Origin of the sequence: Rhodococcoides trifolii (genome assembly GCF_014635345.1) — a bacterium.
In the GTDB taxonomy this organism is placed as follows: domain Bacteria; phylum Actinomycetota; class Actinomycetes; order Mycobacteriales; family Mycobacteriaceae; genus Rhodococcoides; species Rhodococcoides trifolii.
The window spans coordinates 170,985-285,021 of record NZ_BMCU01000001.1; the positions used below are offsets into that span (position 1 = coordinate 170,985).

Consider the following 114,037-nt stretch of genomic DNA (forward strand, 5'->3'; position numbering starts at 1 on the left):
TGGGTTGTCTCCCGGTGCTGGCGCAGGCACCAGTGTTCATCGGCTTGTTCCACGTGCTGCGTTCCTTCAACCGCACCGGCACCGGTGTCGGGCAGCTCGGTCTCGATCCGGCCGTCAACCGTACGATTCCCAACTACGCCTTCGACGTGGCCGACGTGAACTCGTTCCTCGACGCGCGTCTGTTCGGTGCGCCGATCTCGGCGAACATCACGATGCCCAGGGCGCAGCTGGACGCGTACGCGAACATCGAGAAGGCCCTCGGAATCCCGTCGATCTGGGCGATCGTTGCCGTCTCGGTGCCTCTGATGATCATCGCAAGTATCGCGACGCATTTGAACTCACGTGCGTCCGTCGCTCGTCAGAGCGAGGCTGCGCTGGCGAACCCGCAGTCCGCGATCATGAACAAGTTGGCGCTGTACGTCTTCCCGCTGGGCGTGCTCGTCGGTGGCCCGTTCCTGCCGATCGCAATCCTCCTGTACTGGGTCAGCAACAACATCTGGACGTACGGTCAGCAGCACCTGGTGTTCGGCAAGATCGACAAGGAAGAGGCCGCGAAGAAGGAACTGGCCCTCGAACGCCGAGTCGAGAACGCACCGAAGCCGGGTGCGCGTCCGGAGGCTCGTAAGAAGAAGCCTGCGCCTGGCGCGAAGCCCGTCACTCCCCCGAAGCCGTCGCTGGAGAAGGCTGCGCCGTCCGACGAGACTGCGGGCGTGAACGGTGCCGGTGCAGCTTCGGAGCAGCCGTCCGCTCCGAAGAAGCAGGCACGTCGCAAGCAGGTGCCGCGGTCGACCGTCGCCAAAGCGAACGGTTCGGGTGGCAAGCCGCGTCCGACGAAAGCAACGCCGGGTTCGGCGAAGCCGCGAGCTCGGCGGCGCAACCCGTGACCGACCCCGCCCTCATCACCGACCCGACCATCAAGAACGGAGCCGACGACACCGTGACCGTCGAAGCTGAACAGACCGAGACCGTGAAGATCGGTGCCGACGCCGTCGACGCGGATGCCGCTGTGTCCGACGAAGACGACAGCGAGGATTACTTGGTCGAGGAGGGCGAAATTGCCGGCGACTATCTCGAGCAGCTGCTCGACGTACTCGACTTCGACGGGGACATCGACCTCGACGTCGAGGGCGACCGTGCGGTAGTAAGCATCGACGGCGGAACCGACCTGGCGAAGCTGGTCGGTCGTAAGGGTGAGGTCCTCGATGCATTGCAGGAACTGACACGTCTTGCCGTGCAGCAGTCGACCGGCGAGCGCAGCAAGTTGATGCTCGACGTCGCCGGGTGGCGTGCAGCGCGACGGACGGAGCTGACGGAACTGGGGACGTCCGCAGCAGAGCGCGTGTCGGCAGCGGGCGGCCGTGAGGAGCTTGCTCCGATGACCCCGTTCGAGCGGAAGATCGTTCACGACGCTGTGTCGAAGATCAGTGGGGTGACGAGCGAGAGCGAAGGTGTCGAGCCCAATCGTCGCGTGGTCGTCGTCAAGGAGTGACACCTCCTCGCACCACGACAGTGGAGGCCCCCGGCGTTTTCGTCGGGGGCCTCTCCTGTGTCATGGATCGGAATTACGTGGTTGTAATTCGCCGTCGTCGTCGCAGTACCCGGGAGGATGTTTCACGTGGAACACACACAGTCCGAGTTCGATCGAAGTGAAGAAACCCCCGAAATGGCAGCGCAGATCAAAGCGGTGTTCGGTGATCGAGAGGGACTCGCACGTTCCTATCACGCGTCCCTCGCCACTGACGGAGTCGAGCGCGGGCTGATCGGCCCACGCGAAGTGACGCGGTTGTGGGAGCGCCACTTGCTCAACTGCGCGGTCGTGGCAGAGCTCATTCCGGCGGGAGCTTCGGTGGTGGACGTCGGTAGCGGCGCCGGACTGCCGGGTATTCCGTTGGCCATCGCGAGGCCGGACCTCAAGGTGTGCCTTGTCGAACCGCTGTTGCGGCGGACGGTGTACCTGGTGGAGATCGTGGATGCGTTGGGTGTCGAAGTCCAGGTTGTTCGAGGTCGGGCCGAACAGCCTGGAGTCGTGAAGGAGGCCGGTGGCGCGGACTTCGTGACGTCCAGGGCGGTGGCGCCGTTGGAGAAGCTGGCTCGGTGGTCGCTGCCTCTGATCCACGACGGCGGCGTCATGTTGGCACTGAAGGGGTCGACGGCCGAGGACGAGATCGCCAGGGATGCGAAAGCGCTGGAGCGGCTCGGAGCTCGCAACGTCACCGTCCTGCGCTGCGGTGAAGGAGTTGTCGGTTCACCGACTATCGTGGTCCGTGCAGAACGTCGTGTGAGCGCGAAGCGCGCCGCCAAGGTCCTGCATCCCCGGTGAGCCGAACGGTTCGATCGATGGGTAGTCGAAGGAGAATCTGATGTCGGGTGAAGCTGAGCGGGTTGTTTCACGTGAAACAGCCGAGTCGCAGGGAGGCGGGAAGAAGTCGCCGTCGTTCGCGTCCTACTCCCCCATCTCCGCCGACGACACCCCGATCGGAGCTGCAGCGCAGCGGGCGAGCCAGGTCCTCCACCCGCAAGGGACAACGCTGCCGAAGCTGAAGCAACGTCGCATCCTGACGATTGCCAATCAGAAGGGCGGCGTGGGTAAGACGACCACCGCGGTGAACATCGCGGCAGCGCTGGCCATCCAGGGGCTGACCGTTCTGGTCGTCGACCTCGATCCACAGGGGAACGCGAGTACGGCTCTCGGGGCGGATCATCAGTCGGGTACCCCGTCGAGCTACGAGCTACTGCTCGGTGAAGTTCAGGCGCGGGACGCGATCCAGCGCAGCGCACACAACGAGCGCCTGATGTGCATCCCCGCCACGATCGACCTGGCCGGCGCCGAGATCGAACTGGTGTCGATGGTCGCGCGCGAGGGTCGGCTCAAGACTGCGTTGTCGGAGGAGGCGCTCGACGGGTTGGGTATCGATTTCGTGCTGATCGATTGCCCACCCTCGTTGGGCCTGCTGACCGTGAACGCGATGGTTGCCGCGACCGAGGTGTTCATACCTATTCAGTGCGAGTATTACGCGCTCGAGGGGGTGGGTCAGCTTCTACGCAACATCGACCTCGTGCAGGCGCACCTGAACCCCGAGCTGCACGTCTCGACCGTCATTCTCACAATGTACGACGGCCGTACGAAACTGGCCGATCAGGTCGCCGAGGAAGTGCGCCGGCACTTCGGGGACGCCGTTCTCCGTGCCGTCATCCCTCGTAGCGTCAAGGTGTCGGAAGCTCCGGGATACGGTCAGACGGTGCTTGAATACGATCCTGGTTCACGTGGAGCAATGAGTTATCTCGACGCCGGTCGCGAGCTGGCGGCTCGATCCGGGCTCGCCGACACCACAACTCGGAAGTAGTGAGGACATGAGTCAGACCAAGAAGGGCGGCCTCGGCCGTGGCCTCGCTGCGCTGATCCCGACGTCGCCCGGACCGGGCTCGGGGCTGGGGTCGGCCGCTGCCGATGTCGTCATCGGGCGTGACACGTCGAACTCGGCACCCATTCCCCCGCAGCCGGTGGAAGAACTGACGGAAGCCGGCGCGGTCTATCGCGAGATCGCACCGAGCAAGATCGAGCCCAACCCGAAGCAGCCGCGTCACGTGTTCGACGACGAGGCACTCGCCGAACTGGTGCACTCGATCCGCGAGTTCGGGCTGATGCAGCCGATCGTCGTCCGCGAGATCGCACCGGACAAGTACCAGTTGGTCATGGGCGAACGCCGGTGGCGGGCGAGCCAGGAGGCCGGTCTCGACGCCATCCCGGCCATCGTGCGCGAGACCGCGGACGACACACTCCTACGCGACGCGCTCCTCGAGAACATTCACCGGGTACAGCTGAATCCTCTGGAAGAAGCGGCCGCGTATCAGCAGTTGCTCGAGGAATTCGGCGTCACGCACGAGGAACTGGCGACGCGGCTCGGACGCTCGCGTCCGGTCATCACCAATATGATTCGTCTGCTGAGACTCCCGATCCCGGTTCAGCGACGGGTCGCAGCCGGCGTGTTGTCTGCCGGGCACGCTCGAGCCTTGCTCTCCCTGAAGTCCGGCGCCGATGCGCAGGAGGCACTGGCCGCCCGAATCGTCGCCGAAGGGCTGTCGGTTCGGGCAACGGAGGAGGCGGTACTCCTCGCGGACCGTGACGACGATGGATCCCCCACACCCACTCCCCGGCGTAAGCCCATCCAGATGCCGGGCTTGCAAGACGTCGCGGAACGGCTGTCGGAGTCGTTCGATACGCGAGTGACGGTGAGCTTGGGGAAGCGTAAGGGCAAAATTGTGGTCGAGTTCGGGTCGGTCGACGACCTTCAGCGCATCGTGGAGATGATGGAGCGCCAGAAGTCGATCTGACGTTTCTCGAGAAGGTACAGCCACCAGCGGACATTTCGTCACTGTGACGAAGGTGGCGCAAGAATCGGTAAAACCGTTGCAGCACAGCCTCTTTCGAGATCGATGCCGCACCTCGCACACCGGACACGCAGATCCCCTATTCTGTAACGGAACAGTAGCCACGGAGGCGAAAAATCCGGGGCGTCGGGACGGCCTGAGGCCGATCTGTGTCGAGTAGGGCTTGGAGGCTGGAAACGCTGTGTCGACGCTCGTCTCCACCCTCACCCTCGACAATTTCGAAACCCTACCGATTCACGATCGGAAATGCGTTTTCTGGACCATGGACCCGGCCGCTGTCGAGTCGTCGAAAGGTTTCGCCGATCCCGAGTTCGAGAAGGAAGCGTGGCTGTCGATGGTCATGCTCGAGTGGGGCCCGTGTGGACAGGTGGCGGTCCGAGACGGAGTTCCCGTCGGCTGCGCACTGTATGCGCCGCCGGACGTCGTCCCTCGAGTCGCGTCCTTCCCCACCGGCCCGGTGAGTCATGACGCCGTGTTACTGACGTCGGTACGCGCGGCCGCGGGCGCCGACGACCCTGCGTCGTTGCACACGTCGTTGCTTCAAGCCGTGGTACGAGATCTCGTCAACCGAGGAGTGCGAGCGCTCGAGGCGTTCGGTGTTCGCCTGACGGAAGACGAGACCGACGCACGGTTCGCCGCACCGACGTCGCCGCGTGACGCACCGTGCTCGGACGGCACCTGCATGGTCGAGTCCGATTTTCTCGAGAAGTTCGGTTTCGAGATCGTGGCACCACACCACCGGTTCCCGCGGCTGCGTCTCGAACTGGACAGAGACCACGGTTGGAAGGAAGACGTCGAGGCAGCACTCGAACGCCTGCTTGCCGCCGCCGAGCTCACCGTGACCGAAGCGGACGCTCGTGTTCCGGTGGGGGCCCGGTAGACCCGGACGTCAGGACTGCGGTGCAGCCGCGAGCTCGTATGCGAGAAGTTCGGCGAACGTGAAGGTACCGGTCGGCTGATCGTCCTGGCCCAGGAGATACAGCCGCTTCACCGCCACGAGGATGGCCTCGGCGATCACGTCGCGGGACCGTGGGTCGGTGAGAACCTCGGCGTCGGACTCGTTCGACAGGTAACCCACGTCGATCTGAATCGTCGGCATGTTGGTCATACGCAACAGGTCCCACGTTCGTCCGTGACTTCTGCAGTCCTGCAACGGTGTTCGCGCCACGATCTCACGCTGAACGTAGCCGGTGAGTACCTGGCCGATCAGTGACGCCGAGCCGTGGGAGTTGCCGAAGTGGAAGCTGGCCACACCACGTGCTTCGGGGCTGTTGTGGGTGCTGGAGCGGAGGGAGATCAACAGGTCGGCGCCGATGGTGTTGGCGATCTCGGCACGCTCGGCATCGGTCGGGTTGCTGGACCGACTGCGCGAGAGGTAGGTCTCCATACCCGTTGCCGCCATGCGGCCTTCGAGCCGGCTGGCGAGATCCCACAGGATCGATTCCTCGGTGACGCTGCCATCGGTCGCGGCGACCACAGCACCGATCTGGTCCCCACCGAGACCGGGGTCGATGACGATCCGTTTGCCGGTCAGTTGCGGTCCGGAGCGTCGCACCAACTCTTCTTCGCTGATCGCGTGCGGAGAGCCGCCCGTGACTCGGGCGCCGAGGAGTTCGAGAGAGCGCAACGTCGCGGGCCCGCATATTCCGTCGGGTGAGAGTCCGATCTCACGCTGGAACGACGACAAACCGTCATGAGTCTGGGGGCCGAAGAAGCCGTCGACCCGCCCGTTGTAGAAGCCGAGGTCCTGCAGGCGCGTTTGAAGAGTGGCGACGTCATCGCCGTAGAGCGGAGCCGACAGTTGATAGATCAGTGTGCGGGCACCGAGCCGATACGAGGCCTCACGGATCGAGCGGTACGTTGCCGGGTCGACGACCCCGTCGACCAGAAGGCCGCGATGCTGCTGGAACGCCCGCACCGCTTGATCCATCCGTAGGTCGTACAGCGGATCCGGTTCGGTCCAGGGTGACTCGGTGCCGCCGTCTCCGTTCGGAACCGTCAGGTAGCCGAGTCCGACGAGTGTGTCCCGCAGTTCCGCGACGGCAGGTCCTCGATCGCCGCGACGGAGTGAATGCATACTCGCCAAACCCTTCCCCTCCGAGCGCCCTCCGCTCGGGCGCATTCGACGATTGTCGCAGAAATTGTCCTCCATATGACAATCCCACGGCGATCGACGGTGAGTCAGGACAGACGGTGACTCAGGACAGCACGGCGTCCAGTTCCTTGAGCAGAGCAGCCTTGCCCTTTGCTCCGACGATCTGCTTCACAGCCTTGCCATCTTGGAAGAGAATCATCGTAGGAATCGACATGACCTTGAAATCACGTGTGGCCTGCGGGTTCGCATCGATGTCGAGCTTGGCGATGGTGAGCTTGTCGGAATGCTCGGCCGCGATCTCTTCGAGGACCGGTCCGACCATCTTGCACGGACCACACCACTCGGCCCAGAAGTCGACCAGAACGGGCTTCTCGCTGGCCAGAACGTCTTGGTCGAACGACGCATCGCTGATGGTGACGGTGTTCTTCTCGTCGGACATGTGTGCTCCTCGTAGATAGGTAGTGCAGATCGGCGGGTGGGGTGGTCAGACGCTGACGGCGTCGACCGGTTCGTCGGCGTTGGACAGCGTGTTCTCGGTGATGTCACCCTTCTCGGCCAACCAGCGCTCGGCGTCGATGGATGCAGTGCAACCGGTACCGGCCGCGGTGATGGCCTGCTGGTAGACGTGGTCGACCAGGTCGCCGGCCGCGAACACACCGTCGATGGAGGTGGCAGACGTGGGCGAGGAGACCTTCACGTAGCCGGCGTCGTCCAACTCGACCTGGCCGCGAACGAGCTCGCTGCGCGGATCGTGCCCGATGGCGACGAAGACTCCGGTGACAGGAAGAACGCGGCTCTCACCGGTACGGGAATCCCTGATCGACAAGCCGGTCACGCTGGTCTCGCCTTGCACCTCGAGGACGTCGGCGTTGGTGACGAAGGTGATCTTCTCGTTCGCCTTCGCACGCTCGAGCATGATGCGCGATGCGCGGAATTCGTCGCGGCGGTGAACGATCGTGACGCTGCGCGCGAATCGAGTCAGGAACGTGGCCTCTTCCATGGCGGAGTCGCCACCACCGATCACGGCGATGTCCTGATCGCGGAAGAAGAAACCGTCGCATGTGGCGCACGCACTGACACCCCGGCCCAGGAGGGTCTCTTCGCCGGGCACGCCCAAGTAGCGAGCTGCTGCGCCCATGGCAAGAATGACGGTGCGAGCTGCGAACGTCTCGCCACCGACAGTGACCGTCTTGATGTCGCCGGTCAGCGAGAGCTCGTCGACATCTTCGGTGCGAATGTCGGCGCCGAAACGCTTGGCCTGCTCACGCATCTGCTCCATCAGGTCGGGTCCCATGATGCCGTCGCGGAAACCGGGAAAGTTCTCGACCTCGGTGGTGGTCATCAACGCTCCACCGAACTGGGTTCCTTCGAAGACTAACGGTGCGAGTTCGGCGCGTGCCGCGTACACCGCAGCTGTGTACCCGGCCGGACCGGATCCGACGATGATCAATTCGTGAACGTCTGGAGAAGTCATCTCCGCCTTTCCAAAATAATTCCGAAAACAAAGGCCTTGTAGTGGCTTCAACAGTAGATGACGCCGCGATGTTCCAAGCCTCGAGAAAACCCCCACCGGCCTTCCCGCGAATCCACCGGCCGGCCTCCGGCCTTCCCGCAAATCCACCGGCCGGCCTCCGGCCTTCCCGCAGGACCTAGCCGACGTCCTTACGGGACACGGTGTCGGGCGTTCCGGCTCCGCAGCCGTCGCCGACCGCCAGCGCGGTCAACGTCGGGGCCACCGGGCCCGGCACGATGAGAAGAGTGGCGCGTCGACCGTCGATCGTGACCGACGAACTACCGAGCAACGTGGCTGCGGGGTCTATTCCGTTGGCCTGCAGACATTCTCGTAAGACTCGAGGGTTCGCGAACGGGCCGTTGTCGTACCGGCCGATCGTGCCGGACACCAGGGTGCCCTCGATTCCGGTCGACGTCCCCTCGGCGAGTGCGGGCGGTGTGTCGGGTGCGGACGTCAACGTTCCGATACCGACCACCGCGGCGACGATCACCACTGCAGCGGCGGCCGCGAAGGAGAGCATGGCGTGTGTGGAGGAGAACCGGCGCGACGACGGTCGCGCTCGCGTGAGCGTCGAATCCAGCCTGTCGCGTACCCAGACGGGCACCTCGGCACCGGCGTCGAGGTCACTGCCGCGCGCGGCGAGCAGGGACACGACGTCGTCGAGCGACTCGATCACCTCGCGCGAGGCCGGGTCGGCCCGCACCACCGGCCACAGACGAGCGGCCAGTTCGGGATCCAGGTTGCCGGCGTGCAGATCGGCCAGCAGCTCGTCCGAGAAGGGAGGCGCAGGGTCGGATGCGATCTCGCGATCGGTCATCTACCCACCTCACCTTCCGCACCCGCCGTGTCCACTCACTCAGTTTGACGCCCCGCGGCTACGAACGGTTCCCGTGATCTTTCAACGACTTCAACTCCAACGCCAGTTTCTGTCGCCCTCGGGCGCACCGGCTCTTGATCGTCCCCACCGGAACGCCCAGTTTTTGAGCCGCCTCGGCCACGGTGAGGCCCTCCATGTCGACCGCGACGATTGCGGCACGCTGCTCGTCGGGCAGCGCGAACAGGGCCTTCTCCACCACGATCTGCATCTCCACCTCCGCAGTCCGATTGCGGAGCTCCGGCGGTTCGTGACCGTCCTCGGCGAGGGGAATCGTGGGTCGGACGCGGTTGCGCCGGATTCGATCCAGGCAGGCGTTGACCACGATGCGGTGCAACCAGCTGCGCACGGCGGCGTCCGCGCGGAATGATCCCGCCGTGCGGTGGGCGGACAGCAGCGCTTCCTGCAGCGCGTCGGCAGCGTCCTCGGGTGAGTAACTGGATCTACGCGCGGTCAGCCACAGGTGGTCGTAATGACGGCGCACGAGAACGCCGAATGCCGCGGCATCCCCCGCGATGTGCGCCGCCAGGAGTTCACCGTCCGTCGCGTGATCCCCGGCGACCCCCCGATTGAATCGCACCCGCGGATGTTAACCGACGATCGGTCGGTTTCGTCGGCCGAAGAGGGCATCCGGTCGGTTGTGACGGAACCCTGGTCGATCAGTTGGTACCGGTCACTCCGACATCGGCGATCGTGGACCGGTTGTTGCCGTCCGCGGTGCTCAGATCGGTGATCCAGAACAGCAGGTGGTCGACGGGACCGTCGGGCCGAACGGCAATCTCGGTGAGGCCGTTCGTCAACGTGCCCGACCCGATGACCTGGGTCTGATCGAGTGTGGGCGAGGAATCGCTGGCCGACCGAATCTCGACCACCGTTCCCGGTGACGGGGAATTGATGTAGACGCTGGAGATCGTGCTCGGGCTGTCGAGGGTCGTCAGCAGGCCCACACCGTTCTTGAGCGACGGAAACGGCTGGAAGTACGAGTCGGTGTCCCAGACGGTCGACGGATTGTTGTCCAGCACGTTGTCGACGGTCCCCGGGTTGTCCGCGCTGCCCTGCGGCGAGAACACCTCGACGGACGCGATGGGGATCGGTGTGCTGGCCGGTGCGGCGGAGGGAGCAGCGGTGTCCCCGGGCGCCGCCGGCGCGGCGACGGTGGTGGTCAGTCCGAAGTTCTGCTGAGTCAGCGGAGCGTCGGAACTACCGCCGGTGAAGAAGTTGGCAATCCACCAGCCGAGAAGCCCGAGAATGACGACGACGACGGCGCCGAGGCCGACCATCGCCGCGATCATCAGGTTGGACTTCTTCTTCTCTGCCGCAGTATCTTCCGGATCGGCGAGGGCATGGCCGGTCGAGCCGGGCGTGCGTTGTCCGAGACGAAGAGCAGGGATCATCTCGGTCTGCTCGTTGACCACCGCGGCCTGGCCGAGGATGTGTTGAACCGTTGCCGCCGTGCGGATTCCGGTGTTCTGCTCGAGGGCCCGAACCGCCACGGCGGAGATCTCGAACGGCACGTCCGGACGGATCGCACGTGGTTCCACGGGGGCACCGACGCTTGTTCGGTCGGCCAGGGCCATGCCGCCGACGGTGGCCGAGCCCTTGCCGGATGTGCCGTCGGGGCTCGGCGGTTCGCCGAGGGGCCAGCGGGCTGTGATCAGTGCGTAGAGCATCGCGCCGAGACCGCGCACGTCGGCACCGGGATCGGCGTCGCCCAGTGTGGCCGGGAAGGCAAGCACCGCATCGCCTTTGGTGCTGATGCGCACGCGGTCGGGATGATCGATCGACAGGGCGCCACCGCCACGATGCGCGGCTTCGGCCGCAGCGGCCAGTGACTTGATCGCGTTCGCGGCACCGATGGGCGACGGGACGGTCTCCGCCATCTCACGCAGGGAACGACCCCGTGTCCATTCGGCCACGACGATTCCACCGGAGCTACCTCGGACGACGTCCAGCACGCGGGCGAGGCCCGGCGAATTGATGCGTCCGAGCCGCAGGGTGCGAGAGAGCACGGCCTGCGGGCCGTCGACGTTGCTGGGCGACTCTCCGCCGGCACGCTGGTCGGCGTCGACGAAGGTCAGTGCCACTTCGCGATCGAGTTTGACGTCGTGGGCCTGCCAGAACTTCAGTCCACGGGCGCCACCGTGCGGAGCGAGGAGGCGGTAGCGACCGCCGGCGACGGAGGCGCCGGGAATGAGCTGTGGGCCGCGCAACGGTGTGCGCGGGCTGTCGGCCCCGCCCATGGGTGGGAGCACGGGTGCGCCGGTAGGAATCATGCCGGTGTCGACGGGCGTTTCGCGGGCGACCTCGGCAGCCTCGTCTCGGTCTGCGGCCTCGTCCGGGGATGCTGCTGCCTCGGTGGTCGCTGCTTCCGTGACCTGACGCTCGTCGGTGTCGGTGGACACCCCACCGGGAGTCGTGTCGGCTCCGGTTTCGGAGGGGACGCGCCCCCCCGCAGCCTCGTCGTCGGTCAAAGCAGCTCCTTCACCTGTGTTCGGTGCGTCCGTGTCGATGTACGCAGGAAGGACCGTCGTCTCGGAATCGTCCGCCGGTCCGTTCCGCGGATTGTCCCAGTCGGAGGCACTCCGCCGGGCACCAGGGTACGGGAGTGCCGCCTCAGGGGGGACAGGAGTGGAGCCTGGTCGCGAGGGGCCTGAATCCGTGCGGATAACGGGTATCAGGTCGGTTTCGTCGAACATCGGATTCGGTTGTCGGCGACCGGCCTCCGGCCTGCCCGGTTGCCGGCGACCGGCCTCGGGCAGCGGAGTACCGCGGCCGAGCTTGCGACTGACCGCCGCGACCACGGCCACGATCTCGGGAATGTGGGCGAAGTAGAGGATCGCGAACACGATGAGCATCATCAGCGCGCCGTCGAACGCGACACGCAGGAGAGACCCGGCTCCGGACGTCAGGTTGCCGAGACCCAGCAGCCGATCGGCGCCGTACATGACGGCTCCGGCGAAGACGGTGGCACCGAGCACCACTCCGACGGTCCGTTGGACGCCTGCGAGCTTGAGGTCGGCGAGACTGCGACGCAGCAGCATCCATCCGATGACGGCGCCCGCGGTGTAGCCGAGACCGTTGGCCACACCGAGAAGGAGAACGACCTGACTGTCCTGCGTCGCGAGCACGGGGGCGAGGGAGGACAACGCAATCTTCACCGAGGTGATGCCGATGACGATGTAGGTGGGGGTCCAGGCCTGCTCGCGGGCGTAGAAGACGCGGAGGTGAATGAGGACGAGCGAGTACGGAATGAGGGTGAATGCCGAGTAGCTGACGGCCTCACCGAGGCGGCCGGCGTCGGATCCGAAGTTGCCGTAGCCGTAAAGGGCTTGGCCCACCTGAGGTCCGGCGACGGTGAGGAATCCGATGACGGGGATGAGCGCGAGCATGGTGAGGCGGGTCGCAACGGAAAGGTCGTCGACCACGGCGGGTGTGTCGTTCGCGGCGGCGTTGCGGCTCAGGCGAGGCATGATCGCGGTCAGCAGCGTCACTCCGAGCACGCCGTACGGGAGCTGCAAAAGCAACCACGCGTTGTTGTAGATGGCCGGTCCCGCGACGTCGGCGGTGGACGAGATGCGCGTTGCGAAGATCATGCCGACCTGGCTGATCATGACGTAGAGGACGATCGCGACGGCCATGCCGCCGAACTGCTTGAGGCGAGCGTCCAGACCCCACAGCGGGCGCAGGTCGATGTGGTTGCGACGCAGTGCCGGAACGAGGGTCAGCACCTGCACCACCACACCGGCGGTCACACCCAGACCGAGGACCAGCAGCTTGGGATCGCTCAGCCGCGTGGGGTCCAGCGAGATGTCGCCGGGCACCAGCAGATACACGACCAGCACGATCAGGACGACGACGTTGTTGAGTACCGGTGCCCACGCACCGGGCTTGAAGTTCTGCCGGGTGTTGAGGATCGCCGTGAACAGGGCCGAGAGGCCGTAGAACATGATCGCCGGGAGCAGCAGGTACAGCAGGGCCGTCGTCAGCCCGATGTTTCCCTTGCCGTCGGATGCGAGGAACAGGCTGGTGAGAACGGGTGCAGCAGCGGTGGCGAGGACCGCGGCGACCACGAGCATCGTCAGTGCGGCGGTGAAGAGGCGACGAACAAAGGCGGTGCCCTGGTCGTCGTCCTCTCGTTCGGCGCGCACGAGCACCGGAACGACGATGGCGGTGAGCACCGCGCCCAGGACGAACTCGGAGATCATGTTCGGGATGACGCTGGCGACGGTGTACGAACTTGCGACGAGCGGACCGAGAACCGTGAGGAACATGGCCTGCTTGAAGAAACCGGTGATGCGGCTGAGCAGCGTGGCGATGGCGATGGACCCGGTTGCCGATAAGAGTTTCGACGTCGATTGGGTGCTCTGGACGGGTTCGGGCTGCTTCGACGTCGACACGGGGGGTGCGGGCGGCGGTCGGGGAGGCTGACGCGGGGGTTGGCGCAAGGGTTGCCGCGGCGGGTTCATGGTCCGATCGGTGGGCGGTCCGGGTCGTCCCGTCCGTGGGGGTATCCGCTGCGGTGCTGCGCGCTCGCCCGGCGCTCGGATCGACGGCGCGTCGGCGTAGTACGGATCGTCGGGGGTGATGCGGCGTGGTTGTGCCCGTTGCGTGGGCGGATCGGCACGCTCGACAGTCGGCTCCGGTGGGGTTTCGACCCTGGGTGGCACCGGCCGTTCCCACGGTGCCTGCGGAGCAGAACTCGCGCGGTCCCCGCGTGGTGTGCTCCCCGTCATGGACTTACCTCTTACCCTTCGTCGGCTGGATCCGGCTGTCCCCGGAATCGGTGCCAGAGACGCCGACCCGCGAGAAGCAGCAGGAGAACCCCGGCCCCCGCTGTAATTATGGCCAAAGCTCGACCGTACGCATTGGAACGAACGTTCACCGTGGCCGGTTCACCCAACACCGTTCCGTCGGCCGTCGTCAGGCCAAGCTGCACCACCATCTTTTCCGAGTCGCTGACCCGCGCGGGCACCTGCAGCGAGCGGCTCCCCCGTGGCGGCAGCAGCGTCGGGCCGATGTCGTCGACCTCCATCGCGGGCGGCGCGTCGACGGCCAGCCGGACGGTGATGCCGATCGGTAGATCGTTGCGTGCGACCAGCAGAAGCGGGCTCTGCTCGGACGCGAGAGTGAACACACCACCGGGAGCGATGATGCTCACCGACGCAAGGGTCGCATCGACCTCTCCGCGGACGTTGCCCACTCGAATCGCGGCGGCGGTCTCTGCGTCGGTGCGCAGTGCGCCGCGGCGGTCGGAGGTACTCATGGCCCGGAGCAGGTCTTCGCGCATCGGGTTGGTGAACCGTTGCGGCGTCAAGGCGTTCTGTGGGTCGTCGACCAGCGCCGTCATCAGTGAATCGATGCGGCCCACCTGACCGGCCGCTCCGTCCCGCACGGATGCGGGTGCACCGTCCGCGGCCGCGGCCTGTGGGTAGGACAGCGTCGTCGGAGCGGCAGTGACTTGGCGGCCCAGGAACACCGACCAGGGCCGCGGAGTGCCCAATCCGGATCGCAACATGCCCGATACGGTTCCGAGGACGGCGCCGGCCTCGTCGGCGTCCGCGGTCCATCCTTGCGGGGGAACCACGGTGAGAGTGCGCTCCCGGCCGGGCGTCGGGGTGAGCGATTTCCAGGTCAGGGCACCGATGGCATCTTGCAGACGCGCAGTTCGTGAATCCTCGGCGAGGTCGTACACCTGATCGCGGGGGGTGAACGACGGTGTCTGCGGTTGGTCGCCCAGTGCCGCGAGCGCGGTGGCCGACGACGGATCGAACAAGGCGGCTTGGATCGATCCGGTCGGCGACTCGGGCACGGCGACGTTCACCAGGTCCTGCGGTTGGTCGCCGGCGACGGCGTTCGCCGCGACGAGCGCGGTGCTCTGACCCTGTTCGGCGAGTGTCGCGGCGGTGGTGTCGTCGACGACGCCGGAGTCCGGCCAGGTGAGCCCCTGGCGGGACGTCACCCCCAGAATCGTGTCGACGACGTCCGAGGGTGTGGACACGGCGCTGGCCGTCAACAACGGATCGGCGATCTCCGCGACGGCGGACAGATCGGTACCGGCGAACGGCACCGCCGTCACGCACAGCTTCGACGCCAACGCACGGACGCGGTCGAGCCACGCGGCAGCGGCGTCTGCCCCGGTGCCGTCGTGGGACGGCCCTGTGGGATCGGCCGGGTTGTCGACGACGAGGTATCCGCGCGTCATGTTGGACACGGTGACCAGCAGATCCGGGTCGACGGCGAGACACACGCTGTTGGCCAGCGACCCACCGGGATCGACCGCGGTCCCGGTCGCGAATTCGAGGGCCGAGACCAACCCCTCGAGCCGGCCGCCCGACGCGAGGGACGAGGCCAAGTCGTCGTCGACCAGTCGTACCTTGTCGTCGAGAGAACCGGGATTGCCGGCGGCGAGGCGCGGACGGTCGGCGAGCGGCCAGGCCACCGAGACGGCGACAGGGTTCGCGGTGTCCGGGGGAAGAGGAGCGGCCGTCGGAGCAGCCGGGTCGACGGCCAGGGGGTCACGGGGAACACCGAGGACGGGCAGCAGGAAGCGGGCGTCGTCGAGTCGGGCTTGCTGGCCGTAGTCCGGTGCACCGTTGACGTTCACGAGCATCGGGAAGATCCCGGGCGCGGTGATGTCGAGGGACGGCCCGGACGGGGATCGCAGCGGCATGGACAGCGTGAAGGGCGCGGATCGTCCGACGTCGAGTTCGTCGGTCAGTGTCACGAAGTCGCCGACGGTGTCGAAGACGTCCTGGTCGAACGTCAGCGCCGTGCGGAGCTGTTCGGGAGCGGACACAGGAGCAGCACGCTGCAGACGCACTGCCACCTCGTCGACCACGCGGTCACCGACGTTGCGGACGGTTCCCGTCACCGTCACGGTGGACGGGCTGCTGGTGGTGACCGTCGTCGGGGTGACGGAATCGACGGACAGCGCGAGGAACTGTGCGTCCTGTGCCTCGGCGGGGGCCCGTTCTTCGGTGGGCTGGGCGTCGGTCGGTTGTGCACCGGCGTCGGGAGACGCGAACAGAACGAGAACGAGCACGGCGAACACGACCGACAGCAATCTGCGGCAGGAAGACCCCGGGCTCATTCGGCCGAGGGACGGTCTGGACCGGTGTCGGAGTCCATTCGGGCGATCATTTCGCCGGCCAGCTCGGCGAGCTTGCGTTCGTCGGCGTAGGCGAGTTTGGAACCGAGCTCCTCCAAGGGAACCCAGGCAACTTCGGTTACCTCGACGTCGGCGTCGGACAGTTGCCCACCGAGAAATCGCAGTAGGTAATGGTGGACGGTCTTGTGTACGCGTCGACCTTCGGTGACGAACCAGTAGTCGATACTGCCGAGCGGTGCGAGAACGGTGCCGCTGATGCCGGTTTCCTCCGCCACTTCGCGCATGGCGGTCTGCTCGGGCGTTTCACCCGACTCGATGTGTCCCTTGGGCAGCGACCACAGCAGTCGGCCGCGTCGATCGGTTCGCCCGATCAGCGCGGCGCACTGTTTCTCCCGCGGTCCGTCCAGCCCGTCGACGACCAGGCCACCGGCCGAGGTTTCGCGGACCGTACGCAGGGCCGGTTTTTCACCGGAGCGAGGGCGCCGCCGAACTCCTCGGCGGTTCCTTTTCGCTCGCTCGGCACCGGACACCCGCCCGATACTAGTTCTTTCTCTGTCCTGCCCCTCCGCACCGCGCCCGCGACCGTGCCCGGGGGCCGGTACGACCACGTCGGTAGGCTGCGTCGTCGTGGCCGATTCGTCTCGAACTTCCGACGTCGGTCGCCGTGACCGTCTGCTGGCCTCGGCGACCGTGGCTCTGCGAGACCACGCCGACGTCCTCGGTCCGCTCGGCGCTCGATTCGCCGAGAAGGGGTTCGAGTTGTACCTCGTCGGTGGCAGTGTGCGCGACGCTCTGCTCGGGAGATTGGCCGACGATCTCGACTTCACGACCGACGCTCGCCCTGCGGACGTGCAGAAACTGTTGTCCGGCTGGGTCGATCATCAGTGGGACACCGGCATCGACTTCGGAACGATCAGCGCGGTCTGGCGCGGCAAGCAGATCGAGATCACCACCTTCCGCGCCGACCAGTACGACCGTGTGTCACGAAACCCGCTGGTCACGTTCGGTTCGACGCTGGAGGACGACCTCGTCCGCCGAGACTTCACCGTCAATGCGATGGCCGTCCGCCTCGGGGCCGACGGGTCGCAGGAGTTCGTCGACCCGCTCGGTGGGCTGGACGCCCTGCTCGACGGGGTGCTCGATACTCCGGGAGCGCCCGAGACGTCGTTCGGCGACGACCCCCTCCGCATGCTGCGGGCCGCCCGGTTCGCGGCGCAGCTCGGATTCACACTCCTTCCGCGGGTGTTCTCCGCGATCACCGAGATGGCCGATCAGATCGACCGCATCACCGTGGAGCGGGTCGCCGTCGAGTTGGACAAGCTGATCCTCGGCGAGTTCGCCGTCGACGGGATCGAGGTCATGTGCGAGACCGGTCTGGCGTCGCGCATCCTTCCCGAGATACCCGCGATGAAGCTCGAGATCGACGAGCATCACCAGCACAAGGACGTGTACTGGCACTCCCTCACCGTGCTGCAGCAGGCCATCGACCTCGAGGACGGTGACCCCGACCTGGTGCTGCGGTGGGCTGCGCTTCTGCACGACATCGGCAAGCCGGACACCAAACGCAACGAACCCGGCGGCGGCGTCAGCTTCCACCACCACGAGGTGGTTGGGGCCAAAATGGTGCGAAAGCGCTTACGCGCGTTGAAGTTTCCCAAGAAGCTGACCGACGACATCGCGCAGCTGGTGTTCCTGCACCTGCGGTTCCACGGGTACGGCAAAGGTCAGTGGACGGATTCGGCGGTGCGCCGCTACGCCACGGACGCCGGCGACCTGCTTCCCCGGCTGCACAAGCTGGTGCGGGCCGACTGCACCACCCGCAACAAGCGCCGCGCCGCCGCGCTGCAGGCGACGTACGACGACCTCGAACAGCGCATCGCGCGCATCGAGGAGCAGGAGGATCTGGCCAGGGTTCGCCCGGATCTCGACGGCAACGCGATCATGGAGTTGCTCGGCATCCCCGCCGGCCCGGAGGTGGGACAGGCGTGGAAATTCCTGAAGGAGTTGCGGCTCGATCGAGGCCCGATGGACCGGGACGACGCGGAGCGGGAGCTACTGGCGTGGTGGGCGAGCCGCCGCTCCCAGTAGGAGCGCGAGCGCGTAGACGACCGCGCCTGCGTACACCAGCACCTGCGTGTGGTCGACGAACACCGCCGACACCGCGATCGCTCCGACGAACGCCACGTTGAAGACGGTGTCCTGCAAGGAGAAGACGCGTCCGCGGTGGGCGTCGTCGACGTCGAGCTGCATGGCCGCGTCGCCGGTCAGCTTGATCGTCTGGCCGGCTACACCGAGGAAGAACGCGCCGACAACGATGACGTCCGGGGTGAGAGTTGCGATCAGCAGTCCCTGAACCAGCGCGGCGGTGAACAGCCCGCCGGCGATCGTGCGTCGGCGGCCGATCCGAGGAATCAGTACCGGCGTGAGGAGCGCGGCGAGCAACATCCCGGCCGCGGTCGCCGTGAGTGCGACACCGAATCCGGCAAATCCGGCCGGCACTACTCCGTCGGAGGTGTTCTCGCGCAACAGCAACACCATCACGAGCGTGTCGATCCCGAACACGATGCGGTGCGCACCGATGCCGAACATCGCGGCCAGCACCGACTGTGCGCGCCACACCGACGCGGCGGCCGAGGCGAACCCGCGCAGGACGTCCCCGACTGCAGAGGTGTTGCCGTCCCCTCCCCGGCCCAGTACGCCGGCGCGGAAGCCGGCTGCCGCAGCGATTCCGATCACGGACCCGATGATCGACAGGCCGGTCGCCACGGCCCCGGCCGCGTCCCCCGACCCGACGATGCCGATCACGGCAACGGCGACGCCCGCCCCGGCCGCTGACACACCCGAGCCGACGGTGGCGAGGACCGAGTTCATCGGCACCAGCCACGACGCGCGCACCACGTTGGGAAGCGACGCCGACACCCCAGCCAGAACGAACCTGCTGACCCCGACCGCCGCGAGTGCCGTGACGAGCAGCGGGGTGTCACCCCCGCCGGTGGCCAGCAGAACCGCTGCGACGCCTATCAGGATGCCGCGCAACAGGTTCGCCCACAGCAGTACCGAACGTCTGTCCCACCGGTCCAGCAGCGCTCCCGCGAACGGACCCACCAGCGAGTAGGGCAGAAGCAGTACTGCGAACCCCGCCGCGATCGCAATGGGGTCGGTTTCCCGTTCGGGATTGAACAGGATGGCGCCACCGAGCGCCGCCTGGAACATCCCGTCCCCGAACTGACCGGCGAACTTCACCACGGTCAGTCGGAGCGCGCCGGGCGATCGGCGCAACCGGGTGCGCACACTCGTCTCGGCGGACATGACGAGACACTATCTCCCAGCCAATCGCGGTTGCCGGTGCGATGATGGATCGCGTGGGATACGCGGAGGAACCGGAGGACCGTACGGCGTCGACCGATCACGTCGTTCGTCCCGGAAGTTTGCTGCTCTCGTCGACGGAGTTGGTGGAGCCGACGTTCCGGCGCACCGTCATCTACGTCATCGAGCACAACGATGCGGGCAGCCTCGGGGTGGTCGTGAATCGCCCCAGCGAGACGGCGGTCCGCGGTGTGCTGCCGCAGTGGTCCGATCTGACCGCCCAGCCGAAGACGCTGTTCGTGGGCGGGCCGGTCAAGCGAGATTCGGCCCTGTGCCTGGCGACGCTTCGACGAGGTGTGGACCCGGACGGTGTGCGCGGCATCCGCCGCGTAGACGGCCGGGTGGTGATGGTCGACCTGGACTCGGATCCCGACGACATCGCCCCCATGGTCGACGGGGTACGCATCTTCGCCGGATACTCCGGCTGGTCGTTGGGCCAGCTCCACGGCGAGCTGCAGCGGGACGACTGGATGGTGGTGTCCGCGTTACCGTCAGATCTGATCGGACCGCCGCAGACGGACCTGTGGGCGCACGTGTTGCGCCGCCAGCCGATGCCGTTGGCGATGCTGGCGACGCATCCGGTGGACGTGGCGAGCAATTAGTGCGCGAAGTGCTCTTTCTTCGGATGCTGCTCTCCCGCAACCCGTTTGTGGAGATCCGACACGACTGCGTCGATGGCTTCGCACAGTAATCTGCCCAGGTCCGCACTGAAGGCCTCGCGCACCACGATGCGGAGAACCTCCACGTCGGTGGCATTCTCCGGCATCGTGTAGGCAGGCACCTGCCATCCGCGGGCGCGGAGCTCGTGCGAGATGTCGAAGACGGAGAAGCCGGGATCGCCGTGAAGCATGAACGACACCACCGGGATGGCGGTGCCGTCGGTGATCACCTCGAAGTCCGGGTGGTCGGCTAGGTGCCGCCCCACCCGAGTTGCCGTGTCGCGCAACGCTTCCATGATGCGCGTGTAACCGCCGTGCCCGAGGCGCAGGAAGTTGTAGTAGTGCCCGATGACCTGGTTGCCCGGGCGTGAGAAGTTCAGGGTGAATGTGGGCATGTCGCCGCCGAGGTAGTTGACTCGGAAGACCAGATCTTCGGGAAGGTCGTCCGCGGTGCGCCACGCGACGAAGCCGAGGCCGGGGTAGGTCAGGCCGTACTTGTGGCCGCTGGCGTTGATGGACTTCACCCGTTCGAGCCGGAAGTCCCACTCGAGGTCCGGGTCGAGGAACGGGACCACGAAGCCTCCGCTCGCACCGTCGACGTGAATGGGCACGTCCGGCCCGCCGCCCGCAGCGAGATCGTCCAGAGCACGGGAGATCTCGGCAACCGGTTCCAGTTCGCCGGTGAAGGTGGTGCCCAGAATGGCGACGACGCCGATCGTGTTCTCGTCGACGGCTGCCGTGACCTGTTCGGGCGTGATGACGTACCGACCCTTGTCCATGGGCAGGTACTTCGGCTCGACGTCGAAGTAGCGGCAGAACTTCTCCCACACCACCTGAACATTGCTTCCCAGAACGAGATTGGGCCGCGACGCGTCGGCTCCGGCCTCGCGCCGCCGCGCTCGCCACCGCCATTTCAACGCCAGCCCGGCGAGCATGACGGCTTCGCTGGACCCGATGGTCGACACCCCGGTGGCGGACGACGAATCGGTGGGTGAGAGGTCGGGCGCGTTCCACAGTGCGGCCACCATGTTGACGCACCGTTCTTCGATCGACGCGGTGGCGGGGTACTCGTCCTTGTCGATCATGTTCTTGTCGAAGGTCTCCGACATCAACTTCTCGGCTTCGGGGTCCATCCATGTGGTGACGAAGGTGGCGAGGTTCAGTCGGGAGCTGCCGTCGAGCATCAATTCGTCGTGAATGAACCGGTATGCCGCACTCGGGTCCATCGAGTCGGCCGGGAGCCGTAGCGCCGGAATGGGATCGGTCGCGAGCCGTCCCGTGTAGGCAGGTCTGATCACACCGTCGGGATGGTCGAATCGCGTCATGATCGTGACGGTAGACCGTGTTCCTGAGAATCGACTCTTGTTCTATTACCACTAGAACTATACGATGATGCTGTGTTGATCCGAGTCGACCCCTCCGCACCGGAGCCCCTCTTCGCCCAACTCGCCGGTGCGCTCCGGAACGCGGTCATCCGAGGAGACGTCACCACCGGTGAGCGGTTACCGACGGCGAAAGAACTGGCGGCGTCGCTCGACGTCAACGTCCACACGGTCCTTCGCGCATATCAGGTGCTGCGCGACGAGGGGCTGCTCGAACTGCGCCGCGGACGCGGAGCCGTGATCAGTGCGGGCTCCCGCGACTGGACCGACCTACAGAAGGCACTGAAAGTGGTTGTCGCCGAGTCCGATCGACTCGGACTCTCGCACGACGCCACCACCTCACTGCTCCGCTCCGCCCTACGTCAGGAATAGCCATGACTGTTCGCACGCGTTCACTGCTTCTCGTTGCCGGCGTTCCGGTACTGGTCACCGTCGTGGCGGTACTCGCCGTCCTGTTCTGGCCCGGCGATCTGCCCGACGCGCTCGTCACCGGTGAATCGCGCACGGGATCCCTGCACACGATGACCGCGGTGTTCGCGGTGACGACACTGCTGTTCTCCGGATTGCTGTCCGCCTTCCTGCTGCGTGCGACCCACGTCGATCATCTCGTTCGCGCTCTTCTGGCTGCCGTGTCGGTGTGGCAGGCCGTCTACCTCGGAGTCGTGCTGGTGGGTACCGTCGCCGTCCAGAGTGGCGGTGCGAGGACGGAATCCGTCGACGGCGTACTGATCGTGGCGTTCGTCCTCGCCATCGCGGTGGCCGCAGCGGCGTGGTTTCTGACGCCCCACGACGACCCGCGCCCTCCCGCGTCGTCGTTGCCGGCCGACGCGTCGCGCATCGAGCTGGCGGACGACGAGACGGCCGTGTGGACGCGTACGGCGTCGAGCAGGGTGGGAGTGGCGGTGACGACGGTGGGGTTCATGGTCTGTGTCGTGGTTTCCGCGATCACCGGAACCTGGTTCCCGCTGATGATCGGTCTCGTCGTCCTCGTTCTGGTGGGAAGCCAGATGACATGGCGGATCACCGTCGATCGGCGCGGGCTCACCGCCACACCGCTGCTCGGCTTCCCCACCGTCACGGCCCCGCTCGCGGAGATCGACTACGCGGAAGCCACCACTGTGGGCGCGCTGCGAGAGTTCGGCGGTTTCGGTCTGCGACTGGGACGGAAGGGGCGCACCGGTATTGCGCTCCGGAGCGGTGTCGCGCTCGAGGTGCACCGCACCGAGAACCGGCCGCTGGTGATCACTGTGGACGATCCCGAGACCGCCGCGCAGTTGCTGAACGGGCAGATCGCGAGGTCCGGTCGGTCGTAGGCTGGCGGGCATGGACGATTTCGAGTCACCGGGCCACCTCGATTCACTGGCGGACGACGAACTGCGCGCTCTCATCGCGCGGGTGACGAGCACCAGGCCTGCGTTGCGCGACATCCACGACGCGGCGGCCGGTGTAGTCCAGGCCGAAGTACTGCCCGACGTCGATCCGCCGATGGTGATCGGTCAGGGGATCACGGAGCCGGGGTTCACGGAGGGGGGTGTTCCCACGTTCGATTCCGTGCGTGAGCGCATCACCGGCCGTGCCGGTACCGCGGCCGGACAGCGTGAGCTCGACAGCCCCTCCCTCGAAGAGCAGGTAGCCGCACGGGACGAGGCAGGCCGCCGAAAGCTGGACGAGATCCGCAAGTCGATGCAGTAGGTCAGGCCACTTCCTGCCGCTCGTAGCGACCGGCCAGTACCGCACACACGATCAGCTGGATCTGGTGAAAGATCAACAGCGGCAACACGATCAAACCCACAGGTTGGCCCGCGAACAACACCGACGCCATCGGCAGCCCACTGGCCAAGCTCTTCTTGGACCCGCAGAACAGGATCACGATGCGGTCGGCACGGTCGAACTTCAGCCAGCGGCCGATCAGAGCCGTCACCGCAAGTATCACCGCGAGCAGCCCAGCGCAGACGACGACCACCGCGACGATGTGCCAGACCGACTCGGACGACCACACGTGCTCGTTCATGCTGGCGCTGAACGCGGAGTACACGATCAACAGAATCGAACCGCGGTCGACGATCTTGGTCGGCGCCGAATGGCGGCTCAGCCAGTCCGCGACCAATGGGCGCAGCAGTTGTCCGACGACGAACGGGACGAGAAGCTGCAGAAGGATGTCACCGACCGCCGACACCCCGACCGTCGCCTGGCCCGAGGTGTTCATGAGCAAGATCACGAGCAGCGGCGTCACGAACACGCCCAGAATGTTCGAGAGCGACGCACTCACCACCGCGCCGGCGACGTTGCCGCGCGCGATCGAGGTGAATGCGATCGACGACTGGATGGTCGACGGAACCAGGCACAGGTAGAGCACACCGGTGTAGAGATCGTCCGTCAGAACCGTCGGCGCCAGGATGCGCAGGGCCAGTCCGATCAACGGGAAGAGGATGTACGTCGAGGCGAGCACCACCGAGTGCAAGCGCCAGTGTTTGACACCTTCGAGTGCCTCGGTGGGCGAGAGCCTGGCGCCGTAGAGCAGGAACAGCAGGGCGACGCTGATCTTCGTCACCCACGTCAGGACGTTCTCGGCCGTGCCCGACACCGGGAAAATACTGGCGAGGACAGCCGCCGCGACGATCCCGAGAACGAAACCGTCGAGCTTGGCTGCGGCCAGTTTGGAAGATATTCCCACGTCAGGAGGGCTGGCAGGCGTCCTTCAGGCTGCACGACGTACACGCATGTCCGCATCCGGCGGCTTCGGGCTTGGGCAGTGCTGCGGCGGCGCGAGCACCCATGCTTCCGCCCATCCCGGCGATGACGAGTGCGGCGGCGACGCAGACCAGGACGGCACCACTCGCAGCCCAGCCACCGAACGCGAGCGACGCGATGGCACCGAAGACGAGGAACAATGCGGCGGCGGCGGTGGTCGGCCCGGCAACTCGGTTGGCCACGGCGAATGCGTCGTCGGAGCTCATCGAAGCGGGCGTACGAACGCCCGCGAAGCGGTTGCGCGGCAGCTTGCGTGCGAGCGCGAGGACGGCGACGCTTCCGACGAACACGGCGCAGACGAGCAAGACGATGGCAGCAATCACGTCCTCCACGATACGTCCCCGCGGGCGGTGGACGAGACGCGGACGGTCACGCTTTAGGCCGGTGAAGTGCCACGCTTTAGGCTTGCCCGGTGACCGAGCAACAGGAAACTGCACCCGAATTTCGCTACACCGCGCAGTTGGCCGGACGTATCGAGGCGCAGTGGCAGGAGCGCTGGGCCGCCGAGGGCACGTTCGACGCGCCCAATCCGGTCGGTTCACTTGCCGGACCGGTCCCCGACGACAAGCTGTTCGTTCAGGACATGTTTCCGTACCCCTCCGGTTCCGGCCTGCACGTCGGTCACCCACTCGGGTACATCGCCACGGACGTGTTCGCCCGCTACCACCGCATGCACGGGCGCAACGTTCTGCACACCCTCGGCTACGACGCCTTCGGGCTGCCGGCCGAGCAGTACGCCGTGCAGACCGGCACGCACCCGCGCACCACCACAGAGGCCAACATCGCGAACATGAGACGACAGTTGGGTCGCCTCGGACTCGGCCACGACACCCGACGCTCGCTCGCGACCACCGACGTCGACTTCTACCACTGGACGCAGTGGATCTTCCTGCAGATTTACGGTGCGTGGTACGACGCGTCGGCGGGCAAGGCGCGGCCCATCGCGGAGCTGGAAGCCGAATTCGATTCCGGGTCGAGGGGTTTGCCGGACGGCCGTGCATGGAGTTCGCTGACGGCGTCCGAGCGCAAGACCGTGATCGACGGTCACCGGCTCGTCTACCAGTCGAATTCGCTGGTCAACTGGTGCCCCGGTCTCGGAACCGTGCTCGCCAACGAAGAAGTCACCGCCGACGGGCGCAGCGACCGCGGGAACTTCCCCGTGTTCCGAAAGAACCTGCGGCAGTGGATGATGCGTATCACCGCGTATTCCGACCGGCTGATCGACGATCTGGACCTGTTGGACTGGCCGGACAAGGTCAAGTCCATGCAGCGCAACTGGATCGGTCGTTCTCGCGGTGCGCGGGTCACGTTCCTCGCCGACCTGCCGCACGGGTCCGGCACCGAACCCATCGATGTCTTCACCACCCGCCCGGACACGCTGTTCGGCGCCACGTATGTCGTTCTGGCGCCCGAACATCCACTGGTCGACGACATCGTCGCAGTGGCTTGGCCCGTCGACGTCGACGATCGGTGGACTCTCGGGGAGGGGACGCCGCTGCTGGCCGTCGGAGAGTACCGCCGCGCCATCGCCGCGAAGTCCGACCTCGAACGTCAGGAGAACAAGGAGAAGACAGGCGTCTTCACCGGCGCGTACGCCACCAACCCCGTGAACGGCGAGAAGGTTCCGGTGTTCATCGCCGATTACGTCCTGACCGGGTACGGAACGGGCGCCATCATGGCCGTCCCCGCGCACGATCAGCGCGACTGGGAGTTCGCGACGGCGTTCGGTCTGCCGATCGCCGAGGTCATCTCCGGTGGCGACGTCACCGAATCGGCGTACACGGGCCCCGGTGAACTGGTGAATTCGCAGTTCCTCGACGGCATGTCCGTCGACGACGCAAAGGCCGAGATCGTGTCGCGACTGGAGAAGGACGGTCGCGGACAGGGCACCATCCAGTACAAGCTACGTGACTGGCTCTTCGCGCGTCAGCGCTACTGGGGAGAACCGTTCCCGATCGTGTACGACGCGGACGGGGCAGCATTCCCGTTGCCGGACACCATGTTGCCGGTCGAACTGCCCGAGGTCGAGGACTACGCCCCCGTCTCGTTCGATCCCGACGACGCCAACAGCGAACCGTCGCCCCCGCTCGCGAAGGCGTCCGACTGGGTCGACGTCGAACTCGACCTCGGCGACGGACTGCAGACCTACCACCGCGACACCAACGTGATGCCGCAGTGGGCCGGAAGTTCCTGGTATCAGCTGCGATACATCGATCCGACGAACGCGGAGCAGATGTGCGCGCCGGAGAACGAGGCCTACTGGATGGGCCCACGCCCGGACTTGCACGGCGAGAACGATCCCGGCGGGCTGGATCTCTATGTCGGCGGCGTGGAACATGCGGTGCTGCACCTGCTGTACGCGCGGTTCTGGCACAAGGTGCTCTTCGACCTCGGGCACGTCAGCTCGAAGGAGCCGTACCGTCGTCTGTTCAATCAGGGCTACATCCAGGCGTACGCGTTCACCGACGCCCGCGGTGTCTACGTGCCCGCCGAGGAGGTCACCGAAGAGGGCGGTAAGTACTTCTTCGAGGGCACCGAGGTCAACCGGGAGTACGGCAAGATGGGCAAGAGTCTGAAGAACTCGGTCTCCCCCGACGAGATCTTCGAACAGTACGGCGCCGACACACTTCGCATGTACGAGATGTCGATGGGTCCGCTGGACACGTCCCGGCCGTGGGCGACGAAGGATGTCGTCGGTGCGCAACGCTTCCTGCAGCGTGTGTGGCGTCTGGTGGTCGACGAGGAGTCCGGCGCGGTTCGAGTCACCGACGAGGCGCTGTCCGACGACACCCAGCGTGCCGTCAACCGCGCGGTACAGGGTGTGGACGCGGATTATGCTGCGCTACGCGACAATACGGCCGGCGCGAAGCTGATCGAGCTGACGAACTACCTCACCAAGGAGTACCCCGCGGGCGCGCCGCGTGCCGCGGTGGAGCCGGTGGTGCTGATGCTGGCTCCGCTGGCGCCCCATCTGGCCGAAGAGCTGTGGAACATGTTGGGCCACACCGGTTCCTTGGCCCACGGCCCGTTCCCCGTCGCCGAGGAGAAGTGGTTGGTCGACGACACCGTCGACTACCCCATTCAGGTCAACGGCAAGGTGCGGAGCCGCATCTCGGTCGCTGCCGACGCGTCGCGTGAGGACGTCTCGGCTGCCGCGTTGGCGGACGAGAAAATAGTGGCGTTGCTGGACGGAAAGGATCCCAAGAAGGTCATCGTGGTGCCGGGCCGGATGGTGAACGTGGTGCTGTAGCAATCCCTTTGTCCTGATCACCGGGGTGCGGCCGCCTGCATCTCCCACACCAACACCTCGCACGCGCTTTCAGCCTGAAGTCTCTGACCCCCACTGTCGGTCAGCCGCACCGCATCCCCGTGCTCGACAAGCCCGATGCCCTCGAAACCGGCTGAGCCCTTCGCGACAAACACGTGGCCGAACGGCGCCGTCGGAATCACGATCGATCGACCGGCTTCGAGTTGCGCAACCTGGAGCGCCGCGTCACGGTTGCCGATGGTGACCGCCCCGCCCTCGCCCGCTACCGTCACCAGACCACCTCCCGCGAGCGCGGCGGTGACATCGCGTTCCTGGTACGACGGAGCAAGATTCGGAACGGTCGGCGGTACCCACATCTGCACAACCCGGAGCCGCCGTCCGGTGCCGGCGCTCATCCGCTGTACGGTGCCGGGCCTGATCACACCGACGTTGCCCACCGAATCTTCGTGCCGCAGCGCGCCTTCGAGCACCCAGGTGATGATCTCCATGTTCTCGTGATGGTGCCTGTCGAACCCTTCGCCGGGTGCGACGGTGTCTTCGTTGTGGACCAGAAGGACTCCATGCGCGTTCGATGCCAAGTCGAAGTTTCCGGTCGCCGGGAACGACGTCCTTTGCCTGTGTTTTAAGTATGCGTTACCTTACTGAGGTAGACCTAAGTTCAAGCTGCTACCGAAGGAACTCATGATCCACGCACCCCGTGTCGCTGCAGTCGCAGTGGCAGCGCTCCTCACCGTCGGGTTGGCTGCCTGCTCGTCGTCGTCGACACCCGAAGCCCAGTCTGCGGACGGGGATTGGACCCCCGTCACCATCGAGCACGCGCTCGGCACCACCACCATCGAGTCGAAGCCGGACCGCGTCGCCACCGTCAACTGGGCAAACCAGGAGGTGCCACTCGCTCTCGGGGTGGTCCCGGTCGGCATGGCTGCCGCGAACTTCGGGGACGACGACGGTGACGGAGTACTCCCCTGGGTTCAGCAGAAGCTGGAGGACCTGGACGCGCCGACCCCGGTGCTGTTCGACGAGACCGACGGAGTCGATTTCGAAGCCGTCGCCGATACCGACCCCGACGTCATCCTGGCGGCGTATTCCGGACTGACGCAGGAGGATTACGACCAGCTGAGTGAGATCGCACCCGTGGTGGCCTACCCGGACACGGCGTGGGGGACACCGTGGCGGGACATGATCGAGGTCAGCAGTACCGCACTCGGGATGGGCGACGAGGGTCGTCAACTGATCACCGACCTGGACCGGCAGATCGACGAGTCCGTCGCGAATCACCCTGACATCGCCGGGAAGTCGGCCATGTTCCTCACGCACATCGACACCACGAACCTCAGTGAGGTCAGCTTCTACACAACCCACGACACCCGCACGATGTTCTTCGAGGACCTCGGCATGACGACGCCCGCCAGCGTGGCGGCCGCATCGGCCGAGACCGACAAGTTCAGTCTCACGCGCAGTGCCGAGCAGGCCGACGCGTTCAACGACGTCGACATCATCGTCACCTACGGCGGCGACGAACTGACGAACGCGTTGAAGGCCGACCCGCTCTTGTCGCAGATGCCTGCGGTGGTCAACAATTCGATCGTCAGCCTGCCGACCGACGGCCCGATCGGCACTGCGTCGAACCCGACGCCGCTCTCGATCTCCTGGGTTCTGGACGACTACCTCGACCGCCTCGATCAGGCCGCCGACCAGGCGCAGTGACGCTCGATGTGACGGCGCGGCCGCAGCGCACCGTTCTGGGGAAATCTGCGTCGGCCGTTTTCCTCGCTGGAGTGGTGGTGGTGTTGGCTGCGGCGTCGGTGACGATCGGTTCGCGTGACGTCGGACTCGACGACATCGTGGCTGCTCTGGGTGGGTCGACCGAGGGGTTCGACCGAGCGGCGGTTGCCACGCGACTGCCCCGAACTGCGCTGGCACTTCTGGCGGGTGCTGCGTTGGCGGTGTCCGGCGCAGTGATGCAGGGTGTGACGCGTAATCCGTTGGCGGACCCCGGGATCCTCGGCGTCAACATGGGTGCGTCTCTCGCCGTCGTCTCCGGCATCGCGTTCTTCGGGCTGGCGTCGGCGACGAGTTTCGTGTGGGTGGCGATCGTGGGTGCCGGCCTTACCGCGGTCTTCGTCTACACGATCGGATCGCTGGGACGCGGAGGAGCCACTCCGCTCAAGCTCGCGCTGGCCGGCGCGGCGACGTCGGCAGCACTCATCTCGTTCGTCAGCGCAATTGCCTTGCCCCGCGGAGACATTGCCGGCGGGATTCGGTCCTGGCAGATCGGTGGCGTCGGCGGCGCGGTATTCGATCGAATCTGGTTGGTGCTGCCGTTTCTCGTCGTCGGGTTCGCCGTGTGCTGGGTGTCGGCCCGCGGTCTCAATACCTTGGCTCTGGGTGACGATCTCGCCGCCGGACTCGGGGAACGCGTCGCACTGACCCGAGCGACGGCGTCCATCGGTGCGGTCGTCCTGTGTGGGGCCGTCACGGCGATCACGGGTCCGATCGGTTTCGTCGGACTCGTGGTGCCGCACGTGGTCCGCCTCTTGACCGGGGCCGATCACCGCTGGCTCCTGCCGTTGTCGGCACTGGGTGGTGCCGCGCTGCTGACAGGGGCGGACATCTTGGGTCGCATCGTCGCTCGTCCAGCGGAGATCGACGTGGGCATCGTCACCGCCATCGTCGGCGCACCCTTCTTCATCTACATCGTTCGGCGGCGGAAGGTGTCGGCACTGTGACCGCCACCTCCGAAGTCGTTGTACGCGAGCGTGTCCGACGAGGTACACGGCGACGGCGGGTCGTCACGGTTCTTCTCGTGCTCGTCGTCGTAGCATTCGCGGTGACGCTGATGGTGGGACGCACCTTCTACCCGCCCGCAGACGTGATGCGGGTGATCCTCGGTCAGGACGTGCCAGGCGCGTCGTACACCGTCGGACGCCTCCGTCTCCCGCGCGCGGTGCTCGCGATCGCGGCCGGTCTGTGCTTCGGGATGGCGGGCGTCACCTTTCAGACCATGCTGCGAAACCCGTTGGCCAGCCCCGACATCATCGGAATCAGTGCCGGATCCAGCGCCGCGGCAGCCTTCGCTATCGTGACGCTCTCGCTCGGGTCGACGGCCGTGTCCGTGTTCGCCATCGTCAGTGGGCTGGCGGTGGCGCTGCTGGTGTATGTCCTGTCGTTCAAGGACGGCGTCGTCGGAACACGATTGATTCTCATCGGCATCGGGATAGCCGCCATGTTGGACAGCGTCACCGCGTACATCCTCTCGCGCGCAGCGCAGTGGGACCTCCAAGAGGCGACGCGATGGCTGACCGGCAGTCTCAACGGAACCACCTGGCCCGCAGTGGTTCCCGTCCTTATCGCGTTGGTGGTCCTGACCCCGGTGCTTCTCGGTCAGGGTCGGAGCCTTGCGGTGACGCAACTCGGTGACGACATGGCACCGGCCCTGGGAGTGCGGGTGGGGCGTACGCGTTTGCTGGTGATCGTGGCAGCCGTGGGGTTGATCGCGTTTGCCACGGCCGCTGCCGGCCCGATCGCCTTCGTGGCGTTCCTGTGTGGGCCCATCGCGGCCCGGTTGATCGGACCCGCGGGGTCCCTACTGGTTCCGTCGGCCCTCGTCGGCGCGCTACTGGTCCTGGTCGCCGATTTCGTGGGTCAGTACGCGCTGGCGTCTCGCTATCCGGTGGGGATCGTCACGGGTGTGCTGGGTGCCCCCTACCTCATCTATCTCATCACTCGATCCAACCGCGTCGGAGGCTCGATATGACCGCGCACCACTCGATGACCATCGAGAGCCTCACCCTCGGTTACGGTGACCGCACCGTCATCGAGGGCCTCGACCTGCAATTGCCGTCGGGCAAGATCACGTCGATCGTCGGGGCCAACGCCTGCGGCAAATCCACTCTCCTCCGGTCGATGTCGCGCCTTCTCCGGCCCAAGATGGGCAGTGTGCTGCTCGACGGTCGTGATGTCCACAAGATGCCGGCCAAGGAACTCGCCCGCACCCTCGGCCTGCTACCGCAATCGCCGATCGCTCCCGAAGGAATCACCGTCGGTGACCTCGTCGGCCGCGGGCGTCACCCACACCAGGGCGTCTTCTCACGGTGGAACGCGGAGGACGATACCGCCGTGGCGGACGCCCTGGACACCACGCACACCGCGTCGCTGGTGGATCGGTCAGTCGACGAGTTGTCGGGTGGTCAGCGGCAGCGAGTCTGGATTGCCATGGCCCTGGCCCAGCAGACGGATCTGCTGTTGCTCGACGAGCCGACGACGTTCCTCGACGTCAGTCACCAGATCGAGGTACTCGACCTTCTGACCGATCTGAATCAATCGCGCGGCACCACCATCGTCATGGTGTTGCACGATCTCAACATGGCAGCGCGGTATTCGGATCATCTGATTGCGTTGTCGAACGGCAGAATCCACGCGGCGGGTGACCCAGTAGACGTATTGACCGAGCAGAACGTGAAGGCGGTCTTCGGTCTGGACAATCGAGTTATCGCCGATCCGACGTCGGGGACGCCCATGATGCTTCCGTTGGGGAGGCATCATGTGAAGGCTGATTCGGAACCCCGGTCGGCTTCGGTGCCGTCTTCTCGGCGTTGATCTGGTTCGACACCATCCGAAACGTCGCGGGTCTCGGTGGCATGGCCACCACATCGGTGCTGATCGGCTATCCAAACCCATCCGATATGGCGGGTTTGCAAAGTTGTTGGGACGCCGGTAAATCGATGTGCTCGACCACGATCTACCCGCCCGAGTGGGACGTGGTTCTGACCCGTTGACGTAAACCCTGTGCGGCTTTTTGTACCCGTCGCTGGGCGTCGTATTGGCCTGACGGCGGTTGTGAAGGATTTACCGCGGGTGCCGCGGAGTATTCTTCACAATCGCACCCGCCCTACGGCTCGGCAGGCACACGCAACTCAGCGAGCGATCGGCTTCAGCACGATCTCCACCGGATGTGCGTCGCCCGGGGTGTCGATCGCGTTTCTGACCGCCGCCGCGACCGTCCGGGCGGTCAGGAACGCGTCCGGTGAGTACTGCCCACCTTCGTGTTCGACGATGGCACGCTGCATGTCGGTGTCGATGCGTCCGGGGTGCACCGACGTGACCCGGATGGTCGGTTCTTCCTGACGCAGTACGTCACCGAAAGCGCGGAGTGCGAACTTGCTGGCGGCGTACGCTCCCCAGCCCGGGTTCGCGCGGAGACCCGCACCCGAGTTGATCAGCACCACGTGGCCGCCCGCCGTACGCAACGCGGGCAACAACAGGCGGGTCAGTTCGGCAACGGCGAACACGTTGGCCTCGAACGTCTTCCGCCACGTATCTGCTGTTGTCTCCTCGACCGTTCCCAGCTCTGCCACGCCGGCGTTGTGCACGAGAACGTCGAGCGAGTCGATGCCTGCCGCCGCCTCGGCTACCGCAGCGGTATCGGTCAGGTCGACCGGCCAAGCCACGCTGCCGTCCAACTCGGACGTGATGGCAGACACGGACTCCGGCGTCGACCCACCGAGGTAGCAGCGATGATCGGGGGCGAGGGTTCGGGCGATCGCGGCGCCGAGGCCGCGGCTCGCGCCGGTGATGAGAGCAGTGGGCATGCCCCCGACACTACCGAGGCGCGTTCTCCGGGTTCAGCCGCGAATGCTTGCGCGAATAGGTGAAGTACAGCAAAGCGGTTGCTGCGAGCCAGATTGCGAACAGGAACCAGGTGAGCAACTTGAGCTGCGTGATCAGGTAGATGCACGCCGCGACGGACAGCAACGGGAGCACGGGGTACAGCGGCACCTTGAAGCCCCGCTCGAGGTCGGGTTCGCGGCGCCGCAGGATCACGACCCCGACGGAGACGACCATGAACGCCACCAAGGTGCCCATGCTGACCAGGTCGGCGAGGAAGTCCAGCGGAATGAACCCGCCCATGAGTGCGACGACGATGGCCACGATGATGGTGTTCTTGACCGGACTCAGGCTGCGCGGGTTGACCTCGGAGAACACCTCGGGGATGAGTCCGTCGCGGCTCACCGCGAACAGCACACGGGTCTGGCCGTAGAGCGTCACGAGAGTGACCGAGAAGATGGAAATGACTGCGCCCGCCGACAATACGATCGACGGCCAATTCGACCCGGTCACCTTCTCCAGGATGGCGGACAGACCTGCTTCCTGGCCGGCGAACTCGTCCTGTGGTTGTGCGCCGATGGCGGACAGCGTGACGGTCAGGTAGATGACGGTCACCACGAGGAGCGCGCTGATGAGGGCGATCGGCAGTGCTTTCTTGGGGTTGTTGACCTCCTCACCGGCGGTCGACACCGCGTCGAGTCCGATGAACGAGAAGAAGATCAGACCCGACGCGGCGCCGATGCCGGCAACACCGAAGGGGGCGAACGGCTCGAGATTGTTGATGTCGAAGCCGAAGAATCCGACGACGGCGAACATGGCCAGAATGCCGATCTTGATGACGACCATGACCGCGTTGACTCGCGCCGATTCGCTGGTGCCGCGAATCAGCAGAATTGCGCAGAGAGCGACGAGAATCATTGCAGGAAGGTTGATTCCGAATCCGAGACCGTCTCCCGGTGCGTGCGAGAGCACCTCGGGTATCTGAACACCGAAAATGCGATCGAGAAGGTCGTTGAGGTACTGACTCCACAACACCGACACCGCCGCCGTGGAGACGCCGTATTCCAGGATCAGGCACGCACCGACGAGCAGCGCGATGAATTCGCCGATGATCGTGTACGCGTAGGTGTAGGTCGATCCGGACGCCGGGATGCTCGACGCGAGCTCGGCGTAGCAGAGCGCGGTGAGTCCCGCGGTGATCGCTGCGATGACGAAGGAGAAGATGACCGCCGGACCCGCCGTGGGTACCGCCTCGGAGAAGATGAAGAAGATACCGGTACCGACCGTCGATCCGACGCCGATGCAGGTGAGCTGGAAGGTCGACATGGAGCGCTTCAGCTGCGTCTCGACCTTCGCACCTTCGGCGGCCGGGATGGCGCTGGTCGGCTTTCTGCGCATGATGCCTACGGGTCCGGTCATGAATCCTCCAGTGTCAGACAAGGGATCGACGTGCAGGTCGAGGTCACCGCGCGAGACGGCTTCCGCGCGGAACGATGAGCAGGGGGACGGGACTGTGTCGGACGATCTTCGAGGCAGTCGAACCGAGGAACACGCGAGCCAACGGGCCGAGCCGCGACGACCCCACCACGAGCAGATCACCGCCGGTCAGAGAGATCGAATTCATCACCTGTTCCCAATCGGAGCCCGCGCCCACGGCGAAGGTCGGTGACAGCGACGGATGGCGACCGGCAACGTCCTCTCGTGCTTGCTCCAGAAGCGCTTCGGCCTGCCGGGACCACTGCGCGGTCACTTCGTCCTCGGCTCCGTAGCCGCCGAACGGCGGGTACGTCGTCGCGCGTCGGGGGGCGAAGGCGACCAGATGCAGCTCGACGTTCCAGGTATCGGCGAGTGCGGCGGCCGATTCGAGCGCATCGTTCGATTCGGACGTCCCGGTGTAGGCACAGGTGATGCGGGTGAACGGCGCCGCGTTGTCTCGGGTCCCGCGCGGCGCCAACGCCAACGGCACCCGAGAGGAATGCAGCAGGGTTTCGGTGGTGCTTCCAGCGACGAAACGTCCGTCGGGACCGGCTGTCGACCCGAGAACGATGAGGTCGCTGCGCAGCCTCGATGCGGCGTCGGTCAACGCCGCCGACTCGGCCGTGTCCTCCGCGAAGAAGGCAGCGGGGTTGCCGATCTCACCGGGCTGCAGTGCCGCGGACATCGCGGCTTCTGCGTTCTCGACGGACGCCTTGCCCTGCTCCTGCAGCCACCCCTTGTATTCCGCGTCGACCTTGGCCATCGACGGAAACGGCCAGGTCCTGGGGAGGACGGTGCACGACTGCACGGTCACCGTCGCATCGTTCGCGGCGCGAGCCGTCAGAGCCAGTCTGACTCCGAGTGCGAGAGCATCGCGTCCGGACTCGTCGGGCAACCATCCGACCAGTGCGTTCGTCGAACCGACAGTCACGAGTCCCCCTTCGCCGGACGAATTGGATCAGTATGCGACGCGGGTCCCGATTCCGCCCTCCGAACGACCCGAGCTTCCCCTGCCGAATGTGCAGGATGGTCGAACTGGCCGCAAACTACGGGTATGAGTGCCACCGGCTTCACCCCGACACAGCTCGCTGCCCGCGCCGCGTACCTGCTGCGCGGTAACGATCTCGGCACCATGACCAGTGCCGCGCCGAGGCTCTACCCCCACATGTGGAGTTGGGACGCGGCCTTCGTGTCGGTCGGCCTCGCGCCGCTCAGTGTCGAACGTGCGGTGGTCGAGCTCGACACGTTGCTCTCCGCACAGTGGGGCAACGGAATGATTCCGCACATCGTGTTCGCCAACGGGGTCGACGGTTACTTCCCCGGTCCCGCCCGGTGGGCCGTACGGGATCTGGCGGCGGACGCGCCGTCCGGACTCCATACGTCCGGAATCACGCAGCCGCCCGTGCACGCCATTGCGGTGCAACGAATCCTGGACCACGCGCGGCGGCGCGGACGTACCACGCGCGGGGTGGCCGGTGAGTTCCTCGATCGTCGGTGGCCGGATCTGGTGCGGTGGCATCGCTGGTTGGCGCACGCTCGCGATCAGCAGGAGCACGGCCGCATCACCCTGTACCACGGGTGGGAATCGGGCATGGACAACTCACCGCGTTGGGATGCCGCGTACGCCAACGTGATTCCCGGCGACGTCCCGCCCTACGTGCGGGAGGATCAGATGGTCATCACCGACGCGTCGCAGCGTCCGAGCAACGTCGAGTACGACCGGTACATGTGGTTGGTCGAAGAGATGAAGATGTCGAAGTACGACGACATCGCGCTGAATTCGACGATGAGTTTCGCCGTGGAGGACGTGTTCGTCTCGGCCGTGTTCTCGGTGGCGTGCGACGTCCTCGCCACCATCGGCGAGGAGCATTCCAAGCCGCACGCCGACGTTCGAGACCTCCGGTCGTGGGCGGACCGTTTCCGTGCCGGTGTCATCGCGACGACGAACGAACGGTCGGGTGCTGCACGCGATTTCGATGTGCGGTCGGGTCGGTGGATCACCACCGAGACCCTTGCGATGTTCGCACCTCTGCTGAGTGGTGGTCTGCCCCGCGACACCGAACGAAACCTGTTGCGGCTCTTCGACGGACCGCGCTTCTGTGGTCACCCGGACTTCAAATTCGCGCTGCCGCCCTCGACGTCGCCCGTCGCCCGCGACTTCCGGTCCCGCGAATACTGGCGTGGGCCGGTGTGGCCGGTGATCACCTGGCTGTTCTCGTGGGCGTTCGGGCGACGCGGGTGGACGGAACGCTCTCTGATGCTGCGAGAGGAAGCGCTCCGCCAGGCCAGCGACGGCAGCTTCGCCGAGTACTACGAGCCGTTCACCGGAGAACCGCTGGGGAGCATGCAGCAATCGTGGACGGCTGCGTCCGTGCTGGATTGGCTGGGCTAGGCGCCTTCGGCACACGGGTGTGAAAAAGAGTGCTGGGCGACTCGTTTTCACACCCGTGTGGCGCAGCCGCCTACGCCTTCCAGACGGCGACGACGGACGGCCTCGGCTGCGAGTCGCCTCCATCTGGCCAGTGCGACATGGGAGCGTCGGCGCTGGCGTCGTCGGACTCGCCCGGGTGCTGGACGCTGACCACGACGCGCTGCTCCTGAACGATCGGGCCGCAGGTCTCGGCGCCGGCCGGCACGGTGAGGAACTGCTGGGTGTCGCCGCGCCGGTCGCCGTCGAGGACCACGCGGAACAGGCCGTCGTTGGAGTCCAACGCATTTCCGTCGGTGCTGATCCACAGGTTGCCCGACGGGTCGAACGCAAGATTGTCCGGGCACGAGATCGGACTGACCTTGGTCTTGTCGAATCCGCCGAAGTAGGTGTCGGCCGCCGACGGGTCACCGGCGACGATGAGCAATTTCCAGGTGAACGACGTACCGGCGTGGTCGTCGTCGATTTCCAGGACCTGACCGTTCTTGTTCTTGTCACGCGGATTCGCTTCGTCGGCAGCGGCTTTGCCCTCGGTGCCGCGGTTCGTGTTGTTCGTCAAGGCGACGTAGACCTTGCCGGTCACCGGGTTGGGTTCGAAGTCCTCCGGGCGGTCCATCTTGGTGGCGCCGACCTTGTCACCTGCGACGCGAGTGAACACGGCGACCTCTTCGGCACTCATACCGTCGACGAGGGAGGTGCCCTTGCCGTCCTCGCCGGTGCGCAGGATCGGGATCCACTCACCCTTGCCGGCGAACTCACCGGACGCGGGAAGCTTTCCGCTGCCGTCGATCTGATCGGGGGCGTCACCGGTCAGCTTGGCGACGTGCAGGGTGCCGGCGTCGAGGAGCGTGACGTTGTTGCGCAGCGCGGCTTGTCCGTTGCCCGACATCATCTTTCGCGACGATACGAACTTGTACATGTAGTCGAAGCGCTCGTCGTCGCCGCTGTAGGCCACGACCGTGTCGTCGTCGGTGACGTAGATGGTGGCGGCCTCGTGCTTGAACCGACCGAGCGCGGTGTGCTTGATGGGTGCGGCGGTCGGGTCCCACGGGTTCAGTTCCACGATCCAGCCGAACCGGTTCACTTCGTTCGGTTCCTGAGCCAGGTCGAAACGCTTGTCGAAACGCTCCCACTTACGGTCGCTCGCAGCACCTTCCACGCCGTACCGGGCAAGCCGGTCCGCGACTGTGGTGTCGGTGACGGATTCGGCGTTGGCGAAGTACTGGTTGAAGTTCTCTTCGCCCGACAGCACTGTGCCCCACGGTGTGACACCGCCGGAGCAGTTGTTGAAGGTGCCGAGGACCTTGGTGCCGGTCGGGTCGACGGAGGTCTTGAGAAAGTCGCTGCCCGCCGCGGGACCGGTCACGACGAACTCGGTGGTCCCGGTGATGCGACGGTTGTACTTGCCGAACGCAGGAGTGAGCTTGCCCGTACCGTTCTCGCCCTTGACCTGCACGACGGACAGGCCGTGGGCGGCGAGCCCAATGGCGAACTGTTCCTGCGTCGGGTTCTCGGCGTCGTAGCCCTTGAACAGGAACGGCTCGGTGGTGTACTCGTGGTTGGTGACGAGGAGGTAGTCCGTCGAGGACCCGTCGATCGGGAGCAACCCGGCGAAGTCGTTGTTGAATCCGAACTGCATTTCCTGAGCGGCAGCGGTCTGGTTGTCGAAATCGAACGCCGGCGCGCCCTCGATCACCGGATCGCCCCAGCGAATGACGACGGCCTGCTCGTAGCCGTCCGGTACCACCACGGCGTCCTCGGTGTTCGGAGCGACGGCGGTGAAGTCGAAGCCTTGGACGGGGGTCGCGTCGCCGGTCGTCGTCGCGCCGCCCGGTGTCGGAGCCGGATCCGACGAACACGCGGCGAGCAATCCGCCCGCGCCTACGGCGAGCACCGTCATCGCGCCACCCTTGAGAATTCCGCGGCGCGTCATCGCGGTCTTGACGATGTCGCCGAAGTACTCGCCCTTAGAGGTGTTTGGCACCTCGTGGAAGCACGCGTCTCCGCACTTGTAGCGGCAAGTCAGCGACGAGCGAGCGGACGAACCGTCGTGGACGGAGATCAAGGGCAGCGGTATCGAGGTCACCCGCGGACCGTATCCAGGTAAAGGAACAGTCAAGTGAACACGAGGCCAACACCGCCGACCGTCAGGAATAGAACGAAGCGTGGCTGGGTAGTTGAACGTGGAAGTTGTTTCTACTACGTACGGAGATGCGAATGCCTACCTTGACAGTCGGAACCGAGGGTCAGACGCCGATCGAGCTGCACTACGAGGTCTACGGCACGGGCAAGCCCGTCGTACTCATCCACGGCTGGCCGCTGAGCGGACGTTCCTGGGAAGCGCAGGTTCCCGCACTGATCGAGGCCGGTCACCGTGTCATCACGTACGACCGTCGCGGTTTCGGCCAGTCGTCGCAGCCCTGGGAGGGCTATGACTACGACACTTTCGCGGCCGACCTCTCGGTACTGTTGGAGACCCTCGATCTGTCCGAGGTCACCCTCGTCGGGTTCTCGATGGGTGGCGGTGAGGTGGTGCGCTACATCGGCAAGTACGGCACCGGGCGTATCGCGAAAGCTGTCCTCGCTGCGGCGGTTCCGCCGTACCTCTACAAGAGCGACGAGAACCCGGACGGCGGGCTCGACGACGCGACGATCGAGTCGTTCCAGGACGGCGTCAAGACCGATCGCGCAGCGTTCCTCGACGGGTTCGCCACCACCTTCTTCTCGGCCGGCGACGACCTGAAGGTCAGTGAGCCACAGCGTCAGTACGCCATTTCCTTGGCTTCCGTCGCGTCGCCCAAGGGCACTCTCGACTGCATCAACGCGTTCGGCCGCACCGACTTCCGCGGCGACGTGGAAAAGATCGACGTTCCGACGCTCGTCATCCACGGCGACTCGGACGGTGTCGTGCCGTTCGAGGTCAGCGGAAAGCGGTCGCACGAGATGATCAAGGATTCCGAACTTCGTGTTATCGAAGGCGGACCGCACGCGATCAACGCCTCGCACGTCCAGGAGTTCAACGACGCCCTGATCACCTTCCTCGCGAAGTAACCCCCGCGAAGTAACCCCCGCGAAGTAACCCCCCTGTGAGTGTTGGCACGTGCTCGGGCGCGTGCCAACACTCACGGGTGTTACGCCGCGCCGAGCATGCCGTGCGGATCGAGGACGAACTTGGTGGCCTCACCGGAATCGAAGTCGGCGTAACCCTGCGGCGCCTGCTCCAGCCCGATTGCGCGGGCGTTCACCGCCTTCGCGATCTGCACCCTATCGTGCAGAATCGCCATCATCAGTCCGCGGTGGTACTGCATGGTCGGACACTGACCGGTGGCGAACGACAACGACTTGGCCCACCCGGTTCCGAGGCTGAGTGAGAGCGCACCGACCTTGGCCGCCTCGTCCTTCGCGCCGGGGTCTCCCGTCACGTACAGGCCGGGAATGCCGACAGCTCCACCGGCCGCCGTCACGTCCATCAACGAATTGAGCACTGTCGCAGGCGCTTCCGTGGACGAATTACCGCCGTGCCCGTGTGCCTCGAAGCCCACGGCGTCCACGCCGCAGTCGACTTCGGGAACTCCGAGCAACTGCTCGATCTGATCTTGCGGGTCACCCTTGCTGACGTCGACGGTCTCGCACCCGAAGCTGCTCGCCTGTGCCAACCGGTCCTGATTCAGATCGCCGACGATCACGACCGCCGCGCCGAGCAACTGCGCACTCGCTGCGGCAGCCAGCCCGACAGGACCTGCGCCGGCGATGTAGACCGTGGAGCCGACCCCGACCCCGGCGGTCACGCAGCCGTGGAAACCGGTGGGAAAGATGTCCGACAGCATCGTCAGGTCGAGGATCTTCTCCATCGCCTGATCGCGATCGGGGAACTTCAGCAGGTTCCAGTCGGCGTACGGCACCATGACGTACTCGGCCTGCCCGCCGACCCAGCCGCCCATGTCGACGTACCCGTACGCCGCGCCGGGTCGGTCGGGGTTGACGTTCTGGCAGATTCCGGTCTTGCGCTCCTTGCAGTTCTTGCAGCGTCCGCAGGCGATGTTGAACGGAACCGAACAGAGGTCGCCCACCTTGATGAACTCCACTCCCGGGCCGACTTCGATGACCTCACCGGTGATTTCGTGCCCCAGCACCAGGCCCTCGGGGGCCGTGGTGCGCCCGCGAACCATGTGCTGGTCGCTGCCGCAGATGTTGGTGGACACCACTTTCAGGATCACACCGTGTGGGCATTCGCGACCGACGCTGGCCGGGTTCACGCCCGGACCGTCCTGCAGGGTGAACGTGGGGAAGTCGATGTCGATGACGTCGACCTTCCCGGCTCCGGCGTAGGCAACTGCTCTGTTGTCCGACATGTGTCGCTCCCGATCTGCTCAGTGCATTCGTGGGTACGAATGCGTGCATCGGTATCGACAGTACGTGGCCGGAAGTGATCGCGGTCACAATCGGCTCCGAGTACGGTTCTACAGCACCTCGGACAGGAACCTCTTCAACCTGTCCGACTCCGGATCGTCGAACAGCGCTGCGGGAGGACCGGTTTCGACGACGGAGCCGTGGTCCATGAACAGCACACGATCGGACACCGACCGGGCGAACCCCATCTCGTGGGTGACGACGACCATCGTCATGCCGCCCTTGGCCAGGTCGGCCATCAGCGCCAGCACGCCCTTCACCAGCTCGGGATCCAAGGCGGAGGTGGCCTCGTCGAAGAACATCACCTCGGGCTTCATCGCCAACGCACGGGCGATGGCCACGCGCTGTTGTTGCCCGCCGGACAGATTGCCCGGGCGCGACTGCGCCTTCTGAGCCAGGCCGACCGACTCGAGCTGCTCGAGTGCGAGTGCGTGCGCCTTCTCTTTCGGCAGACCCTGCAGCTTCCACGGGCCGAGTGCGACGTTGTCGAGCACCGTGCGGTGGGGAAACAGGTTGAACTGCTGGAAGACCATGCCGATGCGTTGCCGCAGCTCGTCCGGGTTGTCCTTCAGCACCGACTTGCCGTCGAGAAGGATGTCGCCCTGCTCCGGCTCGTGCAGACGGTTCAGTGCACGCAGGAGGGTGGACTTGCCCGAGCCCGACGGCCCGATGACCGTCGTCGTGGTGCCTGCGGCGACGTCGATGTTCACCCCGCGCAGGACCTTGTTCTTGCCGAAGGACAGGTGAATGTCCTTGCCTTCCAACGATACGGATGACATGTCAGCCTCTTTCCACGACGATGGCCTGCTCGACCGGGTCGAGCGTCTGCTCGGCCTTACCGGTCCGCAGTCGCTTGTCGATGTAGTTCACGAGGTGCGTCAGCGGCACCGTGAGCACCAGGTAGAACAACCCGGCCGCGACGAGCGGTGACAGGTTTCCGGTCTGTGCGTTCAGATCTCGACCGACCGCGAACAACTCGCGTTGCGTCGCGAGCAGACCCAGGAAGTAAATGAGCGAGGAGTCCTTGATCAGCGAGATGAACTGGTTCATCAGCGCCGGCAGAACGCGTCGCACACCCTGCGGCACCACGACCAGGTTCATCGAGCGGCGATGGCTGAAGCCCAGCGCGCGTGCGGCTTCCATCTGGCCCGCTTCGACGCTTTGAATACCGGATCGGAAGATTTCGCCGATGTATGCGGCGGCGAGAAGCGAGAGTGCCGCGGCCCCCAGCCAGTACGGGTTGCCTCCGGTGAGACCCTGCACCACCGGGCCGATGCCGAGGCCGATGATCAGGATGATGACCACCGCCGGAAGACCGCGGAAGATGTCGGTGTAGACGCGTGCGGGCCACCGCAGCCAGCGGGTGCGCGACAGTCCCGCTAGAGCGAGCAACATGCCCAGGACGGTGCCGATGATGCCCGACGCCAGAGCCAGGATCAGGGTGTTCGGCAGGCCGACCTTGAACAGGTCGGGGATGGCCGACTTGTAGAGCGACCAGTCGAAGAACGTGTCACCTAGCTGCGAGAGCGTCGATTTCGGTTGTACGGCAACAGCTTCTGGTGCATTCGCGTCGTTCTGCGCCGCGATGGCCGCGAAATCGGGTAGCTCCGGGGCGGGAGCGGCCTTGCTGCCCGGCTTGAAGCCCTCGGGCAATTCGCGGGGAACCCAGTCGGAGTACAGCGAGGCCCAGGTTCCATCGGAGATCACTGCGTCGAGCCCGGAGTTGAGCGCGTCGATCAGCGGCTGATTGTCGCGGGCGACGGCCCACCCGACGAAGTTGTTGAGCGAGAACGTGTTCTGCGTGATCGCAGTACCGTCCTCGGGCTTGACCAGACCCTCGGCCTGCTGCGACGGAGCGACCCACGCGTCGATCTGACCCGTCTTCAAATTGGCATAGGCGGTGTTGTAGTCCGGGAACTTCACGGGATCGAGGCCGAGCGTGTTCACCACGTAGTCGTCCTGCACGGTGCCCTGCACCACGCCGATCCTGGTGCCCGCGTTCAGATCCTCGAACTTGGTGATGGGTCCGCCTGCCTTGGCGACCAGCGAGAAGTACCCGAAGTCGTAGCCGTTGGTGAATCCGACGGTGTTGCGACGCTCGTCCGTCGTCGTGATGGACGACGACCCGACGTCGAAGCGTCGACCGGCCACCTGTGCGAGCAGTCCAGAGAACTCGGTGCCCGAGAAGTTGATCTGCAAGCCCAGTTTCGCGGCAACTGCCTTCAGCAGCTCGTTGTCGTAGCCCGTGTACTGGCCCGACGAATCGAGGCAGATGCTCGGCGGCGCGTCCGACAAGGTGCCGACGGTCAGCGTGCCGGGCGTGGCCAAGCCCAGTGCATTCGTGTCGATTCGATCCAGCGGGGTGACGTTCGGAGTCGTGTACTTGTCCTCGGTCGCCGCAGCGGCCGCCGCGTCGAAGTTCGTCGGCGTCGACGACGCACTGTCTACCCCGGGCGGGGCGCACAGATCGGTCGGACCTGCCGCCGCCTGATCCGAGGTGGACGACGAGCCACACGCGGCGAGCGTGATCGCCAGTAACAGTCCGACGACGAGAACCACGAGCGCGCGTCCAGCGCGTACGGCAACCATGAGAAAACCCTAAGCGGCGACCTCACAATTCACCGAAACGGCCATTACGCAAGAGTTTGGATCAGCGAACTGGAGTGTTCTGCGTCGCGGTGGTGGCGTTAGTGTCCACTGCACGTAGGCCGGAGGCCGGCTTCGACAGGTGCACCGATCGGTTGCACGACGGAAGGGATGGATCCAAGCGTGTTTCCCACTCTGGGCGCGCCCGACGCAGGCAACACCGCGTGGGTTCTCGCCAGTGCAGCCATGGTGCTGTTGATGACCCCGGGCCTCGCCTTCTTCTACGGCGGCATGGTCCGAGTGAAGAGCGTGCTCAACATGATGATGATGAGCCTGTCGGCCATCGGCGTCGTGTGGGTGCTGTGGGTCCTCTTCGGATACTCGATGGTGTTCGGGGACAACGTGATCGGCGGGTGGATCGGCAACCCGCTGCAGTACGCCGGGTTGACGTCCTTGATCGGCGGTGACTACCTCGGGACCGACGGTCAGGTCGAGATCCCGCTGGTGGGAACGATCCCCGCCCTGGTCTTCGTGGCGTTCCAGGCAGGATTTGCCATGGTGACCGTCGCTCTGGTGTCGGGAGCGGTCGCAGATCGCATGCGATTCATGCCGTGGGTCGTCTTCGCCGGCCTCTGGGTGACCCTCGTCTACTTCCCCGTCGCGCACTGGGTGTTCTCGTACGACGGCGTCACCAGTGCGAGCGGCGGCTGGATCGTGAACGATCTGCGGGCCATCGATTTCGCGGGCGGCACCGCCGTGGAGATCAACGCCGGCGCCGCCGGCCTCGCTCTTGCGATCGTCCTCGGGAAGCGTCGCGGATGGCCGCGGGAGGCGATGCGTCCGCACAACCTGCCTGCCGTGATGATCGGTGCCGGTCTGCTGTGGTTCGGGTGGTTCGGTTTCAACGCCGGCTCGTCGCTGGCCGCCGACGGGGTGGCTGCGGTCGCGTTGGTCAACACGATGGGCGCCGGCGCCGTCTCGATGGTCGCCTGGCTTGCTGTGGAGAAGCTTCGGGACGGTCGCGCGACGTCGTTCGGCGCCGCGTCGGGCGTCGTGGCCGGTCTGGTGGCGATCACGCCGTCGTGCACGGCGGTGACTCCGGTCGGCGCTCTCGGCGTCGGTGCGGCTGCGGGAGCCCTGTGCGCCTTGGCAATCGGCCTCAAGTACCGGTTCGGATACGACGATTCCCTCGACGTGGTCGGCGTGCACCTCGTCGGCGGCGTCGTCGGCACCTTGATGATCGGACTTCTTGCGAGCTCCACAATGCCGCCCGGGGTCGACGGCCTGCTCTACGGCGGCGGCTTCGCGCAGCTCGGACGACAGTTGGTTGCCGTACTCGCGGTTCTCGCCTACTCGCTGCTCGTCACCGCGGCCATTGCCTACGTGCTCAAGGTGACCATCGGTATCCGCGCCGACCCGCAGCACGAGACCGACGGCATCGACGAGCACGAGCACGCCGAGTCCGCGTACGAATTCGTCGCGGGACACGGCGGCGGCTCGGGCCTCTTCGGAAAGTGACTACTGCTGCGTGCGCCAGGTGATGGCGTCGTTCATCTCGGTGAGGTCGTAATCCGGGCCGTTCACCCCGACGGTGAACAACGTGGCACCGGCGTCGACGAAGTCCTGCGCCTTCTCCGCACCCGGCCAGGCAACGGATCTCTGGATGACCGAGACATCTCGCCCGACGGTCTCGCCGTGCTCGGCGAGGATGCCCGACTTGCGCTTCAGCTCGTCGAGGTCGGCGAAGCTGTGCCAGATGTGTGCGTACTCCGCGACCATCTTGAGCGTCTTCTTCTCGCCGCCGCCGCCGATCAGAATCGGAATCTCACGCGTCGGGGCGGGGTTGCCGACGGACAGGCGGTGCTTGATGCGGGCGAGGTTCTCGTTCAGCAACTTCAGTCGTGAACCGGCGGTGCCGAATTCGTAGCCGAAGTTGTCGTAGTCCTTCTGGTTCCACCCACCGCCGATGCCGAGGATCAGCCGACCGCCACTGATGTGATCGACGGTGCGCGCCATGTCGGCGAGCAGGTCCGGGTTGCGGTATCCGCCGCCGGTGACGAGTGCGCCGATCTCGACGTTGGACGTCTGCTCCGCCCACGCACCGAGCATGGTCCAGCACTCGAAGTGGGCGCCGTCGAGATCACCGTAGAGGGGGTAGAAGTGATCCCAGTTGAAGATGATGTCGACGCCGGCGTCTTCTGCTCGCAGGACCGCGTCGCGGATGAGTTGATAGTCGGGGGCGTGCTGCGGCTGAAGTTGGACACCGATTTTGATGGTCATGGCTCCATGATGCGCTATCCGATGGCCACACCGGCGTCGAGCATCGCAGCTCGCAGCACGAATGCTGCTTCGTCGCCCACGATTCCGCCGACCAACGTGACGAATCGGTCGACGAACTGCCCACCGTGAGCCGGGACGTCCGATTCCTCCGGTTCCAGATGGTGCGCGAGTTCGTGCAGGACGACCAACTCGCGCAGCGCCCAGGCTTTGTTTCCGCGGTGCAAGGGAACGGCGATGGTCTGGGTGTCCCGCTCGTAGTGCGCCTCGCCCGCACCGGAGCGTTCCCGCACTCGGACCGATCGGCGAGCGCATGGCCACGTGCCGCGAACCCAGTCGAGGGCGAGAACTGCGTCCACATAGGACTGCACGGATTCCAACGACGCGAATCGCCGTTCGATGGGCAGCGTCACGCTCGACCCGAGCATGTCGACGGTGCGTAGACCGCGCTCGTCGGCGCGATCGAACATGACTCGCACGAGATGCTCGGCCTCGTACACCTTCGACCGTTGCGAATCCCTGTTCTTCACCGGCCGAGCGTAGTTCAGGGACCATTTTCGCGGCCTGAACTACCGCTCCAATTGCGTCGACCCTCTACCCAACTCGGGCTCGCCGCCGAGCCGCGCCGCCCGGCCTGCTCGATCGCCGGCCCGACGCGCGCCGTGTGAGAAACCGGCCGTCGCCGACTGCCCACGCCACGTTCCACGCGCCGTCGACGTCGACGAGTAGAAGTCTTTCAGCTCGATCTCCTTGTTGCGCAACACCAATGCCGTGCCGACTTCGGGAGCGGCCTCGATGGCTTCGGTCTCGGCCTTCTTCTTCGCCTCGCCGAGGCGTTCGCCGATCCGCACCGCGAACGCCAGCTGGAATTCCAACCGGGCCGTCACTCCGGCGAGCGGCTTCTCCTCACGCACCCGGTAGCGCCGCCGACCGCGGGTCTGTACCACGACGCGTTGGACTGTGGCAGTGCGGTATTCGCCGGATTTGATGTAGGCATCGGACGCCTTGACCATCTGCACGATCAGGCTGGCGTAGAGCGCTTCGCACGTGTCGATGTCGGAATCGAAACCGTATGCGAACACCTGCGCCGACGACTGCGCGATGTCGCATTGCACATCGTTGGCACGCGCGATGGCCAGGAACAGCTGCACGTAGGTGCGCAAGCCCTTCTTGCCCGGCTCGCCGATCCGCACCATCCTCTGTACGGGTGTTGCCCGCTTCTCTCGCGACGCCGTGTGCGATCGCGCGACGGCCAGATCGATGGCCGACGACGTGGCCAGCCGCTGGGCGGCCTCCATGAACGCCTCGGCCTCGTGCGGGTTGTCCGTCGACTCGGCTTGGCGCAGCAGTCCCCCGATACGGGCCAGCATCTTGTCCGAACTCACGGGAGCGAAGATTACGCCGCCCCACCGACAGTCTTCGCGGGTACTTTGTCCCCATGACAGCCCCTTCGCCGGTCGAACGCCGATGCGCCGCGATGGACGTGCACCGGCGCCTGCTCACCGAGTCCTCGACGTATCGCGCCGAGCGGGCACGCATCGAGAACCAGACGATCGCACTGGCCGCGATACTGCCCGCGCGGGAGCGGGAGGTGGTGCGAATCGACGTCGTGGTCCACGTGGTTGCGGCCACCGACGACCAGGACATCTCCGACGACCAGATCGCGAGTCAGTTCGCCGTCCTCGACCGCGATTTCCGGGCGGCGAACGACGACATCGACAATGTTCCCGAACCGTTCCGTCCTCTCGTCGCCGATGCTCGGGTCGAATTCGCATTCGCTACAACAGATCCGGATGGCCAGCCGACGACAGGAATCACCCGGACCCGCACTCGGGTCGCGGAGTTCGACTCCGACGACGCGATCAAGTCGGCGTCGACGGGTGGTGCGGATCCGTGGCCGTCCGAGAAGTACCTCAACCTGTGGGTCTGCCGTCTCGGTGGAGGTCTGCTCGGGTACGCCCAGTTTCCCGGCGGGCCTGCGGAAACCGACGGGGTCGTCATCCTCGACACGGCGTTCGGCACGACCGGCACGGCGTCGGCTCCGTTCGACCTCGGCCGCACCGCGACCCACGAGATCGGCCACTGGCTCAACCTCTTCCATATCTGGGGCGACGACGGTGACGGGTGCGGCGGCACCGACGAGGTCGACGACACCCCGAACCAGGGCGGTCCCAACAACGGCCGACCGACCTACCCGCACGTCTCGTGCAACAACGGGCCGAACGGCGATCTCTTCGTCAACTACATGGACTACACCGACGACGCCGGCATGGTCATGTTCACCAGGGGTCAGGTGACGCGCATGTCCGCCTGCCTCGAGGGGGTTCGGCGGTCGCTCGCCGGTCGAACCGAAACTGTTGCCCCGCTGGGTCGTTGGACCCATTCGTTCGAGGAGGACCACGACGACGTCACGGTCTATCGCCCGCAGGGATACGACTTTCCTCGCGCCCGTGGCCGAGCCGGTCTCGAGTTCCGTCCCGACGGGTCCTTCGTCGATTGGTCGATCGGCGCGGGTGACGCGCGCACCGCCCGCGCCGGCTCCTGGGTCGCAGACGACCACCTGCGTCTGATCACGGCCGCCGGCAACGCACGAACGGTGTCGGTGGTGGCGCGTACCGACGATCGACTCGAACTTGCCTTTCGCACTGCGACATCGACCCACCGGCCGTCGTGCCGAGCCGACGTCGTGCTTCCGTTCTCGGCCACCGACTTCCGACGCCCACCCCCGTCCGACACTCGTCGAACCAGCGGCGTCACAGCACTTCTCGACGCTGTCTCGGAATCCCGGATCGAGGACACGCTGGACGTCGTGCTCGCGCCGTCGTCTCGAGTGTCGACGGGTGAGGGCTTCCGGCAGGTCGCGGCCCAGCTTGCCGCGGTGCTGATCGACGCCGGGTACGACGTCGTTCAGGACCCGGTCGTCGTCGGAGACGGGTTGAGCGAGAACGTGACCGGTGATCGGACCGGCACCGGTGGCGCACGCGGAGTGGTGATCGTGACGGCGCATCTCGATTCGGTCAACCACGAGGACGGACCCGATTCCCCAGCGCCCGGTGCCGACGACAACGCCAGCGGCGCAGCAGGATTGATAGAGCTTGCTCGGGTGCTCGCGACAGGCACCTGGGAACACGACACGAGAGTGATCCTGTTCGGCGGTGAGGAGCAGGGTCTCTACGGCAGCACGGCCTACGTCGCGAGCCTGTCCGCCGCGGAGCGTGATCGCATCATCGGCGTCGTCAACATGGACATGATCGGGCGCCTGAACACGGCCGAGCCGTCGGTGCTGATCGAGGGGGCGCCGGTGTCCGCGGCCTTGATCCAGTCATTGGTCGAGGCGGCGGGGGAATACACCACTCTCGCCGTGGCCACCTCGCTGGAACCGTACGCCAGTGACCACGTGCCGTTCATCGACGCCGAGATCCCGGCGGTGCTGACCATCGAAGGTGACGACCGCGCGAACACGGACGTGCACTCGGCGCGGGACGTTCGCGGCAACGTCGACGTCGGGTTCATGGTGGAGATTCTGCGCATGAACGCGGCGGTGCTGGCGCAATTGCTGAACCCTGTCGACTGAGGTCCACTGTCCCGCAACGACCGAGGGGCACACTCGGTCGAGTAGATCGACCGAATGTGCCCCTGAGTCGGGAATGGATCAGGCGTCGATGATGAACGCTTCGAGCTCGGCGCGCGCGATGTCGTCGGCCATCTGCTTGGGCGGGCTCTTCATCAGGTACGCCGACGCGGGCACGATGGGTCCACCGATGCCGCGGTCCAGCGCAATCTTTGCCGCACGGACGGCGTCGATGATCACACCGGCCGAGTTGGGCGAGTCCCACACTTCGAGCTTGTACTCGAGGTTCAGGGGAACGTCACCGAAGGCGCGGCCTTCGAGGCGGACGTAGGCCCACTTGCGGTCGTCGAGCCAGCCGACATGGTCCGACGGTCCGATGTGGACGTCCTTGGCGTTGAACTCGCGCTGCAAGTTCGATGTCACAGCTTGGGTCTTGGAGATCTTCTTCGACTCGAGGCGCGTGCGCTCGAGCATGTTGAGGAAGTCCATGTTGCCGCCGACATTCAGCTGCATCGTGCGATCGAGCTGCACGCCGCGGTCTTCGAACAGCTTCGCCATGACGCGGTGGGTGATGGTGGCACCGACCTGGCTCTTGATGTCGTCGCCCACGATGGGGACGCCGGCATCGGCGAATTTCTTGGCCCACACCGGATCCGATGCGATGAACACGGGGAGTGCGTTGACGAATGCGACGCCGGCGTCGATCGCAGCCTGTGCGTAGAACTTGTCCGCTTCCTCGGATCCGACGGGAAGGTAGGAGACGAGAACGTCGACCTTCGCGTCCTTCAGCGCCTTGACCATGTCGACCGGCTCGGCGTCCGAAAGCTCGATGGTTTCGGCGTAGTACTTGCCGATTCCGTCCAGGGTCGGTCCGCGCTGAACGCTGACATCGGTCGGCGGAACGTCGGCGATCTTGATGGTGTTGTTCTCGCTGGCGAAGATGGCTTCGGAGAGGTCGAATCCGACCTTCTTGGCGTCCACGTCGAACGCGGCGACGAACTCGACGTCGCGGACGTGGTACTTGCCGAACTTGACGTGCATGAGGCCGGGAACGGTGGAGTTCTCGTCGGCGTCCTTGTAGTACTGCACGCCCTGAACCAGGGACGACGCGCAGTTACCCACGCCCACAATGGCCACGCGCACCGCAGTGCTGTTGTCACTCATGGTCGGGTTCTCCTTCTTTCCGATAGGTGTCCGTCGAGTTCTCGACGGTTTTGGTGGGCGGGGAACTCTCCGAATTGATCGCCATTGCCTCGGCAGCGATCAATTCGTTGAGCCACCGCACTTCGCGTTCGCTCGACTCGAGTCCGAGCTGATGCAATCCGCGGGTGTATCTGTCCAGCGACCCGCTTGCACGGCCGATGGCGTCTCGGAGCCCCTCGCGGCGCTCCTCGACCTGACGTCGCCTGCCTTCGAGAATTCGCATCCGCGCCTCGGCGGGGGTGCGTCCGAAGAAGGCAAGGTGAACGCCGAACCCGTCATCCGAGTAATTCTGTGGACCGGTGTCCGCGACGAGCTCGGCGAACCGAGCTCGGCCGGCAGGCGTGAGTTGGTACACGCGGCGTGCCCGACGCTTCAGAGTGCCCTCGGGCATCTCCTCGACGATCTGTCCGTCCGCCTGCATCTTGCGCAGAGTCGGATAGAGCGAACCGTACGAGAAGGCCCGAAATGCACCGAGGAGGCCGGTCAGTCGCTTGCGCAGCTCGTAACCATGCATGGGTGAATCGAGGAGCAAGCCGAGAACCGCGAGTTCGAGCACGCGTTCCCCTCCCCTCGATTCCGCCGGATCACATCGGATGATGCATCAGCGACTATAGCCACAACATGTATCGGCCCGATATATGGGGGTACACGTAACTCAGAGTTCACGTAACTCGAGTGGTCAGCTCCGCCGGACCCAATGGCGCACTGGGTCGCCTATATGGACCGAACGTCACATTGGGTCCACGACGGCAGGGTCCGACCCGCACCTCGGCTGTCTGAAATGGGTAGAGCCGGCGATCAGCCCTCATCCGATTGCCCCGCCCCTCTCGCCTCGCACGTACTCTGGTCCCCGTGCGAATACAGCGGCAGGTGGTGGACTACGCGTTGCAGCGTAAGTCGCTGCTGGCCGAGGTCTACTCGGGCAGGCGCGGCGTCAAGCAGGTCTGCGACGCCGATCCCTACCTGTTGCGCGCGGCGAAGTTCCACGGCCGCGCGAGCTCGGTCGCCTGCCCCATCTGCAGAAAAGAGCAGCTCACGCTGGTTTCCTGGGTGTTCGGGGAGAAACTCGGACCCATCTCGGGGTCGGCGCGCACCGCGGACGAATTGGTGCGCCTGGCGGAAACGCAGGAGGAATTCTCGGTCCACGACGTCGAGGTGTGTCGTACGTGCAGCTGGAATCACCTCGTACAGTCGTACGTTCTGGGTGCGGTCCCCGCGCCCAAGCGCCCGCGGCAACGACCGGGACAGCGACGCACCGCCAGCGAGTGAGCGTGCCGGACACAACAACGACCAGTGGAGAGAAGTAAGTGAGTTCCCCCTACGACAGCCCGCGTGACGACCGAGACAACGGTCGACCGCAGGGACGGCACGCCGGACCCGACGGGCCAGGGGACAGCTACCCTCCTCGCGATCCCGGTCGCCAGAATCCTCCGCCCCGGCAACCTCCTCCGCCACGTCAGCAACCGCGGTACGACGGTCCCCCTCCCCGCGACCCCGGGTTTCGCCCGCCGTATCAACCGCCGGAAACGCGTCGTGGCCAGCAGCCGCCGCGTTTCGAGGAAGCCCGGTACGCCGATCGGGGTCGGTCCGCGTACGACGACCGCACGTCCTATCTGCCACCGATCGCTGCGCCGCCCCGTTCGGGTGCCTACGGGCAGGCCGGGCAGGCCGGAGGCCGGTCGATGTCTGCCGGGCAGGCCGGTGGCCGGTCGATGTCTGCCGGGCCGGGTCTGCCGCCGGAGCCGCCTGACCACTCGTCGTACGACTCGTCCGGCGGCGAACCGCCAGACGGGCCCCCAGCAGGAGGTAAGGCCACGAAGACGAAGAAGAAGTCGAAGTGGAAGGTCGTGCGGCGCACGCTGTACGCGCTGATCGCCCTCGGCTTGATCGTTCCGATTCTGGCGTTCATGGTGGCGTACGTCGTCGAGGACGTTCCGCGTCCCGGTGACATCAAGACCAACCAGGTGGCGACGGTGTACGCGTCCGACGGGTCGTCCGTTCTCGGTACCGTCGTGCCGCCGGAAGGCAACCGCACCGACGTGACGATCGATCAGATCCCTGTCCACGTGCGAGACGCCGTTCTCTCGGCGGAGGACCGCGATTTCTACACCAACCCGGGATTCTCGGTGTCGGGCTTCGCCCGCGCCGCGCGTGACAACGTGCTCGGCAAGGACACCGCCGGTGGCGGCTCCACCATCACCCAGCAGTACGTGAAGAACGCGTTGGTCGGGTCGGAACGATCGCTGACCCGCAAGATGCGTGAGCTGGTGATCTCGTCGAAGATGGCCCGTCAGTGGACCAAGGACGACATTCTCGCGGCGTACCTGAACACCATCTACTTCGGCCGCGGCGCGTACGGCATCGCTGCTGCCTCGGACGCCTACTTCGGCAAGCCCGTCGATCAGTTGTCCATCGAGGAAGGTGCCGTTCTCGCGGCAATCATCCAGCAGCCGTCCGGCTTGGACCCGGAGAACAACCTCCCCGGAGCCACCGAACGGTGGAACTACGTGCTCGACGGCATGGTGACGATGGGCAAGCTCGACCAGTCGCAGCGCTCGGCGATGCAATATCCCGCGTGGGTTCCGTCGACCCAGGCCACGTCGAGCGATGCCGCCGACGCCGGGCCCAACGGACTGATCAAGAACCAGGTGCTGCGAGAGATCTCCGAATCCGGCATCAGCGAGCAGGACCTGAACACCGCGGGCCTGCAGATCACCACCACCATCGATCCCAAGGCGCAGCAGGCCGCTATCGATGCGGTGAACTCGAACATGGAGGGCGAACCGGCCGAGCTCCGCACGGCATCGGTGTCCGTAGACCCGCGGACGGGTGCGGTCAAGTCGTACTACGGCGGCGCCGACGGAGCCGGCTTCGACTTCGCGAACGCCGGTCTGCAAACCGGGTCGTCGTTCAAGGTGATGGCGCTCGCTGCGGCGCTCGATCAGGGAATCCCGTTGTCCAAGACGTTCGACAGCTCTCCCGTCACGGTCAACGGCATCGAGATCACCAACGTGGAAGGGTCGTCCTGCGGTACCTGCACCATCGCCGAGGCGCTCAAGCGTTCGCTCAACACCAGCTTCTACCGGTTGGAGTTGGCACTGAACGGTGGCCCGCAGGCCATCGCCGACATGGCGCACAAGCTCGGCATACCGGAAGACGTCCCCGGAATCGGCAAGACCCTCGTCGAGCCCGACGGCGGTCCGCCCAACAACGGAATCGTTCTCGGTCAGTACCAGTCTCGGGTGCTCGACATGGCGTCCGCCTATGCGACTCTTGCCAATTCGGGCACGTACCACGCACCGCACTTCGTGCAGAAGGTCGTCGCGGCTGACGGGACCGTTCTTCTCGATCGAGGCGCCGACGCCGGCACCCAGGAGGTCTCGCCCGCCGTGGCGGACAACGTCACGTCGGCAATGAAGCCCATCGCCGGCTACTCCAACGGCCACAATCTGGCCGGGGGACGGCAGTCCGCGGCGAAGACCGGAACCGCGCAGCTCGGTGACACCGGAGAGAACAAGGACGCTTGGATGGTCGGGTACACCCCGTCGTTGTCCACCGCGGTCTGGGTCGGTACCGAGCAGGGTCTGCCGCTGGAGAACAGCTACGGCGGACCGATCTACGGGTCGGGAATCCCGTCGGACATCTGGAAGGACACGGTCGACGGGGCGCTCGAGGGCACGCCGAACGAGCAGTTCCCGAACCCGGCGCCCATCGCGGGCCAGGCCGGTGTCCCGACCTACTCCGCACCGGCTCCCGCAACAACGACGAGGTCCGCGCCGCCGTCGACGGAGGCGCCTGTGGTGCCGACGTTCGAGCCTCCGGTGGTCGTACCGTCTCAGGTGGAGATCTTCCCCGGCATCACCATCCCGGTCCCGGGTCTCGCACCCGCAGAACCGGCCGAACCGTCGACAGCGGAACCGGCCGAGCCGGCGGCGCCGGGCGCAGCGCCCGTCCCCGGCGGCTAGCCGGTGACAGGCCAGCAGCCGGTCGACAATGATCAGGGCGCTCTTCTCGCCAGTCCCGGTCCGCTGGCCGAGGATCGACGGTCGGCTCGGTGGCGCGATCGGCCCAGCCGCGAGGATCCGATGGTCGCCGAGTTGTCGTCGGTCGTGGGTGGTCCGATCGGCAAGCACGCTCTGCTCGGTCGGCAACGGTTCTTCACGCCGCTGCGGGTGACAATTCTGCTTGCGCTGGTCTTTCTTTCGCTCGGTTGGTTCGGCAAGGCGGCGTGTATCCAGCAGTCACCCGGCCCGAACGGCACGGTGGGCCTCGACTGGTCGGGAAACCGTCAGTACGTGGCCATGTGTTATTCCGACACGGTTCCGCTGTACGGGGCCGAACGGCTCGACGAGGGTGCCTTCCCGTACAAGAAATGGTGGGAGGAGACGGCCGGCGACGGCACGGTTCAGCGTCGCTACATGGAGTACCCGGTGGTTGCCGGGATGTACCAGTACCTGTCCATGGTGGTCGCGAAAGCCTGGTCCGCCGCACCGTGGCTGCCGCAGGCCATCCAGGTGGCGATCTACTTCAACATTGTCGCGTTCGGAATGGCGCTCGCCTGGCTCGTGACTGTCTGGGCGAGCGTGAAACTGGCGGGCAGACGAGTCTGGGACGCAGCCATGGTGGCGTGCTCTCCCCTGGTGATCGTGCACGCGTTCACCAACTTCGACGCGCTGGCGACGGCGTTCGCGTCGGGCGGCCTGCTCGCGTGGGCCAAACGCAGGCCCGTATTGGCCGGTGTGTTGCTCGGGCTGGGCGGAGCCACGAAGCTGTACCCGCTGCTGTTCCTCGGTCCGTTGCTGGTGTTGTGCGTCCGAACGGGCCGGGTGCGTGACTGGGTTCGGACGGCAGCCGCGGCGGCCGCCGCCTGGCTCGTGGTGAACGGTCCTGTCGCTCTTCTCTTTCCGCGCGGCTGGTTCGAGTTCTTCCGGCTCAACTCCGATCGTGGTGCGGACCCGGACTCGATCTACAACGTTGTTCGATCGTTCACCGGATGGGCCGGATTCGACGGGCCTCTCGGGCCGGGTCAGAAGCCCGATGCCCTCAACGCGGTCACGATCCTGCTTTTCGTCGCGGTCTGCGCGGGCGTGGCTTTCGTCGCCCTGACCGCCCCTCGCCGTCCGCGGCTGATCTCACTGTGCTTTCTTCTGGTTGCCGGCTTCCTGCTCACGAACAAAGTGTGGAGCCCGCAGTACTCGCTGTGGTTGGTGCCTCTGGCCGTGTTGGCTCTGCCGCACCGGCGAATCCTGTTGGCGTGGATGACGATCGACGCCCTGGTGTGGGTACCTCGGATGATGTACTACCTGGGTGTGGAGAACAAAGGACTCCCGGAGCAGTGGTTCACCGCTGCTGTCGTCGTGCGGGACCTGGCGGTGATCGGGTTGTGCTACTTGGTGATTCGTCAGATCTACCGACCGTCGGAGGATTTGGTGCGGGCCAGTGGCGACGACGACCCGTCGGGCGGTCCGCTCGACCGCGCCGCCGACGACTACCCCGACTGGCTGCCGTCGTGGCTGCGGGCGTCGGAACCCACTGTTCCAGAACGACTTGTCACGGAACCACGGTCACAGGCCACCGACCCGACTTGACCAGCCGAACGGCAACGGAGCCGAACATCCGGTGACCGGCCGACTGCGAGGCGCCGACGACGATCGCGTCGGCACGCAGTTCCTCGGCGACCGCGATCAATCCGTTGGCGGGATCGCCACGCAGGGTACGGAACTCCCACCGTAGGTGACCGAGTTGCACGTAGTGTTCGACGTTCGAGCGGATGTAGGTGAGCAACTCGTCGGCGACCTGCGATCCCGCTTCGTACACCAGCGCGCCCGCCTGCGAGAGCGCTGCGGCACCGATCTGTTGGACGTACACCAACACCAGAGTGGACTGCTGACGGCGAGCCAGCCCGCCCGCGTATGCCGCAGCCTTCCAAGCGGATTCGGATCCGTCGATACCGGCGATGATCAGTTTCGGTCCGTCCGTGCCGTACTCGAATTCTGCGTTCATGCCTCACCTGCCCCGGACAGTTCTCTGACGACCCGGTCCACTTTCGTCGTGTCGGCCGGTGCGACATCCGGTTCGAACGACCACTCACCGTCGACCCATGGGTCGTGAACGGGAGATCGTCCGTCGATCGGAAGGTGCATGGACCTGCGTAGAAGAGCGGCGGCGAGGGGGTCGATGTCCTCGGCGTCGGCCGAACCGATCAGGACGAGAGACAAGCCGGCGAACGGGCCCCGCTCGGCAAGGAAGGCAATGCGACCGAGTTCGGCCGAACCGAAACCGTAGGGAAAGCCCGACACCACCACCACACTTCGCGGCGGCACGGTAGGTGGGGTCTCCCCGGCTCCGACAGCCATGTGCCACAGGTCGATCGTGTGCGACAGCTCGTCCAGCCGAGCCGTCACGGCGGCGCGGTCGGTGAATGTGCGCGCGATCGGAGACACCCGCGCGGACGTCTCGGCCAGTGATCCGCCGATGTCGAGAATGTCGATGACGGTGGCACCGCGCGGTGCGGCGGCCGCTGTCCGGAGGAGGACCGCTGTGATCGAGGAGGCCGACGACGCGCCCCCCGTGTCGTCCTCGAACCATAGCGGGTTGGCGGCCGGCCAGGCTGCGCACAGCGGAACTCGCAACGGGCTGCGCGAGGGCACGGCCACCTCACCGACGCGAATGCAGTCGGTGAACCCATCGGTGTCCGAAAGTTGTTGCCACGAAGCCGATCCCCACGTGGACACGCTGGCGGGTAGCTCGCCGTCGAGCGTAGTGATCTCGTCGGTCAGCTGGCGACTGTCGTCGAGATGACGGGCATGCGCGGTTGCCACCAGTGCGTCGTGGCGGTTCTGCGCGTCGACCCTGCCCTGCTCGGCGGCCGGCGACGATCGGGCCGCGATATCGGAGGACAGGTCCGACAGTTCGTCGCCGAGCCGTTCGTCCGCGTAGTCGACGGCGGCGTCGAACGCGGCGGCCGATCGCGATGCGTCCTCGAAGATCATCCACACGCGTTCGAGTACACGTGCCCGATCCAGCGGCACGGGCAGCGGCGCCGAATGATGTAGCGGTGCCGAATCATGCTGTGAGTGCGACGCTTCGACGCCATCGTCGACCTCGACACCGTGAGCCACCAGGAGGTCGGCGAGGCCGCCCGCAAAGCCCTGCCCGACGGCCCGCACCTTCCACGCGTGTCCGCGGCGGTACACCTCGAGGCCGATCAATGCGCCGAGCCCGTTCGTGTTCGGAGCGAATTCGTACAAGACCTCGTTCGACGGGCCGGTGAGCGCGAGGTCGACGTCGACAGGGAGCGATGGGGATCCGTCGGCAGCCACGATCAGGAGGACGGCGTCGACAGTCGGCTCGATCTCGTCGAGAGTCACTGCGAGAGAGCCGTTGTCGGTCAACCGGACACCGGCGGCCGTCGGTGAGTTCCAGAACACGAGGTCCCCGTCGCTCCGCACCCGGCGGTCACCGTCGACCAGCAAGGCGCACACGTCGACGGACGACGCACGCACCGTCGCGGTCACCGAGAGCTCGGTCAGCGCGGCGTTCTGTCCCGGCGTCAGTCGAAGGGTCATCGCCCTACGACTGCAGGTACGGACGTAGTTGCGGCAAAGCTTCACCGGCGTGCTTGGCCTGAATTCCGTCGCCGATTGCCTGCAGCTTCCATTCGCTGCCGGCTCGGTAGACCTTCGCCATCACCAGCGCGGTGAACGGCATGCCGCCCTGAAGGGTGAAGCGCGCGAGCTCGGTGTTCGTCGTGTTGTCGACCAAGCGGGTGAACGCGTTCGACACCTGCTCGAACGTCTGACCGCGGTAGGACGTGACCACGAAGACGACGCTCGACACGTGCGCCGGGACGCGGGTCAGGTCGACGAGGATCACTTCGTCGTCGCCCTCGCCTTCGCCCGTCAGGTTGTCGCCCTGGTGCCGGACCGACCCGTCCTTGGAGGTCAGCTGACCGAAGTAGACGACGTCGGCTCCCTTGTCACCGGCGAACATCAGAGCTGATGCGTCGAGGTCGATGTCGACCTCGCGGCTACCGAAGAACCCGCCCTTGGCCTTCTTGATCGGGTCCCAGCCGAGGCCCATCTTGATCACCGTCAGGGCGACACCGCCGTCCTTCTTCAGCGTCACCTTCTGTCCCTTGGACAAGCTGACCGGACGGGCTTTGGTCAAGCTCACCTCGGGCGGACCGGAGGGCGCAGGAGGGGGTGTGGGTGCGGGCGGTGGTGTCGGTGCGGCTGTGGGTGCGGGCGGGGGCGTCGGTGCCGCCGCGGGCGCATCGTCGACGGACACACCGTGGTCGGTCACCAGGGCAGCGAAGCCGCCGGCGTATCCCTGCCCGACGGCACGCACCTTCCACGACCCCTGGCGCCGGTAGACCTCGAGGGCGATGACGATCGACTCACTGCTCAGGCCGTCGACGGTGTACGAGTAGAGCGCGGCGCCGGTAGCCGCATCCAGGACGGTGGCGGTGGGGGCGGCCGAGCGGCCGAAGTTGCTGCTCGCGTCGTCGAGGGTGATGACTGCGCGGATCTGCTCGATGTCGGCCGGCACGCTGTTCAGTGACACCGCTAGCTGCGCGGGTCCGCCGCCGTTCGCGGGCACGAGGCGCACACCGGGGCCGGTCGGCTGGTTGAAGAACACGAAGTCGGCGTCCGTGCGCACCTTCCCGGTCGCCGTGACGAGCAGAGCGGACAGATCGGCCGGAGCGGTGAGCGTGAGACCGATCAGGACCTCGCTGGTGTCGAGCGGTGCATTCTGGCCCTTGGCCAGCGGGCGGGCTGCGGGTGCAGACACGTCGGGGTCCTTGTCGGTCGGCGTCGATGACTCCCTCAGGGTACGTGGCAACCGTGCAACACTGTCGAGCGTGACGAGAAGGCCGCACTCCGACCGGCCGGCCTCCCCGCCCGAAACCATCACGGCCGGACAGGTCGTCCTGCGACGCGAGACGACGGACGATGCGGCCGCCGTCGCGGCGTTGATCGAGCGCAACCTGGACCGGTTGTCGGAGTTCATGCCGTGGGCGGTGGCGGGAGTAGCCGACGCCACCGCGCAACACGATCGCATCGTCGCGTCCGCCATCGCGTGGGATTGCGGGACCGAGTACGACTACGTCGTCGTGGTCGACGACCAGATCGTCGGCAAGTGCGGCCTGCCGCGCCGCATCGAACCGGGTGGGCTCGAGCTCGGATACTGGCTGGACGCGGAGGCGGAGGGTCACGGCTACATCACCGAGGCCGCTCGCGCTCTCACCGCAGCAGCGCTCGACCTCGAGGGCATCGACCGGGTCGAAATCCATTGCGACGCAGGAAACGTGCGTAGCGCCGCGGTTCCTCGTCGGCTCGGATACGAGCTGGACCGAACGGATCGAGTGGACGTCGTCACCCGCGGACAGACCGGCGATCAGATGATCTGGGTGACTCGCGGTCCTCAGTCCTAGGTCACCACGCCATGATCCCGATGGACGTACGCACCTGGACGATGGCCTGTGAGACCAGCGAGTCTCGCGACGGGTCGGGCCTTCCGACGGCCGTCACGATCACGTGGGCAGGCAACCAGTCGACGTCCCCGGCGAAGCGAAGGTAGATCACCAGGTCGGCGCCGGCCGAAGACCCCCGCATCACCGATTCCCGCGCGGCCTCGTATTGCTCCGCACTGGTCGGGTGAATTTCGGGCACCTCGGTTGCCCACCGCCCGAACGGTTCCGGAGGCGGACGCAGCCATTCGAGCATCAACCCGGTCCGCAGAATCATGTGCCCGACGCCCTGCTCCGAGTCCAACGCCACGGCGGCTGCGGCGCGGGCGAATTCGCGGGAGAACGCGGAGGGCGGTCGTTCGATGTCGGCGATCACGTGCACCAGACCGACGATCTTGCGTTCGGTTCCGTAGAGGGACGAGCGCACGGTCATGTGCACGCGGCGAGCCACGCCGTCCTCGCCGGTGAGGGCGATCTCCGCGCCGAACTGCTGGCCGGATTCGGCGCTCGCGGTCTGCACCTCTTGGACGAAGGCGGTGTAGTCGTCGTGATAGTCGAACTCGGTGAAGTACTTCCAGATCTCGGGCAGCGTTCGGCGGTCGGCGGAGCGCGCTATTCCCAGAATGTCGGTCTCGAGCCCGGGGCCGTGCTGGGTGATTCCGGTGACCGCGTTCCACTCGAACGTTCCGACGATCTCGCGTGGCGGCGGCCCGGTATCGGGCGATCCGATCCACGCCGACACACCGAACACGTCGCCGGTGGCGGAGAAGACCGGGACGCAGAGCATCGTGCGCGGTGTCATCGTGCGCGGTGTCCCCTTCGGCACCACGTGGCTCACCACTTGCTGTCGAGTGATGACCACCCGGCGAACCGCGTCGCGCAGGGCTGACGAGACGTGCCTCGACGGCGTCTGCCTGCCCAGAGCGGCGAAATTTCGCTTGCGGTTACCCACCGCGACGACAGTGGGTTCGAGCCCGTCACGTGCACCGAGTGTCTCGACGAGCAGCCAGCCGACGCTGTCGACGGGATCGGACGCCGTGTCGGTACCTGCGGGAGAAACAGTGTCGGACAAGAGGACCTCAGGTCTGGAGCGAAACGCACGAGCGCCGTATGGCCACCCGGACCCCCGTCCCGTGGAAAACTCCCCGATCCTAAACCGTTCGATCGACCGGCAGGTAAGACGCGTGGGTTGCCGGAACCGCGCGGTCGACGTGCTCTGCCATCCAGCGCAACAGTTCCTCGGCCGCCGCGCCGCCCGACGAGTGCGTCACGAACAGCCCGTCTCGTTGCCAGCCAAGACTTTCCAGTTCGCCGTGACGGGGTCGCGCCGCCCGATCGGCGGCCAGAAGCATCTCCGCGTCCAGGGCGCCGTCTCCGGCGGCAACCACAAGTTCATTCGAACGAATGACACCGTCCGCGACCAGCCGACGCTTCACCTCGGCGACGGCCTTGCTCTTGCAGACGGCCTCCGGCATGGAATACACCTTGCGACCCTGCTGCGACACTCCCCAACCGCGTTCGGCGCACCATTCGGACCACTCGGGCACGAAGGTCGCCGGCATCGCGTCGAGTTGAACGACGAGGTAACAGAACAGATCGTCTGCCGTCCGTTCCTTCAACACCCAGGACGGATCGCAGCGGGAGTGCATCTCGGCGAGCACCTCGGGCAACGGCGCTCCCGTCGAAGCGGCGTCGGCATCGACTCGTTCGCGCCAGGCCGCATCCGGTTCTCCGTCGACCAGGATGTTCCCGCCGTTGCTCGTGATGGCGTATCGCCACGGACCGCCGGGTAGGTCGATTCGCCGGAACTGTTCGATCGTTCTGGTCGTCGTCGGCACGACCACCGTCTCCGCGGCGAGTGCCCGCAGCAATCGAGCCGCCTCCGCGGTCATGAACGAGAGTGGTTCACCGTCCAGATACTCCACGCACTCGACGTCGACGTCCTTCCGGCCTTCCCGCAACATCCCGGCCGGCCTCCGGCCTTCCCGCATCGCGCCGGCGGAATAGATCATCGTCCGGTCCAAGTCCGTCGCGATCACAGCACGTCCTTGATCAGTCCCATGCACGAGTAGGCCAGCGCGGGGTCCACGTCGACCGGAACGCCGCGCGCGCGTGCGAGCAACCGGATGTGTTCGTGTTCGGGAGCATCGGGCTCACGCACGAGGATTCGCCACGGCACCCGCCGCAGAAGCACGCGAGTCGTCTCTCCCACACCGGGTTTGACGAAATTGACGGTCGAGATTCCGTACTCCTGCTGCACCTTCTCGACCGACGCCCACCCCGCCCACGTCGGGGTGCGGTCCGACTCGAGCACGGTCCGTAGATCTGCACCGACGCCGTCGCGAACACTGTCGAACCGGGCGCATACCGTGTCCAGCAGCCGATTCGAGACGTCGGCCCCGGCCAGCTCGGAATAGAACTTCGCGCCGTGGAACTCGCCGGGGCCGATGAGATCGGCGTTCAGCACCGTGCGCGAGACCAGGCCGGACACCGTCGAGTTCAAACACGCCGACGCGATCAGGAAGTCGTCGCGTGTGCCGTAGGTGCTCACGCACTGTCCCGGGTCGGCCAGCACGGCGAGTTCGGGAGAGAACCCGGTTCCGTCCAGCGCCTCGCGCAGCTCCCGTGCGATCGCACCTTTTCCCGTCCACCCGTCGACGAACACGACGTCTGCCGGATCGTGATGTGCAGTAATATAATCGAGCGCAACGGTATCGATGCCGCGGTCGCGGACGATGGAAACGGTGTAGTGCGGCCACTCGAGCCCGTGTACCTGCTGTGCCCAGCGGCGCATCAGGATGCCGATCGGTGTGCCGGCCCGCGCGAGCGAACACAGAACGACCGACGGTCCGCGCTCGGCGAGGATCAGGTCGCTGACCACCCCCACGGCCGTCGCCAACCGATCCGCGCTCGCATCCAGGACGTTGTCGAACAGCCGGCGGTACTGCTCGTCGGGTTGGTACTCGATGGGAAGCGACTCCGCGTAGTGCGCCTCTCCGGACTGAATCCGCTGCTCGCGCAGCTCGGTTGCCGCTTCGAGATCCACCGAGGACAGGTCCTTCAGTAACCACGTGACGTCGGACGCGGCGTAGGAACCGAAGTCGGGGCCGTGCAGTGGGGCCGTCATCGGTCTGCTCGCGACCGGGCCAGCGCCGACGGGTCCGCTCCCGGCAAGGCGGCGATCACGACGTCCTCTCCGGCTGCAGCCAGAACCGACGCGGCGCCGCCGGCCTGGTCGACCACGTCCGTATCGGCGGGGCCGTCGAGCAGCAACACGATCTGGGCGTCGACACTGGGCAGGAGGGCGTTGTAGAGGAAGCGCGGTGAGGACTCCCCCGATTCCGAAGCGGCAAAGCGGAATCCGCGACGCAGCGGGTAACCGGGTTCGTCCAGAACGTAGGCGGGCGAGCGCGTCGTCGTCTGGAACCACGTCGGTCGCCCGCTGTCCTGCAGCAGTTGTGCAATTCTCAGAGGCAGGTACATCAATTCCTCGTGTCCCACGACGATCACCGGGCGTCCCGGATCGAGACCGGCCTCGAGCGCATCTGCCGCTGCTCGCACCGCAGTATCGAAACGTGTTGTGTCGCTGCGCAGAAACCCGTGTCGGCCCCCGTCGGGAACGTCAGCGGGCCAGGGAAGTTCGACGCGGTCGACGCGTCCCGTCCGGTTCGGCGTCGGTGAGACACTGTCGGTCAGAGCGGCGACGGTATCGGTCAGTCGGTCCGGAAGGTGGACCGTGCCGTACGCCAGCGCCACCGAGTCGATGTGCACATCGAGTTCGGCTGCGACACGCTGTTGTTCGGCCATGTGCTCCGGCCCGCGCATGTCGACCAGGGAGGCAATCACGTACTGCGAACGCGGCGAATGGCTGTGCATCACGCGAATAGCCTGCAGCGCAGTCGTTCCCGTCGAGATTTCGTCGTCCACCAGGATCAGGGGTGCGTCCGCGGGGAACACCTCTGCCGACGTGGGCAGCAATCGGTGGTCCGTGGCGTGGGAGTGCCCCTCTTCGAACGCGCCGAACACCGGTATCGCGGGAACGACACGGCGAGTGGAGTGCAGGTAGCTGCGCGCGTTCAAGCGCGTGGCGACGCAGTGCCCGAGTCCGGTTGCGGTCTCGGCGAATCCGAGTACAACTACGTTCGAGGAGTCGTCGCAGAGTATCTGTGCGCACAGGGAACCCAGCAGCGAACCGGCGTCGATCACGGCAGCGGGTGCGACGGGGATGTGCTTACCCAGCACCGTCGATACGAGCAGGTGTGCCCGGCGGGGATTCTTCCGTAGGCCCGGCTGCACCAGATCTCCGACGCGCATCCCGACCGACGACGACTCGTGTTCGAGGACCAGGCCCAGTTCTGCGGTGGCCCAGGGCAATGTGCGATCGACGATGCGGCTCATGCGGCCCGTCGCTTTGCCAGAGCCTGCATCACGTCGACAAAGGTGGTGCCTTCGTTGGTGACGCCGAACACCGAGGCACGGACCAATGTTTGCTCGGCCCACGATCGGTGGGGCTTGAGCTCGTTCATCTTGTTTCGGTAGCCCGACGCGAGTACTCCACCGCCGCCGCCGGATTCGATGATCGACAGGGCGTCCTGGTACTCCTCGTGTGTGACGACGGAGAGCGCATGAACCGGCGGTACGTGCGACGGGTGGATCACGGTCTTGCCCTGCAGACCGTTCGCTCGGTCGAGGGCCACTTCGCGCAGCAGACCGTCCAGGTCACGGCTGACCAGCTTCTGGCGAAACGTCACCGCGTCGTTGTTCTCGAAGGGTGTTGCGCGCAGCATCGGACGGAACATGCGTTCGTGGTCGGCGAAGTACTCCCACACAGGTCCGGTGATGACGAAACCCGATCCGTCGGTGCGGCCGAGGTAATTGACGATGGCCCCGATGGTGTCGGCGACGACACGGACGTCGTAGATGGTCAGGTCGCGGTCGCGGCGGATGCCGAACGCGCCGCACATGTCGGTGGCGCCGATGCGCACGGCGAGCACTCTGTCACGGTGCTCGTCGAGGATGCGATGGATGGCGGACAACTCGGCGTCGCGAGTCTCGCGGAAGAGGATTTCTACCGACTCGAGGACCGGCATCACCAGCAGCCGTTTGCCCAGTCGCGCCGAGAGTTCGTCCACTGTGGTGAGTACGTCGCCGCCGTTGTCGGAGCGGAACTTGGGGACGACGAAACCGGCGAGAACGGCGATGCCGTCGGTGATGCCCTCGCACACGATGTGGATGTCGAGAACGGTCCGAATGCGGACGAACAACAGGATGTCGAGGTCGCCGTACCGGGCGAGTTCGTCGAGTGCGGCGACCACGCGGGTGCGCGCCGCATCGAGATCGTCGTCGGCAACTGCGTCCTCGAGGTCGATGACCATGGACTCGACTCCGCTGTGAGCGCGCTTGCGCACGGTATCGACGAGCCCCTCTCGTACAGCCGGGACATAGAGCGTCGCACCGAGTCCGACGGCCAGCGTCGCCAGATCGCCGTCGGTGTCGACGGTCTCGGGTGAACGGTGGAAGAGCGTTCGGTGAACGCTTGGCTCCAGGTGCCGAAAGTATTGCAAGAGGCGCCTTTCCGAGCGTGGAGGCCGGAGGCCGGCCGGCTTGGCGGTTATATCAGTGATCGTGTCGTCCACGCATTCGATCGACCACACCGGCGATGAATTCGCTGATCGAATCGATCTCCTGCAGGTACGACCAGTAGTCGGGCCGGCCCATGTCCAAGGTGTGGTTTGCCCGTTCCATGCGCGCGAGCTGAGCATCCAGCACCGAACCCCATTCGGCAACCAGACCGCGGTCGACCGCAAGGAGTTGCGCGTCGCGGAGTGCGAAGCGCACGGCGCGGTCGGCGCTCGACGGGTCGTCGCGCACACCGCGCAGCCGGGCGAGCCGACCGACGACCGCGTTGATCTGTGCCTCGGCGTCGCCGAGATGCGCGCGCGCTCGGGTGACGAGATCCAGCGCCTGCTCAGGGACCCCGGCTCGCTCGGCGCTGCGCGCCTCGTCGATGTCGGCCTGCGCTTCGCGCATGTGTTCGTCGGTGACCTCGCGAGCACGTGCGAGGTCGGTGCTGCTCGCGGCGACGAACTCACGTAGCAGGGCCGAGAACGCCGGCCCGATTCCGTCCGCCTTGGTCTCCACCGCCTGCAGTCGCGTACGCACCGACGCCAGGGCGTGTTGGGCTGCGGATGCCTTGGCCGGAGCCTCGGCCAGTGCCGTGCGCAGCGCGGCTGTCTCGTCTCGGATGCGAGCGGCGATGTCCTTGATCGCCTGGGCGCTGCTCGCGTTCTGGAGCAGCAGCAACTCACCCAGCAGCCGATCGCGGGCGGCTACCACCGAGCGGTACGTGTGCTCGGGTCGCGACGCGTCGATGGTCGCGAGTACGACGTCGGCCTGCGCCTTCGCCTCCTGACCGATACGGGGTACCGCGGCCATCGCCTGCGTCGCGTGTTCGAGCTGCGCACGGTGTGCGTCGTAGAAGCTGTCGACGGCGTGGCTCGCCTCACCGAGCGCCAACACCGCAGTGACGACTGCGTTGAAGGACTGCTCGGTGGTTTCGGTGTTCGATCGCTCCGTGGCGGACAGGTAGTCGGCGCCGGCGTCGAAACACTGTGCCTCGACCGGCGCCCACCTGGCCCGCAGGCTGCGATCGGGAGTCAACGACTCGATGGCGTCGACACCGGATGACGCTATGGACTGACGCTTGTCCATGTCGAGGAACGCGGCGACCGCATCGTCTCGAACGCGACGGACCGCTGCGTCACGTTCGGCGCCGCGGGAGAATCGCCCCGGCCAGCGTTCTGTCACCACCGCATCGATATTACGGACAGTGAAATTACCGGCGGGAACCTCACGGACTCGGCGGTCGTTTCGTGTATGACCGAAGCGGACACAGCTCGAACACGCGCACGCCGAACCGAAAGGACCTTTCCATGGGCGTCAGCCTGACCAAGGGTGGCAACGTCTCCCTCACCAAAGCTGCACCGAACCTCACCGCCGTATCGGTGGGCCTCGGCTGGGATACCCGCACCACCACCGGAACGGATTTCGACCTCGACGCCAGCGCCATCGCGCTCGGCGGCGACAAGAAGGTTGTCAGCGATCAGCACTTCGTCTTCTTCAACAACCTGAAGTCCCCCGACGGCTCCATCGAGCACACCGGTGACAACACCACCGGCGAGGGCGACGGCGACGACGAGGTCATCAACGTCGAACTCAGCGCCGTTCCGCCGAACATCGAGACCATCAACTTCCCGGTGTCGATCTACGAGGCGGATGCTCGATCGCAGTCGTTCGGCCAGGTCCGCAACGCGTACATACGCGTCGTCGACAAGTCGAACGGCACCGAACTCGCGCGCTACGACCTCTCCGAGGACGCGTCCACCGAGACCGCCATGGTGTTCGGTGAGCTCTACCGCAACGGCGCCGAGTGGAAGTTCCGCGCTGTCGGCCAGGGCTACGCGTCCGGCCTGGCCGGGATCGCTCGCGACTTCGGAGTGAACGTCTAGCTCCAACAGCGAGTAAACTTCTCGCCAAGACATCTCTGCTCACGTCAGGGGAGAGTCCGCACCTTCGGGCTCTCCCCTGACGTCTGTGTCAGGGATGTACGTCCGACCAGAAAGGCCACATCCACCGTGGTTCTCCGCATTTTCGGTTTCTCGATCGCCGTGACGATCGTCTCGATCATCGTGGCGTTCGTATACGGCAGCTGGGAAGCGGTTGCCCTGGTGGTGATCCTCGGCATTCTCGAGGTGTCGCTGTCCTTCGACAACGCCGTCATCAACGCCACCGTCCTGCGCCGGATGAGCGAGTTCTGGCAGAAGATCTTCTTGACCATCGGCATCATCATCGCCGTGTTCGGCATGCGCCTGGTGTTTCCGCTGGTCATCGTGTGGGCCGCATCGGGTCTGGGCCCGGTCGCCGCGCTCGATCTGGCATTGAACCCGCCGGCCGACGACGCCCCGTACTTCCCCAACGGTGACCCCTCGTACGAAACGTTGATCACCGACGCGCACCCGCAGATCGCCGCGTTCGGTGGCATGTTCCTGTTGATGCTCTTCCTCGGCTTCATCTTCGAAGAGCGTGAACACACCTGGCTGTCCTGGATCGAGAAGCCGCTGCAGAAGGCCGGCAAGCTCGACATGCTCGCCGTGGTCGTCGCCGGTGTGCTGCTGGTGCTCACCGCGGAGTTCCTCGCCGAGGACGAGAAGATCTCCACCGTCATGGTCTCCGGTGTGCTGGGCATGGTCACCTACATCGCCGTCAACGGTCTGGGCAACTTGTTCCACATCCCGGGTGAGGACGAGGACGAAGAGGCCTCCAGCGGGCCGTCCGATCTGGCGAAGGCCACCGGCAAGGCCGGGTTCTTCCTGTTCCTCTACCTCGAGGTGCTCGACGCCTCGTTCAGCTTCGACGGTGTCATCGGCGCGTTCGCCATCACTGCCGACCCGATCATCATCGCTCTGGGCCTGGGCTTCATCGGCGCGATGTTCGTCCGCTCGCTGACGGTGTTCCTGGTCCGCAAGGGCACCCTCGACGACTACGTGTACCTCGAGCACGGCGCGCACTGGGCCATCGGCGCCCTCGCCACCATCCTGCTCGTCTCCATCGGTGTGCACATCAACGAGATCATCACCGGCCTCGTCGGCGTCGTGCTGATCGGTCTGTCCTTCTGGTCCAGCGTGCGCCGCAACAAGCGCATCGAAGCCGAAGGCGGCACCGCCGAGGTCGAGCTCGAGAAAGCCTGACTTCTGCGTTCACCACTCGTCGAGAGTGGTGAGTTCGTCCTGCAGGGCCCGCACGAACAGTGCTGCCTTCGTCGGCGCCGCACGGCCAACCGATGCGTACTTGTTGCGAATGCGGGCGATGTGGGTGTTGATGGTGCCGATGGAGATGTAGAGCTGGTGCGCGGCGCCGGCCTTGGAATCCGACCGAAACCACGCGAGCATCACCTCTATCTCCCGTGCGCTGAGCGTCGGGCGAGGGAGGCTTGGGTCGGGATCGGTGCGGGCCACCGACTCGAGATCTGCGGTGGGCAACCTCAGTACGCGACCGTCCGGTTGGTTCGACACTCACCGATCCTGAAACGGGCTCGGCGCAGGGGCCAGGCGAGCGACCACCTCCGAACAGGGTCCGAACAGAGCGCGATGCGCTGACCTGCCGATATAGTCCTGTCTCGTGGGGGACTCACCGAGCTCGATCACGTCGAGAGAACAGTTCGCGCGAGCTTTGGTCACGCTCCGTGAAGAGCGGTCGCTGACCATCCGGCAGGTGGTCGAGCGCTCCGGCGGCTCCCTCGCCACGCTCGGCGGGTGGTACAGCGGACGGCACGTTCCGACGCCGCAGAACTCGAAGGCATTCTTCTCACTGCTCACCGCGTGCGGCGTGATCGACGACGCCGAGCAGGCTCGGTGGTGGGACGCGGTTCTTCGAGTGCGCAGGCCGGCGGCGCAACGACCCGACGAGACCCCGTACAAGGGTCTGGACAGCTTCGAGCCGGAGGACGCCGACTGGTTCTTCGGCCGTCAAGACGTCGTGTCCAACCTGCTGGCCCGAGTCGAGGTTGCCCGATCCGGTGACGCGTCGCGGGTGATCGTGGTGACCGGTGCGTCGGGATCCGGGAAGTCGTCGTTGTTACGCGCGGGCCTGGTTGCCGCGCTCGATGTCGACGCCGTGATCACCAGGCCGTCACTGCCTTTCCCTACCGCTACGGCCCCGGTCCTCATCGTCGATCAGGCAGAGGAGCTGTGGAGTCCGGAGTTCGGAAGCGACGAGCGCAGCTCGTATCTGGACCGGCTCGCCGCCGGTGCCGTGGTGGTGGTCGGACTGCGGGCGGATTTCTACGCGTCCGCCCTGGCCGAACCCGTTCTGCTCCGGGCGCTCTCCGCAGGGCCTCTGGTCGTGGGTCCGATGTCTGCCGAGGACATGCGAGAGGTCATCATCGGTCCGGCGCGCAAGGCCGGCGCGACAGTGGAGGACGACTTGGTCGACGTTCTGCTGGGCGACCTCATCCCCGCCGGATCGACGTTCGCGTCCGAGCCCGGGATTCTCCCGCTCCTCTCGCACGCGCTCCTCGGCACCTGGCAGCGAGCGAGAACGCCGACCCTCACCGTCGCGGACTACCGGGCGACGGGAGGCATCAGCGGCGCCGTGCAACAGAGCGCCGAAGAAGTGTTCGGTACTCTGTCACCGGCCGAGCAAACGCGGGTGCGACGCGTTCTTCTGCGGCTCGTGACGATCGACGGGGACACCGTCACGCGTCGGCGTATGCCCCTGGCAGAACTCTCCGGAGAAGGTTCGGATCTTGCTCTGCTGCAACGCTTTGCCGACGCACGACTACTGACTGTCGACGAAGACGTCGTCCATGTCACCCACGAGGCACTCCTGACCGTCTGGACTCGTTTGCGGGAATGGATCGACGCGGACCGTGCCTGGTTCGTCAACCACCGGATCCTGACCCAGGCAGTCGGAGTCTGGACCGAGTCGGGACGAGACCCGAGTGCGCTTCTCGGTGCGAGCCGACTCGGCTTCTACGACGAGCTGCTCGGGACCGGCGATCGGACCGAGGATCTCAACTCGGTCGAGCGAGAGTTTTTGGACGACAGTCGCATTCGTCTTCACAACGATGCCCAGGTGGAACGCCGACGTGCCCGAACCCGTCGCCGTCTGGTCGGCGCGCTGGCTGCGGCGACGGTAGTAGCGGTCGTGTTGGCCGTGACCGCCTTCGTCGCCCGGTCGGACGCATTGGACGAGCGGATGGCGGCGGATGCTGCTCGAGCGCAAGCGGAGTCGAGGCAGATCGTGGCGCAGGCTCTCGCACTTCGCGAGCGGGACCCCGGTGTGGCGGCTCAGTTGGCCGTCGCTGCATATCGAAGATCCCCGACGTACGAGGCTCGGTCCACGTTGCTCGATTCGACCGGGGTCAGAGCGCCCTCACGACTACTCGCGAGCGACGGAAGCTCCGTCCTGGCGGTCTCACCTACCGCGTCTATGGTGGCGGTGGGCCGCGGATCCGGTGATGTCGAAATGTACTCGCTCGGTGACCAGTTCGATTCCCTCGGCCGTTTCACGGTCGGCATCGATGTCCCCGTCTATTCGCTATCGTTCGGTCCGAATGGGTCGACGTTGGTCGTGGGTACCGCGTCGGGCGTTCACTTGGTCGACGTTTCCAACGGCTCCGACCCGCAGGTACTGTGGAGTCGATCGACGACGAGTTCGGTTGTAGGACTCACGTTCTCACCGGATGGCCGGCAACTCACCGTCGGCACCGCTGGACCGGACATTCTTCGGTTCGATGTCGGGCCCGAAAGCGACCCCGTGGCTCTTCCGCCGTTGCAGCTGCCGTCGAGCACGAGGACCGTGGTAGCGAACAGTCCGGACGGACGCTTTCTGGTCGCCACAGGTTCCGGTCAGAGCATGCGAGTCTGGAGCACAACGGAGACCGACCGTCTCGTGGTCGACACACCGCCGGATGGCTCCACGAACAATATTCTTGCACTTGATTTCTCGTCAGCGGGTGACTCCATCATCGCCGGCACGACCGGACGCCAGATCAGGCGATGGGCCGTCACGGCAACGGGCGCTATGGTCGAGCAACCCGCGCTTTCGGGCTTCACGGGCTATGTCAACAGCGTGGCCTTCAGTGGCGACGACGAGTTCATCGCCGGTGGCAGCACGGACCTCACTACTCGGGTCTGGAACACCCGAAACATCGGAGCGGGAGCTACGACCCTGCCCGGACCGGCCACGGTGACGAGCGTGCAATTCGATTCCTCTACAGGCGATCTCGTTACCGGAGACGAGGCCGGCACTATCCGACGATGGTCACTCCCCGGACCCGTACTGAGTGACGCCGGGGACAAAGTGTTCACCAATCCGTCCGACGCCGCCGGGAGGGAGCTGATCGGTGGGGCCGGAGTACGAGGGTCGGGTGCCCAGTTCTGGGACCTGTCCGACATCGACAGGCCTGTCCTGAGAGCACCACTTCTTGCGCCGACGCCTGGTAGCCGTCTGACCGGCGCGTCGGCCCTGTCGTCGGATGGTGATCTCGCTGTTGTCGGAACCGATATGGGCGGCTTTCAGCTGTGGGACACGTCCGACAAGGCGAGTATTCGACCGACCGGCTCGGTTTCGAATGCCGTGCAGACCCTCACGGCATCACTCTCGTTCGATCGTGAGGCCGACACGCTGGCGGTGAGTGGACAGAACGCCTCCGACGTCGCTCTGTGGTCGGTTGCGGACGAGCAGCAACCACGCCGGTTAGCGTCGTTCGTGGTGCTCGGACTACCAACAGTGCTGGCCTACAATCCAATTGCACCCCTGCTGGCGATCGCCACGTCGTCGGAGGCAGTCGAGCTGTGGGACACGAGCGATCCGGGCTCCCCAACTCGTATCGCCACCGTAAGCGGATTCGACGCCGACGCTTCGTCCGTCGCATTCAGTCGAGACGGGACCACGCTCGCAGCAGGAAGCAGCGACCGGTCGGTTCGGCTGTGGAACGTCCAGGATCCGCGACAACCGCGTCCGCAGGGATCGGCCCGAACGACGGCAGCGGTGATGTCCGTGGCCTTCTCCCCCGACGGGACGTCGCTCGCGGCCGGGATATCGACCGACGCGCTCGTGCTGTGGGACGTGAACGATCGTAGCGATCCGGTGCCGATCGCGACCCTGACGGCAGCACAGGCCCGCATCAACGACCCTGCATTCCTTGCAGGGGGCGACGTGGTGGCCGGCGGAGGCGACAGCGCACGCATCCACCTCTGGCGAACGAAGGTCGATCAGGCTGTCGATTTCCTTTGCGGTAGAGCGGGTTCTGTTCTCACAGAGGACGAGTGGAACGACCTCCTACCCGGGGTCGACTACGACCCGCCTTGCTGACGCTTGCACGACTTCTGGCCCCGACCGGTGGTTCCGGTCGGGGCTGAGTCGTGTTGTCGGGGTTCAGGTTGTGATGAGGTATTCCTCGGGGTGGTGGGCGTGGTTGATGCGGCCGTGGCTCATGGTGGGGTCGGCGGTGTTGTGGTGCCAGAGGGTTCGACCGGGGTAGGGGTGTTCCGGTGGGGCGACGGAGGTGCGGAACTGGTGGGGTTCGGTTCCGTGCAGGCGGTGATGTTTGGGGCAGGCGAAGGCGAAGGCGTCGCCGTCGGAGTTGCCGCCGTCGGCCCAGTCGTCGATGCGGTGGTGCGCTTCGCTGTAGTAGGCGGTGCCGGTGCAGCCGGGGAAGGTGCAGCCGCGGTCGAGGCCGTGCAGGACGTAGCGCTGTTCGGGTGAGGCGGTGCGGCGGGTGCGGCCGAAGTACAACGGTTTGCGGGTGTGTTCGTCGAACACGACGAGGTAGTTGTCGCTGTGGGTAGCCATGCGTCGCAGGTCGTCTCGGGTGAGTCGGGTGCCGCCACCGGTGCGGACGTAACCGCATGCTTTGTCGAGGTCGGCGAGGGTGGTGGTGATGACCACGGAGACGGGGATGCCGCGGTGGGTGCCAAACTTCCCCGACATCAGTGCGGTGCGGAGGACGAATTTGAGTGCGTCGTGGCGTCGTTTTCCGGCGGTGCGGGTGTCGCGGGCGGCGGCGGTGTCGCGGCGGGCCTGCTGTTCGGCGGATTCGGGAGCGGGTGGTTCACGGTCACCGGGCACCCCGTCCCCGTGCTCGTCGGTCCCGGCTCGTGCGTCGTCGCCCGACTCGTCGTCGTCATCGGCAGCACCCGCTCGCCTGTCGTCGTCCGACTCGGCATCGGCATCGGCGCCACTGTCGGGTTCGGGGTCGGTGATCGGGGTTGCGTCGTCGGGGTTGAGCATGCCGGGAGCGGAGTATTTGGCCATGTACGGTTCGAGGTAGGCGTGCAGTTCTGCCTCGATCAACCCCACGATGCGGCGCAGCCCATCCTCGCGTTGGGGTGAGATGGTCAGGAACGCAACGTCTTTGGTGTCGTTGTCGGGGATCCCGTCGGGGAGGAGTCGTTCGGAGTACTCGCGGGCGGCGAGGGCCAATTCGTCGGCGGTGAGGTGGCGGGTGAGGTACCCGAGAGCGTCGACGGCGTGAGCGAGGTCGTTGGGGTCGACGCTGTCGGTGTCGGCGCGGGCGAGGTAACGGCGGAAATCGTCGATGACCTTCAGATGCTGCCGGTTCGCGGCCCCGTCGGCGACCGCGGCGCACAGGCGGGGGTGCTGCGGCTCGACGGGGACACCGGCGGGGGTGGTGGTCACGGTGACGTCGCGGGCCCGGTTGCGGCGTTGGTTCGCTTCGCGCGGGGTGCAGCGGGTGAGGTCGACGATGATGTCGTTCGTCTTGGTCAGCCCGGACGACACATAGCCGGGCTGTTCGGTGAGTTGCTGGATCAGCGGGTACTGCAACGCGAGTGCGCGGTTGGCGAGGGTGTCGAGGCGGCGGATCAACTCGGCGCGCTGCTCGTTCTCCCCGAGGGCGGTGTTCGACGCGGCGAGAACGCAGAGGTGTTCCTCGATGGTGGTCAAGTGCTGCGCGTAGTCGGTGATCATGATCCCCCCGGACCCACTGTCGAACTGGTGTTCGAACGATGAGATGAATGTACCAAGGGGGTCCGACACAAAACGGTGGTGCACATTTGCGCCTCTAACCTGTTCGTCTGGAACGTATTTCGAACGCCAAACGAAATTTACCTCGACCCGAGTGGCCGGAGAAGCTACAACTCGGTGATGTCGATCAGGCCGTCCTGAAGCGCGCGGGCCACCAAGGACGCCTTCGTCGGGGCCGGTCGTCCGACCGCGGCGTACTTCGCCCGGATGCGGGTCATGTGAGTGTTGACCGTCCCCAGGGAGAGGAAGAGCGACGCTGCCACCGCCGGTTTGGAATCGCACCGAATCCACGCCAGCAATACTTCGACCTCACGAGCACTGAGATTGGGCCGCGACGGGAGACCGATGACCTCACGCGCCGAAACGCCGGTGGGCTCAGGAGCGAGCGAGAGAACGCGCGGTTGCGGAAGCGACGGCAAGGGATCGAGTGGTGGAAAGACATCAGACGTCGGCACAGACACAGGCGTTAACCATTTCGTTCGTAAGGCTCGCCCGGCTTGCACAGCCGAATCCCCCTTGTCCGGTCCCCCGACCGCTTGGCGATGTCAGTTGCCGCGACCGAGATGGCCCACGTTGCAACTTCAACTAGCAGATCGTACCCCCTGGAACGTTTTGTTACAGGTCGTTAGCGCAGCTCAAGGACCCGCATCACGCCAGTCGGCGTCGTAGTGCCTCTTTCGCGGTCGGCCAGTCCTCGTCGGTCATGGCGAACAGTGCGGTGGTGCGCCACGACCCGTCGACCCGTCGACGGTGCTTGCGAAGGAGTCCTTCGAACTGCGCGCCCAGCTTCGCGATGGCCGCCCGCGACTGTGCGTTGAGTGAGTCGGTGTGCCATTCGACGCGCGCCGCACCATGCTCCTCGAAGGCTCGCTCGAGGAGCATGAACTTCGACTCCGGATTGATCTTCGTTCCCTGAACGGTCGTCGACAGCCACGTGTACCCGATCGCGAGGCTCCGGTTGACGTCGTCGACCTGGTAGTAGGACGTCGTGCCGACTGCAACACCGGTCACGGCGTCGCGCTGCAGATACGGCAGTCGTCGAGTATCGGATACGGCCGCCGCGATGTAGGCCGCCGCGGAATTCCGGTCGGAGATCACGCTACCCGTCCAGGAAAAGATCGCTGGGTCGTCGGCGGCGGCCAGCAGTTCGTCGACGTGCTCACCGACCAAGGGCTCCAAGACGACGTGTGTGCCACGAAGTGCAGTGTGTGGAACCCAACTCATACCGAAAGCTCCTGTCCTCGTTCAACTTTCGACTCTCTGTGTGTGGCATCGGGGAGGGTGCGCAGGTGAGCTCGGGCGAAGACCACCAGCAGGACGCACAGTAAGAGCGCTCGGCCCCACACGCCGGCGAGGACGAACGGCTCCTCCATGCTCGCGTCGTTACCCGAGGCGAGCGCAGCGAAATACTTGAACACGCCGATGCCCATCGAGAGGTCGGCGACGAGGTAGGCGCCGACCAGCGACCACGGCACGCGCAACAGGACGAAGAAGGGGACGAGCCACAGTGTGTATTGAGGCGAGTGCACCTTGTGGAACAGCAAGAACCCGCACAACATCACCGCGCTCACCGCGATCCATGGGTACATGCCTTCGACGCGATATCGCCGCCAGCCGAACCACAGCGCCACACCGAACGTGACCACGATGAGGAGCGGCGACGCAATCGACACCATGTCCTGGAACGACGCGTCGTGCAGTGCTTCGACTGCGGGCGTGTCCGACCCGGACACGTACAGCTTGCGAAAACCCCAGTACCAGATGGAGTTGGTCGTGATGTCGGCCTGCCGGGACTCCTGGAACGCGAAAGACGCCCGCCAGCCGTCGTATCCGAACAGGGCGAAGGGGAGGTTGACGATCGAGACCACGGCGGCCGCGATGCCGACGACGGACACGGCGCCGGCAACGTCGTAGCGCCCGGTGACCGAATCGGGCTTCTCGCGACCGGCGACACCGCCGACCAGTACGAACAGCGCAAGCGGCAGAACGAAGGCACCGGGGTAGAGCTTCAGACAGAAACCGATTGCGAGAAGTGTTGCAGCAAAAGCGGATCGGAGACGCAGCGGCAACCGCGTCGTCATCACGTAGACCGCCCCGACGGACGTTGCGACGACGGGTAGCTCCCAGTTGTGGAACGCGTAGAGAACGAGCGCCGGCCCGGCCGACCACACGAGGGCGGTCCGGCCGGCGAGCCGTCCGAGCATCCATGCCGTCAGAACGCCGAACGGCGCGAGCAGGGCAGCCGAGTAGAAGAGGAACTCGGCATCGGTGTGGGACGGGAGTCCGCCGAGCCACATGAGCAGACCGCTGAGCACCGGATACTCGACGGCGCCGCCGACGAGTGATCCGTCCGCCGTCATGCCGCCGGTGAGGTACGGGAACAGGTGCAGGTCGATACCGCGGTCGAGCCAGAGGAACTGGATGTCGGAGTAGCAGACCGCCGAATCCTTGATGGTGTCGAACATGGTGCTTCGCCCGAGTTCGTCGAAAGGGGGACCTGCGCACCGAGCCTTGTTGACGTATCCGAGCACGATCGTCAGCACGCTCAGTGCCGTCACGAGGACGACGGAGGCGCCGGATGCTCGGGGCGTCATGGGGATCAGACTATGCGGCGGCGCCGCTCGGGCGTGAAAAGGAGTGCTGGGCCACTCTTTTCCACACCCGTGCCGAAGGCCGGTTTCGCTGGTCAGGGGTGCGACCTGTAGCCTGGACCGGTTGCTGACGCAACGACCCTCCTGTCACGGAACGTCCGTGACCGTTTCACAGTCCATAGGAGGTGATGAGGTCTTATGCGTCATTACGAATTGATGGTCATTCTCGACCCCAACCTGGACGAGCGCACCGTCGCCCCGTCGCTCGACACGTTCCTCAACGTCATTCGCAAGGATGGCGGCAAGGTCGACAAGGTCGACGTGTGGGGAAAGAGGCGTCTCGCCTACGAGATCCTCAAGCACACCGAAGGCATCTACGCGGTGATCGACATCAACGCCGAACCCGCCACGGTGTCCGAGCTGGATCGCCAGCTCGGTCTCAACGAGTCGGTGCTGCGCACCAAGGTTCTGCGTCAAGGCAAGTGATTGTCAGTGCTCAGCCCTAGGCTGGGCGGCATTCACACCCTTTGGCACTTTCAGCAGAAAGAGGAACCATGGCAGGCGAAACCGTCATCACGGTCGTCGGGAATCTGACGGCCGACCCCGAACTTCGATTCACTCCCGCCGGTGCGGCGGTCGCCAACTTCACGGTTGCGTCCACGCCCCGCACGTTCGATCGTCAGACCAACGAATGGAAAGACGGCGACGCACTCTTCATGCGCTGCAACATCTGGCGTGAAGCTGCGGAGAACGTGGCCGAGAGTCTGACTCGCGGTGCACGGGTGGTCGTGACCGGGCGGCTTCGGCAGCGCTCGTTCGAGACACGTGAAGGCGAGAAGCGCACTGTCGTGGAGCTCGAAGTCGACGAGATCGGTCCCTCACTCCGTTATGCGACGGCCAAGGTCAACAAGGCCAGTCGTGGCGGCGGTGGTGGAGGCGGCGGATTCGGCGGCGGCTCGGGTTCCTCAGGTGGATCGGGTGGTTCCAGCCGACCTTCCGGCGGCGGCAACTCCGGTGGAGACGACCCTTGGGGCAGTGCCCCGCAGGCGTCGGGCTCCTTCGGTGGCGGCCGCAACGGCGGAGACGACGAACCCCCGTTCTGATAATCGGGTACAAATCCGGCCGGCCTCCGGCCTACCCGCACACATGCGTTCGATGAACCAAGTTATGGAGAATGACCATGCCTAAACCGCCGTTGCGCGACAAGGTGATCAAGAAGAAGGTTTGCGCCTTCTGCAAGGAAAAGAACTCGACGATCGACTACAAGGACACGACGCTGCTGCGTAAGTACGTCAGTGACCGAGGAAAGATCCGCGCTCGCCGTGTCACGGGAAACTGTGTCCAGCACCAGCGCGACATCGCCATTGCCGTCAAGAACTCGCGCGAGGTTGCTTTGCTTCCTTACGCGACCACCGGCCGCTGAGAAGGGGAGACACATGAAACTCATTCTCACCGCTGACGTCGACAACCTCGGCGCACCCGGCGATACCGTCGAGGTCAAGGACGGATACGGCCGCAACTTCCTGCTGCCCCGTGGACTCGCGATCACCGCGACCCGTGGAGCCCAGAAGCAGGTCGAGGGCATCCGCCGCGCGCAGGAAGCCCGCGCCGTGCGCGGTCTCGAGCACGCCAACGAGCTCAAGCAGGCCATCGAGGCGCTCGACTCGGTATCGCTCGCGGTTCGTACCGCAGGTGGTTCGGGCAAGCTGTTCGGATCGGTCACCGCGTCCGACGTTGCCGCTGCCGTCAAGAAGGCCGGTGGCCCGGTCGTCGACAAGCGCAGCGTCGAGCTGCCGAAGTCGCACATCAAGTCGACGGGCAAGCACACCATCACGGTTGCTCTGCACCCCGACGTGACGGCGACGTTCGTCCTGGATGTCACTGCATCCTGATTCTCGAGTACTGACGAAAGACCCCCGACTCACTGGAGTCGGGGGTCTTTCGTTTCTCACGTCTAGTTGCTTCGCATGTCCCGCCGCTCGAGCGCCGCGGTCCCCACACTCGCCGTGACGACGGCCAACACGACGAGAACGATCAGCGGAGCCCACGACACGCTGGAGCCGGGCAACCTCGAAATGTGTTGAAACGGAGACAAATCCAACAGCCACTGCGGAACTCGGAGAATCACGCCGACGATTCCCACGATCGCGCAATAGGTCATCACCACCCCTGTCAGACGCGCCGCATCGGGTGAGATGCCGACGAGGAGTGCCGCGGCTCCCACGATCACCAGTACGGCCGGGAAGAAAACGAGTGCGCCCGCCAGAACGGATCCGGTCATGGGGTCACCTGTCGATGCGGTGGCGGTGATGCCCATGGCCAGGCCACCGACCGCCAACATGACCCCGCTCGCGACAATCGTGACCGACAGCGTCGACCAAATCCACCGGGTGCGCGATACGCCGGTGGTCAGCACGGTGTCCGCCCGGCCCGCGGTTTCCTCGCTCGCGGCGCGGAGCGACGACGTCACGGCGAACGCACCCACGGCCAGCGCGAGGATCGAGAGAATGGTGGCCGAGAACGCGTCGGTGAGTGATCCGCCCGCTCGCTGCAGCAGGTCGGTCACCGTCGTGTTTCCCGACAGCGAGTCTCGTGCCGCACCGAGGACTCCCCCGAACGCTGCACCCGCCAGGCCCAGCGCGGCGGTCCACCCCGCGACGGAGGCCCGTTGGAGCCGCCACGCCAGTCCGACCGGCCCGGCCAGCATCGACGACGCGTGCGCGGGGCCGACCCGTACGGGGAGAACACCGGCGCCGACGTCGCGTCGAGTCGACAAGGCAACGGCCGCAACACATGCGGGGACGATGACGAGCAGGAACAGTCCGAGGGGCCACACGCGCATGTCGACGAACGGGCGGGTCTGCTGCGCCCAGGCGAACGGCGAAGCCCACGACCACGCGTCACCGCCGCGTCTCCTCGTGTCGCCGAGAGCGCGTAGCGCGAACGCCGTGGCGGCCAGCACCAGCGTCCATCCCGTCGCTGTCGACGCGTGTTCGGTGAGTTGAGCCATCACGGCAGCGAGGGAACCGAAAGCGAACGCCGTCAACCCGATTCCGACAGCCAGAACGAAGGAGGGTCCGACGGCGAGACCGCTGATCGCCAGCGCGGCCGTGGTAGCGATCACGACGAGGACGTCGGCCACTGCGGCGAGGATCAACGCGGCCGCCGGCATGGCGCGTGAGCCGACGACGGTCGCTCGAAGCACCTCGGCACGGCCGGTCTCCTCCTCTTTGCGTGTATGGCGCACAACGAGACTCACCGTCAGCACGACCACCGCGACGATCAGATACTGCACCTGCTCGTTCTCGAACATGGCGCCGAACGTGTAGTCGTCGAGGCCGTACCCGGGACCGGCCAGGAGCGAGGCGGTGGGTGACGCGATCAGTTGGGCGCGCGCTTGGCGGTCTTCGGCGGTGGCGTACACCGATCTCACCGATGCGGTGCTACCGACCTGGTACAGAAAGAGTGCGACGATCCACACGGTGAGTCGAATTCGGTCGGCTCGAAGTCCCAGTCGAACGAGTTCGACAGTGCCTGTGTACGAGCTCATTTCGAGGTCACGCTGTACTCGCGCAGGAAGAGGTCTTCGAGCGATGGTGGGGTGCTCGTGAGCGCGCGAACACCGAGATCGGACACGGTGCGGACGACGGCTGCCAAAGCGTCCGGGTCCACGTCGAACGTCATGTTCCGTCCGTCACGGCGCACGTTGTGCACTCCGGGAATGTCGGCGAGTGGGGCCGGATCCGACTCCGTCGCGACGTCGAAATGTGTTCGGCTGAGATGGCGCATGTCGCTCAACGAACCCGATTGCACTGTGCGCCCGCCGCGAAGAATGGTCACCGTGTCGCACAGTTTCTCTACTTCGGCGAGAATGTGGCTCGACAGCAGAACCGTGGTGCCGCGGCGTGCAACCTCGACCACAGTTTCTTGAAAGACGTGCTCCATCAACGGGTCCAAACCGGATGTCGGCTCGTCGAGTACGAGCAGTTCGACATCGGCGGACAGCGCCGCGACAAGCGCAACCTTCTGTCGGTTGCCTTTGGAATACGTGCGGGCCTTCTTTCGTGGATCGAGTTCGAAGCGGTCCACCAATTCGTCTCGGCGGGCGGTGTCGAGTCCGCCGCGCATCCGGCCGAGGAGGTCGATCGTCTCGCCGCCGGTGAGTGTGGGCCACAGATCGACGTCACCCGGGACATACGCAAGACGCCGGTGAAGGGCGACCGAATCTTTCCAGGGGTCGCGTCCCAGGACGGTGATCGACCCGGAGTCGGCGCGTAGCAGTCCGAGGAGGAGTCGAACGGTCGTGCTCTTGCCGGCTCCGTTCGGTCCCAGAAAGCCTGCGATAGCGCCCTTTTCGACGGACATGGTGAGACCGTCGAGGGCGGTGGTCTTTCCGAAGGTCTTCACGACATTGTCGACATCGATTGCGGACGTCATGGTCATTGCTCTTCGTTCTGTGGTCGGATTTGTTCGAGAAGGGTGCGGTCGGCGAACACGCCGTCCGTGTAGAGCTCGAGGGTCGGAACGGCCCAGCGATCGGTGTACTCACGGAGGAAGCGGGGGAAGTCGGTGCGTAGCAGGTCGTCGGACAGTGTGGCCTCGACGACGAGGGCTCCCAGCGACATCCGTGCCAGAAGCGCTGCCCGAGCGGGTGGGTCGTGGCTCGGCTTGATGCGTCCGGTCTCGACACCGATGGCCATGTACTCGATCGTGTCGTCGACGATGCGTTTCAAGAAGACGTCCGCCAGCCGCCCGCCGCCCTGGAGGGATCGCACGATGTACAGCGTCATGGGCGCGTATCGGTCCGTCTCGGCGAGTTGGTGCAGCAGTGACGCGTTTCCAGGGCTACGCAGTGCTGAGCTCTTGGTTTCGCGGAGCAGGGCGAGAACATGGTCGTCGCATGCGGCGCGCAGTCCGTCCTTGGACCCGAAGTGATGCACGATGAGCGCTCCGCTGACGCCGGCGTCGGAGGCGACGGCTCGGAGGGACGCGGTGAAGCCGTCGCGCCCGTAGCGGTCGATTGCGGCGTCTCGAATACGTGCTGCCGCGGTGAGGTCGCCGGTGTCTCGAGGCCGTGTTGATCGCATGTTCAAGATGCTAAACAGTTGTTCAGTCGTTGCGCAAGGGTGGGCGCCGGGTAGGAATCGGGAGTACGGAACATACTTCGAGTCGGGTTCGGCTGAATTTACCAAGATTGTGACCCACGTCATGCATTCGTTCAGGCGACGTTTACCCAACACGCCCGAGCTGTCAACTCATGAGACACGCCGAAGCGAAATCTATGCACAACAAACAACTTTTCAACATGCCCTCCGAGCTGCGGATCAATGGGTAAACCGAAAAGTTATCCTCAGTTTGTCCACAGATGGTCAACACAGCCGTCCAGCACTATGCACAATTGCTCCACAGATTCATCCACAGGCCGGTTTGAGGGATGTCGACCGACCACATAGCGTCCCTCCGGCATGCCATCGCAGCGGTGGACTTCGGGAGTCGGGCCCGAATTCGTGTCGGAGTTGCGCGGTAGAAATGCCGTGCAGCCGACCGGGTTTGTGTCGGTTCTTATCTTGATCGGGCGAGAGGGCGGCGAACTTCAGTGGCAGTTGTGGACGATCGAGGGCATTCCGACTATCAGGGGCCTGCAGAGGCGCCGGGCGAGGATTTCGGTCGCCAACCGCCACAGGACATGGCCGCCGAGCAGTCGGTGCTGGGCGGCATGCTGCTCAGCAAGGACGCCATCGCGGATGTGCTCGAAGTCCTGCGTCCGGGCGACTTCTATCGTCCCGCACACCAGATGGTCTACGACGCCATCCTCGATCTGTACGGCCGTGGTGATCCCGCCGATCCCGTGACCGTGTCCGCTGAACTCGACCGCCGCGGCGAGCTGCGCCGGATCGGCGGTCCGCCCTACTTGGTCACCCTGACTCAGACGGTCCCCACCGCCGCGAACGCGTCCTTCTACGCAGAGATCGTCGTCGAGAAGGCGATTCTTCGTCGCCTCGTCGAGGCCGGGACACGCATCGTGCAGTTCGGCTACGCCGGGGCCGACGGCCAAGACGTTGCGGAAGTCGTCGACCGCGCCCAGGCCGAGGTGTACGAGGTCACCGAACGCCGCACAGCCGAGGACTTCATTCAGCTCGAAGAACTGCTGCAACCGACGATGGACGAGATCGACTCCATTGCGAGCCGTGGCGGTATGTCCAACGGTGTCCCAACGGGTTTCACCGAATTGGACGAGGTGACGAATGGTTTGCACCCGGGTCAGATGATCATCGTGGCGGCCAGGCCTGGTGTGGGCAAATCCACCTTGGGAATGGATTTTATGCGCTCCTGCTCCATTAAACATGGAATGGCGAGCGTCATGTTCTCCCTCGAAATGAGCCGCACCGAGATCGTGATGCGACTCCTTTCTGCCGAAGCCAAGATCAAGCTGGGTGACATGCGGTCGGGAAAGATGACCGACGACGACTGGACGCGGCTCGCGCGACGGATGAGTGAAATCTCCGAAGCGCCTCTCTTCGTCGACGATTCGCCCAACCTGACCATGATGGAAATTCGTGCCAAGGCTCGCCGGCTCAAGCAGCGGCACGATCTCAAGCTCATCGTCATCGACTACCTGCAGCTGATGTCGTCGGGCAAGAAGGTCGAGTCACGTCAGCAGGAGGTGTCGGACTTCTCGCGTCAGCTCAAGCTGCTCGCCAAGGAGCTCATGGTTCCCGTGGTCGCGATCTGCCAGCTGAACCGTGGACCCGAGCAACGTACGGACAAGAAGCCAATGGTCTCGGACCTTCGCGAGTCGGGCTCGCTCGAGCAGGACGCCGACATGGTGATCCTCCTCTACCGCCCCGACGCCACCGAGCGCGACGATCCGCGCGGCGGCGAGGCCGACCTGATCCTGGGCAAGCACCGTAACGGTCCGACCGCGACAATCACTGTGGCACACCAGCTTCACCTGTCGAGGTTCGTGGACATGGCGCGGGGGTAAGAACATAGTCGGGTGCAGTTCACCGCGCTGACCGCGGTCAAGTGCACTTGATTCACCTACCGCCGTTCGTGGCGTGCCTTCGCAACGCTGTATGCGGAGACGAGCAAATCTCGGACATCCGCTTCGGTGTCGGGCCCGGGATTGACGACACAGACCCATCCGGCTGCCCCGTAAGTGGGGTGGACGGCAAGCACGTCATCTGCTGAAGCGTCTGCGAGGGAACGCGATTGGTCTTTCGATGCGGCAATGTTCACGCGGAAGGCGCCGGGTCGGTCGAGGTGGGACCGATCGTCGGCGGGGTAGTTCTTGGTGATGATCGTGGCGAACGGTTGCGTTCTGCTGGGCAACGTGTGGTCCGGTGAGTAGTAGAAGAACAGATCGCCCCATGCGAGCTCCGGCGAACCGTCGCCCTCGCTCGGCCGCTGTGTCAGCGTCCCGTCCAGCTTCTCGACCAGGGCGACGATGTCATCGACAGTCATGGGTCCCAGTATCCACCGGCTGGGAGGCTCCCGTAGAGGAGAAAGGGAGCCTCCCGCGAAATCAGTTGGGGCAGTTGACGGTGTAGCTCCACTCGGTGTCCGACGGTCCCGTGACTCGAACGAGTACGGACGATTCGACTCCCGGCGGCACGTTGACCACGGCGGATCCGGTGCCTTCGTTCAGGTTGTCCCCGACGTAGCCCGAGTTGTACAGCGGTGCGCCCTGGTAGAACACCTCGATCTGATCGGGAACGTACTCGGTTTCATACGCCAGAACGAACGACGTCGGACCGGTTCGACCCAGATTGTGAAGTGTATCGGTGACACCTTCGCCGCCGGCCTGTGTGGATTCGTTGCATTGCTGCGTCGGCGTCCCGCCACCACTGCTGCCGCCTCCGAGGTAGTCCTCGACTATGCCGATTCCGCCCTGCACGATCCCGATCGGGTCGATGGCAGCGCTGCCGCTCTGGATGGTGCCGATCGGATCGTCGATCAGGCCACTTCCCGTCGAACTTCCGAGGGTGGGCTGCGCCGAAGCGAGTGCCGGTGCCATGCACGCGAAGGCCAGGCTTATCGTGCCGACCGCCGCAACCCTGCGAAACTTACTCTTGCTCAATGTTTTTCCTCCACCGGTGACGTCGAAGTCCGACATCGCGATGGTTTCATCCGGACGAAGCGGGCAATATCCTCCGTTCGACGGACGCGACACTCACCCCGCCGGTTCGGACGTCGTCGTGACGACCGACGCCGGCGGCGGTCCCTCGGGCGGGCCCATGATCCCGCGTACGAGGAAGGTCGCGGCGACGGCGATCAGCGCCACGACGATGACGACGAGCATGACCACCAGGATGGTGCGCGGTCCGCCGAAGAGGTTGTTCGAGCTCATGTGTCGATCATGCCTCAGTTCACGCCCTTGATCGTCTTCATCGAGATCAGCGACGTGACCCGTCCCACGGCCGGCAACCCACTGAGCTTCTCGACGAGGAAGCGCTCGTAGGACGGGAGATCCCGCACCGCGACCCTGATGAAGTAGTCGGGGTTGCCGAACAGTCGGTGACACTCGATCACCTCCTCGAAGCCGGCGATGCGCGATTCGAACTTCTCGATCGTCTTCTGGTCGTTGACGATGATCTCGGCGGTCACGATCACCTGGAATCCTCGACCGAGCGCCTTGTCGCTGAGCACGGCCCGGTATCCGGTGATGACGCCGTCCGCCTCGAGCTTCTTCACGCGGCGCAGGCACGGCGACGGCGTCAGACCGACCAGATCCGCCAGCTCGGTGTTGGTCAGACTGGAGTCCTGCTGCAGGTGGTGCAGAATTGCGTCGTCGAGATAGTCCATTGAAATATTATTGCTCAAAACGGTATGTAGGGACAGATCGAGCAATCCATCACCGCCCGATCCGCTATATGTTGTTCGACATGACCGATCGCGAATCCGCCCTCCGCATGTCCGTGCCCGTCGGCATCGGTCTCTTCCCGCTCGGTATAGCGCTGGGAATCCTCGTCGTGCAGAGCGGTCTGAACCCGTTGTGGGCGTTGGGGTTCACCGCATTCATCTATGCCGGCTCGCTCGAGTTCGTCGCCGTCGGACTGGTTGCCGCGATGACCCCGCTTCCTTACATCGCGCTGACTGCCCTGCTCGTCAATTTCCGGCACGTGTTCTATGCGCTGAGCTTTCCGCTCGACAGGGTCGATGGACGCATCGCCCGCTTCTACAGCGTGTTCGCCCTCACGGACGAGGCCTACGCCATGTCCGTCACTGCAGATCGACGGGTGCTCACGGGCCGCGTGATGGTGTGGACCCAGCTGTGTCTCCACGGTTACTGGGTCACCGGTGCCGTGGTCGGTGCCATTGCAGGACAGTGGATACCGGCCCACCTCGTCGGTCTGGAGTTCGGGCTCACCGCACTGTTCGTGGTCTTGACCATCGACGCGATCAAGGCTCAGCGCGGCTGGGCGGTACCCACCGCTGCCGTGGCATGCGGGTTGGTCGCCCGGATGGTCTCGCCGGATCACATGCTGCCGATTGCCATGGGGGCGTTCGTGATTCTGCTCGCTGCCCGGTACGCGTCAACGAACCGGAAGGAACTCGTCCATGCCTGACACCATCTACATCGCGTCGGCCATCGCGATCATGGCGGCAACCACCTTCGCTCTTCGCGCCGTTCCGTTCGCGCTGTTGCGCCCGCTGCGGTCGTCTGCGCTCGTGGCGTACCTGGGTGTGTACCTACCGGCCGGCATCATGGCGATCCTGGTCCTCTACTCGCTGCGCGACGTGAGCATCGCCGCACCGGCGCACGGAATTCCCGAGGTGCTTGCCGTCGCAGCGACAGTCGGCGTGCACCTGTGGAAGAAGAATGCCGTGCTGTCGATCATCGGCGGAACGGTGCTCTACGTGGCGCTCGTCAACTACGTCTTCTGAGCGGTAAGCAACAGATACTGCCACTTCATGATTCCGCCGGTCATGAAGCGCCGGGCCAGGTCGGTGAGGTCTCGATAGAGGGCTTCGGCCCGGTCGGGCTGGTCCGCGAGCCGTGCGAACACCGCAATCGTGGGTCCGTAGTTGGCTGTGAAGTAGTCGACGAAATGTTGGGGTGTCTCGAACGCGTCGACGGCCAGTGATTCTCGGGTGACGTCGACCCCGGTGACTCGGTCACCGAGCAGGTCGCGAACATGAGCCTCGTTGCCCCACAACGGCGGAGGCCCCGCACCGGGCGGCGGCGGCGGAGCGTAGGGCCTCATCGTCGCGAACATCTGACCGATGAATCCGGTCGGGGTCCAGCTCAGTAGGCCGATCGTTCCGCCCGGCCGGCAGACGCGCACCAACTCGTCGGCACTGTCGTGATGGTGGGGTGCGAACATGACCCCCACACAGGACATCACGACGTCGAACATGTTGTCGTCGTACGGAAGTGCCTCGGCGTCGCCTTCCTGCCACACGAGGTGGACGCCTCGCTGCGCCGCCCGAGCGCGACCGTGGACGAAGAGTTCCGGTGTCAGGTCGCTCGCGATCACGTCTGCGCCGACTGCGGCAGCCTCGATGGCGGCATTCCCCGATCCTGCCGCCACATCGAGCACCTTCTGGCCCGCTCGGACACCGCACGCCGACGTCAACACCGCGCCGAGTTCGGGGATCACCTCCGTGGCGACGGCGTTGTAGTCACCGAGATTCCACATCGCACGATGTGCTCTCTTCAGGTCGCTGTACGACGGACTGGTCACTTGCGTCATGGCCGAACTCCTCTGGTGGAAAACGAATGGAACTCCACCGTCGCCGGTCCGGCGCCGACCGTCACGGGTAGTCCACTACGCGACCGTGTCGGACACGGGGTGATACTCGAAGGATGTTGCTCGACGAACTGACCGCAGCTCTACCGTCGGACCTGGTCGTCTCGGATCCGGACGTGGTCGCGACCTACCTGCACGACGAGGCCGAGTGGGCGGCGTACGACGCGCCGCTGGCGGTGGTGCGTCCCCGCACCGCGGACGACGTCGCCGCGGTGGTTGCCTTCTGCGCGCGTCACGCCGTTCCTGTGGTGCCGCGCGGAGCCGGAACGGGGTTGTCGGGCGGCGCCAACTCGGTGCGCGGCTGTGTGATCGTGTCGATGGAGGCCATGTCGTCCATCGTCGAGATCGACGAGCTCGAACGTCTTGCGGTCGTCCAGCCGGGAGTGGTCAACGACGATCTTCGAGCCGCCTGCGCCGAGCGTGGACTCTGGTATCCACCGGATCCTGCCAGCTCGCCCTGGTCGACTATCGGGGGCAACGTGGCGACGAATGCGGGCGGACTTTGCTGCGTCAAGTACGGAGTGACCCGCGATTACGTGCTGGCCCTTCAGGTGGTGACGGGAACGGGCGACACGGTCCGCCTCGGTCGCAGAACTGCGAAAGGCGTTGCGGGCTACGACCTTGCGGGTCTGATGGTCGGATCCGAGGGCACCCTGGGCATCGTCACCGAGATCACCGTGAAGCTGCGGCCCATGCGAGATCCGGAACGGACGGTGGCCGGATACTTCGATTCGATCGTCGACGCGGGCCGCGCCGTCGAAGCCGTGGCCGCCGCGGGACTGACACCGTCGGCACTCGAGTTGGTCGACCGGCAGTGCCTGCTCGCGGTGGACGCGTGGAAGAACATGGGCTTGGCCGTCGACGCCAATGTGGTTCTGCTCGGTCGGGTCGACACGCCGGGCGAGGTCGGCGACGCCGAGGCCGAGAAGATGCGGGCGTGTTTCGCCGAAGCGGGCGCCACCTGGAGCGTGCACTCGACCGATCAGGACGAGGCCGACGCGCTGTTCGCCGCGCGACGGTTGGCCTACCCGGCCGTGGAACGACTGGGCCCGGTGCTCACCGAGGACGTGTGCGTGCCCAAACGTGCTGTGCCGGAGATGCTGTCGCGCATCGAGCAGATCGCCGAGCGACACGACACAGTCATCGCGAACATCGCACACGCGGGCGACGGCAATCTCCACCCCCTGCTGATCACGCCGCGGGGGGACGACGCAGCACGCGCGCGGGCACAGGCGGCGTTTGCCGACATCATCGACTCGGCGCTCGAGCTGGGTGGGACCGTGACCGGTGAGCACGGGATCGGATTGCTCAAGATGGACGGATTGGCGGCCGAGCTCGACCCCGTCGTGATGGCCATGCACCGGAGCATCAAGGACGCCTTGGACCCGCACGGCATCATGAACCCGGGAAAAGTCATCCCGTTGCTGGCATAGTTCGCCAGAGCAGCGAAAGACCGACCGGGGGGTAGCACGTGAAGTTCCGCAAGCATGCAACGGTGGTGGCTGCGGTGGCAGCCCTGGCCATGGGGTCCGGCGTTGCCTCGGCAGACCCGATCGGCGATTTCGTGAGCCCGCCGCGAGATGCCGCGTCCTACGAACCCACCCCGCTGGGTGATCCGTTCTTCGACGCGCCCGCCGGCTTCGAGAGTGCCGCTCCAGGAACGGTGTTCACTACACGCAGCGTGGCGGTTCCGAAACTCTCCCAGCCTGTGACGGCTACCCAGTACCTGTTCCGATCGACGGATTCCAAGGACCGTCCGATCGTCGCCGCCACCACGCTGCTGGTGCCGACGGCGCCCTGGGGCGCGGGCCCCCGTCCCGTCGTGTCGTTCAATCCGGCGACGGATTCACTGGGCAACGCGTGCGCTCCCTCGTACACGCTGCCTCGAGGCACCAACGCCGAGGTCGACTCGGTGAACAACTTCCTCGACCGCAACTACGCCGTCGTCGTCACCGACTATCAGGGGCCCAGGCAGGCGTACTCGGCGGGCCGCGTCGAAGGCCACACCGTGCTCGACGGACTGCGTGCGGTGGTGAACGACCAGGCGACCGGACTGTCGCCGGCGTCGCCGGTCGGTATCACCGGCTATTCGGGAGGCGCCATCGCGTCGGGATGGGCGGCGCAGCTCGCACCGTCGTACGCGCCCGAGCTGAACATCGCCGGTGTGGCGTTCGGTGGCCCCCCGACCGACTATTCGATCCTGCGGCAGTCACTGAACGGGCACATCGGCGCGGGCCTGTACATGGCGGCGACGTTCGGACTTGCGCGTGAGTACCCGGAACTCAACGCGTTCGTCAACGACAACGGTCGGCGTCTGTCCCTGATCTACCGCGATCAGTGTTCCGATTTCCTCAGCTACAGCGGCATTTTCATGATCGATCAGGCTGCGCTGCAGAACGATCCCGCTGCGTTCTTCGACCCCGTCGTGCAGAAAGTCGTGAACGAAAATCGCATGGGCGCCCTCGAGCCAGACGCCCCCGTGTACATCTACCAGGGCATTCAGGACTTCCTCATACCGAAGGAAGGCGCGGAGAACCTGTACCGGGACTGGTGCGGACAGGGCGCCGTCGTGCATCTCGAGGAGATTCCGGGCGAGCACACTATCGCCGAGGACACCGGCTCGCCGGGCGCATTCGATTGGCTCGCACAGCGTCTGGGCGGCGCGCCGACGCCGACCGAGTGCACCCTCACCGTGAAGTGATCACCATCGGTCGACGTGCAGCACCGTCTCGATCGGGTCGCGCGGAGCAACCTTGAACGTCTCGCCGGTGAAGTAGGCCGTCGGAATCAGTGCGCCCTGGTGGAAGGTGGCCGGGATGCCCAGGATGTCGGCGACTTCTGCCTCACGCTGGAGATGCAGTGTTGTCCAAGCAGTTCCGAGGCCACGAGCTCGCGCCGCCAGTGCATAACTCCACACCGCGGGAAGCAACGAGCCCCACAGGCCCGCCTGGTTCCCCGCCGGAAGGGTCTCGCCGGCCTCGATGCACGGAATCAGGAGAACGGGCACGTCGCCCATGTGCTCTCCGAGCCACTCCGCGCTGGTGCCGACCCGCTTCTGGATCGACGAACGCGCCGGATCGTCGGCGAACAGCGCACCGGCGCCGTGCTTCGAGGTCAGGTATCTGGCGGCGACGTCACCGTAGATGGCGCCGATCGCGGCCCGGACGTCGGGATCGGTGACGACGATCCACTGCCACCCCTGTCGGTTCGAGCCCGACGGCGCCTGCAGCGCGATCTCGAGGCATTCCTTGATCAGCTCCATCGGGACCGGGCGAGTCAGGTCCAGACGCTTGCGAACAGTGCGCGTGGTGGTCAGAAGCTCGTCGAGAGTCAAGTCCAAAGTCATACCTCGATCATGCACCATTCGTGCTGTAATGGCTTCATGCACATCAACCCTTACGGCACGTATGCCGTTCAGCTGGGTGTCGATCTGGTCAATCGTCCGCCGCAGACGGCCGACGAGCTCGGTACGCGCTGCGCTGCAGCGGGTTTGGTGGTCGACTGGGACTCGACAGACAACGATCTGGTGGCCACCCGCGAATTCCTCGCCGACTGGGTCGGTGTCGTCGACGCATCGACGGACAGCGAACGTGCCGACCGACTCAACGTCCTGCTCGCCGCCGCCACGGCCTACCCGCGACTGACGAACCATGCCGACGACGGATGGCACATGCACTATCGCGATCCGGGAATCTCGTTGGCGGGCGTCATCCGAGCGCTGGTCGGGGTGGGAACGGCCCTGCATCTGACCGGGCGCGGCATGAGCCGACTCGGGCGGTGCGCCGCGCAGAACTGCGAGAACGTCTTCGCGGACGTGTCCAGAACCGGCCGTCAACGGTACTGCGGCACCGCCTGCTCGAATCGCGATGCGGTGCGCAGGCACCGAGCGCGCGCCGTGTGACCCGTTACGGTGAGCGGAGGCGGCAGGGGGTCGCCGACGAACGACGGAGGGGTTCATCGTGTCGCAGAACGTCAGGGGAACAACGGTCCTCATCACCGGGGCGAGCGCCGGTCTGGGCGTGGAATTCGCCCGCCGCTACGCCCGACGGGGTGCGAACCTGGTGCTGGTGGCACGTCGCCGTGACCGGCTCGATGCCCTCGCCGACGAACTGAGACAGGCGAATTCGGTCACCGTCACCGTGGCGCAGAAGGACCTTGCCGAACCGGGTGCGGGGTCGGCCCTGTACCGCGAACTGACGGAGCAGGGTATCCGCGTGGACTCGCTGATCAACAACGCCGGGTTCGGCACCTACGGCCAGTTCGCGGGCGAGGAGCTCGACCGGATCCTGTCCGAGATCCAACTCAACATCGCGACGCTCGTGGAGCTGTCGCACGTCTTCCTGCCGGACCTGATCCGCGGCCGCGGGATGCTCGTGAACATCGCCAGCACCGCGGCGTTCCAGCCCACTCCCGGCATGGCGGTGTACGGCGCTACCAAGGCATTCGTTCTGAACTTCACCGAAGCGCTGTGGGCCGAAGCGCAGGGCAGCGGACTCACCGTGCTCACGGTGTGTCCCGGGCCGACGGAGACCGAGTTCTTCCAGGTCGTCGGTAGCGAGGAGGCGGGCGTGGGTCGCATGCAGACAGCGGAACAGGTGGTGGACACGGCGTTCGCCGCACTCGACAAGCGTTTCGCGCCGCCCACCGTCGTCTCCGGCCTGTCGAACTGGATCTCCGCGAACAGCACCCGCCTCGCGACGCGTCGTCTGGGCGTCGTGATCACCGGGCGTCTGCTCGGCAATGTGCGGTTGAGGCCTCGGCCCTAGCGCACCTGCGCGACCACGAAGATCCGACGGAACGGGAAGAAGGTCGTGCCGTCGGATCGACGGGGGTACGCGTCGGCCAGCAGTGGGGCGAGTTCGCTCCGGAACGTCAGCCAATCCTGATCGGACAGTGACGCTTTCACGGGTCGGAGCGCCGTGCCGGTCGTCCACTCGAGCACGGGGTCGTCACCGGTCAACACCTGCACGTAGGTGGTCTCCCAGGCGTCGACGACGGTTCCTGCCTCGCCGAGCATGTCGGCATACCGCTCGGGTGAGTCGACGGTTCCGTCGGCCCGCAGCGTCACGTCGCGCAAGGACTTCGACCACGCCTTCGATTCGGCGAGGTCACGGATGATCGCGTGTGACGGTGCGTCGAAGTTGCCGGGTACCTGGACCGCGATCCAGGCGCCCGCGCCGAGCTGATTCGGCCACCGTCGCAACAGGTCTCGATGTTCCGGCACCCACTGCAACGTCGCGTTCGAGACGACCACGTCGGTGTCGGGCGCGGGTGTCCACTCCCGGATGTCGAGCACCGTCGCGTCGAGGCCCAACTTCTGCGCGGCGGCCACCATGTCGGGCGAGCTGTCCGACGCCTCCACTACCGCGTCCGGCCAGCGCTCTTTCAGGGCGACCGTCAGGTTGCCCGGCCCGCATCCGAGATCGACCACACGGCGCGGACTTTCGGCTCGTACACGGGAAAGGAGCTCGTAGAACGGGCGACCGCGATGGTCGGAGAAATCGAGGTATTTGTTCGGATCCCATCTCATGGATTTAACCGTACGCCCGTACTGTGAGCATTGTCCAGAGGTCAGCTCGTCCGGGTCGCGCGCATTATCGCGTCGTGAATCGTGATGATGTTTCCGTCGGGGTCCGGCGCTTGGCGCGACGGGGTGTCGGTGACGATCGACCACTCGTTCGGATCGAGTACCGACGCTATCTCCTCGGCCGTCAGGAACATGTCGGGGAGGTCGGGACGCTGCATGTGGGTATGCACATCCGACCGTGCGTGACCGACGATCAGCAGCGTTCCGCCGGGGCGGACCGCAGCAGCCAGTCGTCGGTGCAATGACTGCGCGACTTCGCGCGGAAGGTGCATGAACTGCGCGGAGATCAAATCGAACCGTCGCGGCGCCGGATCCCACTCGACTGCGTCGGCCTGTTCCCAGACGACACCGTCGACACCGGCGAGGCGTGCGTGGTCGGCGGCGCGTTCGAGACCGACCGTGGAGACGTCGACTCCGGTGACCGACCAGCCCCGCTTGGCCAGCCACATCGCGTCGGCGCCCTCGCCGCATCCGACGTCCAAAGCGGTACCGTGTGTGAGGTCCGAAACGTGTTCGACCAGGCGGACATTGGGGTTTCCGCTCCAGATCGAGCCGCCACTGTAGCGGTCGTCCCAGAACTCGGCCGTGAAGTGGTTGGAGTAGTCCACCGGGCGCGGGTGCCGGGCCGCCTCGACGGCGACACGTGTGTCCTCGGCGGTGAGATCCATGTTGGCGGCCGCGCCGGCCATCACGCCGGCTGCGGCGGAGACGACCACCGTCGCGGACAGCTCGGTGACGTTGCCTGCCACCCAGACCCCGGGTACGTCGGTGAGGCCGAGAAAGTCGGATTCGATCTGCTCACCCATGCCCATCGGGTGCGGGACCGGTTGCAGCCCCAAGCCCGACAGCACGCCCGATCGAGCGTGACCGTTGGGCGCCACCACCAGGGCCTGGCAGGTGTGAACGTCGGATCCTATTGTCACGGCGGCTTTCTCGACACTGTCGATGGTGCCGCGGACGATCCGGATGCCTCGGGCGTCGAGCTGTTCCGACTCGTCGGCCGACGGTTCGGGCGCGGTGTGCAGGAACAGGGTGATGTCGGCAGACCACTGGCGGAACATCAGTGCTTGATGGACGGCGAACGCGCTGCTGCCGATCACGCCGATAGCCTCGTCTCGAACTTCCCAACCGTGGCAGTACGGGCAGTGAATGACGCTGCGACCCCAGCCGTCTCGGAGGCCCGGAATGTCGGGGAGCTCGTCGACCGAGCCGGTGGTCACGACGAGGCGGCGCGCAGCCAAGGTGGTTCCGTCGCTCAGATCCACCTCGAAACCTGTGTCGGTGCGCCGTGCCGTGATCGCCTCTCCGTGGACGATTCGGCCGCCGTAGAACTCGACTTCGGCGTGACCGATGGAGACGAGTTCGGTGGGGGAGATTCCGTCGCGGGTGAGGAAGCCGTGTACTCCTTCCGCGGGGGCGTTACGGGGTTGTCCCGCGTCGATCATGGTCACGGAACGGCGGGCGCGAGCAAGCGTGAGTGCCGCGGACGAACCGGCTGCACCGCCGCCGATGACGGCAACGTCGATTGTTTCTGAGGTCATGCGACTACTGTGCCGCCCAGCCGCTCATATCTGCAAGCCCCGTTGCCGATATGGCAAACTACTGGCATGACCTCAGATCTCGACGGCGTTCTCGACGCCGTAGGACCGCGCTTGCGCGCGCTCCGTACGCAACGCGAGACCACGCTGTCCGACGTGGCCGGTGCCACCGGCATCTCGGTGAGCACGCTCTCTCGGCTCGAGTCGGGACAGCGCAAACCCACACTCGAATTGCTGTTGCCGCTGGCACGCACGTACGGCGTCCAGATCGACGAGCTGGTCGGAGCGCCGCCCACCGGTGATCCTCGCGTCCACCTGAAACCGGTCACCCACCACGGCATGACGATGATCCCGCTGACCCGTCGTCCCGGTGGGCTGCAGGCCTACAAGATGATCATCCCCGGCAACATCCGTCGCGAGCCCGACCCACAGACGCACGAGGGGTACGAGTGGCTCTACGTGTTGAACGGGAAGCTGCGTCTGATCCTGGGCGACCAGGACATGATCCTGAGCTCAGGAGAGGCAGTCGAATTCGATACCCGTGTGCCACACTGGTTTTCGGCGGCCGGGGACGACGCTGTCGAACTGCTCAGTCTGTTCGGTCGTCAAGGGGAGCGGGCTCACCTGCGAGCGAAGTCTCCCGACGCGAAGTCTCCCGACGTGAAGTCCGCAGTGTGATGTCCGCGTAGGACATCAGTTCGCGCCACCGGTCGGACTCCGCGGCAACGGCGGGGACCAGGTAGCGATCCGCTGCCACGAGCGGCCCCATCGCGAGGCCGGTCAGGTCGGCGATGTCGGCGACGGGTACCTGATACGTCCGATAGGGGCCGAGCGGAGGGATGTCGTCCGGCGCCACCTCTTTGGGGATGTCGTCCAGGCTCGGAGTCTGGTCGAGAACGTATCCCGACGTCGCGAGCTCGTCTCCCTCCGCCCACGCGGCGATCTTGAAGAAGCGGCGGGGAACTGCGAAGCCGCGGTACACCGGATCGTCGGCCGCGAAGATGCATCCGGTGAACACGCTGATCTTCTGCTCGTACTCGCTCGCGTACGCGATCACGAAGTCCTCGAGCCCCAACCACAGATCCATCGACTGGTTGAACACCGACGTCTGCGGGGCACACACGGTGTAGTGGAACGTGTCCGTGTTGGCCTGTTCTGCAACGGACGTCTCGCCCCATACGGGATCGCGACGACGAACGAGGTGGCCGCGGTCGATGTCGTTGTCCGCGTACAACTCTTCGCCGGCCTGTTGATCCTCGGGCAACCGCGGATCCAGTTGCCAGTCGTCCTCGCGTTCGACCTCTTTCAACTGTGATCCGTCGATGTTGACCCCGGTCACCGCCGCCAGCCTGCGGTCGGTGTTCATCGACACCGTGAAGTGCGTGTACGGCAGATCGACCAGTCCCTCACCGACGGGAATGTCGACACCGTCGGTGAGGGCGAGGAAAGTCGGTTCGTATCCCATGAGGCCAGTATTGCGGCTTCGCCACTCGGGTGCGAAAAAGAGTGCTGCAACACTCTTTTTCACACCCGGGTGCGCAGCGCCTAGACGATGCGCGTCTCGGGGCTCACCGTCTTGGCCGGGTCACGCTCGATCGAGCCGTCCAGCGCCTCGTCGATCGCGGCGAGAACGTCCGGGGTCAAGGTCACCTCGGCCGCCTTCACGTTCTCGGCAATCTGCTCCGGCCGCGACGCTCCGACGAGAGCAGCGGCGACGTTGTCGTTGGCGAGAACCCACGCAACGGCCAACTGCGCCATGGTGATCGACAGATCGTCGGCGATCGGCTTCAGCTTCTGCACACGGGTGAGTGTCTCGTCGTTCAGGTAACGCTTGATCATGTTGTCGCCACCCTTGGTGTCCGTGGCGCGCGATCCCTCGGGAACAGGCTGTCCCGGTTGGTATTTCCCGGTAAGAACACCCTGTGCGATGGGCGACCACACGACCTGAGAGATGCCGAGCTCCTTGGACGCGGGGACGACGTCGGATTCGATCACTCGCCAGAGCGCCGAGTACTGAGGCTGATTCGACACCAGCGAGAAGCCGTCGGCCCTGGCCAGCTCCTGTCCGCGCCGAAGTTGGTCCGCCGTCCACTCGGACACACCGATGTAGAGCGCCTTACCCTGTCGTACTACGTCGCCGAACGCCGAAATGGTCTCTTCCAGCGGGGTTTCGACGTCGTAACGATGCGCCTGGTACAGATCCACGTAGTCCATCCCGAGGCGGTCGAGCGAGTTGTCGATGCCCTCGAAGATGTGCTTGCGTGAAAGACCCGTGTCGTTCGGACCCTTGCGTCCCACGGGGAAGTACACCTTGGTGAAGATTTCGAGCGACTCACGCGGTTCTCCGGCGAGCGCCGCGCCCAACACGGTCTCGGCCGCTCCGTTGGCGTAGACGTCAGCCGTGTCGAACGTGGTGATTCCGGCGTCCAGTGCGGCCCGAACGCACTGGGTGGCCACGTCGTTCTCCACCTGTGAACCGTGTGTGAGCCAGTTGCCGTACGTGATCTCCGAGACCTTGAGACCGCTGTTGCCGAGGTATCTGTATGCCATGTCCGCGACGGTACGCCCGCCTCAGTTGGCGCTGTTGTAGGCCTCTTCGACCTCGCCCGGGATCCGGCCGCGCTCGGAGACGGTGAAGCCGTTCTGGTTGGCCCAGTCTCTGATGGCCTTGGTCTGGAGTCGGTCGCGCGCCGGGCCGGACTTCTTGGCTGCACTCGGGGCGACCGTCTTCTTCGACTTTCCGCCCACGCGAGTGGCGTGCTCCGACCAGTATCCGAGTTGCTTTCGAAATTCTTTCGCATTCTTTGTGCCGAGATCGATTTCGTATTCGACCCCGTCGACGGCGAATTCTATTGTCTCACCGCGACCCGTCTTGATGGGTGAGCCGTCGATATCGTCGACCAGTTCGACGTAAACCTGCTTCGCCATCACAATTTCCCTCTGCAGTCGTGGTCTTTGTCCGATTGACACCGTAGTCGTAATCCGTGCCGACAGGGAGGCGAGTGAGGGAATATTCGACGCTCGACGGTGGTTGCCGGTAGCAACTGTATTTGTCTCGAAAGGACGCCCCCACCGTGGTTGTACCTCTGTCGATCCTCGACCTGGCATCCGTCCCCGACGGTTCCACCATTCGCAGCACCTTCGACGCGAGCGTTCAGTTGGCCCAACTCGCGGAAAAACGCGGCTACCGTCGCATCTGGTACGCCGAGCACCACAACATGGCCTCCATTGCCTCGTCCGCCACGTCCGTCCTGATCGCGCACGTCGCAGCCAACACCGACTCCATTCGCCTCGGATCCGGTGGCGTCATGCTGCCCAACCATTCACCGTTGACGATTGCCGAGCAGTTCGGAACCCTCGCGACTTTGCACCCCGGACGGATCGACCTCGGTCTCGGTCGAGCTCCCGGCAGTGATCAGGTGACGATGCGTGCATTGCGCCGCGATCCGGGCTCGTCGGATTCCTTCCCCCAAGACGTTCTCGAACTGCAGGGTTACCTGACCGGTAATTCGCGGGTGTCCGGGGTGAATGCCGTGCCGGGTCAGGGCACCGATGTTCCCCTGTACATTCTGGGGTCGTCACTCTTCGGTGCGCAGCTCGCTGCTCACCTCGGATTGCCCTACGCGAACGCGTCCCATTTCTCACCCGATTCGCTCGAGCAGGCAGTGTCGGTCTACCGCGATACCTTCCGCCCATCCGCGCAATTGGAGCAGCCGTACGTCATTGCCGGCGTCAATGCGATCGTGGCCGACACGTCCGCCGAAGCGCACGAGCTGCGCGAAGCGTCCGCCCGCCGCCGTGTGGTGCAGATGGTGGGCCGAGGCCGCACCTTCAGCGCCGAGGAGATCGAGATGATCATGGATTCACCTGCAGCTCAGCAGATCCTGCAGATGATGAAGTTCACCGCGGTGGGCACGGCCGGTGAGGCGAAGGACTACCTCGACTCCTTCGCAACGCGTTTCGGCGCCGACGAACTGATCGTCGCGTCGCACATCGACGACCGGCAGAAGTGGCTACGTTCCTACGACTTGCTCGCCGACGCCATGCTGCCCGTTCCTGCCTGATTTCAAACCCTCCCCTTTCTGCGGTGATCACGGTCGTATTGTCCGAATTTCGCTGAAAGAACGGCAATTTCGCCGTGATCCCCGCCGGAAGGGTTAGCGTCCAACAATGGACGTTTTCAGAACCAAGTCGGTCGAGGCGATCAGAGCCGACGCCGAGGGCGAGACCGGAGACGGACTGCGCAAGCAGTTGCGACTGCGCGATCTCGTGGGCTTCGGAGTCGGCATCGTGATCGGGACCGGCATCTTCACTCTCACCGGGGTGCAGGCGAAGGAGAACGCCGGCCCGGCGGTGGTTCTGTCGTTCGCCATCGCCGGTGTGGTGAGTTTGCTCGCCGCGCTCTGCTACGCAGAGTTGGCGTCCGCGGTCCCGACCGCCGGCAGCGCGTACACCTACGCCTACGCGACACTCGGCGAAATGTTCGCGTGGATCATCGGCTGGGATCTCATTCTCGAGTTCGCCCTCGGTGCCGCCGTGGTCGCGCGAAGCTGGTCCGGTTACCTGGCGGACCTGTTCGGGTTACCGCCCCGGTTGTTCACCGAGGAGGCGCCGGTCAACATCGGCGCGGTTCTCATCGTGGTGGTGCTCGGCGTGATCGCGGCCGTGGGCGTGAAGGAATCCGCCCGCGTCACCAATTTCCTGGTTCTCGTGAAGGTCGCCATTTCGGTCTTCATCATCATCGCCGGATTCTTCTTCATCAAGAAGTCCAACGTCGTCCCCTTCATCGCGGAGTCGACGCCGAAGGAAGCGGGTGGATCGTCCCTCGACCAGCCGCTGCTGCAGGTCGTTGCGGGTGTCACTCCGGCGGCGTTCGGCCTCGCCGGCGTCATCACGGCCGCAGCTGTGGTGTTCTTCGCGTACACGGGCTTCGAGGCGGTCGCGAATCTGAGCGAAGAATCGAAGCGTCCGGCGAGAGATCTTCCCCGAGCACTGATCGGCACCCTGATCCTGTGCACCATCCTCTACATGCTGGTCGCGTTCGTGGTGACAGGCATGGTCAAGTACTCCGACCTCGACGAAAGCGCGCCCATCGCAAAGGCATTCGATTCGGTCGGAGCGAGCTGGGCCGGAGTGCTGGTGTCCATCGCAGCAGTTGCGGGTCTGACGTCGGTCATCCTGGTCGAACTGGTCACCATGGGCCGCATCGGTTTTGCGATGGGACGTGACGGTCTGCTGCCCAAGTCCGTCGCCAAGGTGTCGCCGCGCTTCGGAACGCCCGTGCGATTGACGATCGGCATCGTGATCCTGGTGTCCGTCCTCGGCGCCATCGTTCCGCTCGCCGAGCTGGCCGAGATGGTCAGTATCGGCGCGCTGTTCGCATTTCTACTGGTCTCGATCGCGGTCCCGGTGCTCCGCCGCACGAAGCCGGAACTGAAGCGGCCGTTCCGGGTACCGCTGTCCCCGCTGATCCCGATCCTGTCGGGACTCGCGTGCATCTACCTGATGGTGAACCTGGTCGTCGAGACGTGGATCCGCTTCGTCGTCTGGCTGGCGCTGGGCATGATCATCTACTTCGGGTACGGGCGCCGGAACGCACGGTTGGCGGCGAAGCTGGTGACGGAGAGCTAGCTGGGCGCCTGCTCACCCGGCGCCTGTTCACCCGATGCCACAGCCGGATCCATCCACATGACCTCCCAGACGTGGTTGTCCGGGTCCAGGAACGAACGGCCGTACATGAACCCGTGATCCTGCGGGTCCATCCAAGCCGATCCGCCCGAGTTCAGCGCCTTGTCGCACAGGGTGTCGACGTCGTCCTTGCTGTCGGCGGAGAGTGCGAACAACGCTTCGCGGGACGTGCTGGTGTCGGCAATCTCGTCCCGGATGAAGTCCTTGAATCGCGCCTCCTCCAGCAGCATCACGGTAGCGAGGTCACTGACGACCAACGACGCGGTGTGCTCGTCGCTGAACGTCTCGTTGAACTCGAATCCGAGTCCGGAGAAGAAGGCCCGGCTGACGGTGACGTCCTTGACGGGCAGATTGACGAAAATCATGCGGGACATGGTGTGCTCCTCGGGCTCACGCGAAAGGTTGTCGAAAGTGCAGACACGCGGATCCAGGAAAACTCATCGCGCCTTGTACACCTGCGGCAGACCGAACTTCTCGAACAGGTCCAGATCGAAGAAGCACGCGACGTGCGCCACCCGACCGGCGACGATCTCGAGCACATGAAGTTGGAATGGGCGATGGACACCGTCCTCGCCCAGCATGTACAGCCCGAACGCCGGCGCACCGTTGGCACTGGTCGCGATCATCCGCATGCTTTCGCTGCCGGTTGCCGGGCACTTTGTGGAGATGAGCTGGCCGATGTCGGCCGGGCCTCGGTACCACCCCTCGAAGGGCGGCATTTCCCAGACGGCCTCGGCTGCGAAAAGCTTGATGATGCCGTCGACGTCGTAGTTCTCGAACCCTTCGACGTAGCGACGCAACAACTCTCGTGTCTCTTCCGACTCGGGCTCGTCGACGGAGTCCTCGGTGGGCATGATCAGGTCGATCTGCGCACGGGCGCGTTGAAGCAGGCTGTTGATGGCGGTGGTCGACGTGCCCATCAGCTCGGCGACCTCCGCAGCCTTCCACTGCAACACCTCGCGCAGAACCAGCACGGCCCGCTGCCGGGCCGACAGGTGCTGCAATGCGGCCACGAAGGCCAGGCGAATGGATTCGCGACCCGCAACCACCGTCGCCGGATCGTTCTTCTCCACCACGTCGGCATCGGGAAGTGGTTCGAGCCAGGCGATCTCGTGTCGTTCGACGAGCTCGTCGGAAGGACTGGACGAGGGGTTGCCCAACCCCGACGGCAACGGTCGACGCTTCCGCCCTTCGAGCGACGTCAGGCAGGTGTTGGTGGCGATGCGGTACAACCAGGTCCGCAGCGAGGAATCGCCCTTGAAGTTTCCGTATCCACGCCAGGCGCGGACCAGTGTGTCCTGAACCAGGTCCTCGGCGTCGTGAATGGAGCCGGTCATGCGGTAACAATGGGCCAACAGCTCCCGGCGGTACGGCTCGGCGACATCCATGAAGTCGCCGGAGAGTTCCTGCGTGGCAGTCATGAATGCAGAGAATAGTCCCAACGGCGGCGAAAAGACCGGTGACTTTTCGTCTTCACCTCGGTCGAACCACCATGACCACAACTGCACGTCGTATCGGCCTGGTTCTGCAGATCCTCGTAGTCGCATTTCTGCTGTTCGACGCCGTGACCCACATTCTGAACATTCAAGTAGTCAGGGACGCGTCGGCGGACCTCGGCTTGCGCGACGACATGGCCCCGATCACCGGTGTCGTCATGGCGATCATCCTGGTGATTTACGTCGTCCCGGCAACGTCGATCCTGGGCGCAATTCTCCTCACCGGGTACCTCGGTGGCGCGGTGCTGACGAACTGGCGCGTCGAGAAGCCATTGGTGAGCACCGTCTTCTTCGCAATCTACGTCGGTGTTGCGGCGTGGGGTGCGTTGTACCTGCGCGACGAGCGGGTCCGCAGCATCATCCCGCTGCGGCGGGAAGCCCGGAGGCCGGTCGGGACACGGACCGGAACCGTCTGAGCCGCAGGCTGTTGGTCACCACGAACACCGACGACAACGCCATCGCCGCTCCCGCGAACATCGGATTCAGCAGGCCCGCCGCGGCGACGGGGATGGCAGCCACGTTGTAGGCGAACGCCCAGAACAGGTTGGTCTCGATGGTGCGTAACGTGCTGCGCGACAATCGGACTGCGTCGACAGCTCCTCTGAGGTCGCCTCGTACCAGCGTCAGGTCGCTTGCCTCGATGGCGACGTCGGTGCCGGTGCCCATGGACAGGCCGAGGTCCGCGGTGGCAAGAGCAGCGGCGTCGTTCACGCCGTCGCCGACCATGGCCACCACATGTCCCTGCCTCTGCAGTTCGGTGACCGCGTCGACTTTCTGGTGCGGCAGCACTCCGGCGATGACCTCGTCGATCCCGACCTCGGCGGCGATGGCGCGAGCGGCGCGTTCGTTGTCGCCGGTCAGCATCACGGGGGTGAGGCCGAGCGCGCGGAGCTCGGAAACAGCTCGAGCCGATGTCGGCTTGACCGTGTCCGAAACGACGACGACGCCCCTGATCTCGTCGTCCCACCCGACGACCACCGCCGTCCGGCCGGCACTCTCGGCCTCGTCGAGCGCCCGCTGCGCACCGACGGGGAGGACGCCGCCGTGCAGCTGCGGCCGGCCGACGACCACTCGATGGCCGTCGACCGTCCCCCGCACGCCGAGGCCGGGGACGTTCTCGAACTGTTCGACGGGGGCGGGATCGTCGGTGACGATAGCGCGCGCGACCGGGTGTTCGGACCCGTTCTCGACAGCCGAGGCGAAGCGACGGACATCGGTGGCGGTGGCACCACCCTCGGGCACCACGTCGACCAGGGTCATGACACCGGTGGTGATGGTGCCCGTCTTGTCCAACACGATGGTGTCGATCGTGCGCGTGCTTTCCAGTACTTCGGGTCCCTTGATCAGTACGCCCAGCTGAGCGCCGCGACCGGTGCCCACCATCAGGGCGGTGGGCGTCGCGAGGCCGAGAGCGCAGGGGCAGGCGATGATGAGCACCGAGACGGCTGCGGTGAACGCCGCCGTCCAGGAACCGGTGGCGAGCAGCCAGCCCACCAGCGTCAGGGCGGCGAGGCCGATGACCACGGGGACGAACACTCCCGAGATTCGATCGGCGAGCCGCTGGGCCTGCGCTTTGCCGTTCTGCGCGTCCTCGACCAGCCGTGCCATTCGCGCCAGCTGGGTATCCGATCCGACGCGGGTTACCGTCACGACCAGCCGCCCGCCGACGTTCACCGTCGCCCCGACGACGGCGTCACCGGGAGCGACCTCGACCGGCACCGATTCCCCGGTCAGAAGTGAGACGTCGAGTGCTGAGGTGCCGTCGGCCACGACACCGTCGGTTGCCACCTTCTCCCCCGGTCGAACGACGAAGGTGTCCCCCACGACCAGCGTGTCGACGGGTACGAGCTGCTCGCGACCGTCCCGCAGCACCGACACGTCCTTGGCGCCCATGTCGAGCAGTGCTCGAAGTGCCGCGCCCGCCCGACGCTTGGACCGCGCTTCCAGGTAGCGACCCGCGATGATGAAGGTGGTGACCCCGGCCGCGGCTTCGAGGTAGATGTTTCCGGAACCGTCGGACCGGGAGACGGTGAACTCGAACGCGTGCCGCATTCCCTGCATGCCGGCCGTGCCGAAGAACAGGGCGTACAGCGACCACCCGAAGGCAGCGAGGGTTCCGACGGAGACGAGTGTGTCCATTGTCGCAGCGCCGTGACGCAGATTCGTCCATGCGGCGACGTGGAACGGCCATCCCGCCCACACCACGACGGGCGCGGCCAAGGTGAGGGACAGCCATTGCCAGTTGTCGAACTGCAGCGCCGGAATCATCGCCATGAGCACGACGGGGACACTGAGGACCGTCGAGATCAGCAGTCGTCGACGAAGCAGGTCGGTCGGGTCCGGCTCGACCGGCTGCGGCAGTGCCGCGCTGTACCCGGCCTTCTCGACGGCGGCGATCAGCACCTCGGTCGACGCGGTGCCGGGGTGAATGCTCGCCTTCTCCGTCGCGTAGTTGACGGTGGCGCTGACGCCGTCGATCTTGTTGAGTCGCTTCTCGATTCGGTTGGCGCACGACGCGCAGGTCATGCCGCTGATGGCGAGCTCGACTCGCTCTCCTGCCGGGGCGCTCACGAGCGGGAAGGCCGGAGGCCGGCCGGATTCGGTGGGCCGGCCAGCTCGTACCCGGCCTCGTCGACCGCGTCGACGAGGTCCTGCGTCGCAATCGGCTCGTCGGAGGTGACCACGACGTGACCCGAAGTCAGATCGACCTCGACCGCAGTAACGCCGGGTATGTTCTCGATCTCTTCGGTCACGGCGGAGACGCAGTGTGCACACGTCATACCGACGACGGTGATGTCCTCTGTGATCATGAGGTCGATGATACCCCCCTAGGGTATATACGGCTACCGGCCAACACGCCCCGTACCCCTGCCCGACGCCATATGTACACACGACATGGTTACGCTGGTGAAGCAGAACAGGGGGCGTACAAACCTTGCGCCCTTGCGGTCGGCAAACCGGAAGCGAGACGCCGATGGAGCTTCGTACGGCCGAACATCCCCGTCCGGATCACTTCCTTCTCCACATCAGCGACACGCATCTGGTCGGTGGCGGACGGGAACTGCACGGCGCCGTCGACAGCGAAGCTCGGCTACGGCAGATATTCGCCGAGCTCGAGGCATCGCACGCTCGACCGGACGCGTTGATCTTCACCGGAGACCTCACCGACAAGGGTGAGCGCGACGCCTACGCCTCGCTGCGAGCCATCGTCGAACCCGTCGCCGAATCGCTCGGGGCCGCCGTCATCTGGGCCATGGGCAATCACGACGACCGGTCGGCATTCCGCACTCTGCTCCTCGACGAGTCCGCGTCGACCGCTCCCATCCACCGCACGTACGACCTGGACGGACTGCGGGTGGTCACCATCGACACGACAGTTCCCGGCAAGCACTACGGCGAGATCACCGACGACCAGCTCGGCTGGCTCGCGAACGAGCTGGCCACTCCGGCTCCCCACGGCAGCATCCTGGCGCTGCATCACCCACCGGTCCCGTGTGTGCAGGATCTGGCGGTGCTGGTCGAGTTGCGCGACCAGAACCGCCTGGCCGACGTCGTCCGCGGCAGCGACGTCCGGTCCATTCTTGCTGGGCACCTGCACTATTCGACGACGGCGACGTTCGCCGGCGTCCCGGTGTCCGTTGCGTCGGCTACCTGCTACACCCAGGACCTCAACGTCCCGGTCGGCGCGCAGCGTGGGCGCGACGCGGCCCAGGCCTACAACCTGGTGCACGTGTATCAGGACACGGTGGTGCACTCGGTCGTTCCCATCAGCGGCGGCGACACCGTCGGTGAATACGTTTCGGCGGACGAAACGGCGCGGCGACTGGCCGACGCCGGGGTGCGGATACCGGACAAGCACGAGGCGTTCAGCCGGGCGTAGGGCTGGTCAACCGGTCAGAAACCCGGGTGCCCCTCAGTCGGAACGGGTGTCGCACTCCCACGGCGCCGGAATCGGGAAGTACCGATCCAGGAAGTCCGTGACCGCACTGGCCCGCTCGTCCGCATCGATTTCGGGGAAGCTGCCGTCGTTGAGGCAGAAGAAGTCCATGGACCGCTTCATCAACAGGCGATCCATCTCCCGCAGCCCCTGCCGCATCGTGGTGTCGATGTACTTGACCGACGCCGCGGTCTGCACCACGGCGCGTCCACTGAGCAACGCGTAGTAGTGGTACAGCGAATTCGTCACGGAGATATTGGAACTCGCGCGGAAGGTGCTCGCGGCAGTGGCGGCGAACTCGTCGGGGAACTCCTTCTCCAACTCGTACATGACACTGCGGCGCAACGGGACCGGAGCGTGTTCGAGGTGCCGGGTGGTGACGCGGCCGAAGCGTTGCATCAACAGTCGACGGTTGACGCGAGCCGCGTTCTCGAATCCGCTGCGCTTCTCGTCGTTGGTGCCCAACCCGATTCGTGTTCCGGCTTCGACGAACATCGTGACGCCACCGGGTGAGAAGAATATCTGCGGGCCGACGGGACGACCGAAGAACATGTCGTCGTTGGAGTAGAGGAAGTGTTCCGCCAGACCTTCGATGTGGTGCAGCTGGCACTCGACGGCCTGAGAGTTGTAGGTGGGCAACGCATCCTGGTTCTCGAAGAACTCCTCGCTGCGCACGAACGTCACATCGGGGTGCTCGGCGAGCCAGTTCGGGCGAGGGGAGTCCGTGACGACGAAGATGCGGCGGATCCACGGCGCGTACAGGTGAACCGACCGCAGCGCGTACTTGAGTTCGTCGATCTGCCGGAAGCGTGCCTCGTGGTCGTCGCCTTCTCCGACGACGAACTGCCGCAGATGTTCTGCGCGTTCGGCCTGCCATTCGAGGTCGGTTCCGTCGACCCAGGAGAAGACGATGTCGACGTCGAAATCGATGTCCGACGCGTGGTCGGCGAACATGTTCTCGATGGTCGGCCACTGACGGCCCCACCGCTCGACGGTTCCGCGGATCGCTTCGTCGGGCCGCACCGTGCGACGGGTGAGCGAGTTCTCGATGGGAAGCACGATCTCGTCGTCGGTGAACAGCCACAGCTCCACCTGGACACCGGTGCCCGCTCCGTAGGTGAGACCGGACGGCACGTGCACTCGGGGGCGGAACAACCGGAAGATGCGGGCCTGTGACGTGGAGGACAACTGACCGTCGGCGACGAGCAGGGTCGGCGCCTTCTTCGCGTCGACAGGCTTGGAGTAGAACGGCTCGTTCGCGAAGGCGGAGACCAGCGCGGCGCGCAGCTCCCGCCGGACCGACCAGTCGACGGCGATGACGGGCCGCTCGTCGTTTCCTCGCACGAGCAGGTAGCGGATGCCGGCGGCGTCGAGCACGTCGCGAATGAACAGCAGGTCCTCGACCATGGCCTCGAACGGGGTGGTCTCGGTGATGGAGAGGGCGAACCGGTCCCTGCTCCGGACGATGTCGGCGCGTTCGAACAAACGGGCGCGTGACGCAGCCGAGGCACGTTGGACGTCCTCGTGATCATCGCTCTCGGGTGATCCGAAGTAGACGTCGGGCGGGGCAGTGAACTGAGTGATGACGGTCCTTCCTTCTTCTCGTGCGTCCTCCTATTCTATTCGGCTGCGGGAGGCGCGGTGACCGCGTCGCCGCGGAGACGACCCAGGGCATTCTGGACATGTTGCAGGTGGCGGCTCATCGCCTCGGACGCGTCGTCGCCCGACCCGTCGACGATGGCGTCGACGATCGAGCGATGTTCGATGTCGGACCGCTCCCGCCGGTCGGGAAGCACGTTGACCATTTCCGACTGTCCGGCCAGGGCATCGCGGATCTGGGCGATGACCGCGGCGAAGACGTCGTTGCCACTGGCCTGTGCGATCAACAGGTGGAACTCGGCGTCCAAGCGCACCCAGGTCTTGGGATCGGGCTCGGCCAGCATGGTGTCGAACAGCTGCCGCAGGGCGTCGGCCTGCTCGGGAGTGCGGCGGACCGCGGCGAGAGCGGCGGCGGGAACCTCGATGTGAGGTCGCGCTTCGCGCAGCGCGTCCACGGTGTACGCCCCGAAGGTGGGGTTCGCGGCCACCTCCGATGCGACGACGAACGTCCCCTTACCCGTGTGGGTCTCCGTCAAGCCGAGGGTGGTGGTCGAGCGCAGCGCTTCGCGCACGACGGACCGGCTCACGCCGAACTTGGTAGCGAGCGCAGCCTCGGACGGCAACCTCTCGCCGACGACCAGTTCGCCGCCCTCGATCGCGGCTCTGAGGTCGGACAGCACCGCTTCGGCGGCGCCGACGCGGACGGTGGAGGGCTGCTTGCGTGCCCAGCTGTCTGACAGGCTCATGGCGTCACTGTGATGCATCGGTGCGTCGGCGGCAAGTTCTAGACTTCTCCGTGTGGCGTTCCCCGACTCTCGTGCCGACGATTCACCCGGTGCGATGGTTGCCAGTGGGCTGCGTGAGAAGATCCTGGCTCGCGAACTCGTCCCCGGTGAGCGACTGATCGAAGAGTCGATCGCCAAGAGATTCGGCGTGTCGCGCGTGCCCGTGCGGGAGGCTCTCGCGCAGCTCGAGAGCGAAGGATTCGTCACCATCGTTCGCTACCGGGGGGCGACGGTCTCGGAGTCGCTCGCCAAGGACAGTCACGAGCTGTTGCAGGTGCGGCGCGGGCTCGAGGTGCTGGCTGCTCAACTCGCCGCCGAGAACCGAGGCGGAGACGCCGCGGACGAGCTCTCTGCCATCGCGCGGGGTCAAGCAACCGACTCTCCCTTCCACGACCTCGTGGCAGTAGCGTCCGGAAACGGCCACCTGCGCGAGATGGTGGCGTCCATCAATCGCCGCCTGTCCTGGGGGTTCGGCCAGAATCCGGAGGCGTCTTTCGACGACCACGCCGTGCTGGCCCGCGCGATCCTGGGTGGAGCGCAGGTGCAAGCGGCGTTCTTGATGGCAGAGCATCTGAGTCGCGACGAACAGTACTTTGCCGACAAATGGGATACGGATTAGCTATCTGACAGACAAGGTTGTATACAAAACAGTGTGATGTGCGGTCTTCGTAACGTGAACGACACCGGTAATAACGGGTGCGTTACATTGATTGTATACAAATTGGGACAGCGAGTTCGAGAGTGATTCGGCCTCGCTTCGCCACGGCAACCGCCCCTGGCGTTCCGCTCCCACGCACCGGAGTCCGCCATGTCCATCACGTTCCCGCGTTTCTCGAAGTCGTCCGGAAGCCAGCCTCCCCCGCTCACCCCCGACGTACCCGCAACCGGCCTGACCGCTGCGCTCGATCGCATCGGGTTCACCCGAGTTCAGTTCTTCGTCATCGCATTGCTGATGGCCGGGCTGTTCTTCGACAGTCTCGAACAGAACTCGACCGGGGCCATGGGCCCTCTCCTCAAGGATTCGTTCGGTATCGGCAATGCCGAACTGACACTGATCAATACGGCCACGGTGCTCGGTGGTCTCGCCGGACGACTCATCGGCGGGTACATGGCCGACCGCTGGGGACGCCGAGTCGCGTTGAGCGCCAACCTACTTGTCTACACACTGGGTGGGCTGATCAGCGCCGCCGCGGTCAACTACGAGATGCTGCTCACCAGCCGCTTCATCGTGGGCATCGGTCTCGGTGGCGAATTCACCGTGGGTCTGGCGATCCTCGCCGAGCTGGTCGCCACTCGTCACCGCGGCTCTTTGCTTGCGACGCTGAACATTTCGTCCGGCGGCATCGGCAACATCGCATCGTTCGGATTCTTCCTGCTGGTTCTCGGCCCGCTCGGCGGACTGCTCGGTGGTCCGGACACCTCGTGGCGCTGGACCTACGTCATCCTGGCCGTTCCCGCACTCCTGGTCGTGTTCTTCCGTCGCTATCTGCCCGAGTCCCCTCGATTCCTGTTGTCGAAGGGCCGTGTCGACGACGCGAACCGCACGCTCACCAAGCTCGCCAGCGGCTCGATCAAGGGGCTTCGCGATCCGGGTCCGACGAAGCAGTTCGTCACCGCCGCAGACGTTCTCCCGCACACCAAGACGTCCTACCTCGAAGTGTTCAAGGGTGTCAGCCTGCGGCGCACGGCCGCCATCGGTTCCGCCTCCTGGATGTCCTTCGGCGCACAGGTGACGCTGCTCTTCCTCATGCCGATCCTTCTCGTCGACCGCGGCTACTCGCTGAGCGATTCGCTGGCCTTCACGATGATCATGAACATCGGCAGCCTGTTCGGCGCATGCGCAGCGTGCTACATCGCCGGCAAGGTGCCCCGTCGTGTGACCGTCATGAGTGCCGCCGTCCTGGGGTGCATCTCGGCCATCTCCTTCGCCGTGTTTGCACAGAACACCTTCCTGATCCTGTTGCTGGGCGCCATCTTCCAGTTCTTCACGATGTTCATGAACACCATGTTGTCGGTGTGGACTCCGGAACTGTTCCCGACGTCCATCCGCGCCATGGGTGCCTCCGTCGTCAACGGCATCGGCAACGTCGCAGGAGCCGTCATGCCGTTCGCCGCTCTGTTCTTCTTCGATCGGGCCGGTATCGCCGGGGTGTTCTTGATGATCGCCGGCATGTACGCCCTGCTGGTCGTCGCCGCCAGGTTCGGCCCCGAAACGTTCGGCAAGTCCCTCGAAACCGTCACCGAAGCTCCGGTACTCGTCAACGCCTAGCAACACCCCCCGAGAGAAAGTAGTGTCACCGATGCTGGAATTGTCCATCTCCGCCACCGCGCGCGGACTGAACTACCTACCCGAGTACTACGCTGATCAGACGGGGCTCTTCGCCGATCACGGTGTGCACGTGACGAACACGGCCAAGGACCCGTGGACGGGTGTGCTCGACGATCTCGAGAGCGGTGCCGCAGACGTCGCCCTCGGAGGGCTGTGGGTCCCCGGGATGTACTGGGGCAGCTCGCGTGAGCTGACCGTCTTCGCTCAGGTGAACCACCAGTTCCCGAAGGCACTCGTCACGCGGACTCCCGAACCGTCATTCGCATGGTCCGATCTCACCGGCCGCACCGTGCTGGCCCCGGGTATCGGCGGCAGCGCGCCGTACGCCTTCACCGCGGGCCTCGTCCGGGAGTCGGGCACCGACCCGGCGTCGATCACCTGGCTTCGCGACCTCTCCACCCCGATGTACGTCGAGATGTTCGAAGCCGGACTGGGCGACGCGATCGTCCTCGACATCACGACGGCGCAATTGATGCAGGACAAGGGAACCGGATTCATCGCCATCGAGTACACGGAAGCCGGCGGGCTCGGCCCGAACAGCGTGTACTACTGCCGCACGGACCGCGTCGACGAACTGCGTGAGCGCCTCGTGCGGTTCACCGGAGCCCTCGCGCAGTCGATGGACCGCATGCAGTCGGTCACGGCGGGGGACCTCGAGGGCATCATGGCGCAGTACTGGCCGCAGCTGCCCATGCCGACGCTCCTCGCGTCGTGCACACGGATGCTGAACTCGCGTACGTGGGACACCGTTCGCATCGATGCGGACGCCACGGATCGGTGGATGGGGATTCTCGAGGACGAGAAGATGGTGCGCAAGGCACCGTCGTTCGGTGATCTCGTCGACACGTCCATCGTCGACGCTGCTCTCGCGCCCACCCGCTGACGATGGTCCTCGTCCTGGGGCACGACGACATCGTGGGACTTCTCGATCGAGACGAGGTACGGCGGGCCGTCGAACAGGCGCTCGCCGACCTCGCGACGGGCGACGCCGTCAACCCTGCACCGGTGGCAATGCCGGTGCAGGGGAACGGGACCGTGCTGCCCATGGCCGCCGCGCACGGCGACCTCGCGATCGTCAAGGTGCTCTCCGACCTCCCGGCCAACCGATCGGCAGGCCTGCCGGTACAGCGGTCGACGATGGTGGTCACGTCGACGAAGACCGGAGAAGCCGTCGCGGTGCTCGACGGTCGCGCGATCACCAAGGTGCGTACGGCGGCCACCAGCGCCGTCGCGACCGATCATCTCGCTCGGCGTGACGCCGTCACGCTCGGCCTGGTCGGTGCGGGAAACCTCGCCGTCGAGCACACGTTCGCGATTGCGGCGGTCAGACCGCTCGAACGTGTCGTGGTGTGGTCGCGTTCGGAGAGCACCGTCGAGAAGTACCGCGCTGCAACGCAATCACTCGGATTGATCGTCGAGGTTGCGCCGACGATCGAGTACGCCGTCAAGGCTGCCGACGTGCTGTGCACGCTGACACCGTCGCGTGACCCGCTCGTGCAGGGTGCCTGGTTCGAGCCCGGTCTGCACGTCAACGCAGTAGGGGCGCCGCCCCGTCCGGACCACCGAGAGATCGACGGTGAGGGGATGGCGCGGTCGAGAGTGGTCGTCGACAGTCGAGCGACCTCCCTGGCCAAATCCGGTGACCTTCTGCTCGCCGTTGCCGAAGGACGTATCGACTCCGGTGCGGCCGACCTCGAACTCGGTGCCGTGATTGCCGGGAGTGTCGTGGGAAGGCGATCGGATCGCGACATCACCCTGTTCGACTCGGTCGGCCTCGGTTTGCAAGACCTCGCGGCAGCGACGTTGGTGCTGCGCGCGATGTCGGCCTGATGTCCGAATTGTCCAGCTGAGACTCATATTTCACCGCTGTCATCCACTGTTTACAGACAGCCCGTGCATCACCGGTCTCCCGGCGATACCTTCGATTTTCCGTCAGATTATCTGCGGCTGCAGCAGCGTGGCCGCAACTTCCGATCGAAGGATCTTCCGATGACCGACGTTCAAGGCGCTGCATACGACAATTCCGCGTTGTCCCACGAGGACGAGGGATATCACAAGGGGCTCAAACCCCGACAGCTACAGATGATCGCCATCGGCGGTGCGATCGGTACCGGCCTGTTCCTCGGTGCCGGTACTCGTCTCCGCGAGGCCGGGCCGGGTCTGTTCATCGTCTATGCGATCTGCGGGTTCTTCGTCTTCCTCATCCTGCGGGCGCTCGGCGAGCTGGTGCTGCACCGGCCGTCGTCGGGATCGTTCGTCTCCTACGCTCGCGAATTCCTCGGTGAGAAAGCAGCGTTCGCCGCCGGGTGGCTGTACTTCCTCAACTGGGCGATGACCGCCATCGTCGACACGACAGCCATCGCGACCTACATGCATTACTGGAGCGCCTTCAAGGGCATTCCGCAGTGGACCATCGCGCTCATCGCATTGGTGATCGTCTTGGCGATGAACCTGATCTCGGTGAAGCTGTTCGGTGAGTTGGAGTTCTGGGCCGCCCTGGTCAAAGTCGTTGCGCTGGTTGCGTTCATCGTCATCGGCACCGTGTTCCTCGCGGGCCGTATCGACATCGACGGGCACAAGGCCGGCTTCAGCCTGATTCAGGACGCGGGTGGCCTCTTCCCGACCGGACTGTTCCCGCTCGTCATCGTGACCTCCGGTGTCGTGTTCGCCTACGCAGCAGTCGAACTGGTCGGTACCGCAGCCGGTGAGACCGAGAACCCGGAAAAGATCATGCCGCGGGCGATCAAC

The 114,037-nt window shown here is 65.5% G+C and carries 107 protein-coding genes and 1 pseudogene (2 of these 108 only partly in view); 48 read left to right on the forward strand and 60 right to left on the reverse strand.

What is annotated here, in order from left to right:
• The 6 genes from yidC to IEW02_RS00820 all read left to right on the forward strand — a co-directional run.
• Window positions 1-884, forward strand: the 3' portion of a protein-coding gene (gene yidC, locus IEW02_RS00795; RefSeq protein ID WP_188542819.1) for a membrane protein insertase YidC. Its footprint begins 295 nt before the window's first position; only the last 884 of its 1,179 coding nucleotides appear in the window; its start codon lies beyond the left edge, outside the window; its stop codon occupies window positions 882-884.
• An 83-nt stretch (window positions 885-967) separates the two neighbouring features.
• Window positions 968-1,489, forward strand: coding sequence for a Jag family protein (locus tag IEW02_RS00800; protein ID WP_229745824.1), 522 nt, complete (start codon window positions 968-970; stop codon window positions 1,487-1,489).
• A gap of 117 nt (window positions 1,490-1,606) precedes the next feature.
• Window positions 1,607-2,320 (forward strand): 16S rRNA (guanine(527)-N(7))-methyltransferase RsmG, encoded by a 714-nt coding sequence (gene rsmG, locus IEW02_RS00805; protein WP_188542820.1) that lies wholly within the window; start codon window positions 1,607-1,609, stop codon window positions 2,318-2,320.
• 40 nt (window positions 2,321-2,360) lie between these two features.
• Window positions 2,361-3,344, forward strand: a complete 984-nt coding sequence (locus IEW02_RS00810; RefSeq protein WP_188542821.1) for a ParA family protein — start codon at window positions 2,361-2,363, stop codon at window positions 3,342-3,344.
• A 7-nt stretch (window positions 3,345-3,351) separates the two neighbouring features.
• On the forward strand, window positions 3,352-4,332 hold the full coding sequence (locus IEW02_RS00815) for a ParB/RepB/Spo0J family partition protein (protein WP_188542822.1): 981 nt from the start codon (window positions 3,352-3,354) through the stop codon (window positions 4,330-4,332).
• Between the two features lie 238 nt (window positions 4,333-4,570).
• Window positions 4,571-5,269 (forward strand): GNAT family N-acetyltransferase, encoded by a 699-nt coding sequence (locus tag IEW02_RS00820; RefSeq protein ID WP_188542823.1) that lies wholly within the window; start codon window positions 4,571-4,573, stop codon window positions 5,267-5,269.
• Window positions 5,270-5,278: 9 nt separating this feature from the next.
• Here the strand turns inward: IEW02_RS00820 and IEW02_RS00825 are convergent, their stop codons facing one another.
• From IEW02_RS00825 to IEW02_RS00860, 8 genes are all read right to left on the reverse strand, one after another.
• Window positions 5,279-6,466 (reverse strand): N-acetylmuramoyl-L-alanine amidase, encoded by a 1,188-nt coding sequence (locus IEW02_RS00825; protein ID WP_188542824.1) that lies wholly within the window; start codon window positions 6,464-6,466, stop codon window positions 5,279-5,281.
• Between the two features lie 121 nt (window positions 6,467-6,587).
• Window positions 6,588-6,923: a thioredoxin gene (gene trxA, locus IEW02_RS00830; RefSeq protein WP_188542825.1), complete on the reverse strand. Its 336-nt coding sequence runs from the start codon at window positions 6,921-6,923 to the stop codon at window positions 6,588-6,590.
• Window positions 6,924-6,968: 45 nt separating this feature from the next.
• Complete coding sequence (gene trxB, locus IEW02_RS00835; RefSeq protein ID WP_188542826.1) at window positions 6,969-7,958, reverse strand: thioredoxin-disulfide reductase; 990 nt, start codon at window positions 7,956-7,958, stop codon at window positions 6,969-6,971.
• A 175-nt stretch (window positions 7,959-8,133) separates the two neighbouring features.
• On the reverse strand, window positions 8,134-8,814 hold the full coding sequence (locus tag IEW02_RS00840) for an RsmA family anti-sigma factor (RefSeq protein WP_188542827.1): 681 nt from the start codon (window positions 8,812-8,814) through the stop codon (window positions 8,134-8,136).
• 58 nt (window positions 8,815-8,872) lie between these two features.
• Window positions 8,873-9,451: an RNA polymerase sigma factor SigM gene (gene sigM, locus IEW02_RS00845; RefSeq protein ID WP_188542828.1), complete on the reverse strand. Its 579-nt coding sequence runs from the start codon at window positions 9,449-9,451 to the stop codon at window positions 8,873-8,875.
• A gap of 79 nt (window positions 9,452-9,530) precedes the next feature.
• A complete protein-coding gene (locus IEW02_RS00850; protein ID WP_188543914.1) occupies window positions 9,531-13,337 on the reverse strand; it encodes a lipid II flippase MurJ in 3,807 nt (1,268 codons plus the stop codon).
• A gap of 278 nt (window positions 13,338-13,615) precedes the next feature.
• Complete coding sequence (locus tag IEW02_RS00855) at window positions 13,616-15,961, reverse strand: DUF6049 family protein (protein WP_188542829.1); 2,346 nt, start codon at window positions 15,959-15,961, stop codon at window positions 13,616-13,618.
• Entirely contained in the window at window positions 15,958-16,509 is a 552-nt protein-coding gene (locus IEW02_RS00860) for an NUDIX hydrolase (RefSeq protein ID WP_188542830.1), read from the reverse strand. Before IEW02_RS00860 ends, IEW02_RS00855 begins: the two co-directional genes overlap by 4 nt.
• Before the next feature lie 97 nt (window positions 16,510-16,606).
• Here IEW02_RS00860 and IEW02_RS00865 point away from each other — a divergent pair, with 97 nt between their 5' ends.
• On the forward strand, window positions 16,607-18,067 hold the full coding sequence (locus tag IEW02_RS00865) for a CCA tRNA nucleotidyltransferase (protein WP_188542831.1): 1,461 nt from the start codon (window positions 16,607-16,609) through the stop codon (window positions 18,065-18,067).
• Here the strand turns inward: IEW02_RS00865 and IEW02_RS00870 are convergent.
• Window positions 18,032-19,288: an MFS transporter gene (locus IEW02_RS00870; protein ID WP_188542832.1), complete on the reverse strand. Its 1,257-nt coding sequence runs from the start codon at window positions 19,286-19,288 to the stop codon at window positions 18,032-18,034. The genes IEW02_RS00865 and IEW02_RS00870 overlap by 36 nt on opposite strands.
• 44 nt (window positions 19,289-19,332) lie before the next feature.
• Between IEW02_RS00870 and IEW02_RS00875 the strand changes: the two genes are divergently transcribed.
• Window positions 19,333-19,947 (forward strand): YqgE/AlgH family protein, encoded by a 615-nt coding sequence (locus tag IEW02_RS00875; protein ID WP_371829910.1) that lies wholly within the window; start codon window positions 19,333-19,335, stop codon window positions 19,945-19,947.
• Here IEW02_RS00875 and gad read toward each other — a convergent pair.
• Window positions 19,944-21,329, reverse strand: coding sequence for a glutamate decarboxylase (gene gad / locus IEW02_RS00880; protein WP_188542833.1), 1,386 nt, complete (start codon window positions 21,327-21,329; stop codon window positions 19,944-19,946). The genes IEW02_RS00875 and gad overlap by 4 nt on opposite strands.
• Window positions 21,330-21,401: 72 nt before the next feature.
• Between gad and IEW02_RS00885 the strand changes: the two genes are divergently transcribed.
• Genes IEW02_RS00885 through IEW02_RS00895 form a run of 3 tightly spaced genes read left to right on the forward strand, consistent with a single transcriptional unit; the run spans window position 21,402 to window position 23,078 of the window.
• Window positions 21,402-21,758: a GntR family transcriptional regulator gene (locus IEW02_RS00885; protein ID WP_188542834.1), complete on the forward strand. Its 357-nt coding sequence runs from the start codon at window positions 21,402-21,404 to the stop codon at window positions 21,756-21,758.
• A gap of 2 nt (window positions 21,759-21,760) precedes the next feature.
• Window positions 21,761-22,699, forward strand: a complete 939-nt coding sequence (locus IEW02_RS00890; RefSeq protein ID WP_188542835.1) for a hypothetical protein — start codon at window positions 21,761-21,763, stop codon at window positions 22,697-22,699.
• Window positions 22,700-22,709: 10 nt separating this feature from the next.
• Window positions 22,710-23,078: a hypothetical protein gene (locus IEW02_RS00895; RefSeq protein ID WP_188542836.1), complete on the forward strand. Its 369-nt coding sequence runs from the start codon at window positions 22,710-22,712 to the stop codon at window positions 23,076-23,078.
• Between the two features lies 1 nt (window position 23,079).
• Here the strand turns inward: IEW02_RS00895 and IEW02_RS00900 are convergent, their stop codons facing one another.
• Together IEW02_RS00900 and IEW02_RS00905 are read right to left on the reverse strand one after the other, a co-directional pair.
• On the reverse strand, window positions 23,080-24,054 hold the full coding sequence (locus IEW02_RS00900; RefSeq protein WP_371829911.1) for a bile acid:sodium symporter family protein: 975 nt from the start codon (window positions 24,052-24,054) through the stop codon (window positions 23,080-23,082).
• A 7-nt stretch (window positions 24,055-24,061) separates the two neighbouring features.
• Window positions 24,062-24,460, reverse strand: a complete 399-nt coding sequence (locus IEW02_RS00905; RefSeq protein ID WP_229745713.1) for an SdpI family protein — start codon at window positions 24,458-24,460, stop codon at window positions 24,062-24,064.
• Window positions 24,461-24,549: 89 nt separating this feature from the next.
• Here IEW02_RS00905 and leuS point away from each other — a divergent pair, with 89 nt between their 5' ends.
• The gene (leuS, locus tag IEW02_RS00910) at window positions 24,550-27,387 is read left to right on the forward strand and encodes a leucine--tRNA ligase (RefSeq protein ID WP_188542838.1); all 2,838 of its coding nucleotides are present in this window, start codon (window positions 24,550-24,552) and stop codon (window positions 27,385-27,387) included.
• A gap of 17 nt (window positions 27,388-27,404) precedes the next feature.
• Here leuS and IEW02_RS25450 read toward each other — a convergent pair whose 3' ends face one another.
• Together IEW02_RS25450 and IEW02_RS25455 are read right to left on the reverse strand one after the other, a co-directional pair.
• Window positions 27,405-27,800 carry a pirin family protein gene (locus tag IEW02_RS25450; protein WP_371829912.1) on the reverse strand — a complete coding sequence of 132 codons (396 nt, stop codon included), beginning with the start codon at window positions 27,798-27,800 and terminating at the stop codon, window positions 27,405-27,407.
• Window positions 27,795-28,001: pseudogene (locus IEW02_RS25455) on the reverse strand (pirin family protein); the annotation flags it as partial. The gene IEW02_RS25450 and the pseudogene IEW02_RS25455, both read right to left, overlap by 6 nt.
• Window positions 28,002-28,089: 88 nt before the next feature.
• On the opposite strand from IEW02_RS25455, the gene IEW02_RS00920 reads away from it, so the two are divergent.
• The 4 genes from IEW02_RS00920 (at window position 28,090) to IEW02_RS00935 (ending at window position 32,004) form a co-directional block, all read left to right on the forward strand.
• Entirely contained in the window at window positions 28,090-29,112 is a 1,023-nt protein-coding gene (locus IEW02_RS00920; protein ID WP_371829913.1) for an iron-siderophore ABC transporter substrate-binding protein, read from the forward strand.
• A 35-nt stretch (window positions 29,113-29,147) separates the two neighbouring features.
• Window positions 29,148-30,134, forward strand: a complete 987-nt coding sequence (locus IEW02_RS00925) for a FecCD family ABC transporter permease (RefSeq protein ID WP_229745825.1) — start codon at window positions 29,148-29,150, stop codon at window positions 30,132-30,134.
• Between the two features lie 77 nt (window positions 30,135-30,211).
• Entirely contained in the window at window positions 30,212-31,162 is a 951-nt protein-coding gene (locus tag IEW02_RS00930; protein WP_371829896.1) for a FecCD family ABC transporter permease, read from the forward strand.
• Complete coding sequence (locus tag IEW02_RS00935) at window positions 31,159-32,004, forward strand: ABC transporter ATP-binding protein (protein WP_188542843.1); 846 nt, start codon at window positions 31,159-31,161, stop codon at window positions 32,002-32,004. The genes IEW02_RS00930 and IEW02_RS00935 overlap by 4 nt, the downstream gene beginning before the upstream one ends.
• Before the next feature lie 317 nt (window positions 32,005-32,321).
• Here the strand turns inward: IEW02_RS00935 and IEW02_RS00940 are convergent, their stop codons facing one another.
• The 3 genes from IEW02_RS00940 to IEW02_RS00950 are packed head-to-tail and all read right to left on the reverse strand — an operon-like array spanning window position 32,322 to window position 35,419.
• On the reverse strand, window positions 32,322-32,996 hold the full coding sequence (locus IEW02_RS00940) for an SDR family oxidoreductase (protein ID WP_188542844.1): 675 nt from the start codon (window positions 32,994-32,996) through the stop codon (window positions 32,322-32,324).
• 10 nt (window positions 32,997-33,006) lie between these two features.
• The gene (locus IEW02_RS00945; protein WP_188542845.1) at window positions 33,007-34,431 is read right to left on the reverse strand and encodes an amino acid permease; all 1,425 of its coding nucleotides are present in this window, start codon (window positions 34,429-34,431) and stop codon (window positions 33,007-33,009) included.
• 43 nt (window positions 34,432-34,474) lie between these two features.
• The gene (locus tag IEW02_RS00950) at window positions 34,475-35,419 is read right to left on the reverse strand and encodes a universal stress protein (RefSeq protein WP_188542846.1); all 945 of its coding nucleotides are present in this window, start codon (window positions 35,417-35,419) and stop codon (window positions 34,475-34,477) included.
• Window positions 35,420-35,542: 123 nt separating this feature from the next.
• Between IEW02_RS00950 and ggh the strand changes: the two genes are divergently transcribed.
• Entirely contained in the window at window positions 35,543-36,880 is a 1,338-nt protein-coding gene (gene ggh / locus IEW02_RS00955; protein WP_188542847.1) for a glucosylglycerate hydrolase, read from the forward strand.
• A gap of 70 nt (window positions 36,881-36,950) precedes the next feature.
• Here the strand turns inward: ggh and IEW02_RS00960 are convergent, their stop codons facing one another.
• The gene (locus IEW02_RS00960) at window positions 36,951-39,002 is read right to left on the reverse strand and encodes a PhoX family protein (RefSeq protein WP_188542848.1); all 2,052 of its coding nucleotides are present in this window, start codon (window positions 39,000-39,002) and stop codon (window positions 36,951-36,953) included.
• A gap of 131 nt (window positions 39,003-39,133) precedes the next feature.
• On the opposite strand from IEW02_RS00960, the gene IEW02_RS00965 reads away from it, so the two are divergent.
• Window positions 39,134-39,967, forward strand: a complete 834-nt coding sequence (locus tag IEW02_RS00965) for an alpha/beta fold hydrolase (RefSeq protein WP_188542849.1) — start codon at window positions 39,134-39,136, stop codon at window positions 39,965-39,967.
• 80 nt (window positions 39,968-40,047) lie between these two features.
• Here the strand turns inward: IEW02_RS00965 and fdhA are convergent, their stop codons facing one another.
• The 3 genes from fdhA to IEW02_RS00980 form a co-directional block, all read right to left on the reverse strand.
• Window positions 40,048-41,268: a formaldehyde dehydrogenase, glutathione-independent gene (fdhA, locus tag IEW02_RS00970; RefSeq protein WP_188542850.1), complete on the reverse strand. Its 1,221-nt coding sequence runs from the start codon at window positions 41,266-41,268 to the stop codon at window positions 40,048-40,050.
• A 108-nt stretch (window positions 41,269-41,376) separates the two neighbouring features.
• Window positions 41,377-42,105, reverse strand: coding sequence for an amino acid ABC transporter ATP-binding protein (locus IEW02_RS00975; RefSeq protein WP_188542851.1), 729 nt, complete (start codon window positions 42,103-42,105; stop codon window positions 41,377-41,379).
• A 1-nt stretch (window position 42,106) separates the two neighbouring features.
• Window positions 42,107-43,915, reverse strand: a complete 1,809-nt coding sequence (locus tag IEW02_RS00980; RefSeq protein ID WP_188542852.1) for an ABC transporter substrate-binding protein/permease — start codon at window positions 43,913-43,915, stop codon at window positions 42,107-42,109.
• A gap of 180 nt (window positions 43,916-44,095) precedes the next feature.
• Between IEW02_RS00980 and IEW02_RS00985 the strand changes: the two genes are divergently transcribed.
• On the forward strand, window positions 44,096-45,430 hold the full coding sequence (locus IEW02_RS00985) for an ammonium transporter (RefSeq protein ID WP_188542853.1): 1,335 nt from the start codon (window positions 44,096-44,098) through the stop codon (window positions 45,428-45,430).
• Here IEW02_RS00985 and IEW02_RS00990 read toward each other — a convergent pair whose 3' ends face one another.
• Genes IEW02_RS00990 through IEW02_RS01000 form a run of 3 tightly spaced genes read right to left on the reverse strand, consistent with a single transcriptional unit; the run spans window position 45,431 to window position 47,574 of the window.
• Entirely contained in the window at window positions 45,431-46,192 is a 762-nt protein-coding gene (locus tag IEW02_RS00990; RefSeq protein WP_188542854.1) for an LLM class F420-dependent oxidoreductase, read from the reverse strand. It lies immediately after the preceding gene.
• A 14-nt stretch (window positions 46,193-46,206) separates the two neighbouring features.
• Window positions 46,207-46,719 carry a TIGR04338 family metallohydrolase gene (locus IEW02_RS00995; RefSeq protein WP_188542855.1) on the reverse strand — a complete coding sequence of 171 codons (513 nt, stop codon included), beginning with the start codon at window positions 46,717-46,719 and terminating at the stop codon, window positions 46,207-46,209.
• Between the two features lie 39 nt (window positions 46,720-46,758).
• Window positions 46,759-47,574: a DUF2786 domain-containing protein gene (locus IEW02_RS01000; RefSeq protein ID WP_188542856.1), complete on the reverse strand. Its 816-nt coding sequence runs from the start codon at window positions 47,572-47,574 to the stop codon at window positions 46,759-46,761.
• A 53-nt stretch (window positions 47,575-47,627) separates the two neighbouring features.
• Here IEW02_RS01000 and IEW02_RS01005 point away from each other — a divergent pair, with 53 nt between their 5' ends.
• Complete coding sequence (locus IEW02_RS01005) at window positions 47,628-49,763, forward strand: M20/M25/M40 family metallo-hydrolase (protein ID WP_188542857.1); 2,136 nt, start codon at window positions 47,628-47,630, stop codon at window positions 49,761-49,763.
• A gap of 78 nt (window positions 49,764-49,841) precedes the next feature.
• Here IEW02_RS01005 and IEW02_RS01010 read toward each other — a convergent pair whose 3' ends face one another.
• Window positions 49,842-50,924, reverse strand: coding sequence for an inositol-3-phosphate synthase (locus tag IEW02_RS01010; RefSeq protein ID WP_188542858.1), 1,083 nt, complete (start codon window positions 50,922-50,924; stop codon window positions 49,842-49,844).
• Window positions 50,917-51,519, reverse strand: a complete 603-nt coding sequence (locus IEW02_RS01015) for a PadR family transcriptional regulator (RefSeq protein ID WP_188542859.1) — start codon at window positions 51,517-51,519, stop codon at window positions 50,917-50,919. Before IEW02_RS01015 ends, IEW02_RS01010 begins: the two co-directional genes overlap by 8 nt.
• A gap of 296 nt (window positions 51,520-51,815) precedes the next feature.
• Here IEW02_RS01015 and IEW02_RS01020 point away from each other — a divergent pair, with 296 nt between their 5' ends.
• The 3 genes from IEW02_RS01020 (at window position 51,816) to IEW02_RS01030 (ending at window position 56,551) form a co-directional block, all read left to right on the forward strand.
• A complete protein-coding gene (locus IEW02_RS01020; protein WP_188542860.1) occupies window positions 51,816-52,232 on the forward strand; it encodes a DUF5318 domain-containing protein in 417 nt (138 codons plus the stop codon).
• Between the two features lie 413 nt (window positions 52,233-52,645).
• Window positions 52,646-54,928 (forward strand): transglycosylase domain-containing protein, encoded by a 2,283-nt coding sequence (locus IEW02_RS01025; RefSeq protein ID WP_188543917.1) that lies wholly within the window; start codon window positions 52,646-52,648, stop codon window positions 54,926-54,928.
• A gap of 120 nt (window positions 54,929-55,048) precedes the next feature.
• A complete protein-coding gene (locus IEW02_RS01030; RefSeq protein ID WP_188543918.1) occupies window positions 55,049-56,551 on the forward strand; it encodes a glycosyltransferase family 87 protein in 1,503 nt (500 codons plus the stop codon).
• On the opposite strand, the gene IEW02_RS01035 is transcribed toward IEW02_RS01030, so the two are convergent.
• The 3 genes from IEW02_RS01035 to IEW02_RS01045 are packed head-to-tail and all read right to left on the reverse strand — an operon-like array spanning window position 56,514 to window position 59,756.
• Window positions 56,514-56,966, reverse strand: coding sequence for a universal stress protein (locus IEW02_RS01035; RefSeq protein ID WP_188542861.1), 453 nt, complete (start codon window positions 56,964-56,966; stop codon window positions 56,514-56,516). The two genes, IEW02_RS01030 and IEW02_RS01035, sit on opposite strands and share 38 nt — an antisense overlap.
• Entirely contained in the window at window positions 56,963-58,531 is a 1,569-nt protein-coding gene (locus IEW02_RS01040) for a TerD family protein (protein ID WP_188542862.1), read from the reverse strand. Before IEW02_RS01040 ends, IEW02_RS01035 begins: the two co-directional genes overlap by 4 nt.
• A 4-nt stretch (window positions 58,532-58,535) precedes the next feature.
• Window positions 58,536-59,756, reverse strand: coding sequence for a TerD family protein (locus IEW02_RS01045; RefSeq protein WP_229745714.1), 1,221 nt, complete (start codon window positions 59,754-59,756; stop codon window positions 58,536-58,538).
• Between the two features lie 70 nt (window positions 59,757-59,826).
• On the opposite strand from IEW02_RS01045, the gene IEW02_RS01050 reads away from it, so the two are divergent.
• A complete protein-coding gene (locus tag IEW02_RS01050) occupies window positions 59,827-60,399 on the forward strand; it encodes a GNAT family N-acetyltransferase (protein ID WP_188542863.1) in 573 nt (190 codons plus the stop codon).
• Window position 60,400: 1 nt separating this feature from the next.
• Here IEW02_RS01050 and IEW02_RS01055 read toward each other — a convergent pair whose 3' ends face one another.
• The 6 genes from IEW02_RS01055 to IEW02_RS25030 form a co-directional block, all read right to left on the reverse strand.
• Window positions 60,401-61,507, reverse strand: coding sequence for a GAF domain-containing protein (locus tag IEW02_RS01055; RefSeq protein ID WP_188542864.1), 1,107 nt, complete (start codon window positions 61,505-61,507; stop codon window positions 60,401-60,403).
• A gap of 79 nt (window positions 61,508-61,586) precedes the next feature.
• Window positions 61,587-62,447 (reverse strand): HAD family hydrolase, encoded by an 861-nt coding sequence (locus IEW02_RS01060; RefSeq protein WP_188543920.1) that lies wholly within the window; start codon window positions 62,445-62,447, stop codon window positions 61,587-61,589.
• 23 nt (window positions 62,448-62,470) lie between these two features.
• On the reverse strand, window positions 62,471-63,562 hold the full coding sequence (locus tag IEW02_RS01065; RefSeq protein ID WP_188542865.1) for a cysteine protease StiP family protein: 1,092 nt from the start codon (window positions 63,560-63,562) through the stop codon (window positions 62,471-62,473).
• Window positions 63,559-64,833, reverse strand: a complete 1,275-nt coding sequence (locus IEW02_RS01070; RefSeq protein ID WP_188542866.1) for a phosphoribosyltransferase family protein — start codon at window positions 64,831-64,833, stop codon at window positions 63,559-63,561. The genes IEW02_RS01065 and IEW02_RS01070 overlap by 4 nt, the downstream gene beginning before the upstream one ends.
• A complete protein-coding gene (locus tag IEW02_RS01075; RefSeq protein WP_229745715.1) occupies window positions 64,830-65,999 on the reverse strand; it encodes an HpcH/HpaI aldolase/citrate lyase family protein in 1,170 nt (389 codons plus the stop codon). Before IEW02_RS01075 ends, IEW02_RS01070 begins: the two co-directional genes overlap by 4 nt.
• 52 nt (window positions 66,000-66,051) lie before the next feature.
• Window positions 66,052-67,245 carry a hypothetical protein gene (locus IEW02_RS25030; protein WP_229745716.1) on the reverse strand — a complete coding sequence of 398 codons (1,194 nt, stop codon included), beginning with the start codon at window positions 67,243-67,245 and terminating at the stop codon, window positions 66,052-66,054.
• 122 nt (window positions 67,246-67,367) lie between these two features.
• Here IEW02_RS25030 and IEW02_RS01080 point away from each other — a divergent pair, with 122 nt between their 5' ends.
• Together IEW02_RS01080 and IEW02_RS01085 are read left to right on the forward strand one after the other, a co-directional pair.
• On the forward strand, window positions 67,368-67,943 hold the full coding sequence (locus IEW02_RS01080; protein WP_188542868.1) for a TerD family protein: 576 nt from the start codon (window positions 67,368-67,370) through the stop codon (window positions 67,941-67,943).
• Between the two features lie 126 nt (window positions 67,944-68,069).
• Entirely contained in the window at window positions 68,070-69,182 is a 1,113-nt protein-coding gene (locus IEW02_RS01085; protein WP_188542869.1) for a DUF475 domain-containing protein, read from the forward strand.
• A 9-nt stretch (window positions 69,183-69,191) separates the two neighbouring features.
• On the opposite strand, the gene IEW02_RS01090 is transcribed toward IEW02_RS01085, so the two are convergent.
• Window positions 69,192-69,506, reverse strand: coding sequence for a helix-turn-helix transcriptional regulator (locus IEW02_RS01090; protein WP_308933146.1), 315 nt, complete (start codon window positions 69,504-69,506; stop codon window positions 69,192-69,194).
• A 106-nt stretch (window positions 69,507-69,612) separates the two neighbouring features.
• Between IEW02_RS01090 and IEW02_RS01095 the strand changes: the two genes are divergently transcribed.
• Complete coding sequence (locus IEW02_RS01095; protein WP_188542870.1) at window positions 69,613-73,311, forward strand: nSTAND1 domain-containing NTPase; 3,699 nt, start codon at window positions 69,613-69,615, stop codon at window positions 73,309-73,311.
• Window positions 73,312-73,374: 63 nt separating this feature from the next.
• On the opposite strand, the gene IEW02_RS01100 is transcribed toward IEW02_RS01095, so the two are convergent.
• The 4 genes from IEW02_RS01100 to IEW02_RS01115 all read right to left on the reverse strand — a co-directional run bounded on the left by IEW02_RS01100 (window position 73,375) and on the right by IEW02_RS01115 (window position 77,579).
• Window positions 73,375-74,928 carry an HNH endonuclease signature motif containing protein gene (locus IEW02_RS01100; protein ID WP_188542871.1) on the reverse strand — a complete coding sequence of 518 codons (1,554 nt, stop codon included), beginning with the start codon at window positions 74,926-74,928 and terminating at the stop codon, window positions 73,375-73,377.
• Between the two features lie 164 nt (window positions 74,929-75,092).
• Window positions 75,093-75,440 (reverse strand): response regulator transcription factor, encoded by a 348-nt coding sequence (locus IEW02_RS01105; RefSeq protein ID WP_229745717.1) that lies wholly within the window; start codon window positions 75,438-75,440, stop codon window positions 75,093-75,095.
• A gap of 193 nt (window positions 75,441-75,633) precedes the next feature.
• Window positions 75,634-76,209 (reverse strand): GNAT family N-acetyltransferase, encoded by a 576-nt coding sequence (locus IEW02_RS01110; RefSeq protein WP_188542873.1) that lies wholly within the window; start codon window positions 76,207-76,209, stop codon window positions 75,634-75,636.
• Window positions 76,206-77,579, reverse strand: a complete 1,374-nt coding sequence (locus IEW02_RS01115) for a glycosyltransferase family 87 protein (RefSeq protein WP_188542874.1) — start codon at window positions 77,577-77,579, stop codon at window positions 76,206-76,208. The genes IEW02_RS01110 and IEW02_RS01115 overlap by 4 nt, the downstream gene beginning before the upstream one ends.
• Window positions 77,580-77,774: 195 nt before the next feature.
• Between IEW02_RS01115 and rpsF the strand changes: the two genes are divergently transcribed.
• The 4 genes from rpsF (at window position 77,775) to rplI (ending at window position 79,468) form a co-directional block, all read left to right on the forward strand.
• Complete coding sequence (gene rpsF, locus IEW02_RS01120) at window positions 77,775-78,062, forward strand: 30S ribosomal protein S6 (RefSeq protein ID WP_188542875.1); 288 nt, start codon at window positions 77,775-77,777, stop codon at window positions 78,060-78,062.
• 68 nt (window positions 78,063-78,130) lie between these two features.
• A complete protein-coding gene (locus IEW02_RS01125) occupies window positions 78,131-78,679 on the forward strand; it encodes a single-stranded DNA-binding protein (protein WP_188542876.1) in 549 nt (182 codons plus the stop codon).
• Window positions 78,680-78,756: 77 nt separating this feature from the next.
• Window positions 78,757-78,999, forward strand: a complete 243-nt coding sequence (gene rpsR / locus IEW02_RS01130) for a 30S ribosomal protein S18 (RefSeq protein ID WP_188542877.1) — start codon at window positions 78,757-78,759, stop codon at window positions 78,997-78,999.
• Between the two features lie 13 nt (window positions 79,000-79,012).
• Window positions 79,013-79,468, forward strand: a complete 456-nt coding sequence (gene rplI / locus IEW02_RS01135) for a 50S ribosomal protein L9 (protein WP_188542878.1) — start codon at window positions 79,013-79,015, stop codon at window positions 79,466-79,468.
• 62 nt (window positions 79,469-79,530) lie between these two features.
• Here rplI and IEW02_RS01140 read toward each other — a convergent pair whose 3' ends face one another.
• The 3 genes from IEW02_RS01140 to IEW02_RS01150 are packed head-to-tail and all read right to left on the reverse strand — an operon-like array spanning window position 79,531 to window position 82,663.
• A complete protein-coding gene (locus IEW02_RS01140; RefSeq protein WP_188542879.1) occupies window positions 79,531-81,126 on the reverse strand; it encodes an ABC transporter permease in 1,596 nt (531 codons plus the stop codon).
• Entirely contained in the window at window positions 81,123-82,013 is an 891-nt protein-coding gene (locus tag IEW02_RS01145) for an ABC transporter ATP-binding protein (protein WP_188542880.1), read from the reverse strand. Before IEW02_RS01145 ends, IEW02_RS01140 begins: the two co-directional genes overlap by 4 nt.
• Before the next feature lie 2 nt (window positions 82,014-82,015).
• On the reverse strand, window positions 82,016-82,663 hold the full coding sequence (locus IEW02_RS01150; protein ID WP_188542881.1) for a TetR/AcrR family transcriptional regulator: 648 nt from the start codon (window positions 82,661-82,663) through the stop codon (window positions 82,016-82,018).
• Window positions 82,664-83,172: 509 nt separating this feature from the next.
• On the opposite strand from IEW02_RS01150, the gene dnaB reads away from it, so the two are divergent.
• The gene (dnaB, locus tag IEW02_RS01155; protein ID WP_188542882.1) at window positions 83,173-84,561 is read left to right on the forward strand and encodes a replicative DNA helicase; all 1,389 of its coding nucleotides are present in this window, start codon (window positions 83,173-83,175) and stop codon (window positions 84,559-84,561) included.
• A 56-nt stretch (window positions 84,562-84,617) separates the two neighbouring features.
• Here the strand turns inward: dnaB and IEW02_RS01160 are convergent, their stop codons facing one another.
• From IEW02_RS01160 to IEW02_RS01175, 4 genes are all read right to left on the reverse strand, one after another.
• Window positions 84,618-85,040 carry a DUF6194 family protein gene (locus IEW02_RS01160; RefSeq protein WP_188542883.1) on the reverse strand — a complete coding sequence of 141 codons (423 nt, stop codon included), beginning with the start codon at window positions 85,038-85,040 and terminating at the stop codon, window positions 84,618-84,620.
• Window positions 85,041-85,101: 61 nt separating this feature from the next.
• A complete protein-coding gene (locus IEW02_RS01165) occupies window positions 85,102-85,692 on the reverse strand; it encodes a hypothetical protein (RefSeq protein WP_188542884.1) in 591 nt (196 codons plus the stop codon).
• Window positions 85,693-85,749: 57 nt separating this feature from the next.
• Window positions 85,750-85,926: a hypothetical protein gene (locus IEW02_RS01170; protein ID WP_188542885.1), complete on the reverse strand. Its 177-nt coding sequence runs from the start codon at window positions 85,924-85,926 to the stop codon at window positions 85,750-85,752.
• A gap of 14 nt (window positions 85,927-85,940) precedes the next feature.
• A complete protein-coding gene (locus tag IEW02_RS01175) occupies window positions 85,941-86,381 on the reverse strand; it encodes an Lrp/AsnC family transcriptional regulator (RefSeq protein ID WP_188542886.1) in 441 nt (146 codons plus the stop codon).
• 80 nt (window positions 86,382-86,461) lie between these two features.
• Here IEW02_RS01175 and IEW02_RS01180 point away from each other — a divergent pair, with 80 nt between their 5' ends.
• Window positions 86,462-87,145 (forward strand): AzlC family ABC transporter permease, encoded by a 684-nt coding sequence (locus tag IEW02_RS01180; RefSeq protein ID WP_229745719.1) that lies wholly within the window; start codon window positions 86,462-86,464, stop codon window positions 87,143-87,145.
• Entirely contained in the window at window positions 87,138-87,464 is a 327-nt protein-coding gene (locus IEW02_RS01185; protein ID WP_188542888.1) for a branched-chain amino acid transporter permease, read from the forward strand. Before IEW02_RS01180 ends, IEW02_RS01185 begins: the two co-directional genes overlap by 8 nt.
• Here the strand turns inward: IEW02_RS01185 and IEW02_RS01190 are convergent.
• Entirely contained in the window at window positions 87,452-88,273 is an 822-nt protein-coding gene (locus IEW02_RS01190) for a class I SAM-dependent methyltransferase (protein WP_188542889.1), read from the reverse strand. The two genes, IEW02_RS01185 and IEW02_RS01190, sit on opposite strands and share 13 nt — an antisense overlap.
• A 113-nt stretch (window positions 88,274-88,386) precedes the next feature.
• On the opposite strand from IEW02_RS01190, the gene IEW02_RS01195 reads away from it, so the two are divergent.
• Window positions 88,387-89,763 (forward strand): FAD-binding oxidoreductase, encoded by a 1,377-nt coding sequence (locus IEW02_RS01195; protein WP_188542890.1) that lies wholly within the window; start codon window positions 88,387-88,389, stop codon window positions 89,761-89,763.
• A gap of 38 nt (window positions 89,764-89,801) precedes the next feature.
• Window positions 89,802-91,031, forward strand: a complete 1,230-nt coding sequence (locus IEW02_RS01200; protein WP_229745720.1) for a lipase family protein — start codon at window positions 89,802-89,804, stop codon at window positions 91,029-91,031.
• Here the strand turns inward: IEW02_RS01200 and IEW02_RS01205 are convergent, their stop codons facing one another.
• Entirely contained in the window at window positions 91,032-91,676 is a 645-nt protein-coding gene (locus IEW02_RS01205; RefSeq protein ID WP_188542891.1) for a nitroreductase family protein, read from the reverse strand.
• A gap of 36 nt (window positions 91,677-91,712) precedes the next feature.
• Here IEW02_RS01205 and IEW02_RS01210 point away from each other — a divergent pair, with 36 nt between their 5' ends.
• Together IEW02_RS01210 and IEW02_RS01215 are read left to right on the forward strand one after the other, a co-directional pair.
• Entirely contained in the window at window positions 91,713-92,231 is a 519-nt protein-coding gene (locus tag IEW02_RS01210; RefSeq protein WP_188542892.1) for a CGNR zinc finger domain-containing protein, read from the forward strand.
• A gap of 58 nt (window positions 92,232-92,289) precedes the next feature.
• Window positions 92,290-93,096, forward strand: coding sequence for an SDR family NAD(P)-dependent oxidoreductase (locus tag IEW02_RS01215; RefSeq protein ID WP_188542893.1), 807 nt, complete (start codon window positions 92,290-92,292; stop codon window positions 93,094-93,096).
• On the opposite strand, the gene IEW02_RS01220 is transcribed toward IEW02_RS01215, so the two are convergent.
• Together IEW02_RS01220 and IEW02_RS01225 are read right to left on the reverse strand one after the other, a co-directional pair.
• Complete coding sequence (locus IEW02_RS01220) at window positions 93,093-93,860, reverse strand: trans-aconitate 2-methyltransferase (protein ID WP_188542894.1); 768 nt, start codon at window positions 93,858-93,860, stop codon at window positions 93,093-93,095. The two genes, IEW02_RS01215 and IEW02_RS01220, sit on opposite strands and share 4 nt — an antisense overlap.
• A gap of 41 nt (window positions 93,861-93,901) precedes the next feature.
• Window positions 93,902-95,458: a bifunctional NAD(P)/FAD-dependent oxidoreductase/class I SAM-dependent methyltransferase gene (locus IEW02_RS01225; RefSeq protein ID WP_188542895.1), complete on the reverse strand. Its 1,557-nt coding sequence runs from the start codon at window positions 95,456-95,458 to the stop codon at window positions 93,902-93,904.
• 66 nt (window positions 95,459-95,524) lie between these two features.
• On the opposite strand from IEW02_RS01225, the gene IEW02_RS01230 reads away from it, so the two are divergent.
• Complete coding sequence (locus IEW02_RS01230; RefSeq protein WP_188542896.1) at window positions 95,525-96,133, forward strand: helix-turn-helix domain-containing protein; 609 nt, start codon at window positions 95,525-95,527, stop codon at window positions 96,131-96,133.
• Here the strand turns inward: IEW02_RS01230 and IEW02_RS01235 are convergent.
• The 3 genes from IEW02_RS01235 to IEW02_RS01245 form a co-directional block, all read right to left on the reverse strand.
• A complete protein-coding gene (locus IEW02_RS01235; protein ID WP_188542897.1) occupies window positions 96,045-96,920 on the reverse strand; it encodes a DNA/RNA non-specific endonuclease in 876 nt (291 codons plus the stop codon). The genes IEW02_RS01230 and IEW02_RS01235 overlap by 89 nt on opposite strands.
• A gap of 80 nt (window positions 96,921-97,000) precedes the next feature.
• Entirely contained in the window at window positions 97,001-98,005 is a 1,005-nt protein-coding gene (locus IEW02_RS01240) for an aldo/keto reductase family protein (protein ID WP_188542898.1), read from the reverse strand.
• A gap of 21 nt (window positions 98,006-98,026) precedes the next feature.
• Entirely contained in the window at window positions 98,027-98,383 is a 357-nt protein-coding gene (locus tag IEW02_RS01245) for a histone-like nucleoid-structuring protein Lsr2 (protein ID WP_188542899.1), read from the reverse strand.
• 146 nt (window positions 98,384-98,529) lie between these two features.
• On the opposite strand from IEW02_RS01245, the gene IEW02_RS01250 reads away from it, so the two are divergent.
• Window positions 98,530-99,519 carry an LLM class flavin-dependent oxidoreductase gene (locus IEW02_RS01250; protein WP_188542900.1) on the forward strand — a complete coding sequence of 330 codons (990 nt, stop codon included), beginning with the start codon at window positions 98,530-98,532 and terminating at the stop codon, window positions 99,517-99,519.
• 106 nt (window positions 99,520-99,625) lie between these two features.
• Window positions 99,626-101,086 carry an amino acid permease gene (locus IEW02_RS01255; protein WP_188542901.1) on the forward strand — a complete coding sequence of 487 codons (1,461 nt, stop codon included), beginning with the start codon at window positions 99,626-99,628 and terminating at the stop codon, window positions 101,084-101,086.
• Here IEW02_RS01255 and IEW02_RS01260 read toward each other — a convergent pair.
• Together IEW02_RS01260 and IEW02_RS01265 are read right to left on the reverse strand one after the other, a co-directional pair.
• Window positions 101,083-101,517 (reverse strand): VOC family protein, encoded by a 435-nt coding sequence (locus IEW02_RS01260; RefSeq protein ID WP_188542902.1) that lies wholly within the window; start codon window positions 101,515-101,517, stop codon window positions 101,083-101,085. The genes IEW02_RS01255 and IEW02_RS01260 overlap by 4 nt on opposite strands.
• Before the next feature lie 63 nt (window positions 101,518-101,580).
• The gene (locus IEW02_RS01265) at window positions 101,581-102,564 is read right to left on the reverse strand and encodes a sigma-70 family RNA polymerase sigma factor (RefSeq protein ID WP_188542903.1); all 984 of its coding nucleotides are present in this window, start codon (window positions 102,562-102,564) and stop codon (window positions 101,581-101,583) included.
• Window positions 102,565-102,635: 71 nt separating this feature from the next.
• Here IEW02_RS01265 and IEW02_RS01270 point away from each other — a divergent pair, with 71 nt between their 5' ends.
• Window positions 102,636-103,055: a DoxX family protein gene (locus tag IEW02_RS01270; RefSeq protein ID WP_188542904.1), complete on the forward strand. Its 420-nt coding sequence runs from the start codon at window positions 102,636-102,638 to the stop codon at window positions 103,053-103,055.
• Here the strand turns inward: IEW02_RS01270 and IEW02_RS01275 are convergent.
• Window positions 102,997-105,210 (reverse strand): heavy metal translocating P-type ATPase, encoded by a 2,214-nt coding sequence (locus tag IEW02_RS01275; protein ID WP_268236687.1) that lies wholly within the window; start codon window positions 105,208-105,210, stop codon window positions 102,997-102,999. The genes IEW02_RS01270 and IEW02_RS01275 overlap by 59 nt on opposite strands.
• Window positions 105,207-105,449, reverse strand: coding sequence for a heavy-metal-associated domain-containing protein (locus tag IEW02_RS01280; protein ID WP_188542905.1), 243 nt, complete (start codon window positions 105,447-105,449; stop codon window positions 105,207-105,209). The genes IEW02_RS01275 and IEW02_RS01280 overlap by 4 nt, the downstream gene beginning before the upstream one ends.
• Window positions 105,450-105,613: 164 nt before the next feature.
• On the opposite strand from IEW02_RS01280, the gene IEW02_RS01285 reads away from it, so the two are divergent.
• On the forward strand, window positions 105,614-106,519 hold the full coding sequence (locus IEW02_RS01285) for a phosphodiesterase (protein ID WP_188542906.1): 906 nt from the start codon (window positions 105,614-105,616) through the stop codon (window positions 106,517-106,519).
• Window positions 106,520-106,552: 33 nt separating this feature from the next.
• Here IEW02_RS01285 and IEW02_RS01290 read toward each other — a convergent pair whose 3' ends face one another.
• Both IEW02_RS01290 and IEW02_RS01295 read right to left on the reverse strand, forming a co-directional pair.
• Window positions 106,553-107,983, reverse strand: a complete 1,431-nt coding sequence (locus IEW02_RS01290) for a stealth family protein (RefSeq protein WP_371829914.1) — start codon at window positions 107,981-107,983, stop codon at window positions 106,553-106,555.
• Between the two features lie 212 nt (window positions 107,984-108,195).
• Window positions 108,196-108,921: a FadR/GntR family transcriptional regulator gene (locus IEW02_RS01295; protein ID WP_188542908.1), complete on the reverse strand. Its 726-nt coding sequence runs from the start codon at window positions 108,919-108,921 to the stop codon at window positions 108,196-108,198.
• Between the two features lie 52 nt (window positions 108,922-108,973).
• Here IEW02_RS01295 and IEW02_RS01300 point away from each other — a divergent pair, with 52 nt between their 5' ends.
• The 5 genes from IEW02_RS01300 to IEW02_RS01320 form a co-directional block, all read left to right on the forward strand.
• The gene (locus tag IEW02_RS01300) at window positions 108,974-109,579 is read left to right on the forward strand and encodes a GntR family transcriptional regulator (RefSeq protein WP_188542909.1); all 606 of its coding nucleotides are present in this window, start codon (window positions 108,974-108,976) and stop codon (window positions 109,577-109,579) included.
• Between the two features lie 189 nt (window positions 109,580-109,768).
• Window positions 109,769-111,229: an MFS transporter gene (locus IEW02_RS01305; protein ID WP_229745721.1), complete on the forward strand. Its 1,461-nt coding sequence runs from the start codon at window positions 109,769-109,771 to the stop codon at window positions 111,227-111,229.
• Between the two features lie 31 nt (window positions 111,230-111,260).
• Window positions 111,261-112,172, forward strand: coding sequence for an ABC transporter substrate-binding protein (locus IEW02_RS01310; protein ID WP_188542910.1), 912 nt, complete (start codon window positions 111,261-111,263; stop codon window positions 112,170-112,172).
• Between the two features lie 2 nt (window positions 112,173-112,174).
• Entirely contained in the window at window positions 112,175-113,119 is a 945-nt protein-coding gene (locus IEW02_RS01315; RefSeq protein WP_188542911.1) for an ornithine cyclodeaminase family protein, read from the forward strand.
• 159 nt (window positions 113,120-113,278) lie between these two features.
• On the forward strand, window positions 113,279-114,037 hold the 5' portion of the coding sequence (locus IEW02_RS01320) for an amino acid permease (protein ID WP_188542912.1). The gene runs 723 nt beyond the window's last position; only the first 759 of its 1,482 coding nucleotides appear in the window; it begins with the start codon at window positions 113,279-113,281; its stop codon lies beyond the right edge, outside the window.

What these genes read in the sequence shown, in the direction of transcription:
- IEW02_RS01285 (WP_188542906.1), top strand. Translation starts at nt 105,614, where the DNA reads ATGGAGCTTCGTACGGCCGAACATCCCCGTCCGGATCACTTCCTTCTC.
- IEW02_RS01160 (WP_188542883.1), bottom strand. Translation starts at nt 85,040, where the DNA reads ATGACTGTCGATGACATCGTCGCCCTGGTCGAGAAGCTGGACGGGACG.
- IEW02_RS01100 (WP_188542871.1), bottom strand. Translation starts at nt 74,928, where the DNA reads ATGATCACCGACTACGCGCAGCACTTGACCACCATCGAGGAACACCTC.
- IEW02_RS01210 (WP_188542892.1), top strand. Translation starts at nt 91,713, where the DNA reads ATGCACATCAACCCTTACGGCACGTATGCCGTTCAGCTGGGTGTCGAT.
- IEW02_RS01080 (WP_188542868.1), top strand. Translation starts at nt 67,368, where the DNA reads ATGGGCGTCAGCCTGACCAAGGGTGGCAACGTCTCCCTCACCAAAGCT.
- IEW02_RS01110 (WP_188542873.1), bottom strand. Translation starts at nt 76,209, where the DNA reads ATGAGTTGGGTTCCACACACTGCACTTCGTGGCACACACGTCGTCTTG.
- rplI (WP_188542878.1), top strand. Translation starts at nt 79,013, where the DNA reads ATGAAACTCATTCTCACCGCTGACGTCGACAACCTCGGCGCACCCGGC.
- IEW02_RS00875 (WP_371829910.1), top strand. Translation starts at nt 19,333, where the DNA reads ATGGATCGCGTGGGATACGCGGAGGAACCGGAGGACCGTACGGCGTCG.
- IEW02_RS01190 (WP_188542889.1), bottom strand. Translation starts at nt 88,273, where the DNA reads ATGACGCAAGTGACCAGTCCGTCGTACAGCGACCTGAAGAGAGCACAT.
- IEW02_RS00945 (WP_188542845.1), bottom strand. Translation starts at nt 34,431, where the DNA reads ATGACCGGACCCGTAGGCATCATGCGCAGAAAGCCGACCAGCGCCATC.
- fdhA (WP_188542850.1), bottom strand. Translation starts at nt 41,268, where the DNA reads ATGTCGGACAACAGAGCAGTTGCCTACGCCGGAGCCGGGAAGGTCGAC.
- rsmG (WP_188542820.1), top strand. Translation starts at nt 1,607, where the DNA reads ATGTTTCACGTGGAACACACACAGTCCGAGTTCGATCGAAGTGAAGAA.
- IEW02_RS01260 (WP_188542902.1), bottom strand. Translation starts at nt 101,517, where the DNA reads ATGTCCCGCATGATTTTCGTCAATCTGCCCGTCAAGGACGTCACCGTC.
- gad (WP_188542833.1), bottom strand. Translation starts at nt 21,329, where the DNA reads ATGACGCGATTCGACCATCCCGACGGTGTGATCAGACCTGCCTACACG.
- IEW02_RS00810 (WP_188542821.1), top strand. Translation starts at nt 2,361, where the DNA reads ATGTCGGGTGAAGCTGAGCGGGTTGTTTCACGTGAAACAGCCGAGTCG.
- IEW02_RS01290 (WP_371829914.1), bottom strand. Translation starts at nt 107,983, where the DNA reads ATGGTCGAGGACCTGCTGTTCATTCGCGACGTGCTCGACGCCGCCGGC.
- IEW02_RS01040 (WP_188542862.1), bottom strand. Translation starts at nt 58,531, where the DNA reads ATGACCCTTCGACTGACGCCGGGACAGAACGCCGCGCTGACCGAGCTC.
- IEW02_RS00895 (WP_188542836.1), top strand. Translation starts at nt 22,710, where the DNA reads ATGGACGATTTCGAGTCACCGGGCCACCTCGATTCACTGGCGGACGAC.
- IEW02_RS01220 (WP_188542894.1), bottom strand. Translation starts at nt 93,860, where the DNA reads ATGAGATGGGATCCGAACAAATACCTCGATTTCTCCGACCATCGCGGT.
- IEW02_RS01065 (WP_188542865.1), bottom strand. Translation starts at nt 63,562, where the DNA reads ATGACGGCCCCACTGCACGGCCCCGACTTCGGTTCCTACGCCGCGTCC.
- IEW02_RS00840 (WP_188542827.1), bottom strand. Translation starts at nt 8,814, where the DNA reads ATGACCGATCGCGAGATCGCATCCGACCCTGCGCCTCCCTTCTCGGAC.
- IEW02_RS01245 (WP_188542899.1), bottom strand. Translation starts at nt 98,383, where the DNA reads ATGGCGAAGCAGGTTTACGTCGAACTGGTCGACGATATCGACGGCTCA.
- IEW02_RS01305 (WP_229745721.1), top strand. Translation starts at nt 109,769, where the DNA reads ATGTCCATCACGTTCCCGCGTTTCTCGAAGTCGTCCGGAAGCCAGCCT.
- IEW02_RS00815 (WP_188542822.1), top strand. Translation starts at nt 3,352, where the DNA reads ATGAGTCAGACCAAGAAGGGCGGCCTCGGCCGTGGCCTCGCTGCGCTG.
- IEW02_RS01165 (WP_188542884.1), bottom strand. Translation starts at nt 85,692, where the DNA reads ATGTCGGACTTCGACGTCACCGGTGGAGGAAAAACATTGAGCAAGAGT.
- IEW02_RS00935 (WP_188542843.1), top strand. Translation starts at nt 31,159, where the DNA reads ATGACCGCGCACCACTCGATGACCATCGAGAGCCTCACCCTCGGTTAC.
- trxA (WP_188542825.1), bottom strand. Translation starts at nt 6,923, where the DNA reads ATGTCCGACGAGAAGAACACCGTCACCATCAGCGATGCGTCGTTCGAC.
- IEW02_RS00850 (WP_188543914.1), bottom strand. Translation starts at nt 13,337, where the DNA reads ATGAACCCGCCGCGGCAACCCTTGCGCCAACCCCCGCGTCAGCCTCCC.
- IEW02_RS01170 (WP_188542885.1), bottom strand. Translation starts at nt 85,926, where the DNA reads ATGAGCTCGAACAACCTCTTCGGCGGACCGCGCACCATCCTGGTGGTC.
- IEW02_RS01025 (WP_188543917.1), top strand. Translation starts at nt 52,646, where the DNA reads ATGTCTGCCGGGCAGGCCGGTGGCCGGTCGATGTCTGCCGGGCCGGGT.
- IEW02_RS00990 (WP_188542854.1), bottom strand. Translation starts at nt 46,192, where the DNA reads ATGACCATCAAAATCGGTGTCCAACTTCAGCCGCAGCACGCCCCCGAC.
- IEW02_RS01030 (WP_188543918.1), top strand. Translation starts at nt 55,049, where the DNA reads ATGGTCGCCGAGTTGTCGTCGGTCGTGGGTGGTCCGATCGGCAAGCAC.
- IEW02_RS00855 (WP_188542829.1), bottom strand. Translation starts at nt 15,961, where the DNA reads ATGAGCCCGGGGTCTTCCTGCCGCAGATTGCTGTCGGTCGTGTTCGCC.
- IEW02_RS01240 (WP_188542898.1), bottom strand. Translation starts at nt 98,005, where the DNA reads ATGGCATACAGATACCTCGGCAACAGCGGTCTCAAGGTCTCGGAGATC.
- IEW02_RS01185 (WP_188542888.1), top strand. Translation starts at nt 87,138, where the DNA reads ATGCCTGACACCATCTACATCGCGTCGGCCATCGCGATCATGGCGGCA.
- IEW02_RS01060 (WP_188543920.1), bottom strand. Translation starts at nt 62,447, where the DNA reads ATGATCTATTCCGCCGGCGCGATGCGGGAAGGCCGGAGGCCGGCCGGG.
- IEW02_RS00870 (WP_188542832.1), bottom strand. Translation starts at nt 19,288, where the DNA reads ATGTCCGCCGAGACGAGTGTGCGCACCCGGTTGCGCCGATCGCCCGGC.
- IEW02_RS00980 (WP_188542852.1), bottom strand. Translation starts at nt 43,915, where the DNA reads ATGGTTGCCGTACGCGCTGGACGCGCGCTCGTGGTTCTCGTCGTCGGA.
- IEW02_RS00940 (WP_188542844.1), bottom strand. Translation starts at nt 32,996, where the DNA reads ATGCCCACTGCTCTCATCACCGGCGCGAGCCGCGGCCTCGGCGCCGCG.
- rpsF (WP_188542875.1), top strand. Translation starts at nt 77,775, where the DNA reads ATGCGTCATTACGAATTGATGGTCATTCTCGACCCCAACCTGGACGAG.
- IEW02_RS01235 (WP_188542897.1), bottom strand. Translation starts at nt 96,920, where the DNA reads ATGGGATACGAACCGACTTTCCTCGCCCTCACCGACGGTGTCGACATT.
- IEW02_RS00965 (WP_188542849.1), top strand. Translation starts at nt 39,134, where the DNA reads ATGCCTACCTTGACAGTCGGAACCGAGGGTCAGACGCCGATCGAGCTG.
- IEW02_RS01265 (WP_188542903.1), bottom strand. Translation starts at nt 102,564, where the DNA reads ATGACTGCCACGCAGGAACTCTCCGGCGACTTCATGGATGTCGCCGAG.
- rpsR (WP_188542877.1), top strand. Translation starts at nt 78,757, where the DNA reads ATGCCTAAACCGCCGTTGCGCGACAAGGTGATCAAGAAGAAGGTTTGC.
- IEW02_RS25450 (WP_371829912.1), bottom strand. Translation starts at nt 27,800, where the DNA reads ATGAGCGCCGGCACCGGACGGCGGCTCCGGGTTGTGCAGATGTGGGTA.
- IEW02_RS01005 (WP_188542857.1), top strand. Translation starts at nt 47,628, where the DNA reads ATGACAGCCCCTTCGCCGGTCGAACGCCGATGCGCCGCGATGGACGTG.
- IEW02_RS01315 (WP_188542911.1), top strand. Translation starts at nt 112,175, where the DNA reads ATGGTCCTCGTCCTGGGGCACGACGACATCGTGGGACTTCTCGATCGA.
- IEW02_RS00825 (WP_188542824.1), bottom strand. Translation starts at nt 6,466, where the DNA reads ATGCATTCACTCCGTCGCGGCGATCGAGGACCTGCCGTCGCGGAACTG.
- IEW02_RS01205 (WP_188542891.1), bottom strand. Translation starts at nt 91,676, where the DNA reads ATGACTTTGGACTTGACTCTCGACGAGCTTCTGACCACCACGCGCACT.
- IEW02_RS01150 (WP_188542881.1), bottom strand. Translation starts at nt 82,663, where the DNA reads ATGCGATCAACACGGCCTCGAGACACCGGCGACCTCACCGCGGCAGCA.
- IEW02_RS01195 (WP_188542890.1), top strand. Translation starts at nt 88,387, where the DNA reads ATGTTGCTCGACGAACTGACCGCAGCTCTACCGTCGGACCTGGTCGTC.
- IEW02_RS01180 (WP_229745719.1), top strand. Translation starts at nt 86,462, where the DNA reads ATGACCGATCGCGAATCCGCCCTCCGCATGTCCGTGCCCGTCGGCATC.
- ggh (WP_188542847.1), top strand. Translation starts at nt 35,543, where the DNA reads ATGAGTGCCACCGGCTTCACCCCGACACAGCTCGCTGCCCGCGCCGCG.
- IEW02_RS01145 (WP_188542880.1), bottom strand. Translation starts at nt 82,013, where the DNA reads ATGACGTCCGCAATCGATGTCGACAATGTCGTGAAGACCTTCGGAAAG.
- IEW02_RS01270 (WP_188542904.1), top strand. Translation starts at nt 102,636, where the DNA reads ATGACCACAACTGCACGTCGTATCGGCCTGGTTCTGCAGATCCTCGTA.
- IEW02_RS01280 (WP_188542905.1), bottom strand. Translation starts at nt 105,449, where the DNA reads ATGATCACAGAGGACATCACCGTCGTCGGTATGACGTGTGCACACTGC.
- IEW02_RS01115 (WP_188542874.1), bottom strand. Translation starts at nt 77,579, where the DNA reads ATGACGCCCCGAGCATCCGGCGCCTCCGTCGTCCTCGTGACGGCACTG.
- IEW02_RS01035 (WP_188542861.1), bottom strand. Translation starts at nt 56,966, where the DNA reads ATGAACGCAGAATTCGAGTACGGCACGGACGGACCGAAACTGATCATC.
- IEW02_RS01070 (WP_188542866.1), bottom strand. Translation starts at nt 64,833, where the DNA reads ATGAGCCGCATCGTCGATCGCACATTGCCCTGGGCCACCGCAGAACTG.
- IEW02_RS01295 (WP_188542908.1), bottom strand. Translation starts at nt 108,921, where the DNA reads ATGAGCCTGTCAGACAGCTGGGCACGCAAGCAGCCCTCCACCGTCCGC.
- trxB (WP_188542826.1), bottom strand. Translation starts at nt 7,958, where the DNA reads ATGACTTCTCCAGACGTTCACGAATTGATCATCGTCGGATCCGGTCCG.
- IEW02_RS00890 (WP_188542835.1), top strand. Translation starts at nt 21,761, where the DNA reads ATGACTGTTCGCACGCGTTCACTGCTTCTCGTTGCCGGCGTTCCGGTA.
- IEW02_RS01255 (WP_188542901.1), top strand. Translation starts at nt 99,626, where the DNA reads ATGGACGTTTTCAGAACCAAGTCGGTCGAGGCGATCAGAGCCGACGCC.
- IEW02_RS01225 (WP_188542895.1), bottom strand. Translation starts at nt 95,458, where the DNA reads ATGACCTCAGAAACAATCGACGTTGCCGTCATCGGCGGCGGTGCAGCC.
- IEW02_RS01140 (WP_188542879.1), bottom strand. Translation starts at nt 81,126, where the DNA reads ATGAGCTCGTACACAGGCACTGTCGAACTCGTTCGACTGGGACTTCGA.
- IEW02_RS01230 (WP_188542896.1), top strand. Translation starts at nt 95,525, where the DNA reads ATGACCTCAGATCTCGACGGCGTTCTCGACGCCGTAGGACCGCGCTTG.
- IEW02_RS01175 (WP_188542886.1), bottom strand. Translation starts at nt 86,381, where the DNA reads ATGGACTATCTCGACGACGCAATTCTGCACCACCTGCAGCAGGACTCC.
- IEW02_RS01125 (WP_188542876.1), top strand. Translation starts at nt 78,131, where the DNA reads ATGGCAGGCGAAACCGTCATCACGGTCGTCGGGAATCTGACGGCCGAC.
- IEW02_RS00975 (WP_188542851.1), bottom strand. Translation starts at nt 42,105, where the DNA reads ATGTCATCCGTATCGTTGGAAGGCAAGGACATTCACCTGTCCTTCGGC.
- IEW02_RS01310 (WP_188542910.1), top strand. Translation starts at nt 111,261, where the DNA reads ATGCTGGAATTGTCCATCTCCGCCACCGCGCGCGGACTGAACTACCTA.
- IEW02_RS01010 (WP_188542858.1), bottom strand. Translation starts at nt 50,924, where the DNA reads ATGAGTGACAACAGCACTGCGGTGCGCGTGGCCATTGTGGGCGTGGGT.